Source organism: Actinoplanes sp. NPDC019969, assembly GCF_055562375.1.
In genome coordinates this window covers 340,629-452,557 of record NZ_JBVHFK010000007.1, presented here as the reverse complement: position 1 = coordinate 452,557, position 111,929 = coordinate 340,629, and the positions used below count along the sequence as shown (strand labels likewise).

Genomic DNA, 111,929 nt, shown 5'->3' with positions numbered 1-111,929 from the left:
AGATCGTACGACGGGCCCGCGGCGGTTTCTGCTTCGAGGTCAACGGCCTGTTCGCGCTGCTCCTGGAGCGGCTCGGCTACACCGTCGACCGGGTCGCGGCCCGCGTCGACGGCAGCGAGCTGTCACACCTCGCCCTGCTGGTCTCCTCCCCTGAACTCGGGAACCGATGGCTGGTCGACGTCGGCTTCGGTGACCACAGCGTCTTCCCGCTGGACTTCGGCTCCCGGGCCGAGCAGGACGATCCGGCGGGCCGTTTCCGGCTGGCCGACGCGCCGGACGGGGACGTGGAGGTGCTCCGCGACGGCAAGCCGCAGTACCGGCTGGAGACCCGGGCCCGGGACATGGGCTTCTTCGAGCCGCTGTGCTGGTATCACCAGACGTCGCCCGCATCGCACTTCACCCGCAAGACCGTCTGCACCCTGCTGACCGCGGACGGCAGGGTCACCATCAGCGACCGCACCCTGATCGTCACGACCGGCGCGGGCCGCGCGGAGACCCCGCTGGAGCCGGGCGAGCCGCTGCTCACCGCGTACCGCGACCACTTCGGCATCGACCTGCCCGCGGACACGGAGTTCCCGCCGCCGCGGATCGGGTGAGGCCGGTCCCGGTGGCGGCGCCTGACCGGCCCGCCACCGGAAGCGGCTCAGGTCAGGAGACCTTCTTCGACTTGGTGATGGCGGCGGTGATCGCCTCCAGCAGCGGGGCGGAGCCGGCCCACGAGTAGACCGGCACGGCCTGCCACGGGAAGACCTGGTTGGCCTTGACGGCGGGCAGCGCGCTCCAGCCCGGCTTGGCGGCCAGGTCGTTGGGCTGCAGGGTGCCGGTCCGCGCGTCCAGGAAGATCACGTCGGCGGCGTACTTGTTGGCGTTCTCCCAGCTCAGCGACTCGTAGTAGTCCTTGCCCTTGACCTCGGGCATGATCAGGTCGACGCCGAGCTCCTTGAAGTACATGAGGTCGGAGCTGACCGCCGCGCTGGAGACGTAGAAGACGTCGGCGGCGCCGGAGCCGAACAGCACCTTCAGGCCGCCGGAGGCCTTCGCGGCCGCGGTCAGGTCGGCGGCGGCCTTCTCGAAGCGGGCCTTGGCCTCGGTCACCTTCGGCGCGTTCAGGTCGGCGCCGAGCGACTTGGCCAGCTCGGCGTACCGCTCGATCGGCTTGTTCAGCGGGACCCGGCCGACGGTGATGGTGGCGGTCGGCGCGACCTTGAGGATCTGGTCCTTGCTGGCGTCCGGGATGTACCAGTAGGCGCCCGGGTCGAACATGTGGGTGACGAGCAGCTCGGGCTGGAGCGCCGCGTACTTCTCCACGGAGAACTCGCCCCAGGCGTTGCCGATGATCTGGACCTTGTTGATGTCCAGGTCGCCGGCCTGCTCCTCGGCGGTGCCGTCGGCCTTCTTGGTCTCCCCGAAGACACCGACGATCTTGTCCTGCAGGCCCAGGTCGACCAGTGCCGCGGCGGTGCCGGTGAAGGCGACGATCTTGCTGGGGGTCTTGTCGGCCTTCAGCTCCTTGGGCTGGTCGTCGGTGAACGCCCAGGGGCCGGCGGGCGCGGCGGCGCTGGCGGTGGTGCCGGTGGCCGAACCGGTCTCGGCGTTGTTGCCGCAGGCGGCGAGCAGCGCGCCGGCACCGGCCGCGCCACCGGCGGCCAGCAGGCCACGACGGGACAAAGAAAGCTGCGAGAACTTCATCTTCAGATCTTTCTGGGGGTACGACCGGTCCTGCGACCGAGTGAGATGGTTAGGCTAACCTAACGAACCGAACGAACGTCAACAGGATCCGGAACACCCGCACGGGAGATCAGCTCTGTCCACCATCGACATCCCTGCTCAGCAGGGCAGAAGCACCACGGACCCGGCGCCGCCCGGCCGCCGCTCCGCCGTGCGCCTGATCGGTCTGCTCGTCGCCGTGCTGGCCCTCGTCGCCGTCGTGATGCTGAGCATCGGGTTCGGCGCCCGTTTCCTCTCCCCCGGCCAGGTCTGGGCCGGCCTGTGGGACCCGTCGTCGGAGTTCTACCGGATCGTCCACGAGATGCGCCTGCCCCGGACGCTGCTGGGCCTGATGGTCGGCTCGGCCCTCGGCATGGCCGGCGCGATCATGCAGGCGCTGACCCGTAACCCGCTCGCCGACCCGGGCCTGCTCGGCATCAACGCCGGCGCCTCCGCGGCGGTCGCCACCGCCGCGGTCTTCTTCGGCGTGGGCACCTTCTTCGGGTACGTGTGGTTCGCTCTCGCCGGCGCCGCGATCGTGACCGCGCTGGTCTACGCGGTCGGTGGCGGCCGCTCGGCCACCCCGGCCCGGCTGGCGCTGGCCGGCGCCGCCCTGAACGCGACACTGTATTCCTATGTGTCCGCCACGCTGCTGTCGGACACCCAGGCCATCGACAAGCTGAAGTTCTGGACCGCCGGTTCCCTGGCCAGCGCCGACTTCGCCACCGCCGGGCTGCTCCTGCCGTTCTTCGCGGCCGGTCTGCTCGTCGCGTTCGGAGTGGTCCGGCCGCTCAACGCGCTGTCGCTCGGCGACGACGCGGCCCGGGCCCTGGGCGCCAAGCCGACGGTGATCCGGATCGCGGTGATCGCCGCGGTCACCCTGCTCTGCGGCAGCGCCACCGCGGCGTGCGGCCCGATCGTCTTCGTCGGGCTGCTCATCCCGCACATGGTCCGCCCGATCACCGGGCCCGACCTGCGCTGGATGCTCCCGTACACCGCGATCCTCGCGCCGGTGCTGCTGCTCGGCTCGGACGTGCTCGGCCGGATCCTCGGCAGTCCCGGCGAGCTGCAGGTCGGCACGGTCACCGCGGTCCTCGGCGGTCCCCTGTTCCTCTATCTCGTGCGAGCCGCCAAATGACCGCCACCCGGGTCGAAGTCCGGAGCATCCGGCCGCGGGCCGTCGTGGTCGGCGTGATCGCGCTGCTCGCCACCGTCGTGGTGAGCGTGTTCAGCCTCGGCACCGGCGACTTCGTGATCCCGCCGGCCGACGTGGTGGCGACGCTGTTCGGGGCGGGCAACCCGGCGCACGAGTTCATCGTCACCGAGCTGCGGCTGCCCCGGCTGGTCACCGCCCTCGCCGTCGGCGCGGCCCTGGCCGGCGGCGGCGCGGTCTTCCAGTCGCTGGTCCGCAACCCGCTCGGCAGCCCGGACATCCTCGGCATCAGCAACGGCGCGAGCACCGCCGCCCTGGCCGTGGTGATCCTCGGCGGCTCCGACCTCCAGCTGTCGATCGCCGCGATCGTCGGCGGGATGGCCGCCACCGTGCTGATCCAGCTGATCGCCGGCCGGTCCCTGCACGGGTTCCGGTTCATCCTGGTCGGCGTCGGCATGGCGGCGATCCTCACCGGCATCAGCGGCTACCTGCTGACCCGCGGGCAGCAGATGGAGAACGCCCGGGCGCTGCTCTGGCTCACCGGCAGCCTGGACGGCCGCTCCTGGACCCAGGCCGTCCCGATGCTGGTGCTGCTGGCCGTGGTCCTGCCGTTCCTGGTGCTGGCCTGCGGCCCCGGCCTGCGGATCCTGGAGATGGGCGACGACGCGGCGTCGGCGCTCGGCGTGCCGGTGCCGTGGCTGCGCAACGGCGCGCTGCTGGCCGGCGCCCTGCTGGTGTCGTTCGCGGCGGCCGCCGCCGGCCCGGTCGCGTTCGTCGCGCTGATCGCCCCGCACCTGGCGAAACGGCTCACCCGGGCGCCCGGCCCGAACCTGATCCCGTCGGTGCTGACCGGCGCGCTGCTGCTCAGCGGCGCCGACTTCATCGCCCAGCACGCTGTCGCCGAGCGGGTGTTCCCGGTCGGCGTGATCACCGGCCTGGTCGGTGGCGCCTATCTGGTCTGGCTGCTCACCACCGAACGCCGGGCGGGCCGGATCTGATGACGAAGAACGCAACAGGAGACGACATGACGGGTCACACGCCCCGGCTCAGCGGCAGCGGGATGACGCTCGCCTACGACAAGCGGGTCATCGCCGAGGACCTCAGCGTCGAGATCCCGGACGGCTCCTTCACCGTGATCATCGGGCCGAACGCGTGCGGTAAGTCCACCCTGCTCCGGGCACTGTCCCGGCTGCTCAAGCCGACGGCCGGCACGGTGCTGCTGGACGGCAAGGACGTGCATTCCCAGCCCACGCGTACGGTCGCGAAGACGCTCGGCCTGCTCCCGCAGTCGTCGACCGCCCCGGACGGCATCACCGTGGCCGAGCTGGTGGCCCGCGGCCGGTACCCGCACCAGAGCATCCTGCGCCGCTGGTCGGCCGACGACGAGCGGGTGGTCACCGAGTCGATGGAGTCGACCGGGGTGGCCGACCTGGCCGACCGCAACGTCGACGAGCTGTCCGGCGGTCAGCGGCAGCGGGTGTGGCTGGCCATGGCGCTGGCCCAGCAGACACCGTTGCTGCTGCTCGACGAGCCGACCACGTACCTGGACATCGCGCACCAGATCGAGGTGCTGGACCTCTGCGCGGAGCTGCACGAGCGCCAGGGCCGTACCCTCGTCGCGGTCCTGCACGACCTCAACCACGCCGCCCGGTACGCCACCCACCTGATCGCCATGCGGTCCGGCAAGATCGTCGGCTCGGGGCAGCCGGCGGACGTGCTCACCGCCGCACTGGTCGAGGACGTCTTCGGCCTGCCGTGCCGGGTGATCGACGACCCGGAGACCGGCACCCCGCTGGTCGTCCCGGCCGCCCGGCGCCGCAGTGCCGTGGCCCCCTGAACAGGCCGGTTCTCACGCGAAGATCTGGGCCACCACGTGCTCGGCGATCGCCAGCGAGGACGTCGCCGCGGGTGAGGGGGCGTTGCGGACGGCGGTGATCGGGCCCATCCGGTGGATCCGGAAGTCGTCGACGAGGGCGCCGTCCCGGTCCAGGGCCTGCGCGCGGACCCCGGCGCCGGCGCGGACCACGTCGGCCGCCCCGATCGACGGCACGTACCGCTGCGCCTCGGCCATGTAGCGGCTCTTCGACAGCGAGCCGAGGACCTCCTTGACGCCGGTCCGCCAGTGCCGCCGGGCCATCTTCCAGGTGCCGGGCCAGGCGGCGATGCCGGCCAGATCAGGGACCGAGATCCGGGTACGGGTGTAGCCCTCCCGCGCCGTGGCCAGCACCGCGTTCGGGCCGACCTCGACGATCCCGGTCACCCGGCGGGTGAAGTGCACGCCGAGGAACGGGTACCGCGGGTCCGGGACCGGGTAGATCATGCCGCGGACCAGGTCCGCCTTCTCGTCGCTGACCCGCATGTACTCACCGCGGAACGGGATGATCCGCGGTTCGGCGGCGTCCCCGGCCAGGCCGGCGACCGTGTCGCTGTGGATGCCGGCACAGATGATCAGCTGGTCGACGGTGACGCTCCGCTCACCGGATTCGACCCTGATGTGGCCTTTGTTCCTCTTGATGGCGGTGACCGGGAAGCCGAACCGCACCTCCCCGCCGGCGGCGCGGATGTCCTCGGCGAACGCCGCCGCGACGCCCGGGAAGTCGGTGATCGCCGTCTCCGGCGAGTGCAGCGCGGCAAGCCCGGCGGCGTGCGGTTCGATGTCGCGGATCCCGGACGGATCCACCCGCTTCAGGCCGGGCACACCGTTCTCGCGGGCCCGCTTCTCCAGATCGTCCAGTCGCCCGAGCTCGTCCTCGCGGACCGCGACGACCAGTTTGCCGCACTCGTCGTACGCGATCCCGCGGTCCGCGCAGTACTCCCGCAGCAGCAGCCGGCCCCGGGCGCACAGCTCCGCCTTCAGGCTGCCCGGCGTGTAGTAGATCCCGGCGTGCACCACCCCGGAGTTGTGCCCGGTCTGGTGGCGGGCGACGTCCGCCTCCTTCTCCACGACCACGACTCGGGCGCCCGGCCGCCGCCTGGTGATCTCCCGCCCGACGGCCAGGCCGACGATGCCGGCTCCGATGATCCCGATGGTCTCGTCCGCCACGTGCCCTGCTCCTCCGTGATCGCCTCACACCGGCTTCCGAAGTGGACGCCGGAGGCGTCGACCACGGTATAGGTTCACCGTGGAACCTGGAGCGTCACCGTGACGACCGTGCCGTGCGGCACGTTCGGGCCGGCGGTGACGGACCCGCCGTGCTGGGCGGCGGTCTGCGCGACGATCGCCAGGCCCAGCCCGGAGCCGGGCATGGCGCGGGCCGCCGGGGCGCGGTAGAAACGGTCGAAGACGTGCGGCAGGTCCTCCGGGGCGATGCCGGGGCCGTTGTCGGCGACGGTGAGCACGCCGTCCTTCAGGCGGGTCGTGACGGTGCCGCCGGGCGGGCTCCACTTGGCGGCGTTGTCGAGGACGTTGACGACCATCCGTTCCAGCTCGGCGGGCCGGCCCAGCACGGTCACCGGGCTCAGGCCGGTGTCGAAGGTCAGGCCGGGCGCGCGGATCCGGACCCGGTTGATCGCGGCGGTGACCACCTCGGCGTACTCCACCTGCTCGACGGTCTCCCGGCTGCCCTCCTCCCGGGACAGCTCGACCAGCTCGGTCGTCAGGGTGGCGAGTTCGCGGACCTGGGCGTCCAGGTCGCCGAGCAGCTTGATCCGCTCATCCGGAGGCAGCCGGTGCGCCAGCTCCGGCCGGCGTTCGATCTCCAGCAGCAGCTCCACGTTGGTCCGGATGCTGGTCAGCGGGGTCCGCAGCTCGTGGCCGGCGTCCTCGACCAGGGCCCGCTGTGCCTGCCGGGAGCTGTCGATGGCGGTCAGCATGGCGTTCACCGAGCGGCCCAGCCGGGCGATCTCGTCGTCGCCGCTGACCTCGATCGGCCGGGTCAGGTCCATCGTCACGGCGACGTCCTCGACGGCGCCGGTGAGCCGGTCCACCGGGGCCAGCCCGGCCCGCGCGACGGTCCGGCCGAGCACCGCCGCCCCGCCGATCCCGGCCGCGCAGCCGACCGCGAGCAGCACCGCGAACAGGGTGAGGACCCCCTCGTCGGGGCGCGGGTCGAGGCCGACCTGCACCGCCCCGCCGCCGTCGATCGGCACGGTGAGCACGTTGAACTCGCCCGGCCCGACGGCGATCTTCTCCTGGGTCTCGCCGTGCCCGGCGGTCGCGATCCGGACGGCGGCGACGGTCACCGGCAGCCGGGTGGCGCTGCCGCCGACCACCGCGCCGCCGGCGTCGAGGATCTGCCAGCAGGGGCCGATCTCCTTGCCGTCCGGGCCGGGCCGGGCGCCCTGCGACTCCAGCCACTGCCACGGGTTGTCGGCGATGGTGCGGGCGTCGGCGAGCAGCTCGGCGGAGATCTTGTCCTGCTGGATCTGCCGGACGGTGAACCAGGCGCCGGCCGAGACGAGCAGGACCGCGGCCGCGACCGCCCCGGCGACCAGCAGGGAGAGCCGGTCGTGCAGGGTCCGGCTGCGCCACCAGGCTTTCACAGCGGTTCCTCCCGCAACACGAATCCGACGCCGCGGACGGTGTGCAGCAGTCGCGAGCCGCCCTCGGCCTCCAGCTTGCGCCGAAGATAGCCGAGGTAGACGTGCAGGCTGTTCGACCCCTCGCCGAAGTCGTAGCCCCACACCTGCTCGAACAGGGCGCTACGGGACAGCACCTGCCGGGGGTGGCGCAGGAACACCTCGAGGATCCCGAACTCGGTACGGGTCAGCTTGAGGGCACGGTCGCCCCGCCACACCTCACGGGTGGCCTGGTTCATCCGTACGTCGGCGAAGTCCAGGAACTCCTCCCCGGCAGCCTGCGCGGTGACCGTGACCAGCGCGGACCTGCGCAGCAGCGCCCGGATGCGGGCCAGCAGCTCCTGCAGGGCGAACGGTTTGACCAGGTAGTCGTCGGCGCCCGCGTCGAGCCCGGCGACCCGGTCGCCGACGCTGTCCCGGGCGGTGAGCATCAGCACCGGCACCAGCACCCCGCCGCCGCGCAGCTGCCGGCACGTCTCCAGGCCGTCCATCCGGGGCATGCTCACGTCCAGGATCAGCGCGTCCGGCTCGCCGGCCCGGACCGCGTCGAGAGCCGCCAGGCCGTCACCGACCGTGTCGACCTGATAGCCCTCGAACCGTAGGGTGCGGGCCAGCGAGTCCCGCACGGCCGCGTCGTCCTCCACCACCAGGATGCGCATGGGCCTATTAAAGCCCGGCCGCGTCGAGCGCCGACTGCAGTGACCGCACGTAACCGCCGCTGGTGTAGGTGGCGCCGGACACCGTGTCGATGTCCGCGCTCTGCGCCGCGAGGGTCTCGGCGACCAGCGTCGGGACGGCCCGCGCGCTGATCTCCTCGTGTTTCGGGCTGCCGCCCGGCTTGACCGGCACGGTGACCGAGGTGATCCGGCCGCCGGCGACGGTGATCACCACCTGGACGTCGCCCTCCTGGGTCGGCACGGTGTCGCCGGTGAAACTCTGCCCGGCGCCTGCCGGCGCGACCGCCGCCGTCTCCGTCACGGCGCTCTGCCCGGTGCTGGTCCGGTAGCTGAACAGGAGGACCAGGGCGGCCACCGTGGAGATCATCCACAGACTGATGCGTCGCATGTCACAGGCTCCGTTACCAGGCGAAGAGTTCGGTGTGGACGCGCTCGGGGCGGACCCCGGCGTCGAGGGCGGCGGCCCGGGCCGCTTCCGCCCACTCCTCCGGGCCGCAGATGTAGACCCGGGACGCGGCGATGTGCGGCGCCACCTGCCGGAGGGCCTCGGCGTCACCCTGCGGGGCGAGCGAGGAGGGCAGCCAGGAGGTACGGCGGGCGCGTGGCCCGGTCAGCGGCACCACCCGCACCCCGCGCCGGGACGCGAACCAGTCCAGCTCGCCGCGGAACGCCAGGTCCTGGTCGCTGCGGGCGCGGTAGATCAGGGTGGCCTCGCCGTCGCGGTACGGCAGCTCGCCGAGCAGCGACAGCAGCGGCGTGATCCCGATGCCGCAGGCCAGCAGCACGACCGGCTCGCCGGTGTAGTCCTCGCCGGTCAGCTTCCCGTACGGCCCCTCGGCCAGCACCCGCGTGCCCGGCTTGAGGGTCGACACCCGCGCGCTGCCGTCGCCCTGGCTCTTCACGGTGATCCGCAGTTCGCCGCCACCGGGCGCCGCGGACAGCGAGAACGGGTTCGCCCGGGTCCAGCCGGGCCCGTCCAGGAACCGCCACTGGAAGAACTGCCCGGCCCGGACCGGCAGCTCGGCGAGCCGTTCCCCGGCCAGGTACACCGAGGTCAGGCCGGGGCCCTCGGACACCACGCGGCGTACGGTGAGGCGGTGCCTGCGGTGGCGCAGGAGCGGCAACCCGAGGCGGTACGCGAGGACGGCGCCCGCCGCGGCCAGGTACAGCGTCCACCAGTAGGCCCGCGCCCACGCGGTGCCGGTGAAGTCCTCGCCCGCCCAGATCTGGTGCGGCAGGGCCAGGCCGACACCGAGGTACGCGTACAGGTGCAGCAGGTGCCACGACTCGTACCGCAGCTTCCGGCGAGCCGCCCGGACCGACGTGACCACGACCATCACCAGACAGAGGGTTCCGGCGGCGGCGAGGAGCATGCCGGGGTACGTCAGGACAAGGTCCCACAGCGTGGTGAGAACGTTCGCGCCGGACGCGTACCCCACGGTGATCGTGACGATGTGCAGCACCATCAGCCAGAACGAGGTGAACCCGGTCAGCCGGTGCCAGCGGGCCAGCCGGTCCTGCCCGAACGCGCGCTCGACGAGCGGGATCCGGGCCATCAGCAGCACCTGGAGCAGCAGCAGGTTCGAGGCGTACAGGCCGGTGAGGCGCCCGATCGCGGTGATCGCGCCGCCGCCGGTGAGGTCCGCGAGGCCGCCGTTGCTCACCCAGAGCACGGTGACGATCAGCAGGCTCAGCACGGCGGCGGACGCCCCGGCGCCGGGCCACCAGCGTGGGGTGGCGTTCCGTTCCCGGACAGCGGGCACAGCGGTTGCGGTCATGAGCGACAACCCTGACGCCGCTCCGTAAGACACCCCCGAGTTGATCTTAAAACTTGCCTAAGAAGGGGCCCGCGGATTTCAGAACCGGTCCATAGAGACGGCACAGGATCCGGACAGGTCCGTCCGGCGGAATGGAGAACACCTGATGAACGCCACCTGAAGGAAGCTCCCAGTGACCATGCTGCTCGCCGTCGTCGCGGACCTCGTCGCGATCACCGTTCTGACCTTCGGTGTCTACTTCCCCCGCCACCGCCGGCGTGACCTGGTCACCGCCTTCCTGGGGGTGAACATCGGCGTCCTCGCGGTCTCCATCGTCCTGGGCAACACGGCGGTCGGCGCCGGGCTCGGCCTCGGCCTCTTCGGCGTCCTCTCGATCATCCGGCTCCGCTCGGACGAGATCAGCCAGCACGAGATCGCGTACTACTTCGCCGCCCTCGCCCTCGGCCTGATCGCCGGCCTCGGCGACGTGATGGACGCGCTGCACCTCGGCCTGATGGCGCTGGTCGTGGCCGCGCTGTTCGTGGGCGACCACCCGGCGCTGTTCCGGCGGCACCGCAACCAGCTGATCCGGCTCGACGTCGCGTACACCGACGAGGACGCGCTGCGCGCCCACCTGGAGACGGTCCTCGGCGGCCAGGTGACGACCGTCGTGGTCAAGCAGGTCGACCTGGTCAACGACAGCACCCTGGCCGAGGTCCGCTACCTCGCCGGCACCCGGGCCCGGAACCTCGGCCCCCGCATCGAGCAGGTGAACGCGCGATGACCGGCGCCACCGACTTCGCGCCGATCGGGCTGGACGAACTGGTCGGCGAGGCGGCGCTGCTGACCCGCCTCGACCGCAAGTACCTGCTGCCCGCGGACGTGCTGCCGGGCGTGCTCGCCCGGATGCCGCGCGGCGTGCGGGAGCTGCGGATCGACGGGCGGCGGACGTTCGGGTACCGCTCGATCTACTTCGACACCCCCGGGTTCGACGCCTATCTCGCGGCCGCGCGCCGGCGGCGGCGCCGCTTCAAGGTGCGGGTCCGGACCTATCTGGACAGTGGGCTCGACTTCGTCGAGGTGAAGACGCGGGGATCGCGGGGGGTCACGGTCAAGGAGCGGATCCCGTACGCGGGAAACGGTCTTGATCTCGGCCCGGAGGGACGTGCCCATGCCGCGGAGACCCTGGCCGGCGCCGGGATCCCGCCGGAGGGGCTCGATCTGCGGGCGGTGCTGGCCACCTACTACCACCGCACCACGCTGTACGTGCCGTCCAGCGGCAGCCGGGTCACCATCGACACCGGCCTGACCTGGCGGCTCGCGGACGGCACGACCGTCCACATGCCGCACTCGGTGATCGTCGAGACGAAGACCGCCCGCGCGGCCTCCGACGTCGACCGGCTGCTCTGGTCGCTCGGGCACCGCCCCTGCGCGATCTCCAAGTACGCCACCGGGCTGGCCGCGCTCCGCCCCGACCTGCCCGCCAACCGCTGGCATCCCGTCCTGCGCAAGCACTTCACCGAACGCCTGCCGTACCTCAGCCACGCTTCGGCCGTCCCGAGACAGGCCTGACGTACGGCTGACGAACCCAGCCGTACCCCCGCCCCCTTTCGCCCGTCTGAATACCTGCGCCGGCCACGGCTCGGCTCTGCCTTGAGAGGTCCCCATGCGACTCCGTAAGAAGTTCGTCGCCGCCGTCAGTTCCCTGGTCCTGGCCTCGGCCGTGATGACCGGCTGCTCGTCGTCCCCGTCACCGGCCGGCACAGCGACCGGCACGACCGAGGTCGCCGCGACCACCGTGGCCGTCGACGGCACCCAGAACGCCGCGGCCGTCCTCGCCGCGAACAAGGCGGTGCACACCGCCGGGACCACCGCGTCCGGGACCACCGGGACCATCACGCTGACCGGCTCGTCCGCGACGTCATCGGCGGACGGCGTCACGGTCGACGGCGGGACCGTCACGATCACGGCCGCCGGCACCTACACGGTCAGCGGCGAACTGGCCGGGCAGATCGTGGTGACCGCCCCGGACGCCACCGTCACCCTGATCCTCGACGGCGCCACGGTGCGGAGCACGACCACCGCCGCGATCGCCGCCACCGACGTCAAGGAGCTGGTCGTCCAGCTGGCCGGGAACAACACGCTGTCCGACGCCTCGTCCTACGCCGACACCGCCGACGTGAACGCGGCCCTGTTCAGCGCCGGCCACCTGACCGTCACGGGCTCCGGCAAGCTGACCGTCACGGGCAACGGCAACGACGGCATCACCAGCAAGGACGGCCTGCTCGTCGCGTCCGGCACGATCACCGTGACGGCGAAGGACGACGGGTTGCGCGGCCGCGACTACGTGGTCGTCGACGGCGGCACGATCACGGTGACCGCGGGCGGCGACGGCATCACGAGCGACAACGACGAGGACGCCGACGCGGGGTACGTGACCGTGGCCGCCGGGACCATCACCCTGACCACCCAGGGCGACGGCATCGACGCGACCACCGATCTCGTGGTCACCGGCGGGACGATCACGATCCTGGCCGGCGGCGGGTACACGGTCCAGCCCGCCGGCGACACCTCCGCCAAGGGTCTCAAGGCCGGGGTGATCGCCGTCCTCGAAGGCGGCGCCGCCACCGTCAACGCGTCCGACGACGCGGTGCACAGCGACGGCGCGGTGCACGTCGACGGCGCGAAGGTGACAGTGGCCAGCGGCGACGACGGGGTGCACGCCGAGGGTCAGCAGATCATCGACGCCGGGACGCTGCTGGTGACGGCGGCGGTCGAGGGCCTGGAGGCGGCCGGGTTCGTGCTCAACGACGGCACGGTGCGGGTGGTCTCCAGCGACGACGGCATCAACGGCGCCGGCGGTTCCGCTACCACCTCCGACCAGGGTGGCGGTTTCCCCGGCGGCGGCGGGGAGGAGGTCGGCGACTTCTCGGTCACGGTCAACGGCGGCTCGCTGGTGATCGACTCCGACGGGGACGGTCTCGACTCCAACGGCGTCGCGTCGATCACCGGCGGCACGGTCGTGGTCAACGGGCCGGAGGGCAACGGTAACGGGGCGCTCGACGTCAACGGCACGTTCACCGTCAGCGGCGGCACGCTGGTCGCCGCCGGCAGCGCCGGGATGGTGGTCACCCCCGGCGCCGACTCCAAGCAGGGCTGGATCTCCGCGACGCTGACCACGGCGATCGCCGCCGGCACGACCGTCCAGATCACCGACAGCAGCGGTACGGTCGTCGGCACCTACGTGACCAGCAAGAGCATCCAGAACATCACCTTCTCGTCGTCGAAGATCAAGTCCGGCTCGCCGTACACGGTGTCCACCGGCGGCACCGCCACCGGCGCCTCGACCGGCGGCCTGGCCACCGGCGGCACGCTCGGCTCGGCCCCGAAGATCGCCACGGTGACCGCGAACACCGCCCCCGCCGGCGGAGGTGGCCGCGGCCACCGCTGACGGCACGGTTACGTCCGGCCGTGCGCAGCGGCTGGTTGTCACGGCTGTCTCAGCGGAGCTGAGGCAGCCGTGAGCGCCGGCCGGGGCCGTACGGGGTGTGTCCGATCGCTCACCGATGTGAGCGTGCGACAAGTGTGCGAGTGAGTATGCTGGGGCCGACCGTCATCGAGGCATCCACAGAGGACAGTCGAGGTCCACGTGTCCGACGAAGCGATCGACATCGACGACGAGGGCAACGCCAACGGCACGGGCGGCAGCGGCGCCACCGTCCGCCGGCTCCAGCTCGGCGCTCATCTGCGTGCCCTGCGCCAGGCCAAGGGCATCACCCGGGAGGCCGCCGGCTATGTCATCCGCGGCTCCGAGTCCAAGATCAGCCGGATGGAGCTGGGCCGGGTCAGCTTCAAGGAACGCGACGTCACCGACCTGCTGAAGCTGTACGGTGTGGACGATCCGGCCGAGCACCGGCGGGTCCTCACCCTGGTCCGCGAGGCCAACGCCCCGAGCTGGTGGCAGGCGTACGGGGACGTGCTCGACACCTGGTTCCAGAACTATCTGGACCTGGAGCAGGCGGCCGAGCTGATCCGCACCTACGAGATCCAGTTCGTGCCGGGCCTGCTGCAGACCGACGCGTACGCGCGCGCCGTGATCGCTCTCGGCCACGAGGACGGTGGGCCCGCCGAGATCGACCGCCGGGCGAAACTGCGGATGGCCCGCAAGCAGGTCCTGGAGCGGGCCGAGGCGCCCCGGCTGTGGGCGGTGCTGGACGAGGCGGTGCTGCGCCGCCCGATCGGCGGTCCCGAGGTGCTCCGCGAGCAGATCCGCTACCTGCTCGAGGTGTCCGAGTCGCCGCGGGTGCGGTTGCAGGTGATGCCGTTCGAGAAGGGCGGGCACGCGGCGGCCGGCGGGGCGTTCAGCATCCTGCGGTTCCCGCACGCCAAGCTGCCCGACGTGGTCTACATCGAACACCTCACCGGCGGGCTCTATCTGGAGCGCCGGGAGGAGGTCGACAAGTACGCGGCGGCGATCGGCCGGCTGTTCATCGAGGCGGAGCTTCCGCAGCGTACGCCGGAGATCCTGCGCGGCATCCTGGCGGAGCTGGACGCTCGTCCGTAACGCACGGGCCGGCCACAGGGGGCCCACAAGATCCGCCGCTTCACTTCGACAGGTGACAGCGAATCCCGTACCCCCTCAGCCCCGCCGGATCAGCCGCCGTGGTCTCCTCGCCGGTGGTCTCGGCCTGCTCGCCACCGCCGGCGGTGGCGGCGCCTGGGCCCTCGACCGTTACGTCATCGATCACGTCGAGGTGTCCGGCGCCTCCACGCTGAGCGCGCGGAACGTCGTCGTGGCCGAGGCCGACACGAGCGGCACGGCCACCGCCGGCGGCTACACCAGCGACACCGCGCAGATCTCGATCGACACGGTGTCGACCGGGTCGGGCGACGACACGATCACGTACTTCGTGGCGGACGTGCGGGTCGGTGACGCGACGATCGTGCGGTCGGCGTTCGCGAACGACCAGTTCGGCGAGAACATCATCGCGAACCCGTCGGAGATCGCCGCCTCGGTGAACGCGGTGCTCGCGATCAACGGCGACTACTACGGGTTCCGGGACACCGGCATCGTGATCCGCAACGGTGTGAAATTCCGGGACTCGGGGGCGCGGCAGGGGCTCGCGTTCCACGCCGACGGGTCGATGAGGCTGTACGACGAGACCACCACCAGCGCGGACGAGCTGATCGCCGGCGGGGTGTGGAACACGCTGTCGTTCGGGCCGGGACTCGTCGACGGCGGGAAGGTGATCTCCGGGATCGACCGGGTGGAGGTCGACACCAACGTCGGCAACCACTCGATCCAGGGGCAGCAGCCACGCACCGGGGTCGGCCTGATCGACACCAACCACCTGGTGTTCGTGGTGGTGGACGGGCGCAGCACGGGGTACAGCCGGGGCGTCACGATGCCGGAGTTCGCGGAGATCTTCACCGGGCTCGGGGCGGAGACGGCGTACAACCTGGACGGTGGCGGGTCCTCGGCGATGATCTTCCGGGGCAGCCTGGTCAACAACCCGCTCGGTAGGGGCCGGGAGCGGGGCACCAGCGACATCCTGTACGTGGCGGGGTGAGCGCCGTGATCGTGCTGATTCCCGCGTACCAGCCCGACCACCGCCTCGCGCGCCTGGTCGAGAGGCTGGACCGGCACCGGGTCCTGGTCGTCGACGACGGGAGCGGTCCCGCGTACGCCGCAGCTTTCGCCCACGCCCGCCGGGCCGGCGCCGAAGTGATCACCCTCGGCCACAACCGGGGTAAGGGTTTCGCCCTGCGGACCGGGTTCGCGCACATCCGGGCGCACTGCCCGGGCGAGGACGTGGTGTGCGCCGACAGCGACGGGCAGCACCGGGTCGAGGACATCGAGGCGGTCGCTGATCGGGTCCGGACATCACCGGCGGCGATGGTGCTCGGTGTCCGGCGGTTCACCGGGCGGGTGCCGGCCCGCAGCCGGTTCGGCAACGCCGCCACCCGGATCGCCTTCCGGATGATCACCGGGCTCGGCGTGACCGACACCCAGACCGGGCTGCGCGGGTACCCGGCCCGCACGCTGGCCTGGCTGGACCGGATGCCCGGTGACCGCTTCGAGTACGAGCTGCGCCTGCTGCTGCGCGCCGCCCGGGAGCATCTGCCGATCGAGGAGGTCGAGATCGCCACCGTCTACCTGGACGGCAATCGTTCGTCGCACTTCCGGCCGGTGATCGACTCGGCGCGGATCTACGGCCCGCTGCTCGGTTTCGCCGGATCCTCGCTGCTCTGCTTCGCGATCGACGCCGCGCTACTGGCCGCCGGCGTCGCGGCCACCGGTGACCTGGTCGTCTCCGCCGTGGCCGCCCGGCTGGTCAGCGCCACCGTCAACTACACGGTCAACCGCCGGATGGTGTTCGACCGGGCGCCCCACCGGCAGGCGCTGCCCCGGTACGCGGCCCTCGCCCTGGCGGCCCTGTCCGCGAACGTGGTCCTGCTGCACCTGCTGACCGCGCTGACCGGCTCCCTGATGATCGCCAAGGTGGTCACCGAGCCGGCGTTGTTCCTGGCCGGCTTCGTGATCCAGCGGCTGTTCGTCTTCCGGCGCCGCCCCGCCGCCCGCACCCGGATCGCAACCGTGCCACAGCCCGCCGGCACCCGGGGGTGATCACGCTGGCGGCATGACACGAGTGCGGCGCCTCGCGGCCTGGCATTACTGCCTCGCTGCGGCCCCCATCATGATCGGGTTGTACTACCTGCTGGTGGTCAACAACCTGTGGGCGGGCGGCCAGATCGCCCTCTACGTCAGCGCGAACGCGGCCTTCTCGATCTGCGCGCTGATCGCCGCCCGCCGGCACACGTCGATGCGGAAGATCCTCTACCTGCTGAGCGCGTCCGGCGCCGTCGGGGTGATCGGCGACGTGGTCTTCTACATCGGCGCGCTGATGAACGGGGAGCCGCCGTATCCCGGTCCCGCCGACCTGTTCTATCTGGCGGCCTACCCGCTGATGGCGATCGGCCTGCTGCTGATCGTGCGGCGGCGCACCCCCGGCTGGAACAGCGCCAGCATCATCGACGCGTCGATCGTCGCGATCGGCGCCGGCTACCTGATCTTCCTGTTCCTGATCGTCCCGAACATCGACTTCGAGAACCGGCTCACGTCGCTGACCTCGGCCGCGTACCCGATCGGCGACCTGATGCTGATGGTCGTCGGCGCGCGGCTGATGCTCGGCGCCGGCCCGCGCACGACCGCGCTGCGGTTCATCGGCGTCTACCTGTTCCTGGTGCTGATCGCCGACAGCATCTACGGCATCCAGAGCCTCAACGGCACCTACCAGGGCGGCAACTTCCTCGACGCGTTCTGGATGGCGGCCGGCTTCGTCTTCGCCGCGGCGGTGCTGCACCCGTCCGCGCCGCAGCTGGTGGCCGCGTCCAACACCGCCACCCCGGACGCCACCCCGGGCCGTCTCGCCATCCTGGCGATCGCCGCGATCACCCCGCCCACCTCCACCGTCGTCCAGCACTACCTGGGCAACAAGGAGCACCTGGTCGCCGCGGCGGTCGTCTGCAACATCGTGTTCCTGCTGGTCATGCTGCGGATGGCCGGGCTGGTCCGGGCGCAGCGGATGGCGGCGATCACCGACGGGCTGACCGGGCTGCGGACCCGCCGGTACTTCGAGGAGGCCCTCGCCAACGAAGGCGACCGGACCACCCGGTACGGCGTCCCGTTCGGCATGCTGCTGCTCGACATCGACCACTTCAAGACCGTCAACGACACCTTCGGCCACAACGGCGGCGACCGGGTCCTGGTCGAGGTCACGCACCGGCTGCGGTCGCTGGTCCGGCCCGGTGACGTGGTCGCCCGCTACGGCGGCGAGGAGTTCGCGGTGCTGCTGCCGGACACCGGCCCGGACGAGGCGCGCGAGATCGCCGAGCGGATCCGCCGCGGCGTCGCCGTCGCCCCGATCGCCGTCGGCGAGTCCCGGCTGCACCAGGTCACCGTCTCCGTCGGCGTCGCCGGGATGCCGGCCGCCGGATCCACGTCGGAGCTGGTGCTCGCCGCCGACCGGGCGCTCTACGCGGCCAAGAACGCGGGCCGCGACCAGGTCGCCAGCGCGCACGCCCCGGCGCCGGTGCCGGTGGGGCGCGCCGCCTGAGACATCGACGGGCCGGGGCGGCAGAATCGGCGGCATGCGGTTCGGCATCCTCGGCCCCCTGCGGGTGGAACGCCCGGACGGGACCCTCGTCCCGCCGGGCGGCCCCCGGGTGCGGGCGCTGCTCGCGCTGCTCCTGCTCGACGCGGGCCGGCCGGTCGGCATCGACCGGCTGATCGACGGTCTCTACGGCGACGATCCGCCGGCCGGGGCGGCGAACGCCCTGCAGTCGGCGGTCTCCCGGTTGCGGCAGGCGCTGCCCGTCGAGTTCGGCCCGGCCGGATATCGGCTGGCGGTCCCACCGGAGACCGTCGACGCGCACCGGTTCGCGCGGCTCGCGGCAGCCGGGCGGCACGCGCTCGCCGCGGGCGAGACGGACCGTGCGGTGGAGCTGCTGAGCGAGGCGGTCACGCTCTGGCGCGGCGACCCCCTTGCGGATGTACGCGACGCGCCGTTCACCGCCGGCCACGTGACCCGCCTGACCGAGTCGCACGTGACCGCCCTGGAAGACCTCTACGAGGCGTCGCTGTCCCCGCCGCACGGCTCACCGGTCGCCGGGCTCCGCGATCTCGTCGCCGCCCACCCCCTGCGCGAGCGGCCACGGGCCCTCCTGATCCGGGCGCTCGCCGCGGCGGGACGGCAGGCCGAGGCCCTGACGGCGTACGAGGACGCCCGCCGGACCCTAGCGGAGGAACTCGGCGCCGACCCGTCACCGGAGCTCGCGGCCCTCCACGTGAGCCTGCTGCGCAACGGCGGCGCACCGGACCCGCCGGCCCGGTCCGGGGTGCCGGGCCAGCTGACCAGCTTCGTCGGGCGGGACGACGAGCTGTCCCGGGTGACGGGCGCGCTGCGTACCCGGCGGCTGCTGACCCTGCACGGACCGGGCGGCGCCGGGAAGACCCGGCTCGCCGCCGAGATCGCGGCCCGGCACGACGGCGACGTCTGCTTCGTGGAACTCGCCGGCACCGACGACGTGCCCACGGCGGTTCTGATCGCCCTCGGCCTGCGGGACGTGCCGCTGACCGGCGGCCCGGCATCCCGTCCACCGGCCCCGCGCGTCACCGAACGGCTCGTCGCCGCCCTGGCCGGCCGCGACCTGTTGCTCGTGCTGGACAACTGCGAACACGTCGTCGACGCCGCCTCCGCCCTGGCCGGGCGGCTGCTGTCCGGCGCCCCCGGCCTGCGGATCCTGGCCACCAGCCGGGAACCGCTCGGCATCACCGGCGAGGCGCTGTGCCCGGTCAGCGGCCTCCCGGTCCCGCCGGACGGCGACGGCGACCCGGCCGCCTATCCGGCGGTGCGGCTCTTCCTCGACCGGGCCGCGGACGTGGCGCCCGGTTTCACGCTGACCGCGGCGAACGCCGCCGCGGTCCGGCAGCTCTGCCGCACCCTGGACGGGTTGCCGCTGGCCGTCGAGATCGCCGCGGCCCGGCTGCACGCGCTGCCGGTCACCGAGATCGCCGCCCGGCTCGACGACCGGTTCCGGCTGCTGGCCGCGGGCAGCCGCACGGCCGCCGCCCGGCACCGGACCCTGCAGGCCGTCGTCGCCTGGAGCTGGGACCTGCTCACCGAACCCGAACGGGACGTGGCCCGCCGCTTCACCGTCTTCGCCGGCGGCGCCACCCTCGACGCCGTGGAGGCCGTCTGCGGTCCCGGAGCCCTGGCCGGGCTCACCGGGCTGGTGGCGAAGTCGCTGGTCGAACGGGACGGGGACCGGTACCGGATGCTCGAGACGATCCGGGCGTACTGCGCGGACCGCCTCGGCGAGTCCGGTGAGCGGGACCGGATGCGGCGGGCGCACGCGGAACACTTCCTCGCGTTCGCGGCGCGGGCGGACCCGTACCTCCGCGGGTTCGATCAGATCGCCTGGCTGAAACGTCTCGACGCGGACCGGGACAACCTGCATGCCGCGTTGCGGCGCAGCACGGCCGACGGGGCGCCGCACACGGCGTTGCGGCTGGTCTCCGCGCTGTCCTTCTACTGGTACGTGCGGGGGTCGCGCACCGAGGCGGCGGCACTGGCCCGGCTGGCGCTGGCGGCGAGCGGCCCCGAGCCGCCACCGGGACACACCGAGGCGTACGCGCTCAGCGTCTTCACCACGGCCCTCGACGCCGCCCCCGGCACCGAGCGGGTCGGCGCGCGCTGGGCCGGCTACATGCGGAAGCTGACATCGGTCCCGGCCCAGCCGTTCCTGCTCTACCTGTCGGCGATGGCGGTGGGCCCGCCGGACGACGACCTCGCCGACATCGTGGAACTCAACCGCCGGCTCCGGGACCAGATCGCCGGGGAACCGTGGAGCCAGGCCCTCGGGGCGGTCGGCGGCGGGTACATGCTGCTGTTCTCCGGCGCCGACCCGCGGGACGCCGAAGCCGAGTTCCGCAGCTCGCTCGACGGGTTCCGGGCCCTCGGGGACCGCTGGGGGACGATGCTCGCGCTGGCCGGCATCGCCGAGGCGGCGTCCTGGCGCGGCGACCCGGCGGCCGCCATCGCGCCGACCGCGGAGGCACTGCGGCTGGCCGGGGAACTCGGCTCCACGATCGACGTGTCCGACCTGCTGCGGGCACGTGGCCAGGCCCGCAAGGACACCGGCGACCTGGCCGGGGCGTCGTCGGACTTCACCCGGGCCGCCGAACTGGCCCGCACGGCGGGCGCGCCGGAACTCGTCGCCGCGGCACTGCTCGGCCTCGGTTCCGTCGCCCTGGCCCGGGGATCGGACGCGGGCTCCCTCTCCGAGGCGTCGCGGTACTGCCACGACGCGCTCGCCGCATGCCCGGCCGGCTGGTACAGCGCGGACGGCACAAGGATGGCGATCCTGGTCGTGCTGGGGCGGATCGCCGAGTTCTCCGGTGATCCGGTGGCCGCCGCCGCCCGGTACCGCGAGGTGTTCACGGTGCGCAGCGGCATGATCGGGTTCCAGGTGATGGCGGAGGCGCTCGACCGGCTCGCCGGACTGGCCGTCACCGCCGGGGACGCCGCCCGGGCCGCCCGGCTCCTCGGTGCGGCGCACGCCCTCGGCCTGCGCCCCGACCCGGAAGGCTCGGAGCCGGCGGCACAGGCGGCAACGGCGGCGCGGGCGGTGCTCGGCGCGCAGGCGTACCGGGAAGCTCTCGCCGAAGGCATGTCCCTCACCCCCGCCGAAGCGCTCGCCCTGCCCTGACCGCCCCCAACCGCATCTTCCCTGCCGCCTCCTCCCGGCCGCGGTTTCGCGGCCACCACCTCCCGGACCGCATCTTCCCGGCCCACCCTCTCCCGGGCCGTGGCCTGGGCTGTCAGCGGACGGTGCGCGGGCGGTCAGCGGGGCGCGCGAGCCTGCGAACATGACATTCACGATCGTGGCCGAAGGGCTGCGCAAGCGGTATCGCGGCACGCACGGCGTCACCGCGCTCGACGGGTTCGACCTACGGGTTCCGGCCGGCATCGTGTACGGGCTGCTCGGCCCGAACGGGGCCGGGAAGACGACGGCGGTGCGGGCGCTGGCGACCCTGATCGGCTGTGACGCCGGGCGGGCGGAGGTGGCCGGCGCGGACGTCCGGCGGGACCCCGAGGCGGTGCGCGAGCGGATCGCGCTGACCGGGCAGTACGCGGCGGTCGACGAGCTGCTCAGCGGGCGGCAGAATCTGGTGCTTTTCGGGCGGCTGTACGGGCTGCGACCGCGGACGGCCCGGCAGCGCGCCGACGAGCTGCTGGAACGGTTCGGGCTGACCGGCGCGGCCGGGCGGTCGGCGAAGGACTACTCGGGTGGCATGCGCCGCCGCCTCGACCTGGCGAGCAGCCTGCTCCGGCAGCCGCGAGTGCTGTTCCTGGACGAACCGACGACCGGACTGGACCCGCGCAGCCGCAACCAGGTGTGGGACGCGGTCCGGGGCCTGGTCGCGGACGGGACGACGGTGCTGCTCACCACCCAGTACCTGGAGGAGGCCGACCAGCTGGCCGGCCGGATCGCGGTGATGGACGCCGGGCGGGTGGTGGCCGAGGGCAGCCCCGACGATCTGAAGACGGCGCTCGGCGCGGACCGCCTCGACGTGGTGGTCCGGGACGCCGGGCGGCTCGGTGACGCGGCGGCCGTCGTCGCCCGGGTGACCGGCGGCCCACCGGACGTCGACCCGGACCTGCGGCGGCTGCGGGCGCCCGTCACCGACCGGATCGCCGCGCTGACCGGGGTGGCGGGGGCGTTGCAGGCGGCCGGGATCGCGGTCGCCGACCTCGGGATCCACCGGCCCACCCTCGACGAGGCGTTCCTGCACCTGACCGGGCGGGTGGCGGCATGAGCACCGTGAACCTCACGTCCCGTCGTCAGGCGCGCGGGCTCGGCGACGGGTGGGTGATGACCGGGCGGTACCTGCGGCACGTGGTGCGGGCCCCCGAGGAGATCGTCATCTACTTCACCCTCCCGATCATGTTCGTGCTGGTGTTCGGGTACGTGTTCGGCAGCGGCATGTCGGTTCCCGGCGGTGGCACGTACCGGGAGTTCCTGATGCCCGGCGTCTTCGTGATGACGATGCTGTACGGGATCGGCGCGACGGCGACCGGAATCGCGGTGGACGTCGGCCGCGGAGTCGTGGACCGGTTCCGGTCCATGCCGATGGCCCGGTCCGCGCTGATCACCGGGCGGGTGATGGCGGATCTCGCCCGGGCGATGCTGGAGACGACGGTCCTGGTGGTGTGCGGTCTGCTGGTCGGCTGGCGCTGGCACCACGGCATGTCGAACCTGCTGGCGGCGATCGGGCTGCTCCTGCTGCTGCGGCTGGCGCTGAGCTGCGTCGGGGTGGCGCTCGGCCTGGCCGCGCCCAACCCGGACACGGTCTCGATGATCGTCTTCCCGCTGGCGTTCCCGGTCAGCGCGGTCTCCAACGTCTTCGTCGCGCCGGAACTCATGCCGGGCTGGCTGGGAACGGTCTCCGAGTGGAACCCGATCTCGGCGACCACGACCGCGCTGCGGGACCTGTTCGGCAACCCGGGTCTGGGCTCGGACTCCTGGCCGGCGGAACACGCGCTGCTGCTGGCCGTCGCCTGGCCGGTCGCGCTGATCGTGGTGTTCGGCCTGCTGGCGGTGCGCCTCTACCGGCGGCTGGGGCACTAAGCCCCCGCGCCACGCCGTCCCCACCCGAGCCGCGCCGCTCCCCTGCGCGCCATGCCGTCCCCACCTGGCGCCACGCCGTTCCCACCGCGCACCACGCCGTTCCCACCGCGCACCACGCCGTTCCCACCTAGCGCCACGCCGCTCTCGCCTCGCGCTACGCCGTTCTTACCGCGCGCTGGGCGAGGGCTGCGGGCGGGTGGGTCGCGGCAACGAGCCGGTCCCGCCCGCAGCACCGCGCCGGGACCGCGCTCCGGCCGGGCGGTCCGGCGGGCCGGGCCCGGGGCGGCGGGCTCGGACTCTGCCACGCAGTGTCCTCCACCGGTGTTACGCAACGGCGTCGTCTTTTTCCACAGCGGACAAATCAGGCAAAAGCCCCCTAGAATGACGTTACTGCTGCGAAGATCAACTCGATTGACGTGATCAACAGCGGGGGTGGGCAGTGCGGAACGAGGACAGCGGCAGCACGCCGGTCATCAACAGGCCGGTGCCCCGGCCCGCTCATCGGGGCCCCCAGCCCGCCCACCTGCTGCTCGCCGAACCCGTCCCCGGCGGCGATCTGCCTCTCGACCTGGTCCGCCGCGACATCGCCGGCGACCGGCCCGGTGTACCGCTGATGCTGCGGGTCCGGGTGCTGCACGTGATCTCCGGCTTCCCCGTCCCGGCCGCGGTCGTGGACATCCGGCACCTGTCCCCCACCGGGGACGGCGAGTTGCGCGGCGCGCAGGTCACCGACATCGACGGGTACGCCGAATTCCGTACCGTCCACCCCGGCCGCACCCCGGGCGAACCCGTCCGGATCGACACCGCGGTGCACGTCGGCGGCATCCTGGCCGGCGGGCGGGCGATGACGTACGCCGGCCCGCTGACCGTCCCCGAGCAGATCGCCGGGCAGGTGACCCCCGGACCGGCCCCCGCCACCGAACCGCTCCCCGTCACCGGCGGCATGCTCACCGTCGTCCCCCGCGACCGTTTCGACGTGACCGCAGGCCTGCTCGCCACCGTCACCATCACCGTCGGGGACTGATCAGGACCCGGCGCCACCGGCTCGCGGAGGTGAGCGGGCCGTCCCGTACCGACGCGCTGACCGGCCCGCCGAAACGCCCGCGCGTTCCGCGAGGCCACCGACGACGAGATCGACCGGATGCGGGTCGCCGGCGGCCCGCTGACCGCCGCCTACGTCGATGTGGGCGGCTTCAAGCCGATCAACGACACGCCCGGTCAGCCGCGTAGGTACGCCAGCACGGCACGGACCCGCCGGTGGTCGCCGGCGTCCGGTGGCAGGTCGAGCTTGGCGAGCAGGCTGCCGATGTGCTTGGCGACCATCGCCTCGGTGACCACCAGGACCTGGGCGATCGCCGTGTTCGACCGGCCCTCGGCCATCAGCGCCAGGACCTCGTGCTCACGTGGGGTGAGCCGGCTCAGCGGGCCACGCTGCCGGCTGACCATCTGCCGGACCACCTCGGGGTCCACCACCGTCCGCCCGGCCGCCACCGCCTCCAGCCCCTGGACGAACTCGGTGACCTCGCCGATCCGGTCCTTCAGCAGGTAGCCCACGCCGGCCCCGTGCATGGTGTCGATCAGCTCCGCGGCGTAGGTCTGCTCCACGTACTGGCTGAGAACCAGCACCGGCAGGGTGGCGTCGGCGGCCCGCAGCTCGATCGCCGCCTGCAGGCCCTCGTCGCTGAAACCGGGTGGCATCCGCACATCGGTGACCACGATGTCGGGCCGCTCCCGCGCGACCGCCTCGCGCAGCGCGTCCGCGTCACCGACCGCGGCGACCACCTCGTGCCCGAACCGGCGCAGCATCCCGGCCACACCCTCCCGGACGATCAGCCCGTCCTCGGCGATGACGACACGCAGCCCGCTCATGCCCGCACCGGAATCTCCATGCGCACGAGGGTAGGACCCCCGGCCGGGCTGGACAGGGTCATCGTCCCGTCCAGCACCGCGAGCCGGTCGGCGAGCCCGATCAGCCCCGAGCCACCCTCCGGGTCGGCCCCACCCACCCCGTCGTCCCGCACCTCCACGACCAGCCGCTCCGCTCTGACACGTGCGCTGACCACGGCCCGCGTCGCCGCGCTGTGCTTGACCACGTTGGTGAGCGTCTCGGCCACCACGAAGTAGGCGGTCGCCTCGACCGCCGGCGGAAGCCGGCCGGGCAGCCGCATCTCGACCTCGACGGGCAGCGGCGCGACCGAAGCGGCCTGCCCGACGGCCGCGGCCAGGCCCCGGTCGGTGAGGACCTGGGGGTGTACGCCGCGGATCAGCTCCCGCAACTCCGTCAGCGCCTCTTTCGCCAGCTCGTGCGCGGCGATGAGCGGCTCCTCGGCGGCTGAGCCCGTCGGCACCTCGAGCCGGGCCATGCCGAGCTGGATGCTGAGGGCGACGAGCCGCTGCTGCGCCCCGTCGTGCAGGTCACGCTCGATGCGCCGGCGCTCCACCTCGAAGGCGTCGACCAGCCGGGCCCGGGACCGGGTCACCTCGGTCAGCCGGGCGTCGTCGTCGCGCGGGGTGAGCATGGCCCGGACCATCGCGGCCCGGGCGCCGGCCCAGGCCATCACCGGGTAGATCAGGACCGGCGCGCACAGCAGCCCCAGGAAGGTGCCCGGCAGGGTGCTGGACAGCGGCTCGTCCTGGATCGTCAGCGGCGCCCCGACCGAGGCCGACAGCAGGAAACCGACGCCGCCCAGCACCAGCAGGTCCAGCCAGCAGAGCAGCGCGGCCGCCAGTGCCGCGTAGAACAGCTCCCGCCACGTCGCCTCCTCCCGCAGCCGCAGGTTGACCCAGGCCCGCAGCCCGGCCCGCGGCGGCGGCTGATGCGGGTCGGCCAGCTCGTCGAAGTCGACCAGGCGCAACCGGACCCGCTCGATCCGGGCGACCACGATGCCGGACAGCAGGCAGGCCAGATAGCCGCCGATGCCGACCACCACCGCGAGCAGCAGAGTGCCCGCGACCAGCAGCGCCACCACCGCCGCGACGGTGGCCGCGCCCAGCAGCGCGCCGCTCGCCAGGTAGGCGAGCGAGCGCCACGGCCACGACGATCGCATCAGCACGAGCGGTGGCAGGGCGAGCGCTTCGAGGGCGGTTCTGGCCTGCATGGGACGCCACGGTACCGGCCGGGAGGGCCGCTGTCGGTAGTGCTGGATATACCAACGAGTGTCCATCCCGCACGACTGTGCCGGGGCCGCCGGGACGGTTGGCTGGACGGCATGACGGATCACGACACACCAGCGGTCGAGCTGCGCGAGGTCAGCAGGACCTTCGGGACGGGTGAGCGGGCCGTGACGGCGCTCGACCGGGTCGGCGCCCGGTTCGCGCCGGGCACCTTCACCGCGGTCATGGGCCCGTCCGGGTCCGGCAAGTCCACCCTGCTCCACTGCGCGGCCGGGCTGGACCGGGCCACCGGCGGCGAGGTGATCATCGACGGCGTTCCGGTCGGGGGCCTGAGCGAGCGGGCCCTGACCCGCCTGCGCCGCGCCCGCGTGGGTTTCGTCTTCCAGGCGTTCAACCTGGTGCCCGCGCTGACCGCGGCGCAGAACGTGGCGTTGCCGCTGCGTCTGGCCGGGCGGCGGCCGGAGCGCGGCGAGGTGGCCGCGGTGCTGGCCGAGGTCGGCCTGGCGGGCCGGGCGGCGCACCGGCCGTCCGAGCTGTCCGGCGGCCAGCAGCAGCGGGTCGCGATCGCGCGGGCCCTGGTCACCCGGCCGGCGGTGCTCTTCGCCGACGAGCCGACCGGCGCGCTCGACGCGACCGCCGGCGCCGCGGTGCTGCGGCTGCTGCGGGCGGCGGTCGACCGGCACCGGCAGACCATCCTGATGGTGACCCATGATCCGCTCGCCGCCGCCACCGCGGACCGGGTGCTGTTCCTGGCCGACGGCCGGGTCGTCGACGAGCTGGCGGGTTCGGCCGGGCCGGAGCGGATCGCCCTGCACACGGCCCGCCTGGAGGCCGACGTCACGCGGCACCCGGACACTCGCACCAGCGGTTCCGGCACGCTGGACGCGAGCGCGGCGGTGACCCGGTGAGCGCGGCCTGGGCCATGGTCCGGCATCGTTTCCCGAGCTTCGCCGGCACGTTCGTCGCGGTGTTCCTGGGCGTGGCCGTCGTCGCCGGCTCGGCCACGCTCTACCTCAGTTCGCAGCCACAGGCCCCGGCTCGCTACGGACAGTCGCCGGTGCTGGTGACGCCACCGGACCCGGAGACCGGCCGGACCGGTGACCGCCGGGCGTGGACGGGGCCGGAGGCGGCAGCCCTCGCCGCGCGGCTCGGACGACTGCCGGGGGTCTCGGCGGCCGTCGCCGATCCGTGGTTCTACGTGCAGCGGCTGCGGGCGGGCCGGGCGACCGGCGACGCCCAGGCCGCGCTCACCGACGGGCACGCCTGGTCGTCGGCGGTGCTCGGCGGCTACCGGCTCACCGCCGGGCGGGCCCCCAGCGGACCCGGCGAGGTCGCGGTCGCCGACCCGGCCCCCGGCGCCACCCTCGACGTTCTCACCTCGACCGGCCCGGAGAAGTGGCTGGTCACGGGCACCCTCGACGGGCCCGGCTTCTACGTGGCGGACGGCGAGGCCGCACGACGCGCCTCCGGGGTCCACGTCATCGGCCTGACCCTGTCCAGCGACAAGCCGACGACGACCGGCCCCGCGTCGGCCGGCGGTGTGCGGGACGCCGCCGAGGCGGTTCGGGCCGAGGTCGGCGCGGAGGGGGTCGCCCGGGTCGGCGCTGACCGGGATGCGCTGGAGCCGGACAGTGTCACGCGGATCCGCTGGCTCGGGGCGCAGTTGCTGATCGCGCTGGTCATGCTGGGGGCGTTCGCGACCGTCTTCGTGGTGTCGTCGACGTGTGCGCTGAGCGCGGCGCAGCGCCGCCGGGAGCTCGGGCTGCTGCGGGCGATCGGTGCGACCCCGGGACAGGTGCGCCGGTTGATGTACGCCGAGACGACCCTGATCGCGCTCTTCGCCGGACTGCTCGGGGCCCCGGCCGGAGCGGCCGCCGCGCCACTGCTGGCCCGGCCGATGATCAGCACCGGTCTGGAGCCGGCCGGATTCACCGTCACCGGCCAGCCGATCGCCCTGGCCGGCGCGATCCTGCTGGGGCTCGTCGTGGCACTGGCCGGGGTGACCGCTGCCGCACGCCGGGCCAGCCGGATCCCGCCGCTCGACGCGCTGCGTGAGGCCGCCGCCGATCCGCGGGCGATGACCCCGGCCCGGTGGGTGGCCGGGCCGTTGTGCGCGGTCACCGGCGCCGGTCTGCTGGCCGCCGTCCCCGCGCTGCCCCTCGAACTGCAGTCGACCGCCGGCCTGGGAGCCGCGATGCTGCTGCTCAGCGCGGCCGCGATGCTGTCGCCGGCGCTGATCGTCCCGCTGGTCCGGGTGGTGGCCCGGCCGTGGCGGGACGGCGCGGTCGGCATGCTGGTCCGGGAGGGCACCCTGACCGGGGTCCGGCGGGTCGCCTCGACCGCCGCGCCGGTGCTCGCCACGGTCGGTTTCACGGTGCTGCTCGCCGGCACGGTGGCGACGGCGGAGCTGGCCGTCGGGATCGACGAGTCCGCGAAATACCCGGCCGGCTCGGTGCTGGTCCCGGACGGCACGCCCGGCCTGTCCGCGGCGGCGGTCGCCGCGCAGGGCGCCGAGCCTCGCCTGTCGACCCGCCTCCTGATCACCCACCGCGACGTGACGAGGGGCGTCCAGGCAACCGGTGCCACCGATTCGCACCGCGGCCCCACCAGCTCCTCGAACGAACGCGACGACGGCGGCAAGCCCGGCACCGGCGGCAATGCGGTGACCGACGGCAGACCCGGCACCAGCGGCAAGGCGATGGCCGACGGCAGACCCGGCACCGGCAGCGAAGCGGTGACCGACGGCAGACCCGGCACCGGAACGAACCGTGACCGCGCCGGCGGGGCGGGGTTCGTGGCCCTGGACCGGTACACGGCGGCGGAACTCGGCGCCCGCGCCGGGGACGTGGTGCGGGTGCGGTTCGCGGACGGCGCGGCGGCGTCGTTGCCGGTCCGGGCGGTCGGGGCGGAGGTCACGGTGCCGCTGGAGCTGGTCCGCCGGCACGATCCCGACGCGCTGACCGGGCTGGTGGTGCTGCGGAAGGACGCCGTGGCCGTCGCGGGCGGGCGGGTCCTGCCGGTCCACGAGTACGTGCGGGAGGAAGTGGGCGAGGAGGGACGGCTGGTCGATCTGTTCCTGGTCGCGTTGATCGGGCTCACCGCCGGGTACACCGGGATCGCGGTCGGGAACACGCTGCTGATGGCGACCGCGGCGCGGCGGCCGGAGTTCGGGGCGCTGCGGCTGGCCGGGGCGGGCACCGGGCAGGTGCTCCGGGTGGTCACCGCGGAGGCGTTGCTGGCCGTGCTGGCCGGGGCCGCTCTCGGCACGCTGGTCGCGGTGATCTCGCTCGGCGGGATCCGGGCCGCGTTCGAGGCCGAGACCGGCGCGGACATCGCCCTGGTGGTCCCGTGGACGATCACGGCGGCGGTGACCGCGATCTGCGCGGCCCTCGCCACCGCCGCCGCGGCCGTCCCGGTCCTGCGACGAAGCCGCGACGATGGGTGAGCCCGAAGGGCCGGAACGGCCGCCGAGACGCGGGATGTCGGGGGTGGAGACGCCCGGTTGCGGACCGGGCGGGAGGATATTTCATGATCTTGGTCAGGGCGGCCGCACACCCGGTTTCACCTGGGGTTCCTGCGGGCGACCGGAAGGTTCTAGGCTGACCCGAACGCACCAGGGCAGGGGGCCGCAACGATGCGCCATGACACGCGGCAGGACGACAGCGGGCACGCCGGGCGCCGGAGACTTCTCTGGACGCTGGTGGGGCTGCAGGCGATGCTGGTCGTTCCGGCGGCCTGCCTCTGGCTGGGGCCGGCCAGCACGGCGGCGGCCACCGCCCCGGAGCCGGATCTCGGCGCGGGGCTGGTCGGGTTGCTGCTGATGGTCTCGGGGCTGCCGTGGTCGCTGTTCGTCTGCCTGCTCGACAACAACTACGGGCTGTTCGACAGCGGCGCCCGCGACCTGTTCGTGCTCGGGCCGGCCCTGCTGAACCTGGCGCTCACCGCCTGCGGTGTCTGGTGGACCGGCCGGCACCCGGTGACCGGCGCCGACTGGGAGGTCGTCGAAGGAGACCGGGAGGACGCCGAGCCGCGCCTCTGAGCGGCAGGGCGCCGGGTCAGGCGGGCTTGCGGCCCAGTTTCGTGGCGGGCGGGTTGAAGCGGTGCGCGGCCGTCAACGTACGCGTCGACCACCGCATCGCGTCGAGGGACAGGCCGGCCAGGTCGCCGCTGCCCCACTCGCCGTCCTCGTAGGCGCGGACCGCCCGCAGCACCCCGCCGAGCCGGCCGGTGCCATGGGTGAGCGCGTCGGAGACCTCGGCGGTCAGCGGCAGCTGCTCGGTCATCGCCGACGGGGTCATCGCCATCAGCCCGGCCATGCCGGTGACCAGCCCGGCCACGAAGGCGGCGCCCGGGTCGGCGCCGAAACGCGACGCCAGGTTCTCGCAGAGGCGGGCCTGGGTCAGGACGGTGAGCAGCTGCTCCTCCGGCGCCTCGGCCACGTCGTCGACCACCATCAGGGTGGCCCAGCGCCGGATCCGGGTGAGGCCGACCAGCATGACGGCCTGCCGGACCGAGGAGATCCGGCTGACCACGCCGGCGGCCACCGAGTTGCTGACCCGCAGCACGCGCAGGGCGAGCGCGGGGTCGCTGACGATGATCGCGGTGATCTTCTCGAGGGGCACGTCCGGGGACATGAGCGCGGCGACGAGTTCGAGCCGGCGCAGCCGGGACGGCGACAGGCTGGGCGTGCTGAGCACCTGGGGGCGGCTCAGCGCGTACCCCTGCCGCAGTTCCATGCCGAAGTGGTCGGCGATGGCGACCTGGTCGGCCGTCTCCAGGCGTTCGGCGACGAGCTGGATCGCCGGGTGCTCGCGGCAGGCGGCGACGATCTCGCCGAGCCGGCTGAGGTCGCCGTCGAGAAGATCGAGTTTGACGTACGAGGCCAGCCCGAGCAGCCGCTCGTGCCCGGAACCCCAGACGAAGTCGTCGAGGGCGATCTTGTAACCGGCCTCGGCGAGGGCGGTCAGCCCGGCGATCACCTCGTCGTCGACGTCGACCGTCTCCAGCACCTCGAGCACCACCTGTTCCGGGCCGAACGGCAACGGCAGCCGCCCGGTCACGAACTCGCGGGTGAGGTTGATGAAGCACGGCCGGTTGCCGGCCACTTCAGCGATTCCGAACTCGGTGAACGCGTTCACCATGACGGCGCTGGTGGCGTAGGTGTCCTGCCGCCCCGACGCGACGTCGTCCATACGGCCACGGAACAGCAGCTCGTAAGCCACGACGGCGCCTTGAGCGTCGAAGATCGGCTGACGGCCCACATGTACCGCATCCAACACCGGGATTCCCACGCCGGTGCCATCGGCAACAACGGGCCGGACCTAAACAAAGGCGCAAGGAAACAAAGACGAAACGAGGGGTTCCACCGACCCCGGTGCGCATGCTGGGATGGCGAAACAGCGGTGGAGACCGCCGTCACAACTCACCGGTAAGAAGGGTTCCACCACATGCTCAACCTCTCCGTTCTCCTGGAGGACAGCGCTCGCCACCACCCGGAGCGCGCGGCGGTGGTGCTCGGCCCGCAGCGTCTGACCTACGCGCAGGTGAACGCGGCGGCGAGCCAGGTGGCCGCCCTGCTCACGGCGCGGGGCATCCAGCCCGGCGACAAGGTGGCGCTGACCTGCCCGAACCTGCCGTACTTCCCGATCGTGTACTACGGCATCCTCAAGGCCGGCGCGGTGGTCGTACCCCTCAATGTGCTTCTCAAGGGCCGCGAGATCGCCTACCACCTGAAGGACTCGGACGCCAAGGCGTACTTCTGCTTCCAGGGCACTCCCGAGCTGCCGATGGGCGCCGAGGGTTTCGCCGGCTTCACCGAGGCCGAGGACGCCGAGCACTTCTTCCTGATCACCGCGGACCCGGCGGCCGCCTCGCCGATCGAGGGCGCGGAGACGCTGGGCGCGGCGCTGGCCGGGCAGCCGCCGGTGTTCGAGACGGTGCAGCGGGCCGAGACCGACCCGGCGGTGATCCTCTACACCAGCGGCACCACCGGCCAGGCCAAGGGCGCCGAGCTGTCCCACTCGAACCTGGTGCTGAACGCGCTGACCTGCAACCGGCTGTTCGGCACCCAGCCGGCCACCGACACGCACCTGCTGGTGCTGCCGCTGTTCCACTCGTTCGGCTCGACGGTGAACATGAACGCCGGTTTCGCGACCGCGGCGACGCTGGTGCTGCTGCCCCGCTTCGACGCGGCGGCGGCCGTGCAGCTGCTGCAGAGCGAGGACGTGACGTTCTTCGCGGGTGTCCCGACGATGTACTGGGGCCTGCTCAACGCTCTCGGCGACGGTGTCGACGTGGAGCGGATCGCCCGGAACATGCGGGTCGCGGTGTCCGGCGGCTCCAGCCTCCCGGTGGAGATCATCAAGGCGGTCAAGGAGCGGTTCGGCGTCACCATCCTGGAGGGGTACGGCCTGTCCGAGACCTCGCCGGTGGCCACCTTCAGCGACCCGCACAGCGACGCCCGGCCCGGCTCGATCGGCATCCCGATCTGGGGCGTCGAGGTGAAGCTGATCGACCAGGAGTGGAACGCGATCGACAACCCGGACGAGATCGGCGAGATCGCGATCCGCGGGCACAACATCATGCGCGGCTACTACGGGCGGCCGGAGGCGACGGCCGAGGTGATCCGGGACGGCTGGTTCCGCACCGGTGACCTGGCCCGCCGGGACAAGGACGGCTTCTACTACATCGTCGACCGCGCCAAGGACATGATCATCCGGGGTGGCTTCAACGTCTACCCGCGGGAGATCGAGGAGGTCCTGCTCACCCACGAGGCGGTGTCCCTCGCCGCGGTGATCGGGGTGCCGCACGAGAGCCACGGCGAGGAGGTCAAGGCGTTCGTGATCCTCAAGCCGGGCGCTTCGGCCACCGAGGAGGAGCTGGTCGCCTGGGGCAAGGAGCAGATGGCCTCCTACAAGTACCCCCGGATCGTGAAGATCGTCGAGGCGCTGCCCATGACGGCCACCGGCAAGCTGCTCAAACGCGAACTGAGCTGATCGACGCCCGAGGAGCAGGCGCCCGGCGGTTCCGCCGGGCGCCTTCCGTTCGTAAACTCCCGGACGACGCCGGTGATCCCTTGCATCCATGACGCACAGTGGACGTGCGACACCCCAGCGAGAGGGCACCTTCAGTGACAGCAGTTCAGGCGCCGTCCACGGCGGCGCTGCGACGACTCGCCGGCTTGCGGCACACCTCGCCCGGCCGTCTTCAGCTGCTGCTCGCCGTCCTGCTCGTGCTCGCCGCGCTGACCGGCCTGGTCGCCGGCCTGACCGCCCGTTCCGCCGCCACAGGCACCGCCGACCTGCGGGACCGTGCCCAGCCGCTGCTGGCCGAGGCGGAGACCGTCTATTCGGCGCTCGCCGACGCCGACTCCACCGCCGCGCAGGCCTTCATCGCCGGCGGCCTGGAGCCCCCCGCGCTGACCCGGCGTTACGACGAGAAGCTGAACGCCGCCGCGACCGCCCTGACCTCGGCGGCCCGCCGGGTCCCGGCGGACTCCGCGGCGGCCGGGGCGATCCGCGAGATCAACACCGGTCTCGGCGACTACACGGCGCTGGTCGCCACCGCCCGCGCCCTCAACCGGCAGGGCAAACCGGTCGGCGCGGCCTACCTGTCGACCGCCTCCCAGCTCAACCGGGACACCCTGCAGCCGCAGGCGGAGACGCTGTTCGCCGAGGCCCGCCGGGAGACCCAGACGGGGTACGCGGAGGCCCGCAGCTCCTGGTGGCTGATGCTGCTGCTGGTGCTGGCCGTGGCGCTGAGCATCGCGCTGATCGCCGCCCAGCTGCACCTGAGCCGCACCACCCGGCGCACGTTCAACGTGCCGCTGCTGGCCGCCTCCGCGCTCACCGTGCTGCTGGTGCTGGGCTGCGCCACCGTCTTCGCGCATCAGCGGGCCCAGTTGTCCGGCGCCGACCGGGACGGTTCGGCCCCGCTGGAGACGCTGGCCGGCACCCGGATCGTGGTGCTGCGCGAGCGGGCGAACGAGGCGCTCACCCTGGCGGCCCGGGCCGGGCACGGCAAGCTGGAGGACGAGTTCACCGAGCTGAGAGGGCAGGTCGCCTTCGACCGCCCGGAGCTCGACGACGTGGCCGGCCTGATGGACACCGCGGGCGGGCAGCACGCCGCCTACCTGACACTGCACGAACGGATCCGGGCGCTGGACGACAACGGCGACTACGAGGGCGCGGTGAAACTGGCCGTCAGTGACGAGACGACCCGGGCGTTCGACGACCTGACCGGCACGCTGGGCGCCGCCCTGGCCGACCGGGGGCAGGCCTTCGACGCGGAGATCCGGTCGGCCGGGCGCGGGCTGGGGCTGCTGACCGTGCTGGGCCCGCTGCTGGCGCTCGGCATCGCGGTGTTCGCGGCGATCGGCCTGCGGGCCCGGCTGGAGGAATACCGGTGAAACACCGTACCCTCCTCGCTCTCGCCCTGATGGCGCTGCTCACCGCCTGCACCGACGCCCCCGCTCCGGCGCCGGAGTCACCCGCCGCCCGGCCGTCGCAGCAAGCGGCGGCGCCGGCGGAGAAGGAGACCTGTGACCCGCGGGCCAGCTTCCGGCCCACGACCGCGTTGCAGATCCCCGCCGGCAGCTACATGAAGACCATCCGGGACCGGGGCCGTCTCGTCCTCGGCACCAGCCAGGACACCCTGCTGTTCGCCTCCCGCGACCCGTTCAGCGGGAAGATCGAGGGCTTCGACGTGGACATGGGCCGCGAGATCGCCCGGGCGATCCTCGGCTCCCCGGACAGGCTGGAGATCCGGGTCGTGCCGCGGGCCAAACGCATCGAGGCGGTCCAGAAGGGCACCGTCGACCTGGTCATCAACACCATGACGGCGAACTGCGCCCGCTGGGACCAGGTGGACTTCTCCACCGTCTATTTCGAGGCCGGGCAGCGGCTGCTGGTCGGCAAGGACGCGACGGCGCAGCGGATCGAGGACATGGGCGGGCGGCCGGTCTGCGCCGCCGCCGGCTCGACCTCCCTGGAGAACATCGGGAAGGTCGCGGTGAGCCCGCCGCCGGTCGCGGTGGCCCGGCCCGACTTCGGCGAGTGCCTGGTCGCGTTCCAGCGTGGCGAGGTGGACGGCATCTCCACCGACGACACCATCCTGGCCGGGCTGGAGGCCCAGGACCCGTACGCGAAGGTCGTCGGCCCGCCGTTCACCCAGGAGCCCTACGCTGTCGCGATCGACAAGAGCCATCCGGAGTTCACCCGGTTCGTCAACGCGGTCCTGGAGCGGATGCGCGGCGACGGCACCTGGGCGGCGCTGCACGCCCGCTGGCTGGGCGGTTCCGGCCCGGCCCCGAAGCCACCCGCGGCACGGTACCGATGACGGCCGCCCTGACCGCCGCCGACACCGAGCTGGCCCGGCTGGAGAGCGCCGTGGCCGCGATCGCCGCCAACCTGGTCGAGCTGGACCAGAACCCGGACCGCCAGGAGCTGGGCCGGATCAAGCTGACCGGCCGGACCGCGGCGGCGTGGGAGAACGCCAGCGACGCCCTGGCCCGGCTGTGGCAGGGGCACCGCCAGCTCACCGAGGTGATCGTGCAGGCCAAGGCGCTACGCGGGCAGCGCCGGATGAGCGACGCCGACCGGGCCGCCTATCAGCACGAGGTGCTGGGCAGCTCGATCACCCTGTCCACCGCGACGGTGCCGCTGGCGCAGCGCGGGCTGCTCGGCTCCGGGCAGATCACCTCCACGTCCACGCCCGCCGAGCTGCTGTCGGCGATGGAGTCCGCGTTCACCACCGCGGTCGCCGTGGTGACCCGGGCCGGCGACATCTGGCGCCGGGGCATGCCGGCCGCCGCCGAGGCCGCGGACGCGCTGCTGCGGGTGCGTGACCTCACCCGGCAGTCCGGGGCGGGCGGCCTGGCCGTGCAGGCGGACCGGCTGCTGGACGAGGCGGACCGGCTGCTCGGCGACCTGACCGGGACCCTGGCCACGGATCCGCTGGGCGCGGGCGCCGACCTGTCCGGTCTCGCCCGGGTCAGGGACCTGGTGGCGCGGGCGGACGCGGAGCGCACCTCGGCGGCCGAGTTGCGCGCCTCGCTGACGCAGCGGCTGCGCGACGCCCGCACGCTGCTGGCCGAGCTGGACGCGGCCCAGCGGGAGGCGGAGACCTCCCGGGAGGCGGTGGCCGGGCGTTTCCCGGAGACCCAGCTTCTCCCGGTACGGGCCACCGACCAGCGCCCCGAGCTCGCCGCGATCGACGCGCTCGCCGCCGCCGGCCACTGGGCCCTGATCAGCCCGCGCCTGTCCGCGTGGAACCGGCAGGCCCGGGAGCGGCTGGCCGCGCTGCGCTCCGCCCGCGCCCACCACACCGCCCTGCTCGCCGAGCGCAACGAGCTGCGCGGCCGCTTCGAGGCCTACCGGGCCAAGGCGCTCGGCCGCGGTCTCGGCGAGGACTCCCGGCTCGGCCCGCTCGCCGACGCCGCCCGCAACGTCCTGCACCAGGCTCCCTGTGACCTGGCGGCGGCCCGTGCCGCCGTCGACGCGTACCAGGACGCGCTCTCCGCCACCATCGCCGCCCGGGAGGCCCGATGACCAGCTGCCTGCGCCCCAACTGTTCCGGCACGATCGAGGACGGATACTGCGACACCTGCGGCCTGGCGCCCGCGCCGGTCACGACGCCGGCGGCGGCGCCCGCTGCGGCGACGGCTCCGGCCGGCGCCAGGTGCCTGCGGGCCGGCTGCCACGGCACGATCGAGGACGGATACTGCGACGAGTGCGGGCTGGCCGGGGTGAAACCTGTCGTCCCGGCGCCCCGGCAGGGCACCGCCGCCTCCTCCCGCAGCAGCGCGCTGTCCACCCGTACCCGGGGAAGTGGCCGCACCTCCGGCAGCTCCCGCACCGGATCGGCCCGCCGCTTCGGCGGTGGCCTGGTGGACATCGAGCCGGTCCGGACCGCGGACCCGGCGACCGCGGTGATGGCCGTGGCCGAGGTGCCGGAGTCGAAGCGGTACTGCGCCAAGTGCGGCAAACCGGTCGGCCGGGCCCGCGGCGACCGCCCGGCCCGCACCTCCGGTTTCTGCGCCTCCTGCGGCGAGGCGTTCAACTTCACCCCGAAACTGGCCAAGGGCGACCTGGTCGCCCGGCAGTACGAGGTGGTCGGCCCGCTCGCGCACGGCGGCCTGGGCTGGATCTACCTGGCCGTCGACAAGAACGTGTCGGACCGCTGGGTGGTGCTCAAGGGCCTGCTGAACTCCGGCGACGAGGACGCCCTGGCCGCCGCGGTGGCCGAGCGGCGGTTCCTGGCCGAGGTCGAGCACCCGAACATCGTCAAGATCTACAACTTCGTGGAGCACGAGGGCGCCGGCTACATCGTCATGGAGTACGTCGGCGGCAAGTCCCTCAAGGACCTGCTGAAGGAGCGCCGCGCGAACGGCAGCTCCGAGCAGCTGCCGGTGGACCGGGCGCTCGCCTACGTGCTGGAGATCATGCCGGCCTTCGGCTACCTGCACGACCGTGGCCTGATCTTCTGCGACTTCAAACCGGACAACGTGATCCAGTCCGGTGACCAGATGCGGCTGATCGACCTCGGCGGTGTGGTGCACATCGACGACGAGGACTCCGCGATCTACGGCACCGTCGGTTACCAGGCGCCGGAGATGGCGGCGCTGGGCCCGTCACCGGCCTCCGACCTGTACACCATCGGCCGGACCCTGGCGGTGCTCACCACCGACTTCCGCGGTTACCAGACGACGTTCGCCGACAGCCTGCCGGACCGCGGCGAGTTCGAGGTCTACCAGCGGCACGAGGCGTTCTACCGGCTGCTGGACCGGGCCACCCGCACGGACCGCGACGAGCGGTTCGCCGACGCCGCCGAGATGGCCGAGCAGATGCTGGGCGTGCTGCGGCAGGTGCTCGCCGCCGGCGGCACCCCGCACCCGGCGATCTCCCGGTTCTTCACCGCCGAGCTGCGCACCGACCTGCGCGACGACCGGGCCCGCTGGCAGGATCTGCCGACGCCGCTGCTGGATCTCACCGACCCGGCCGCCGGGTTCCTCGCCTCGATCACCGCGGCCGACCCGAAGACGGTGCTCGCCCAGCTGGCCGCCGCCCCGGTGCACTCCGAGGAGGTGGGGCTGCGGCGGATGCGGGCGCACATCGACGCCGGTGACGCCGAGGCCGCCGCGAAGGCGTACCGGGAGCTGGCCCCGGACTGGCGGGCCGACTGGTACGACGGTCTGCTCGCGCTGTCCACCGGCGACCACGCGCGGGCCCGGCAGCGGTTCGACGCGGTGTGGTCGGCGCTGCCCGGTGAGCTGGCCCCGCAGCTGGCCCTCGGGGTCACCGCGGAGCTGGCCGGGGACGCGGCGACCGCCTGCGGCTTCTACGACGTGGTGAGCCGGACCGACCCGGCGTACACGACGGCGGCGGCCGGGCTGGCCCGGTGCCGGCTGGAGAGCGGGGACCGGGCCGGGGCGGTGGAGGCGTACAACCGGGTGCCGGGCACCTCCTCGGCGTACCCGAGCTCGCAGGTCGGCGCGATCCGCGCGCTGGTCCGGACGCACCGCACCGCCGCTGTCGACGTGGACTCGCTGGCCCGTGCGGCGGAGCTGATCGCCCGTTTGGAGCTGGAGGCGGCACAGCTGGCGGCACTACGGTCGGAGCTGCTGGAGCAGGCCCTGAAGACCATCGGCGACGGTACGGCCATCGACCGTGACGTCCTCGCCACGGTGATCGGCGGCGCCCCGGCGGAGAGGCTGCCGGAACGGGACGTGCGGTTCGCGCTGGAGGCGGCGTACCGGGAGATGGCCCGGTCGGCGCAGGGCGCGGAGAAGATCCGCCTGGTGGACCTGGCGAACGCGGTACGGCCGCGGACGCGGACGTGAGAGAGGCGGAACCCGCACCGATGATCGTGACCGCATGTACGTCCTGCGAGGACGAGCGCGCCGCCGGCGCCACCTTCTGCGAGGCCTGCGGCCGTAAGCTGGCCGGCACCGTGGAGGTCGAGGCGCCGGCGACGGACGGCAAGGCGGAGTGTGCGCACTGCGGGGCGGCCGGCTCCGTGGGCGAGGACGGGTACTGCGAGGAGTGCGGCATGATGGCCGGACGATCGCGTGATCATCTCGAGGCCGACGGCGGTGTGGCCGGGGCCGCGGTCAGCGACCGGGGCCGCCGCCACCACCGCAACGAGGACGCGATGTGGCTGGCGGTGGGCGTGGACGCCGCGGACGTGGTGGTCTCCGACGGCGTCTCGGCGTCGTACGACCCGGACGCCGCCTCCGACATCGCCGTGCGCACCGCCGGTGAGCTGCTCGCCGGCGCCCGGCACCCGGATCAGCCGTGGGCCGCCGGCAACCCGGACGAGACCGTCGACCTGGAGGGCCTGGAGCAGCCGGTCGGCGCGGTCGGCCTGGCCGGGTCGGTGGCGCACGCGATCGCCGGGGCCGCCGCCGCGGTCGCCTCGCTGGCGCACACCGGCGATCCGCGCCGCGCCGCCGCGAACCCGGCCTGCACGATCGTGGCCGCCGCGGTGCGCGGCCCGCACGTCGGGTACGGCTGGGTCGGCGACAGCCGGATCTACTGGCTCGGCCCGGACGGCCCGGCCCAGCAGCTCACCGAGGACGACTCGTGGGCCACCCACGTGATCGCGCTCGGCGTCGACCCGGTGACCGCGATGAACGATCCGAAGGCGCACGCCATCACCGCCTGGCTCGGCGCCGACGCCGGGCCGGTGGCGCCGCGGGTCCGGTCGTTCACCGCCACCGAGCCGGGGCACCTGATCCTGTGCAGCGACGGCCTGTGGAACTACCTGCCCGACCCGGGCGATCTCGCCCTCGTGGTCCGTGACTGCCTGGCCGGCGCGACGTCGCTGCTGGGGGCGGCCCGGGCGCTGGCCGCGTTCGCGAACGCGGCGGGCGGCGCCGACAACATCACGGTCGCACTGGTGCCGGTGCGGCCGGCCAACGATCCCGAACCCGAGACCACCGAGGTTTAAGGAGTCCCGCGTGTCCTACTCCGCCGAGACGTTCCAGAACGAGTACCTCGCCCTGGGTGCGAGCGAAGTCAACGCGATCGTGACGGTCACGTCGACCGGTGGCGACGGCGGCCGCCGGTCCGGCGGCGCGACCGAGATCATCATCGTGGACGCGTCCGGGTCGATGCAGGCGGAGGGCCGCATCGGCGCGGCCCGCCAGGCGGCCAAGGCGGCTGTGGAGTGCCTCGACGACGGCGTCCACTTCGCGATCATCGCCGGGGTCAGCACCGCCCAGCAGCTGTTTCCGGACCCGGGACAGCTGGCCGTCGCCTCCCCGCAGACCCGGGCGGCGGCGTCGCACGCGATCGACCGGCTGCAGGCCAACGGCGGCACCGCGATGGGCGCCTGGCTGCTGCTGGCGGCCCAGCTGTTCGAGCAGCGGCCGGGCGACATCAAGCACGCCATCCTGCTCACCGACGGTGACAACGGCGAACGCCACGGCTATCTGGACAGCGTGCTGAACCAGATCAAGGAGAAGTTCATCTGCGACTGCCGCGGCGTCGGGGCGAACTGGAAGGTCTCCGAGCTGCGCAAGATCGCCGACAGCATGCTGGGCACCGTGGACATCGTGGCCCGGCCCACCGAGCTGACCGCCTCGTTCCAGCAGATGATCACCGCGGCGATGGGCAAGACCGCCGCCGACGTGCAGCTCAAGGTGTGGACCCCGGTGAACAGCACGGTCCGGTTCGTCAAGCAGGTGGAGCCGCAGGTCGCCGACCTGACCGGCAAGCGGGTCGAGGACGGGCCGCGGGCCGGCCGCTATCCGCTGGGCTCGTGGGGCCAGGAGAGCCGCGACTACCACATCTGCGTCGACGTGCCGGCCGGCGCGGCCGGTGACGAGATGCTGGCCGCCCGGGTGCACATCATGGAGGGCGACACCGAGCACGCCCGCGGCCTGGTCCGTGCGGTGTGGACCGACGACACCGCGCTGTCCACCCGGATCAACCGGCAGGTCGCCCACTACACCGGGCAGGCCGAGCTGGCCGACGCGATCCAGGCCGGCATCGCGGCCCGGGAGGCCGGCGACGAGCGCACCGCGACGATCAAGTTCGGCCGGGCCGCGCAGCTCGCGCACGCCAGCGGCAACAAGGCCACCGAGGACCTGCTGTCGAAGGTGGTGGAGATCGACGACGCGGTGACCGGCACGGTCCGACTGCGCCGCAAGGTCGCCGCCGAGGACGAGATGGCCCTCGACACCCGGTCGACCAAGACGGTGCGCGTGGGGCGGGGGCAGTGAGCGGCACGTACTCCTGCCCGAAGGGCCACATCTCCGGCGAGCCGGACTTCTGCGACACGTGCGGGACCCGGATCGAGGGTTCCGCACCGCCCGCGGTCCTGATCGAGGCGCCACCCGCCGCCGTCCCGGAGACGCCCAAGGAGAAGTGCCCGAACTGCGGCTATCCGCGCAGCGGTCCGTTCCGGTTCTGTGAGGACTGCGGGTACGACCACAGCACCGGCCGGGTCCCGCAGATCGAGGCGCCGCCGGTCGCCGTCCCGGCCGGCGACTGGACCGCGACGATCGCCGCCGACCCGGCGTACTTCGCGCTCAACGACATCGACGGCGTGACGTTCCCGTCGCAGGCGGTCCCGCAGACCGTGACGCTGGCCCCGCCGCAGGTGCGGATCGGGCGGCACAGCACGTCCAAGGGCACCACGCCGGAGATCGACCTGGCCGCGCCGCCCGCCGACCCGGGGGTGTCGCACAACCACGCGCTGCTCACCTTCACCGTCGACGGCGCGTGGCTGGTCTCCGACGTCGGCTCGTCCAACGGCACCTGGATCAACGACGAGGAGCAGCCGCTCGGCGCCGGGGCCTCGCGCACGCTCAAGGACGGCGACCAGGTGCACGTCGGCGCCTGGACGACGATCACCCTGCACGCCCCGGTGTGAGGAGGGGCCGTCCCGTGCGGGACGGCCCCTCTTTCACAGCTGCTTCAGGGCGGCGTCGCCGAGTTCGGCGCTGCGGCTGAACAGGGACGCGCCGGAACCCGGCGCGGTCCGCCCGTCGACGCCCCGGTAATCGCCGCCGGCCTCGGTGACGATCAGTGACGTGGCGGCGAAGTCCCAGATCTTGCCGCCGGTCTGCAACGCCAGGTCCAGGTCGCCGCGAGCCACCATCAGCGACGGCTGCACCGGCCACTGCCGCTCGTCGGCGGCGGCGATGAACGTCTCGAACGGCTCGCGGCCCCAGTGCGGCACCACCCCGAGACGGGCGCCCGTCACCTGGTCCGGCCCGTCGGCGGCGACCTGGATGCGCTTCTCGTCCACGATCCGCCCGTCGCGTGCCTCCGCCTCCCAGGCCCCTCCCCCGCGCACGGCCCACCAGATGCGGTGCTGCGCCGGGACCATCGCGACGCCGACGGTGATCTCGCCCTGGTCCTCCAGGGCGATCAGGACCAGCCAGCGGTCGTCGCCCTCGACGAACAGGTGGGTGCCGTCGATCGGGTCGATGATCCACCGCCGGCCCTCGGTGCCGGGTGTCTCGCCGTGCTCCTCGCCGAGGATGGTGTCGCCGGGCCGGGCCGCGGTGAGCACCGCCCGGATCCGGTCCTCGACGGCCCGGTCGGCGGCGGTCACCACGGTGCCGTCCTGCTTCAGCTCCCGGGGCAGCCCGGCGAGCGCCGCGAAGTGCCGGAGAGCCTCGGCCGCGCCGGCGAGGGCGGCCTCCTGTGCCAAGTGAAGGTCGTCTGCCACGTCACCCATCCTGCCCTCGGCGGGCGGCCGTCTTGACCGGTGACACAGAATATTCACGGGAATATCAGAGGAGATCTCGTGACGACCTGTACCGCCCCCGCACACGAAGAGCAACTGCTGACCGAATTGCGGCGGGACAGCCCGTCGTCGTTCGGTGCGATGTTCCTGGCACGCGCCGACCGTACCCCCACCGAAGTCGCCTATCGCAAGCCCGGGACCGGCGGTGAGTGGACCGCGCAGACCTGGGCGGAGACCGCGGCAGCGGTCCGGGAGATCGCCGCCGGCCTGATCGCGGCGGGCCTGCGGCGGGAGGACCGGGTGGCGATCGCGTCCGGCACCCGGGTCGAGTGGATCGAGGCCGATTTCGCGGTGATGTGCGCGGGCGGCGCGACCACCACGGTCTACCCGTCGTCGTCGGCGGACGAGGTCGCGCACATCCTGACCGACTCGGGCAGCCGGTTCGCGTTCGCCGAGGACGCCGCCCAGCAGGAGAAGGTGGCCCCGCACGTGGAGCGGGTGTTCCGCCTCGACGATCTCGGTGAGCTGCGGGCGAGCGGCCGGGCGGCGCTGGAGAGGGAGCCGGATCTGGTCGACCGGACCACGGCGGCGGCCGGGCCGGACGATCTGGCCACGCTGATCTACACGTCCGGCACCACCGGCCTGCCGAAGGGTGTGCGGATCTCCCACGGCGCCTGGGTCTACCAGGGCCTGGCCATCCAGGCGATGGGCATCGTGCGCCCGGACGACGTGGGTTACCTGTGGCTGCCGCTGTCGCACGCCTTCGGCAAGGCGCTGCTGGCCTGCCAGCTGTCGGTCGGTTTCGAGTTCGCGGTGGACGGCGACGTCAGCCGGATCGTGGAGCGGCTCGCCGAGGTGCGGCCGACCATCATGCCCGCCGTGCCGAGGATCTTCGAGAAGGTGTACGCCGGGGTCGGCGCCACCATCGGCGGCGGCCTCAAGGGCCGGTTGTTCGCGCTCGCCGTCAAGGCCGGGCACCGCAACCCGCTCGCCGACGTGCTGCTGTCGAAGGTGCGGGCCCGGTTCGGCGGCCGGATGCGGTATTTCATCTCCGGCGCCAGCGCCCTCGATCCCGGCATCGCGTCCTGGTTCGGCCGGATCGGGCTGCCGATCGCCGAGGGGTACGGGCTGACCGAGTCCTGCGCCACCACCATCTTCAACCGCCCGGACGACCCGGAGTACGGCACCGTGGGCCGCCCGCTGCCCGGCACCGAGGTGCGGATCGCCGAGGACGGCGAGGTGCTGCTGCGCGGGCCGGGCATCATGTCCGGCTATCACGGGCTCAGCTCGGAGGAGACGCTCGCCGGCGGCTGGCTGCGCACCGGCGACATCGGCGAGATCACCGCACGCGGCTCGCTGCGGATCACCGACCGCAAGAAGGACCTGATCAAGACGTCGAACGGCAAGTACGTGGCCCCGCAGGCGATCGAGGCGAAGTTCAAGGCGCTCTGCCCGGCGGCCGGCCAGATCCTGGTGCACGGGGACAAGCGCACGTTCGTCAGCGCCCTGATCGACCTGGACGAGGGGGTGACCCGGACGCCCGAGGTGGAAGCCGAGGTCGCGGCCGCCGTCGAGAAGCTGAACGCCGGCCTGAACCCGTGGGAACGCATCCGCAAGCACGTGATCCTGGACGAGCACATGGACGTGGCGAGCGGCATTCTGACCCCGTCGCTGAAGCTGCGCCGCCGGGTCGCCGAGGATCGTTACCGGTCGCTGTTGGACGGTCTCTACCAGTAAGGTTCGATCATGCATCGCAGCCGCCTCTTCGGGCTCTTCATCGACACGCCCGCCGCCGACACCCCCGCCGCCGCGACGTTCTGGGCCGGCGCGTTCGGCACCACCGCCCAGCCGGTGCCCGGCGAGGAGGAGTTCATCGCCCTCCACGACGCCTTTCCCGGCCTCGCGGTGGACGTGCAGTCGGTCGACGACGCCCCGCGGTACCACCTGGACATCGAGACCGACGACGTGGCGGCGGAGGCGGCCCGGCTGCTGTCGCTGGGCGCGACGCTGGTGGCCGACCACGGCGGCCACCAGACGCTGCGGGCGCCCGGCGGTCACCTGCTCTGCGTCGTGCCGGTCCAGAGTGATCCGCGTCTCTTCGACGCGCAGGCCCGCTCCTGGGGCGCCTGAGAACTGTCGCACCCCTCTCCTATGATCTTCGATGCGTCGATCCATGGGGGAACAGATGAAGTCGCACCACCCTGCCCTGCTCGCTCTCACCGCCGCCGCGGTCCTGACCGGCGGTTGCACGAAACTGCCGCTGCCGGGCTCCCCGGCGGAGCCGACCACGGCCCCCACGGCCTCCGCCTCCGCACCGGCGGCGAGCCCGGCGCCGGCCGGCCCGGACGCCCGGGAGCAGTTGCTGGCCGCGCTGACGAAGACGAAGAACGCCACCTACTCGTTCACGGTCGGCGGTGACGTGGTGGACGGCAAGAAGATCACCGGGTCCGGCTCGTTCGACCCGAAGGGCAAGCGGATCACCACCACCAAGAAGCTGACCGGCGCCGGCAAGACCGAGCAGGGCCAGGTCATCGTGGTCGGCACCGACTTCTACTCGCGGGAGAAGAGCGGCGAGACCTGGGTGCATCTCAACCTCAAGCGGGTCAAGAAGGACGGGCTGTACTACTACGACATGACCGACCCGACCGGCCTGTCGCGCTTCGTGTCCTCGGTGGACACGGTCCGCCGCACCGGGCCGAACACGTTCTCCGGCACTCTCGACATCGCGGGCGACAAGTTCAACGACGGTTTCCTGCCGGTCGGCACCCCGGCCATCTCGGTCTGGTTCGGCGGGGACGCCCAGTTCAGCGCGATCACCGACGCCGCCGGCTGGGTCACCTCGATCGGCGTCGCGCTCCGCGACAAGAACAAGACGTTGCGCATGACCACCCGCCTCAGCGGCCACGGCAAGACCTCCACCGTCACGAAGCCGGCGAAGTTCGGCGAAGCCATGGACATCTACTACTCATGATCGGTGGACCGCACCGGATCCTCGTCCCTCTGCTCGCCCTGTTCCTCGGCACGGCCTGCATCCGCCTGCCCACAGCCGCCGAGCCGGAGTCCGCCGGCAACCCGTCGCCGAGCCATCCGGTCCGCACCGGCGAGTTCGCCGCGGTGCTGCAGCGGACGATGGCGTCGTCGTACTCGTACGTCATCGAGACCGACATGACCGATGCGACGCTGACCGCCGCCGGCTCCTTCGACGCCGCCGCCCGGCGCCTCGTCATGCGCAACCGCTACACCCGCGGCTCCGTCACCGTGGTGGAGGGGCGGCTCGTCGACGGCGACCACAGCTGGCTGCAGGACCGGGTGAACGGCCCGTGGACCCACGCCCAGCGCGGCCGCTCCCCGCACTACCCCGACCTCACCGACCCGGTCGGCCTGAAACGGCTCGCCGAGGGCATCAAGGACGTCCGGGCCGACGGGCCGAACCGCTATCTCGTCTACCTGGACTCCGACGCCGTCACCATCACCTATCTGCCGACCGGCTGGCCCGGCATCCTCGAGGTCCACACGCAGTGGGCGGCGGTGAAACTCGTCGCGACCACCGACGCCGCGGGGCGGCTGACGGCGCTCCGGCACGAGCAGCCCGACACCAGCCCGGACAGGGTGATGCGGTTGACCACCCGGTTCAGCGGCCACGGCGAGCCGGTCACCGTCACCCGCCCGCAGGGCGCCGTCGAGTCGCCCTGACCCTCACAGGTTGTCGAAGAGGCCGTCGGCGCGGGTGGCCCGCAGCAGCCAGCGCAGGTGCGGCTGCGGGCCGTGCAGGTGGCAGGTGGCCTGCCGGGCCTCGGCCACCCGCCGCGCCGCGACCAGCATCCGCAGGCCGGCGGCGTCACAGAAGTCGACGCCGGCCACGTCGATGTGGATCTGCCGAACCGGCACCCCGAACCCGATCAGGTCGTGCACCCGGGCCAGGTCGTAGAGCTGACTCTGCAACGCCTCCACCGACATCGCGTCGAGGCTGCCGTGCAGCGTGATCAGCAGACGGTCGCCGTCGCGTGCGCCGTCGATCCTGGTCGCGCTCACCACTGCTCCTCCGGCCGGGTACGGATGATCGCCCACACCAGTTTGCCGCCGCGGGCGGGCAGCGCGCCCCACGCCGACGCGGCCGCGCCGACGATCCGCAGTCCCAGGCCCCGGTCGGTCAGGGACGCGCCGAGCGGCCCGGTGACCGGGTCACGCAGCCGCGGCAGCAGCGGCTCCCCGTCGTAGACGGCCAGGTGCAGGGCCGCCGCGCCGTTCCCCTCGGTACGCCCGCGCGACGACACGATGACCTCGATGTCGGTACCCGCGTGTTCGGCCGCGTTCACCACCAGCTCGGAGATCACCAGCCGGGCCCGCTCGCCCAGATGGCCCAGATCCCAGTCGGCGCACGCGTCGGTGACCAGGTTGCGGGCCTGGATGGCGGCGGCCGGGTCCGGTGGCAGGGCCAGGTGCAGCCGGTCGGCGAGCGGGTGCCGCCCGGCCAGCACGGCCCGCGCCTGCGGCACGGTGGCGTAGAGCACCAGCCAGTCCCGGGCGCCGAGCCGCCGCAGCCGCCGGGACAGCGGCGACGCGGCGGGCAGGCACACGGCGACCGCGGCCGGCGGGTGCATGGCCGCTCCGCGCGCGCACGCGGTGAGCCAGAGCGGAGCGCTCACCGCGTGCGGGTCGCTCAGCCGGTGCAGGTCGATGATCAGCCCGGTGGGGTGCTCGGCGAGGCACTTGTCGAGCACCACCCGGGCCTGCGCGGACAGCCGCCGGTCCCAGGCGCCCCACACCGAGATCTCGATGACCGCGGTGTCGGCGTCGATGACTGCCAGCACCGAATCCGCCACCGCGTCACCGGACCATCCGATCAGATGCGGTGAGCCCGAGCCCATGTCTTCTTTCTCCCGGCCATCGGAGACTCAGCGACGTCGATGCCGCCGCCGCAATTCTTGATTTGTCCCAGAGTGGCCGTCAACGGAGATTCACCATCCGCGATGATCGCCGTCCTCAGAGGGCGCTCTGCAGAGCCAGCACCCCCCGGTTGACGGCGGTGATCGCCTTGCGCGCGGTGTCCTTCACGCTCGGTGACGCGGCGGCCGCCTCGCGGACCTGACCGAGCAGGTCGAGCACCTGGCGCGCCCACCGGACGAAGTCGCCGGCCGGCATGTCGGCGTCGTACGCCCCGCTGGCCAGCACCCGCGCCAGCGGCTCGCCGCGAGCCCACCGATACATCGGCCAGACGAACCCGGGGTCGGGCTCGCGGGTCAGCGACAGCCCGTGCTCGCTCTCGTCGGCGGCGATCTCGCCCCACAGCTTGGCGCAGGCGTCGACAGCGGCGTTGATCGGGCCCTTCGGCACGTTCGCCCGGTCCTCCCCCTCCCGGCGGGACTCATAGAGCACCATCGAGACGGCGGCGGCCAGCTCCTCCGGGGTCAGCCCGTCCCACACGCCCTGGCGCAGGCACTCGGCGACCAGCAGGTCGGCCTCCGACCAGATCCGCCCGAGCATCCGCCCGGCCTCGGTCACCTCGCCGTCGGCGGAGAGGTAACCGCGGGTGGTCAGCACCGCGCACACCTGGTCGAAGGTGCGCGCCAGCGAGCCGGTGCGCCCGGCGACCTTGGCCCGCAGCGTGTCGGTGTCGCGCAGCAGCCGGTGCCGGCGCTCGGCCCAGCGGGCGTGGTCCTCCCGCTCCGGGCAGGCGTGGCAGGGGTGCTGCCGCAACTGCACCTTGAGCAGGGCGATCTCGGCGTCCTCGCCGGGGTTGGCGCGGCTGCGGCCGTTCCGCCGCCGATCCGGGTGCCGGTCCAGGCCGGTGGCGCTGACCTGGGCCGCCAGGTCGCGGCGAGCGCCCGGCGAGCGGTGGTTGAAATTCTTCGGAACCCGGACCCGGGCCAGCACCTCGACCTCGCCGCCGAAGTCGCCGGGGCTGACCCGGCCGGCCCAGCGGTCCTGGGTGAGCACCAGCGGGCGTGGCTCGCCGAACCCGGTGGCGGCCGGCTCCAGCACCACGGCGAGCCCGGCCCGGCGGCCCTGCGGCACCCGGATCACGTCGCCGATGCGCAGCCGCTCCAGGGAGGAGACGGCGGCCGAGCGCCGCTGCTGGACGCCCTGCCGGGACAGCGCCTTCTCCCGGTCGGCGATGGCGACACGCAGGCCGAAATACTCGTCGAAGTCGCCGTGGTGGCAGGTGGCATCCTCCCCGTACGACTGCATGGTCTCGACGTTGCGCTGCACCTGCCGGGCCAGGCCGACCACCGACCGGTCCGCCTGGAACTGGGCGAACGACGACTCGAGCAGTTCCCGCGACTTCTCCGCGCCGACGCTGCCGACCAGGTTGACCGCCATGTTGTAGGACGGCCGGAACGAGGAGCGCAGCGGGTAGGTGCGGGTGGAGGCGAGCCCGGCCACGTGCCGCGGGTCGACGTCGGGGCTCCACAGCACCACGGCGTGACCCTCGACGTCGATGCCGCGCCGACCGGCCCGGCCGGTCAGCTGCGTGTACTCCCCCGGGGTGAGGTCGACGTGCGCCTCGCCGTTGAACTTCACCAGGCGCTCGAGGACCACGCAGCGGGCCGGCATGTTGATGCCCAGGGCCAGGGTCTCGGTCGCGAAGACCGCTTTGACCAGGCCCTTGACGAAGCACTCCTCGACCGCCTCCTTGAAGGCGGGCAGCATGCCGGCGTGGTGGGCGGCGACGCCGCGCTCGAGGCCGTCGAGCCACTCCCAATAGCCCAGCACCGACAGGTCCTCGGCGGGCAGGTGGGCGACCTTGGCGGAGACGATGCGCCGGATCTCGGCCCGCTCGTCCGGGTCGGTCAGGCGCAGGCCGCCGTCGAGGCACTGTTTCACCGCGGCGTCACAGCCGGCCCGGCTGAAGATGAACAGGATCGCCGGCAGCAGCCCGGACCGCTCCAGCCGGTCGACCACCTCGGCGCGCGGCGGTGGCTGCCAGCGCTTGCCCCGCCCGCCGCGCCAGCCGACCTCGGCCCGGCCGGTCATCTCCAGGCGCCGCTCCATCTCCCGGCTGTAACGCAGCAGCTCGGGGTGGACGTCGTGTTTCCTCGCCGCGTCGGCGTCGTGGAACAGGTCGAACATCCGCCGGCCGACCAGCATGTGCTGCCACAGCGGGACCGGCCGGTGCTCGCTGACCACCACCTCGGTCTGCCCGCGGACGGTGACCAGCCAGTCGGCGAACTCCTCGTAGTTGCTGACCGTGGCGGACAGCGAGACCAGGGTGACCGAGGCCGGCAGGTGAATGATCACCTCTTCCCAGACCGCGCCGCGGAACCGGTCGGCGAGGTAGTGCACCTCGTCCATCACCACGTAGGCCAGGTGGCGCAGCTGGTCGGAGCCGGAGTAGAGCATGTTGCGCAGCACCTCGGTGGTCATCACCACCACCGGGGCGTCGCCGTTGATCGCGTTGTCGCCGGTGAGCAGGCCGACCTTGTCGGCGCCGTAGCGCTGCACCAGGTCGTGGTATTTCTGGTTGGACAGCGCCTTGATCGGGGTGGTGTAGAAGCACTTGCGCTGGCCCGAGCGCAGCGCCAGGTGCACCGCGAACTCACCGACCACGGTCTTGCCGGCGCCGGTCGGCGCGCAGACCAGCACACCGCTGCCGCGCTCCAGGACCTCGCACGCCTGCCGCTGGAAGTCGTCCAGGTCGAAGCCCACGTCGAGCATGAAATCCTCGAGGGCGGGATAGTCGGCGACCCGCGCCGCCCGCCGCTTTGATGCCGCGTATTTCTCGGCGGGACTCGTCATGAACACCAGGCTAGTTCGTGGGTGTGACAAAACGCAGCACGGTATCGGGGCGTATGGGCCGTCGGGGCCGACACCGGCGCTCGGTAAGGTGCACGACGTGCCGCATGTCTCGAATCCTCCCCGCCATCCCGTGCGGCCCGTGGAGGCCGTGCTGTTCGACTTCCACGGCACCCTGGCGCAGGTGGAGGATCCACTGACCTGGGTTCTCGCCGCCGCCGCGGCGTGTGGCGCCGAACTGGACCGGGGGAAGGCGACCATCCTGGCCGACCGGCTGCTCACCGCGGGCCGGGCCGGCGGGCCGCTGCCGAACCGGGTGCCGCCGCATCTGGCCGAGCACTGGGCCGACCGTGACCTGTACGCGCACAGCCACCGGGCCGCCTACACCGGGCTGGCGTCGACGGTGCACAGCGACGTCGAGGGGCTCGCCGACGCGCTGTACGAGCGGCTGCTCACCGCGGACGGCTGGGTGCCCTACCCGGACACCGAACCGACGCTGCGCAAGCTGCACGAGGCCGGCGTCAAGGTGGCCGTGGTCAGCAACATCGCCTTCGACATCCGGCCGCTGTTCACCGCCTGGGGCCTCGACGCGCTGATCGACGCGTACGCGCTGAGTTTCGAGCTGGGCCGGATCAAGCCCGACCCGGCGATCTTCTACCGGGCGTGCGGGCTGCTGGGCGTGGACCCGGAGCACACGCTGATGGTCGGTGACACGCCGGCCGACGCGGGCGCGGTCAAGGCGGGCTGCACGGCGCTGGTCGTGCCGGCCGCGGACGCGGGCAAGCCCAACGGCCTGTCGGCGGTCCTCGCGCTCGCGCTGCCTACTCAGGCATAACGGTCGAGGGAGACACCGCGGCGGCCCTTCTTGGCGGCGGTCTCCGCGGTGGCGGCCGGCGACTCGGCCGCGGGCGTGGTCGCGGCGTCGGCGATGGCCTTCAGCGCCTCCCGCGCGTTGCCGAACACCGAGGTCGCCATGCCGGCCACCGACGGGCGGTTGCTGCTGCTGCTGATCGAGTTCGTCATGCTCTACCGTTCGGCGGCAGGGCGGAAATCTGACCCGCTGGTCACCGGAGCAACCGAATCGCACCCGGCACACAGCTCACCTCGAGCGGCAGCGGGCCGAGCCGCTCGCCGTCGGCGTACGCCACGATGTCCTCGGCCTCGATGCGCACCTCCCGCGCCCGCAGCACGGTGACCCGCGGATCGCCGACGTGGGTGCCGTGGCGCAGCCGCGGCTTGAGCCGGGTCAGGCCGCCGCGCCCCAGCGGCGCCGCGAAGATCACGTCGAGGAGCCCGTCGGCGGGGTCGGCGCCCGGCAGGATCCGCATCCCCCCGCCGTAACTCGCGCAGTTACCGACCGCGACTATCTCGGCGGAGAAGCGGTGTTCCACGCCGTCCAGGCGCAGCACGTAGCCGCGCGCCCGCAGCCGGGCCAGTTCGAGCAGGATCGCCAGGTCGTAGCGGCGCGGCCCGGTGGGCCGGCGCATCCGGTTGGCCCGCTCGTTGACCAGCGCGTCGAAACCCGCGGCGAGCACCGCGCAGAACCAGCGTCGCTCACCGTGCGCGTCGAGGGTGCGGGCCAGATCGAAGCGGTGGTGACGCCGGTCCCGCAGCGCCGCGGCGATCCCCTCCGCGGCTTCGATCGGGTTGCGGGGTACGCCCACCGCGCTCGCGAAGTCGTTCCCGGTCCCGGCCGGCACCACCCCGAACCCGAGGGGCGTCCCGGCGACCGACTGCAGGGCCCGGTGCACCGTCCCGTCACCGCCGGCCGCCACCACCGCCGCCGCGCCGGCCGCCACCGCCTCGTGACAGGCCTGTTCGGCCGCCGGCCCGCTCGCGGCGGTCAGCAGCCGCACCTCGTGCCCGCCCGTCCCGAGCGCCCGCAGCGCCTCGGGAAGCAGATCGCGGTGCCGGCCGCGCCCCGCCGAGGGGTTGGCCAGCACCGCGATGAAGTCGCCCGTCACAGCCGCAGACGATAGACCCGCCCGCGACCGCTGCCTAGATCACGTCATGTCGTCGAAGCGCCGCTCGATCGGCCGTGGCGCCTCGACCGGGCTGGGCCCCTCGACCGCGGTCGGAGCCTCGATCGGGTCGGACGCGCCGACCGGGATCCGCTCCTCCGGCAGCTCGGAGATGGCGTCGTCGTCGAGCCCGGCGTAGATCTCCTTGCCACGGCCCTTGCGCTTGTCGTTGAGGAACGCCACCCCGACCGCGATGAAATACAGCAGGGTCAGACAGCCGGCCAGCAGCGTCATGCCGAACGGGCCCGGGTCGGGGGTGGCGATGGCGGCGAACGCGAACGACAGGAAGACCACCACCCGCCACCAGCTGAGCAGCCGCGACGCGCTGACCACACCGGTGAAGTTCAGCATGAGCAGGACCAGCGGGAACTCGAACGCCGCCCCGAAAATCATGATCATGCTGGTGACGAAGCCGGTGTATGCCGTGACCTCCAGCTGCGTCGTCTCACCGATGACACCGGCGGTCATGATGAATTCGAGGCTGTGCTTGACCACGAAGTAGGCCAGCGTCGCGCCGCCGATGAACAGGGGCGCGGCGATCGCGACGAACACGTACGCCCATTTGCGCTCGTGCCGGTGCAGGCCGGGCGCGATGAACGCCCACAGCTGGTAGAGCCAGACCGGCGCGCCGACGATCAGGCCGACCCAGAGCGCGATCTTCAGCTTCAGGATCAGCTGGTCGGCCGCGCCCAGCGTGAGGAAGTTGCACTTCCCCTGACCGACCGCCCCCAGCGTCCACGACGTGTCGAGACCGCAGTAAGGCGCCGCGAGCAGGTCGAAGACGTCCTCGGAGACGATGAAGCCGACGACCAGGCCGGCCACGATGCCGAGGGACGCGAAGAACAGCCGGTTTCGCAGCTCCCGGACATGCTCGATGAGCGTCATCGAGCCGTCGGCCGCCTGCTGGAACTTGGTCGGTCCCTTTTTCTTACGCAGGCTCAGTGCCATCGGTCCGGGTCAGCGGTCGTTGGTGCGGTGCTGCACCGGGTCCACGAACGGCTGGGCCGGCGGCTGCTGGTAGCCCGGCTGCGGGGCCGGCTGCTGGTAACCGGCCGGCGGCGGGGGCGCCTGCTGGTAACCGGGCTGCTGGTAGGGCTGCTGAACCTCGCCCTGCAGCGGGGTGCGGCTGTGCTGGGGCTCCGCCTTCTCCGCGACGTTGTTGTCGTCGTCGACGAGACCCTTGGTCTCGGCCTTGATGATCCGCAGGGACCGCCCGAGGGACCGAGCCGCGTCAGGCAGCCGCTTCGCGCCGAAGAGCAGGATCAGCACAACAACGAGAACAATGATGTGCCATGGCTTGAGGACGCCCATGGAAGACTCCAGTCGGTCGGATCAGGTTGCGGGGTCCATCGTACGTGTGGATCCCGGCGAAATTGCCCCCTGGATCCTTCCGGTTTCTTATGATCTTGGGAAGGTCAGGGCAACAGCCGCCGAACAGCTCAGCCGCGGCCCAGGCCCGCCTGGATCTGCGCGACCTTGTCCTGCGCCACCTCGGCACGCTGCTGCAACTCCAGCATCGTCTGCTGCATCCGCTCGGCCTTGGCCTGCAGCGCCATCGCCTCCTCCTGGCGATGCCGCAGCTTGCGCGCGGCGCGCTCCAGCCCTCGCAGGCGCCCCACGATCCTCATCCCGGCGACGGCCAGGACGACCACAGCCAGCACCACCACGGCGATCCAGACCCACATCAGCACGCGGCAACCCTACCGGCCGGCGGGCGCGTCGGCAGCGAGGGCCTGCGGCGCGGCGTACTGATCGAGGGCGGTGGCGGCCTGCGCCCGGATCCGGTCGAGCAGTTCCGGCGGGCCGATCACGGTGACGTCGCGGCCCTGGCCGGCGAGGAACCGCTGCGCCCAGCCGAGGTCGGTGACCCGCATCGTGACCAGCCACTCCGGGGCGTCCTTGACCACCTGCTCGACCGGGTAGTACTCGGTGATCCACCGGCCGCCGCGGCCCACCCGCAGGGTGACCAGCGGCAGTTCCGGGCCGGGCCGGAACACACCGCCGGTGACGTCGTGCGGCACCGCCTCGACCGGTGGCGCGGACGGCTCGTCGAGTTCGGTGAACGCGTCGATCCGGTCGATCCGGAACAGCCGGGTCGCCTCGGCCCGACGGCACCACGCCTCCAGGTAGTTGAAGCCGCCGACCATCAGCATCCGCATCGGGTCGACCACCCGGTCGGTCGTCTCGTCCCGCGCCGACGTGTAGTAGGTGAGCCGCAGCGCGTGCCCGGACTCGACGGCGGCCCGGACCGCGGCGAGGCGTTTCTGGTTGGCCGGCATCCGGACGGTGACCGGCGCGTCGGCCAGGTCACCGGCCGCGTTCTCGATCTTGGCGAGGGCGCGTTCGATGGCGTCGCGGGTGCCGATGCCGGGCGTCTCGGCGAGCATCCGCAGCGCCACCACCAGGGCGAGCGCCTCGTCCGGGTTGAGCCGCAGCGGCTTGGACATGCCGGCGTCGTGGCTGATCGTCACGTGGTCGCCGTCGATGGCCATGTCGATCAGGTCGCCGGGGCCGTACCCGGGCAACCCGCAGACCCAGAGCAGCTCCAGGTCCTCGCGCAGCTGCTTGCCGGTGACACCGAGGTCGGCGGCCGCCTCGGAGATCAGGATGCCGGGCCGGGCGAGCAGGTACGGCACCAGGTTCAGCAGCCGCCCGAGCCGGTCCCCGCTGGGAGTGCGCGCCGTGCTCATGCCGTCACCGCCGGGACCTCGTGCCGCGTGATCAGTTCCTTCAGATGCTGGACGACCGCGTCGCGCAGTTCCGGCGGGCCGTCGGCGCGGGCGTCCGGCCCGTACCCCGCGATCCGCGACGCCAGCCACTCCACGTCGCCGTAGTTGATGGTCAGCCGGTCACCGTCCGGGCCCGGCAGCACCTCGGCGGCCAGCCGGCGCAGCCCCGCCGCCCGCCCCGGACGGACCGTCACGGTGGCCCTGCCGTTGCGCGCGACCGGCCCGGAGAACCGCCGTACGTGGCTGATCAGGTCGGCGCCGGCCGGCGGCTCGAACGCGCCGGGCCGGCCCGAGGCGCGGACGTCGCCGACGATCCGGGACAGCCGGAAGCAGCGGGCGGCGCCCCGATCCCGGTCGTGGCCGACCACGTACCACCGGGCGCGCCAGCACACCACGCCCCACGGCTCCAGCCGGCGGGTGCTCGGTTCGTCCACCTCGGGCACCCGGTACTTGAAGGAGACCGCGCGACGGTCCCGGGCGGCGGCGGTGAGCGGGCCGAACGCCGGGTCGACGGTGACCACCGGCTCGACGCCGAGGGTGGCCTGCGGATCCACCTCGACCCCGGCGGCCCGCAGCTTGGCCAGGCCGGAGGAGGCGGCGGCGGCCAGCCCGGCGTGCTGCCACAACCGGGCGGCGATGCCGACGGCGGCGGCCTCGTCCGGTTCGAGCAGGATGTCGGGCAGCGCGTACTCCCGCTGCGCGATCCGGTAACCGGGCTCCTGATCGAAGATGCTCGCCGTGCCCGTCTCCAGAGGCACGCCCAGCTCCCGCAGCTCGGCCTTGTCCCGCTCGAACTTGCGCTGGAACGCCTCGTGGTCCCGTGGGTCGGACGGATCGTGCTCGTAACCGGGCACGGTCAGGGCGATCTGCGCGGCGGTCAGGAACCGCCGCGTGGACAGGAGACAGATGACCAGGTTAACCAGGCGCTCGGTGCGAGTGCGCGACACGAGGAGCAACGCTAGCAGGCGGGCCCGCGGGGCGGTTATCCGTCACTGTGCCGGGAAAGACCGCATGCGTGACCACCATGGGCGAGCCCACCTCGTCCGAGAGCGTCGGCACCGTCGTCGTCGCGGGCGCCGCCAACCTCGCCATATCCATCGCCAAGTTGATCGCCGGCCTGATCTCGGGCTCGGCCGCCATGCTCTCCGAGGCGGCCCACTCGCTCGCCGACACCGCCACCGAGGTGTTCCTTTACGTCGCCTTGCGCCGAGGGCGCAAACCGGCGGACGAGAACCACCCGTTCGGGTACGGCGAGGAGAGCGGGGCCCGGGCGTTCATCGCCGCGATCTTCACGTTCGTCGCGGGCGCCGGGTTCTCCATCCACCACGGCGTCGTCACGATCATCGAGGGTGAGCACACCGGGGACTACCTGGCCTCGTACATCGTCCTGGCGGTCGCCTTCGCCGCCGAGTGGGTCTCCTTCGCCAAGGCGGTCGAGCAGATCCGCAACGAGTCGCGCCGCTGGCGGACCACGCCGCGCCGGTTCCTGCGGCACACCAGCGACACCACCGTGAAAGCGGTGTTCCTCGAGGACGCCGCCGCGGATCTGGCCGCCGTCGACGTGGTGACCGCCGTGCCGACGCTGCTGACCATGCGGATCGGTCCCGGCGAGATCCTGGTCGCGGCGAAGGTCGACTTCGCCGACGACGCCCCCGGCAGCGCGATCGAGGCGGCGGCCGACGAGGCGGAGCAGCGGCTGCGGGAGCGTTTCCCGGAGATCCGGTACGTGTTCCCCGACCCGACCCGGGGCCGCGGCGCTCCCGGGCGATAGGGTCGCCGCCATGGTGCGGTGGCGGTCGGGAACAGTGCAGGCGGTGCGGCGTAGCTGGCACGGCGCCGTGGAACTCGACGTGACGACCCCGGACGGCCCGGTGCGCGCGCTCGCCTACCCCCACCTCGTCGGCACGCCCGAGCCCGGCGACCGGGTGCTGCTCAACGTCGGCGCGCTGATGATGGGCCTGGGCACCGGCGGGTACGCGCTGGTCGTCGCCCTGCCCGACCGGCTGCCCGCCGACCCGCCCGACGACGGCGCCAACCGGGACAGCGGGCACCTGGTCAAGGCGCGGTACACCCCGCTGCAGCCGATCCTGCTCGGCGCCGACGAGGAGGCGTCCCCGCACCGGGCGGTGCTGGCAGCCGCCGAGTCGATCGACGGGATGCCGGTGGTCACCGCCGACCTGCACTCGGCACTGCCGGCGATCCTGGCCGGCGTCCACGCCGACCGGCCCGGCGCCCGCGTGGCCTATGTGATGACCGACGGCGGGGCGCTGCCCGCCTGGTTCTCCCGCACCCTGGACGGGCTGCGCGGCCACCTCGCCGGGACGATCACCACCGGGCAGGCGTTCGGCGGTGACCTGGAGGCCGGCACCGTGCACACCGGGCTGCTGGCCGCCCGGCACGTGCTGCACGCCGACGTGACGATCGTCGCGCAGGGCCCCGGCAACCTCGGCACCGGCACCACCTGGGGGTTCTCCGGGGTGGCGCTGGGCGAGGCGGTCAACGCGGCGGCGGTGCTCGGCGGCCGGCCGGTCGGGTCGCTGCGGATCTCCGGCGGCGACGGGCGCGAACGGCACCGCGGGGTGTCCCATCACAGCCTGACGGCGTACGGAAAAGTCGCTCTGACCAGCGCCGACCTGCCGGTGCCGGACGGCCTCGACCCCGCCCTGGCCGCGGCGGTCGACGCCGCGCTCGCGCCGCTCGCCGCCCGCCACCGCCTGGTCCGCGTCGCCACCGGCGGTCTCGACGCGGCGTTGCGGGCCTGCCCGGTGCCGCTGTCCACGATGGGCCGCACGCTGGACCAGGACCACGGCTACTTCCTGGCCGCCGCCGCGGCCGGCCGTCACGCCGCCGCGCTGCTCGCCTGAGCCACCTCGACCCGGTTGCGGCCGGCCGCCTTCGCGGCGTACAGCGCCTCGTCCGCCCTGGCCAGCAGCTCGTCGGAGGTCTCCGTCCCGTTCCAGACGGCGAGACCGGCCGAGAACGTCTGCCCGGACGGCGTCGCCGCCAGCGCCCGGGTCACCGCCCGCAGACCGTCCCCGGCGCCCGCGGCCGGCAGCAGCACCACGAACTCCTCGCCGCCGTGCCGGGCGATCACGTCCACGTCGCGCAGCGCCGCGTGCCACGCCGCGCTGGCCTCCTTGAGCAGCCGGTCCCCGGCCGGATGCCCGTACGTGTCGTTGTATCTCTTGAAGTGATCCAGGTCGAGGATCGCCACCGAGACCGGCTCGCCGTCGCGGCGGGCCCGTTCCAGGGCGCGGGGCAGCTCGTCGTTCCAGGCCCGCCGGTTCGGCAGCCCGGTCAGCTCGTCCGAACGGGCCAGCGCGCGCACCTGCCGCGCCTGCGTCTCCACCTCCCGGATCAACAGCGCCATCCGGGCCACCACCAGCAGGAACAGGGTCGCCGAGCAGAACGCGATGCTCCACCCGTCGGACACCGTGCCGGACGCCGTCTGCGCGGCCAGCACCCCCGGCGCGATCAGCGAGGCGCCGGTCAGCAGGGCCAGCAGGCCGGTGCCGAGACTGGCCGGGCGGGCGTCCGCCGGAGCCGCCACCGCCTGCGCGCCGGGATGCAGCGCCGCCACCCCGAACAGCAGGAACGCGACCAGGAAGACCGACTGCAGCAGACGGGCGAACCACGGGGTCTCGATCAGCATCGCGCCGGTGTCGCCCATGTTGTCCAGGATCACCCAGGCGCTGTCACCGATCAGGAACGCCGCCAGCGAACCGGTGATCCACCAGAACGGGGCGCCGCGACTGCCGCCACTGCGCAACAGGCGGGTCGTGACCGCGAGAAGCAGGACGTCCCCGATCGGGTACGCCACCTGCGTCGCGTGGGCCGCCCGGTCCATCGGGTCGCCCAGATTCACCGGGGCGATCACATAGACCCAGGCCAGCAGCCCGAACCCGGTGGTGATCGCGGCCGCGTCGACGAGCGCCGCCCAGTCCCGCCGCGGATTGCGCCGCCGGATCAGCACGACCAGACCGGCCGCGCACGCCGGATACAGCCCGAGGAAGAACGGGTCGGCCGGGGTCGGCATGTCGACCAGCCCGAACCAGACGTCCGCGACCGCGCCGACACCGATGCCGGTCGCGTTGCTGAACACCCCGGCCGCGAACAGCCACCAGGGCAGCCGGTCCCGCCGCGGCATCCGGTGCGCGCCGACCAGGATCGCGGCGACACCGGTCCAGCCGATCGCCACCTGCACGGCGGCCTGCCACCAGAGACCTTCGGGCAGAAACTGGTACGTGATCAGGGCGAGAACCGCCACCACCACGTACGTCCTCGCGACTCGCTGCTCCGGCACCCACCCAGAACACGGCATCCCGGGGACAGCGCGGTTCCCCGAACGGTTGCGGCCCGGTTGCCGCTCGTGCCCCAGACCACGATCATGCGGGGTACGTTCTCCTGCCGCCCCTCTCACTCCAAGACCGCTCCCCCTCGGCCGTCCCTGTCCGCGAGCGCCTCTCCCGCGACCGCCCGCTCCAACCGCTTACTTCGACCGACCGCTTCGACCGACCGCTCCAACCGCTTACCTCAACCGGCCGCTTCGACCGCCCGCTTCGACCGCTCCGGGACCGCCTCATGCATCGCGCCGAACTCCTCCGACTCCGTGACGCCGTCGCCGAGACCGAACGTTCTTTCGGCCCGGATGACCGGCGGACTCTCGTTGCACGGCGGGAATACGGCCTGGCCCGGATCCTCGGCCCGGACGACCCGGCCACCCTCGGCGCCCGCGGTGAGGCCGCCATCTCCGCCTATCACTCGCACCTGCTCGTCGTGGACCCCGAACCGGCGGCACTGCCCGCAGCGGATCACCCGCCTGGAATCGGTGTCCGCCGGCCGGCTGCGCGTGTTCGGCGACCCCCTCCCCTTGCCCGCCGGCCCCCATCGCGCTCCCGGCGACCCGCTCGGTGACCGAGGGCACCGTCCGGATCCGGGATGTACTGGCCGGCGCCTACGCCGCCGCGGGCCGGCACGACGAGGCTCGGACCCGGGACGAGCGGATCCTCACGGCCCCGACCCGGATCGCCGCCGACTGTGCGCGTGCTCTCGGCGCGGATGCTCCGGAGACCCGGTTCGCCCGGCTCCGGCTGGCCGGCATGCGCCTCATGGCCGGCCGCGCCGGCGAGGAGGTCGCCCTGGTCACGGCGATCGCCGCGGACCACGAACGGATCCTCTGCCCCGGCGATCCGCGGACGCTGTGCGCCCAGGCGAACCTCGCCTGCCGGCTGTGGGAGGGCGGTCACGACCCGGCGGCCGCGGTCGAACTCGGCACCCGCGTGCTCGGCGACCTGCATGCCGCGTTCGGCCCGGAGGACTCCCTGCTGCGGGCCCTGCGCGCCACCCTGATCATGGAGTTCCACCGGCAGGGCCGCCGTGCGGAGGCCCGGACCGTGCTGACGCGTTTCCCGATGGAGGACGACGACGGCGAGAACTGGTGACCGCCGCACCCACTGATCAGCTGGTGATGATCAGGTAAGCCCAGCCGGCCAGCAGCAGCCCGAGGATCGCCGCCAGCGCCCAGGTCGGAACCTTGTGGCCGCCGGCCCGGTCACGCTGGATCTGCCGGAAGACCCGCTCCCTGCGGCGTTCCAGACGCCGCCAGCGGACCTCGGGCTCCGAGCGCTCGGGGGGTTCGGGCTGGCCGGGCATCGTCATGGCCCGGCCAGCCTATCGCGCTGTCACATGCTGGCGATCAGGCGCTCCACCCGCTCGTCGTACGCCCGGAACGGGTCCTTGCAGAGCACCGTCCGCTGGGCCTGGTCGTTCAGTTTCAGGTGCACCCAGTCGACGGTGAAGTCGCGGCGCTTCTCCTGGGCGTGCTTGATGAACTCGCCGCGCAGCCGGGCCCGGGTGGTCTGCGGCGGCGTCTCCTTCGCCTCGAAGATCTGCAGGTCGTTGGCGATCCGGTCGACCTGCTTGCGCTTCTCCATCAGCGCGTAGAGGCCACGGCCCCGGCGCACGTCGTGGTACGCCAGGTCGAGCTGCGCGATCCGGGGATGCGACATCGGGATGTCGTGCTTGGCCTGATAGCGCTCGATCAACTTGTATTTCGACACCCAGTCGATCTCGCGGGACACCGGGTCCAGGTCACCGCTCTCGATCGCGCTGAGCACCCGCCCCCACAGCTCCACGACCCGCTTGGCGACCGGGTCACCACCACGGCGCTCGACGAACTCGGTGGCCTTCGCCAGGTACTCCTGCTGGATGTCCAGCGCGGAGACCTCCTTGTTGTTCGCCAGGCGGATCTTGCGGCGGCCGGTGACGTCGTGGCTGACCTCGCGGATCGCCCGGATCGGGTTCTCCAGGGTGAGGTCGCGCATCACCACACCGGCCTCGATCATGCGGAGCACGATGTCGGCGCTGCCCACCTTGAGCAGGGTGGTGACCTCGTTCATGTTGGAATCGCCGACGATCACGTGCAAGCGCCGGTACCGCTCGGCGTCGGCGTGCGGCTCGTCCCGGGTGTTGATGATCGGCCGGGACCGGGTGGTCGCGCTGGAGACGCCCTCCCAGATGTGCTCGGCCCGCTGGGACAGGCAGAACACCGCCCCGCGCGGGGTCTGCAGCACCTTGCCGGCGCCGCAGATCAGCTGCCGGGTCACCAGGAACGGGATCAGCACGTCGGCGAGCCGGCCGAACTCGCCGTGCCGGCTGACCAGATAGTTCTCGTGACACCCGTACGAGTTGCCGGCGGAATCGGTGTTGTTCTTGAAGAGATAGATCTCCCCCGCGATGCCCTCGTCGTGCAGACGCTTCTCCGCGTCGACGAGCAGGCCCTCGAGGATCCGCTCACCGGCCCGGTCGTGGGCGACCAGATCGGTGACGGAGTCGCATTCCGGGGTCGCGTACTCAGGGTGGGAACCGACGTCGAGGTAGAGACGGGCGCCGTTACGGAGAAAGACGTTGCTGCTGCGTCCCCAGGACACCACTCGGCGGAACAGGTAGCGGGCCACCTCGTCCGGAGACAGCCGCCGCTGCCCCCGATAGGTGCACGTGACTCCGTACTCGGTCTCGAGGCCGAAAATTCGCCGTTCCATGTCGAAACACTACCGGTAAGGACCGGTTAAGTGGCACCCACAATCGGGCTTTCCATGATTGCGGGGCGTGTTCCGGCGGAACACGCCCCGCAATCACGAACCCGCCTACTTGTCGTTGCCCTCGGTGTCCTCCGACGCCGCCGAGATCGTCGGCTTCGCCTCCGCCGGAGCCGGCGGCGCCGCGTCCACGTCGCCGAGCTCGGCCTCCGGCACCGACTCGTGACCCAGCAGCGTGGTCAGCGCCGCCCCGGTGATCCGCCGGAACGCCCGGCCCGGCCGCCGCCGGTCCAGCACCGCCACCTCGAGCTGCTTCGCCTCCAGGGTGCGCGCCTGCCCGTTCTCGCCGCCGACGCTGCCCAGCGCCTCCCGGGCCAGTGTCAGCGCCGCCAGCAGGTCCGCGGACGAGTCGTGCCGGTCACGCAGCACGTTCCCGATCGCCTCGGCCTGGCCGCCCATCGCCATGAACCCGGGCTCGTCCATGACCGAGCCGTCGTAGGTGATCCGGTACAGCTCGTCGGCCTCCGGCGAGGCGCCGACCTGCGCGACACAGATCTCCACCTCGTACGGCTTCTGCGTCTCGGAGAAGATCGCACCGAGCGTCTGCGTGTACGTGTTGGCGAGCGCCCGCGCCGTCACGTCCCGCCGGTCGTAGCTGAGACCGACCATGTCGGCCATCCGCACCCCGCCACGGCGCAGCGCCTCGAACTCGTTGTAGCGCCCCACCGCAGCGAACGCGATCTTGTCGTAGATCTCGCTGATCTTGCGCAGGGTGGTGATGTTCTCGGCGACCAGCAGGATGCCGCCCTCGTACGTGAGCACCACGGCCGACCGGCCGCGGGCGATGCCCTTGCGGGCATACTCCGAGCGGTCCCGCTGAACCTGCTCGGGTGATGCGTAGAACTGCATGGCCACGGGTGGCTACCTCTCTTTCTGCGAAAAGTGCGGGTCAGCCGCCCGGGTTCTCCATACGCCCCGCGACGACCCGCTCGGCCACCGTGGTGATCTCCTCATCGCTGAGCCGGTGCGTGCCGTTCGCCGTCGCGGTCATCACCACCGGGTAGATCTTGCGGGTCACGTCCGGCCCACCGGTCGCGGTGTCGTCGTCCGCCGCGTCGTACAGCGCCTCGACCGCCAGATTGATCGCGTCCTCGGTGCTCAGCCCGGCCCGGTACCGCTTCTTCAGCGCCGACTTCGCGAACAGCGACCCCGACCCGATCGCCTCGTAGCCGGTCTCCTCGTAGAGGCCACCGGCCACATCGAAACTGAAGATCCGGCCCGCGCGCGCCGCATCCGCCGGCGCCAGGTCGAACCCGGCGAACAGCGGGACCACGGCCAGGCCCTGCATCGCCGCTCCCAGGTTGCCCCGCACCATCGCGGCCAGGCGGTTCGCCTTGCCGTCGAGCGAGAGCATCGCGCCCTCGATCTTCTCGTAGTGCTCGAGCTCCACCTGGAACAGACGGATCAGCTCGATGCCGATACCCGCCGTGCCGGCGATGCCGATCAGCGAATAGGCGTCCGCCGGGTGCACCTTCTTGATGTCCCGGCTGGCGATCAGATTGCCCATGGTCGCCCGGCGGTCACCGGCCATCACCACACCCTCGGCCGTCGCGATCGCGACGATCGTGGTGCCGTGCGGCGCGATGTCCGCGGACAGGCCGGGCGGAAGTGGCCGGCGCCCCGGAAGCAGTTCCGGGGCGGCCTGGCTCAGGAACTGCGTGAAGGAGGACGTCCCCGTGCTGGTGAAGAAATCCGGTAGACGCCCGGATGGATCAAAGCCCGTCGCCACGTGGTTCCTTTCAGGTACGTAATCGCGCCGGCGAGGAAGACCGGGTCGTCCCGGAACTGCCCCAGACCGCCGTTGCAGTTGAAGCACAATATCCCGCGCACCCAACCGGTGCGGTGATCGTGATCTACGTGTTGCGGGTCGGCCGCGCCACAGATGGCGCAGACACCCCCCTGCTCCGCGAGAAGCTCGTCGACCTCCGCCTGGCCGCTGCCATAACGCTGGCGCAGGTGATACTCCCGGTTGCCACCGTAGAGTCGCTGCTTGGTCTCGTTACCGCGCGCGTTGTGGCACGGCTTGCAGTACCTGCCGCGACCGCCCGTGTCGTTACGACTGCGGGGAAACTCGGCCAACGCCTTCGTTTCCCCGCAGTCCGGACAATAGCGGTGCCCCTCGGGAACCACTCGGTTCTGTTGGACCTCCCGGCCTGCCGTCTCCCGTAGACGCTTCGCGTAGCTGGCCTTCGATCGGACGTTGAAACAATCCTTGCAGTAGCTGCCGCGACCCGTTGGCCGCTTGCTACTGCTACAGAACTGCTCCAGCGCCTTCCATTCGCCGCAGTCACGGCAGCGACGACGGCCGTCCACATCGTCATTCGGTAGAGGCATGTCCGTTTTGCCTGCCTATGCCCTACTGTCCGCCTTTTTGTACATATCCGCGAACAAACTCTTCGGCGTTCTCCTCGAGGACGGAGTCGATCTCGTCCAGGAGGTCGTCGACGTCCTCGGTGATCTCCGCATGCCGTTCGGCGACCTCGGGATTGGCCTCGACGGTGACGTCCTCGATCTCCTGGTCGCTCGAGCCCTTGCTGCTCTGCGACTGACCACCTGTGTCTCGGGTTGCCATGGATGTCCCCCTTCTGAAGCCACCCGAAGTCCTGCAACATCGGGATGGGAAAAACCTACCTCGCACCTGTGACGAAACGGCCCGCCGGAACGGGTGTTTTCTTACCGGCTCGTGATCACCTCGAGCAGATCCTTGGCGCTCTCGCACGTGTCGAAGAGCGCGCCGACATGCTTCTTGGTGCCCCGCTCCGGCTCCATCATGGGGACCCGGACCAGCGACTCCCGGCCGACGTCGAAGATGACCGAGTCCCAGCTGGCGGCGACCACTTCGGAGGCGTACTGCGCGAGGCAGCGGCCACGGAAGTACGCCCGGGTGTCCTCCGGCGGCTCGTACATGGCGCGCTGGGTGTCGTCCGGGTCCAGCAGGGTCTGCATCGACCCGCGGGCGACGAGGCGGTGGTAGAGGCCCTTCTCCGGGCGCACGTCGGAGTACTGCAGGTCGACGAGCTGGAGTTTGGGTGAGGACCAGCCCAGGCTCTCGCGTTCCCGGTAGCCCTCGAGCAGCCGTAGTTTGGCCACCCAGTCCAGGGTGTCGGAGCAGAGCATGGGGTCGCGGCCCAGTTTGTCGAGCGCGTCCTCCCACCGGTTGAGGATGTCGGTGGTCTGCTCGTCGGTGTCGGCGCCGTACCGTTCGTCGACGAACTGGCGGGCGCGTTCGTAGTAGGCCCATTGCAGGTCCAGGGCGGTCAGCCGGCGGCCGTCGCGCAGTCGCATGAGGTGTTTGAGCGTGGGGTCGTGGCTGACGGCCTTCAGCTCGCTGACGGGGTCGGCGATGCCGAGTTCGCCGGTGAACACCTTCTCCTCGATCATGTTGAGGATGAGGGCGGTGGTGCCGACCTTGAGGTAGGTGGAGATCTCCGACAGGTTGGCGTCGCCGATGATGACGTGGAGGCGGCGGTACTTGTCGGCGTCGGCGTGCGGCTCGTCGCGGGTGTTGATGATCGGCCGTTTGAGGGTGGTCTCCAGGCCGACCTCGACCTCGAAGAAGTCGGCTCGGGAGGAGATCTGGAACCCGGCGCCGCTGCCGTCCTGGCCGATGCCGACGCGGCCGGCTCCGGTGTAGATCTGGCGGGTGACGAAGAACGGGGTGAGGTGGGCGACGATGTCGGCGAACGCGGTCTGGCGCCGCATCAGGTAGTTCTCGTGGGCCCCGTACGACGCACCCTTGTTGTCGGTGTTGTTCTTGTAGAGCTGGATCCGGTGGGTGCCGGGGATGGTGGCGGCGCGGCGTGACGCCTCGGCCATCACCCGCTCGCCGGCCTTGTCCCATTTGACCACGTCGAGGGGGTTGGTGACCTCGGGAGTGCTGTACTCCGGGTGGGCGTGGTCGACGTAGAGGCGGGCGCCGTTGGTCAGTATCACGTTGGCCAGGCCGAGGTCCTCGTCGGCGAGGGCTTCGGCGGGGTCGTAGGCGGCGCCGGAGTAGGTGAAACCGCGGGCGTCGCGCAGGGGCGACTCCTCCTCGTAGTCCCAGCGGGCGCGGCCCTTGCTGCTGAGCTCCGGGCGCGCGCCGTAGGCGTTGACCACCTGGGAGGACGTGACCATCGGATTGGCGCCGGGCTGCCCGGGAACCGAAATGCCGTACTCGACCTCGGTCCCCATAATCCGTCGAACGCTCATGCGACCACCCTGTCCGCCACGAAGCCAAGCCTGCTCATGTATCGAGCCTAGACGCTCTCATATCGCTTTCCGAAGCTGCCTGTGCGCGCGTCGGTACCTTGCGTGGCGATGTTGATCACCGCGGCGCGCGCGGTAGAGGTCCTGACCGGGGCGTTTCACCCGTCGATGGACGCCCGGGGTCGCGCGAATGATGCGAAGCGGGGCTGGAGGGGTTTCCCTCCAGCCCCGCGTCACGGTGCCTGTTACAGGTACTGGCCGGTGTTGGTGGCGGTCTCGATGGACCGGCCGGCCTCGGCGCCCTTGCCGCCGGAGACGAGCGTGCGGATGTAGACGATCCGCTCGCCCTTCTTGCCGGAGATGCGGGCCCAGTCGTCGGGGTTCGTGGTGTTCGGCAGGTCCTCGTTCTCCCGGAACTCGTCGACGCAGCTGTCGAGCAGGTGCTGCAGCCGGAGGCCCTTCTTGCCGGAGGTGAGGAACTCCTTGATCGCCATCTTCTTGCCACGGTCGACGATGTTCTGGATCATCGCGCCGGAGTTGAAGTCCTTGAAGTACAGGACCTCCTTGTCACCGTTGGCGTAGGTGACCTCCAGGAAGCGGTTCTCCTCGGTCTCGGTGTACATCCGCAGCACGACCGCCTCGATCATCGCGGCGACCGTGGCGTCCCGGTTGCCGCCGTGCTCGGTCAGGTCGTCCTGGCTGAGCGGGAGGTCGGAGAGGATGTACTTGCCGAAGATGTCCTTGGCGGCCTCGGCGTCCGGGCGCTCAATCTTGATCTTCACGTCGAGTCGTCCGGGGCGCAGGATCGCCGGGTCGATCATGTCTTCCCGGTTGGAGGCGCCGATGACGATCACGTTCTCCAGGCCCTCGACACCGTCGATCTCGCTGAGCAGCTGAGGAACGATCGTGTTCTCCACGTCGCTGGAGACACCCGAGCCACGGGTCCGGAAGATCGAGTCCATCTCGTCGAAGAAAACGATCACCGGGGTGCCCTCGCCGGCCTTCTCACGGGCCCGCTGGAAGACCAGGCGGATGTGCCGCTCGGTCTCGCCCACGTACTTGTTGAGCAGCTCCGGGCCCTTGATGTTGAGGAAGTAGCTGGTGTGCTTCTCCTCGCCACGCCGCTCGGCGATCTTCTTGGCCAGCGAGTTGGCCACCGCCTTGGCGATCAGGGTCTTGCCACAGCCGGGCGGGCCGTAGAGCAGGATCCCCTTCGGCGGGCGCAGCTGGTGCTCCCGGAACAGGTCGGCGTGCAGGAACGGCAGCTCGACCGCGTCGCGGATCTGCTCGATCTGCGAGTGCAGGCCACCGATGTCGGTGTAGTCGACGTCGGGGACCTCCTCCAGGACGAGCTCCTCGACCTCGCTCTTCGGGATCCGCTCGTACGCGTACGCCGAGCGGGGCTCGATCATGAGCGAGTCACCGGCGCGCAGCTTGTCGACGTCGAGCGAGTCGGCGAGGAACACGATGCGCTCCTCGTCGGCGTGCGACATCACCAGCGCCCGGTCACGGGGGCCGCCGGACGGGTTGTCCAGCACCTCCTTGAGCGAGACGACCTCGCCGGTGCGCTCGAAGCCGAACGCGTCGACGACGTTGAGAGCGTCGTTCAGCAGGACTTCCTGTCCCCGCTGGAGCTCGTCGACGGCCAGTGACGGGGAGACCGCCACCCGGAGCTTGCGCCCGCCGGTGAACACGTCCACCGTGCCGTCCTCGTGTGCCGACAGGAAAACGCCGTAACCGCTGGGCGGCTGGGCGAGCCGGTCAATCTCTTCCTTGAGAGTGACGATCTGGGCGCGGGCCTCCTTGAGGGTCGCCACGAGCCGCTCGTTGTTCTCGGTCACTCGGGAGAGCTGCGCCTGCGTCGCCGCGAGCCGTTCCTCGAGCTGCCGGACGTGTCGGGGGCTTTCAGTCAACTTCCGCCGAACCAAGGCAAGTTCCTCTTGCAGGAACGCGACCTGGCTGGAGAGATCGTTGGCTTCCTTCTCCCATCGTGCGGCGCGGGAGTCCGCTTCGTCGCTACGTGCCACGTCCCACCTCCCCGGGGGGCTGAAACTCTTGGGTCAACACTAGCCGTTCAGAAACCGTTTTTGACCCATGCAACACCCCTGTCACCGACTCTTGATCGGTTGGCCGTACCGGTGATGAGCCGGTCGGACAGTCTTCGGGTACCGTCGGGCGTTCGCTGTTGTGGGAGGTAGACGTGGCGTCTGACACTGATGAGCTGCAGGTCTGGATCGATCAGGACCTCTGCACCGGGGACGGACTCTGCGTCCAGTACGCCCCGGACGTGTTCGAACTGGACATCGACGGCCTCGCCTATGTGAAAGACCACTCCGGCGAGTTGCTTCAGAGCCCGGGGGTCCGCACACTGGTGCCGTCCGGCCTGTTGCTCGAAGTCATCGACTCGGCCAAGGAGTGCCCGGGCGATTGCATCCACGTCGTGCGGGCGGCCGACGACGTGGCGGTCGCCGGCCCGGACGCCGCATGAATGAAGGTGAATGAGTTTACAGAGTGGGACGGCCCACCAGAGAAGCCACCACCCGGGAGAACTCCTCCAGCCGGTTGATCTGTCCCGGCCCGCCGTCGTCGAGCGTCTTGCCGAACCGCAGCGCGTCGTGACGTAACGGGGCGCGGCCCTCCTCCTCGCCCACCCCGGGCGGCGGCACCGCGTCGTCGACCGAGCTGAGCAGCAGGTAGACGTCGATGCTGTCGACCCGGGCCTGCCCGTTCGGGGTGCGGGTGAGCCGCCGCCGGCAGCCCACCTCGGTCACCGTGGACAGCGGCACCACCCGCAGCGACGAGGTCATCGCGCCGACCGGGCCGTCACCGGGCGCGACGTCCTCGCCGTGCCACAGCACCAGCCGGCTGCCGTCGCAGACGACGACCTCCTGCCACACCCCGTTCACCTCGTTGACGAACCGCTCCAGGGTGAAACACAGCACCTGGGCGCCCCGCAACACCCCGAACAGCGCCTCCAGGGCGACGTCCGGGTCACGCAGGTAGGCGCGCGCCGCGGAGTCCAGGTCCGGGTAGGGCGACCAGTCGGGGAACACCGCCGGCATCTCGTTGCCGCCGCCGAACGGCGGAGAGCTCATGTTCCCCACTCCTGTCCTGTCGATCGCAGACCCCCGGAACCTACCGGACTCCACAGGCGAGCGTCACTCCCCGGTCGTCTCCGCCTGCTGCGCGGCGAGCGCGGCCTGGGTGGCCTTGCGGGCGGCGTACGCCTCCGCGCCCTTGCTCGGTTTGCGGCGCCGTGGCGGCGCGGTCACGCCCGGGGCGAGCTTGCGGGCCGACACCAGGAAGGCGGTGTGCGCGATCATCCGGTGGTCCGGGCGGACCGCGAGACCGTCGGCGTGCCAGTCGCGGACCAGCGACTCCCAGGCCCGCGGCTCGGTCCAGCCGCCCCGCTCGCGCAGCGCCTCGACCAGCTCCGACAGCTGCGGGGTGGTCGCCACGTAGCCGATGAACACGCCACCGGGGATGAGCGCCTTCTCGACCATGTCGAGGGCCTCCCACGGGGTGAGCATGTCGAGGACGATCCGGTCGAAACCGGTGATCTCGTTGTCCGCGACGTCACCGTTGTGCAGGTGCCAGGCCGGGTGCGGGCCGCCGAAGAACGCCTCCACGTTCTTGCGGGCGATCGCCGCGAAGTCGTCGCGCAGCTCGTAGCTGTGCACCTCGCCGGAGCTGCCCACGGCCCGCAGCAGCGAGCAGGTCAGCGCGCCCGAGCCGGCGCCCGCCTCGAGGACCTTCGCGCCGGGGAACACGTCACCCATCGCGACGATCTGCGCCGCGTCCTTCGGGTAGATCACCTGCGCGCCGCGCGGCATCGACAGCACGTAGTCCGACAGCAGCGGGCGCAGCGCCAGATAGGCGGTGCCGCTCGCGGCGGTGATCACGCTGCCGTCGGGCAGGCCGATCAGCTCGTCGTGCGACATCGCGCCGCGGTGGGTGTGGAACGCCTTGCCGGGCTCCAGCACGATCGTGTGCATCCGGCCCTTCGGGTCGGTGAGCTGGACGCGGTCGCCCGCCCGGAACGGCCCGCGGTGCGCGGGGACGTCGTCGACGACGGTGGCTGGGGTTGTGGTCACGGATCTTCTCTCAGGAGGCTGTCAATTCCGGCCGGCACGCCGCGGTTCCAGCACGGCGGCCACATCGGCGACCCGCAGGACGCCCACGACATCCTCGCCTGCGGTCACCAGGTACTGCGCGCCAGGGTGCGCCTGCAGGGCCCGGACCACCTGCTCACCGGTCAATCCGAGCGGCAGCGCGGTCAGCGCGTCCCGGGACCGGGCCACGCTCTCCACGCTCACCCAGGGCCGCCGGTCGACCGGAACCCGCTCGGCGGCGACCGGATCGACCAGCGCGGTGAGGTTACCCGCCGCGTCCGTCACCGCCAGCACCACGTCCGGCCTCGGGTCCTCGGCACGGCGCCGCTGCGCCTCCCCCAGCGGCGTCCCGGCCGGCACCGCCAGCACCGGCCGGGCCAGCGCGCCCAGATCGATCAGCGGGAACCGCCCGGTCATCCGGCCCAGCCGGATCGACTGGCCCGCGCCCTGCCACAGCGTCAGCACCACCAGCAGCACGAACGCCAGCCCCAGCACGGTGATCAGCCCGGCCTGGTAGAGGAGCGTGGTCAGCGCCGCGGTCACCACCGCCAGCACCCGGCCCGCCCAGCCGGCCACCACCGTCGCCCGGTTGCGGTCCTTCAGCACCGCCCACAGCAGCGCGCGCAGCGCCCGCCCGCCGTCCAGCGGCAGCCCCGGCAGCACGTTGAAGATCGCCACGAGGACGTTGCTCAGCGCCAGCTGGAACGCGATCTCCCCGGGCACCGTGCGGTCCGGCAGCGCCAGCGCGGCCGCCGTGGCCACCCCGCCGAGCAGCAGCGACACCGCCGGCCCGGCCAGCGACACCAGCGCGTCCACCCGCGGGGCCGGGGCGTCCCGGTCCATCTCGGTCCAGCCGCTGAGCAGCTCCAGGGTGATCCGGCGCACGCCGATGCCGCACCGGCGGGCGGTCAGCGCGTGACCCAGCTCGTGCAACAGCACCGAGCCGATCAGACAGAACACGAAACCCAGGCCCACGAGGTACGCCCAGGGCTGCGCCAGGCCCAGCTGCTCCCGGGCATAGTTCCCATACACCACGGTGACCAGCACCGCCAGGAGCAGCATCGACGTGCTCGCGTGCACCGGGATGCCGGCCACGTGCCCGACCGGCCGGCCGGCTCCCGGCGGCGGGCCCTGCGGGGTGCGGCTCTGCTCCACGCGATCGATGCTACGGACACGCCCGCGCCGGACCCACCCCGCGTTTTTCGTCGTACCCCTGGCCTAGCCTCTGTGACATGACGGCGCTCTCTCCCATGGCGGCCCAGCCGGTCTCCCCGCCCCCGCAGCCCGGCGACCCCACCGTGCCCGGCGGCCGCGGGCGGCGTCCCGAGCGGCCGGCCGGGCCCTCGCTCTCCCCCTCCCGGGCCGCCGACTTCAAGACCTGCCCGTTGCTGTTCCGTTTCCGCACCGTCGACAAGCTGCCCGAGGAGCCGTCGGCCGACCAGGTCCGCGGCACCCTGGTCCACGCGGTGCTGGAGCGCCTGTTCGACCTGCCCGCCGCCGGGCGCACCCCGGAGGCGGCGGCCGCGCTGGTCGCCCCCGAGTGGGAGCGGCTGCTCGCCGAGGAGCCCGGCCTGGCCGGCATCTTCGCGAAGGAGCCACCAGTCAGGGGCCGTCGCGGCCCGGCCTCGTCCGCCCGGGGCGACGCTTCCCCCGCCTCGGCCCCGGGTTCCCCCGGGCCGGCCGGCGAGCCATCCTCGGTTCCGGCCTCGCTGCCGGATTCGGACCTGCCTGCCTCGCTGTCGCCGCCCGGTGTGCCTGCCTCGCTGCCGGATTCCGGCGCGCCCGCCCCTGTGGCGGCCTCGCCGGCCGGTGGTGAGCCGATGCGTGATCCCGCCGCGATCGCCGCGGAGGACGACGCGACCGGTCAGCTCGCGCTGGTCGACGCCCCGGAGGGCGCGGCCGAGGTGGCCCGGATCGCCGCGTTCCTGGCCGGTGCCCGTGACCTGCTCGCCGGTTATTTCGCCGTCGAGGATCCGCAGCGTCTCGAGCCGGCCGAGCGGGAGACCCTGATCTCCACGACGATCGGCGACGAACTGCTGCTCCGGGGTTACATCGACCGTCTCGACGTCTCCCCCGCCGGCGACCTGCGGGTGGTCGACTACAAGACCGGCGGCGCGCCACGGGAGGCGTTCGAGGGCCGGGCGCTGTTCCAGCTCAAGTTCTACGCCCTGGTGCTGTGGCGCACCCGCGGCGTCGTTCCCCGGGCGCTGCGCCTGCTCTATCTGAAGGACGCCGAGGCTCTCGACTACAGCCCTGAGGCGGGCGAGCTGGAGCGTTTCGAGCGCACTCTGATCGCCCTCTCCCAGGCGATCGAGCGGGCCAAACGCGACCAGGACTTCCGCCCCAAGCCGAGCCGGCTGTGCGGCTGGTGCAGCCACCAGGCCCGGTGCCCGGAGTTCGGTGGCACGCCGCCGCCCTATCCCGAGGTGCTCACCGTGGGCAGCCCGGCCACCGACTCCGAGCCCGACCGGGTCGGCACCCATCTGCGGGACGACCCCCTTGGCTGACCTGCCCGCCCACCCCACCGGCCCGGCGACCCGGCCCGGCGCGGATCCGGGCCGACGGTGGGAGGGGCCGCGATGACGAGGCCGATCCGGGTGCTGCTGGCGGACTCGTCCCCGCTGCAGCGGGCCGGGCTCCGCGCCGTTCTCACCGCCGCGAACAGCACCGAACTGACCGCGGCGAACCGGGACGCTCGCCCCGCGGCGAACCGGGACGGGCCCTCGGCGGAGGGCAGCGGTCACCCTTCGGTGAGAGGCGGCGTCTCCACCGCGACCGGCGCGGCCGTGTCACAGGACCGGCCCGCGCCGTCGTCACAGGGCTCGGCTGAAGCCGCCCACGGTCCGCCGGCCGCGCTCGGCAGAGCCCGGCACAGCGCCGAGTCCGGCGACGCCCGACGCGAGAGCGGAACCGGCGAGACCCGGCACGAGACAGGAGCCAGCGACGCTCGACGCGGGACCGGCGCCGCTCGACGTGAGACCGGATTCGGCGGCGCCGGGCTCGAAACGGGGTCCGGCGAAGTCCCGCACGAGACCGGATCGAGTGGAAGCCGGCACAAGATCGGGCTCAGCGGCGAGACGCACGACATGAGGTCTGGGGAAGGCCGGCACGGGAACGGGCCCAGCGAAGGCCGGCACGAGACCAGGCCCCGCAAAGACCGACACGGGACCGGTGTCGGGGAAGGCCGGCCCGGCGCGGGCGATGCGCCGGGCCGCGAACAGCCGGAGCGCGTGCTGCCCGGGCTGCGGTCGGATGGCGCCGGCCAGGGTGACGGGCGGGTGTTCTGGGGTGGCGGCGAGGAGCCGGAGATCGTCGTGGCCGGGGAGGCCGGGGACGGTGTGGAGGCCGTCGACCTGGCCCGGCGGCTGCTGCCGGACGTGCTGATCACCGATGTCGCGCTGCCCCGGATGGACGGCCTGGCGGTCGCCCGGGCGATCACCGCGACCCGGTTGGGGGTGCGGATCCTGGTTCTCACCGACCGTGACAGCGACGACGAGGTGGTGGCCGCGGTCGGCGCCGGGGCCGCGGGATACCTGTGCAAGGACGCGCCGCACGGTGAACTGGCCGCCGCCGTCCGGGCTGTCGCCGCCGGTGGCGCGGTGATCACGCCGATGGTGCTGGCCCGGGTGCTGAGCCGGATCACCGGTGCGCTGCCCACCGACCCGGCCGTGACCGCCGCGACCCGGCTGGCGCCGCTGACCGGCCGGGAACGGGAGGTTCTGGTGCACGTCGCGCGCGGCCATTCCAACGCGGAGATCGCCGAGACGCTCGGGGTCAGCGAGACCACGGTCAAGACCCATGTCGGGCACGTGCTGACGAAGCTGCGCTTGCGTGACCGTACCCAAGCGGTGGTCCTCGCCTATGAAACCGGCCTGGTCCGTCCTCGTTCATGAACCCGGGGCCGGGCCGGCGAGGACTCGCTGGCGGGTCAGCTGCGGCCGAGCATCTCGGCGGTCAGGACGGTGCCGCCCAGGCCCCAGCCGCCCTCGGCGACCTCGTCGACCAGGACGAGGGTGGTGGCGCGGGCGCGTTCGCCGTACACGTCGGCGTAGGCGTCGGTGACGGCGTCGATGAGTTTCTTCTTCGACTCGGGGGTCAGGGTGTCGGCGGGGACCTTGAGGTTGGCGAACGGCATGACGGATGTTCCTTCCGGGTCGGGTGATGAGAGGTGCGGGGTGTGGTCAGCCGGTGACGGCCGTCAGACGATCCCGCCGTTGACGCGCACGACCTGGCCGTTGACCCATCGCCCGCCCGGCCCGGCCAGGAACGCGACGACCTCGGCGATGTCGGCGGGGGTGCCGAGCCGTTCGAGGGGGGACTGCTGGGCGAGGCGTTCGATGGTCGCCTCGTCCTTGCCGTCGAGGAACAGGTCGGTGGCGGTCGGGCCGGGAGCGACGGCGTTGACGGTGACGTCGCGGCCGCGCAGTTCGCGCGCCAGGACGAGGGTCAGGGCCTCGACGGCGCCCTTGCTGGCGGCGTAGGCGCCGTAGCCGGGGATCTGGAGGCCGACGACCGAGGTGGACAGCGTCACGATCGCGCCGCCCGGGCGGATCCGGCGGGCGGCCTCGCGGGCGACGACGAACGTGCCACGGATGTTGGTGCGGTGCAGCGCGTCGAGGTCGGCCAGGTCCAGGTCGGCGATCGGGGACAGCGACAGGCGGCCGGCGGAGTTGACGACGACGTCGACGCCGCCGAACGAGCGCTGGGCGGTGTCGAACATCTCGGCGACCGCGTCCTCGTCGGCGATGTCGGCCCGCACGGCCACGGCTCGCCCACCGGTGGCGGTCACCTCCTCGACGACCTGTTTCGCCGCTTCCTCGTTGCCGGCGTAGCCCACGACGACGGCCTGCCCGGCGGCGGCCAGGGCGGTGGCGATGGCGCGGCCGATGCCCCGGGAAGCGCCGGTGACGACGGCGACTCGCTGGTCAGCCATGAGTCTCACATCCCATCATAGTGGCGATAGCTTTATCGCGTATCGCTGATACGACAACCGTAACAGAGGTACGCGTTCACCGCTAGCGCGTTGGCGTAGCATTGATTCATGAGCGATGTCTCTTCCCGCCGGCGCGGTGCCACCGGCCCGGCCAACGACGCCGCCGTCCGTGCCGCGCTGATCGCGGCCGCCGAGCGGCAGCTCGCCGCCTCCACGGACGGGGACATCGCCACCCGCGCGGTCGCCGACGAGGCGGGCGTGACCCAGCCGGTGCTCTACCGGATCTTCGGGGACAAGCGGGGCCTGCTCGACGCCGTCGCCGACACCGGCCTGGAGCGTTACGCGCAGCGCAAGACCGAACTCGAGGTCACCGACGACCCGATCGCCGACCTGTACGCCGGCTGGGACGACCACATGGCGTTCGCCGCGGACAACCCGGCGCTCTACCGGCTGATGTTCGCGCCCCGGCCGCAGTCGTGCGCGACGACATATCAGCGCATCCTGGAACTACTCGAGGCGGCCCTGCTGCGCTGCGCCGCCGCCGGGGCGCTGACGACGACGCCGCGGCTGGCCGCCCAGCTGATCCTGCCCGCGAACATCGGCGTCGCTCTCGGCCGCATCGCCCAGCCCGGGCTGTTCGACGACCCGGCGCTGTCGCACCGTGCCCGCGACGCCGTCTTCTCCGCCGTCCTCACCCGGCCGGCGGCGCCGAGCGGACCGGACCCGGTGCGCGCCGCGGCCCGCCGGCTGCGTTCCCAGCTCTCCCTCACCGGCACCGACCGGCTGGAACCGGTCGAGGCCGCCCTGCTGGACCGCTGGCTCGCCCGGCTCGACCGGGCGGACTCCGCTCAGTGAGCCGTCAGTCCTCGGTGCGCACCGTCGCTCGCGGGAGGGAGGCGGCGGCGGGGCTCAGCAGGGTCGCCAGGAACGCCGGGTCGACACCGGTGAGGCTGGTGCGCAGGTGGACGCCGTCGACGGGGGCGAGCTCCAGCTCCGCCGGGACCGCGAGGACCGCGGCGCCGGCGGCGAAGGCACTGGCCACGCCGCTCGGTGAGTCCTCGATGGCGACGCAGGCGGCGATCGGGACGCCGAGCAGGGACGCCGCGGTCAGGTACGGCTCGGGATCCGGTTTGGGGCTCTTCACCTCGTCGCCGCAGACCACGACGTCGAAGTTCTCCGGGCCGAGGGTCTTGAGCGCCACCTCGACGAGGCTGCGCCCGGTGGAGGTCACCAGCGCCGTCGGGATCCCGGCGTCACGGACGGCGCGCAGCAGCTCCATCGCGCCGGGCCGCCAGACCAGGCCGTCGGCGAAGAGGTCACGCACCCGCGCCGACAGCCACCGCACGTCCGGCTCCTCGGGCCGGTCCGGCTGCCCCAGGTCGTCGCGGAAGAGCCGCATGCTGGTGGACATGCTGGTGCCGACCATGGCGAGCCGGGCCGTCTCGGAGAGCACGCCCCCGGCGTGGACCGCGAGTTCGGCCAGGGCGATGCCCCAGATCCGTTCGCTGTCGACGAGCGTGCCGTCCATGTCGAAGAGCACCGCGGCCGGGTAGGCGGAAGTCACCGCCCCATTCTGGCCGCTCCCGGCGCCGCAGCCGATCGATTGTGACGGCCCCCTCAGACCCCGCAGGCGTCGAGGGAGTTGTCGTAGCCCTCCGCGAACGAGTCGAACCGCTGCTGGGGCGTGCCGTGCGCGCCGGGCGCGAACCACGGCTGCCCGGGATCGTCACCGACCGCGGCGAGCCCGTCGGCCAGTTCCTGGGTGTCGTCGTCCTGCATGGTGAGGACCCCCTGGCGTGCCTTGTCGCCGATGAACGCCCCGGCCATGCAGTCGGCCTGCAGCTCCTGCTGGATGGTGAACTCCTTGCGGATGCCGAGCCGGGCCTGGATGGCGTGCGCGTACTCGTGGCCGAGCAGGTAGAACACGAACGAGTCACCGATCTGCTGGAACGCGGCGAAGGCCCAGTTCACGTCGTACGCGATGAAGTCCCCGGCGGAGCAGTAGACGGCGTTGTTGCGGGGCAGCGGCTGCCCGGCGCATTCCACTTCACCGTCCCGCTCGTACGGAATCACCTTCCGCACCGCCTGGAAGCCGCCGCCGAGCCGCTCCTTCCAGTACTGCTCGGCGATGAACGTCGAATCGCGGACGTCGGACGCGAACTCCTCGGGCGTGTCGGTGCCGTCCGGGTCGTTGGAGGGGCTGGGGCTGGTCCTCGCCGTCCGGTCCGGTGCCGGCGGGCTCTCCTGCCCGGGTGTCACCGGCAGGCAGCCGGTCAGCAGCACGAGAGCGGCGAGAAGAGCCAGGAGCGGTGCCGATCGAACACGCATGCGGTCCTCCAGGGCGGGGCTTTCACGTTAGACCCCACCATCGATACCCACCGTGCCTCAGGGACTCCCCTGAGGACTTCCTGGGTGCCGCCCCCGAGGAAATCTCCGCGTCGGTCTCCACCGCCGGGCGGAGGCATGCCGCCGGATCCGCCGAAACACTGAGGCGGACGTAATCGAATCCACAGGGGGAGAACACGGTGGCAGCGACGAATGCCGGCGGGCCGGTGGCGGCGCGCGCGGAGGAGATCTGGAAGGTGTACGGCTCGGGCGAGGCCCGGGTGGCCGCCTTGCGCGGGGTCAGCGCCGAGTTCGGCCGGGGCCGGTTCACGGCCATCATGGGACCGTCCGGCAGCGGCAAGTCGACGCTGATGCACTGCCTCGCCGGCCTGGACACCGTCGACAAGGGCACCGTTCACGTCGGCGGCACCGAGATCAGCCGGCTGGGCGACAAGGCGCTGACCCGGCTGCGCCGCGACCGGATCGGGTTCATCTTCCAGCAGTTCAACCTGCTGCCGACACTGAGCGCGGCGGAGAACATCCGGTTGCCGCTGGACATCGCCGGCCGCAAGGCGGACCCGCAGTGGTGGGACACCGTGATCGCGACGGTGGGCCTGTCCGACCGGCTCGGGCACCGGCCCAGCCAGCTCTCCGGCGGCCAGCAGCAGCGGGTGGCGTGCGCGCGGGCGCTGATGGGGCGCCCCGACGTGATCTTCGCGGACGAGCCGACCGGCAACCTGGACTCCCGGTCCGGCGCCGAGGTGCTGTCGTTCCTGCGGTCCAGTGTGCGCGAGCACGGGCAGACGATCGTGATGGTCACCCACGACCCGGTCGCCGCGAGTTACGCCGACCGGGTGGTCTTCCTCGCCGACGGCGCCATCGTCGACGAACTGGCCGGCCCGACCGCCGACACCGTGCTGGACACCATGAAGCGCCTGGACACCCGTGACGTCCCGGTGATGCTCTGATGCTGCGCGCGACGCTGAAGAGCCTGCTGGCCCGCAAACTGCGGCTGGTGCTGTCCGGCCTGGCCGTGATCCTGGGTGTGATGTTCGTGTCCGGGGCGCTGGTGCTCACCGACACGCTGAACCGTACCTTCGACTCGATCTTCGCCGACGCCTACGCCACGACCGACGTCTCGGTCGCGGCGAAACCCAAGGTCGAGCTCTCCGAGATGGAGGGTGAGGAGGTCGCCGCGACGCTTCCGGCGTCCGTCGTGGAGACGGTCAAGGCCCAGCCGGGGGTACGGTCGGCGACCGGCCGTGTCGACGCCGACGGGGCCCGGGTGATCGGCGCCGACGGCAAGGTGCTCACCTCGTTCGGCCCGCCCCGGATGGGCTCCAACTGGACCGGCGCCGACGAGATCATGCAGATGCGCTCCGGCCGCGGCCCGCAGGCGCCCGGCGAGATCGCCATGAACGCGACCACCGCCGAACTCGCCGGATACCGGGTCGGCGACCGGGTCCCGGTCCTCACCCAGCAGCCGAAACGTGTGTTCACGCTGGTCGGGATCTGGGGTTACACCGGCGACCGGGGCAGCCTCAGCGGCGTGCAGGAGGTCGCCTTCACCACCCCCGTCGCGCAGGAGCTGATGCTCGGCGCGAAGGACGTGTTCACCTCGGTCACGGTCCGCGCCGCCGACGGCGTCACCCCCGGCGAGGTACGCGACCGGCTCGCCCCGCTGCTCGGCGACGGCTACCAGGTGAAGACCGGTGAGCAACTGGCCGCCGACAGCGCCGCGGACCTCAAGCAGGGCATCTCCTTCTTCAACCAGATCCTGCTCGGGTTCGCCGGGGTGGCGCTGTTCGTCGGCATCTTCCTGATCCTCAACACCTTCTCGATCGTGGTCGCCCAGCGCACCCGCGAGCTGGCGCTGCTGCGGGCGATGGGCGCCAGCCGCCGACAGGTGATCAACTCGGTGCTGGTGGAGGCGGTCATCGTCGGCCTGCTCGCGGCGATCCTGGGCCTGGCCGCCGGGATCGGCGCCGGCGCCGGGCTGGGCGCGCTGTTCAGCAGCATGGGCGGCGGCATGGACCTGGCCCCGCTCGGGGTCCCGCTGTCCGCGGTGATCAGCGCGTTCACGGTCGGTGTCCTGGTCACCGTGGTCGCCGCGGTGCTGCCCGCGCTGCGCGCCTCCCGGATCGCGCCGATCGCCGCGATGCAGGACGTCGCCACCCCGGACCGGCCGCTCACCGGCATCACGGTGGCCGGCTCGGTGGTCACCGCCGCCGGGGCGGCCGCGCTCGGCACCGGCCTGTTCGTCGCGACCGGCGACGCGGTGCTGTGGCTGATCCTCGGCGGGGTGCTGGTCACGTTCATCGGCGTCGCCCTGCTCACCCCGCTGATCAGCCGGCCGGTCGTGTCCCTGCTGGGCCGGTTGTTCGCCTGGTCGGTGCCGGGCCGTCTCGGCCGGCTCAACTCGGGCCGCAACCCCCGCCGCACCGCGATCACCGCGGCCGCCCTGATGGTCGGCATCGCCCTGGTCACCGGCGTCACCGTGGTGATGGACTCGGCGAAGGCCAGCCTCAAGTCGGAGGTGGCCGGCGCCCTCAAGGCCCAGATCCTGATCAACGGCGATCAGGACACCGCGCAGGCGCCGACGTTCGACCCGGACGTCCTGACCAGGACCGCGGCGATCCCGGGTGTCCGCGCGGCCGCCGGGATGCACACCGACGTGGTGCGGATCGGCGACGCCCCGGCGTACGTGGTCGCCACCCCGGACCTGTCCCGGCTGGCGGAGGCGTACGGCACGACCGCCGCGAAGCTCACCGCCGATCAGGTCGCGGTCAGCGACACCGAGGCGAAGGAACGCGGCTGGCAGACCGGCGCCCGCGTCCCGGTCCAGACGTCCCGCGGCGAGGCGCACACGTACACGGTCACGATGATCTACCCGGAGAACAGCCTGCCCGGCCGGATCATCCTGCCCGGCGAGGCGATCAAGGGGTTCGGCGCGACCGGGCCGGTCATGGGCTTCGTCCGTCTCGACGACGGGGTGGCCGTGCCGGCGGTCCTGCCGCAGATCAAGGCGCTGCTCGGGGACAGTCCCGAGTTCAGCGCCATCGACCAGCAGACCTTCGTCGACGAGCAGGCCGCCCAGTTCGACCAGATCATCATGATGATCCAGATCCTGCTGGGCCTGGCCATCCTGATCGCGGTGCTGGGCGTGGTCAACACCCTCGCCCTGTCCGTGCTGGAACGCACCCGCGAACTCGGCCTGCTCCGCGCCGTCGGCCTGGGCCGCGCCCAGACCATGCGCATGATCACCGTCGAGGCCGTGGTGATCGCGGTGTTCGGCGCCCTGCTCGGGGTCGCCGTGGGCGCCGGCATGGGCAGCGCGGTCGCCCGCGCCCTGGAGAACGACGGCATCACCCAGATCGTCCTGCCCTGGACCCGGATGGCCACCTACCTGGGCCTGGCCGCCCTGGTCGGGGTCTTCGCCGCGGTCCTGCCGTCGATCCGCGCCGCCCGCCTCAACATCCTGAACGCCATCGCCCACGACTGACCAGCCGCACGACCCGGCTGGGACTCATGGCTGTCTCCCCGTGCGCGAGACAGCCATGACGACCAGCCGGGGTTGCGGTTCAGATCCGGCTGGCTCTCAGGGCTGTCTCGCGCACGGGGAGACAGCCCTGAGAGCCAGCCGGCGGTGCGGGCGTAGGACGGCGGAACGGGCGGGATCGGTGGGGGCGGCGTACGGCGTACCGGAAAAGGGGTGGAAGTGACCGTGACCGGTCAGACCTTGCTGGGGACGCGGCGGTGCAGTTCGGCGAGGAGGACCTCGGGGCCGGGGGACATCAGGCCGACGTCGATCACGTAGGCGGTCTCGCCGCCGCGGCGCCGGACGCGTGGAGGGCCCCCACGGCCGGGCAGCGCCGTCGCGTAGTCCTCGGCGATCGGGGTGATCACCAGCTCGGTGAACGGGCCGCGGCCGTGCAGAGCCACCGCGGCGATGCCGGACCAGGGCAGATGGACCGGGCGGCGGCCGGTGGCGGCGAAGTCGAGGCCGTGCACGGAGGTGTGCAGCCAGCCGAGGCGGCGCCAGACCACCAGCAGCACGACGGCGGCGACGACGGCCGGCACGATCAGCGTGAACTCCGCGAAGACCACGATGTCGCCCGGGCGCGGACGGTAGCCGCCAGCCATCCGGACGAGCAGCGTGATCAGCAGCATCGGGAGCCAGGCGGCGGCCAGGACCCACAGGGTGGTCACGTAGAACATGCCGCGCGCCTGGAAGAAGCTGACGGTGTCGTCGGTGGGCCCGAGCACCTGGTCCACATGATCGGCCATACCGGCATTATGCACGGATAAATACGACTTGGTGGTGTGTATCGACGGTGATGGACGTCGATCCGCCTGGCGCGCGGCGCGGCCATCGGGTGTGTTCCGGCGGCCGCACGTAGGCTGTGTGCCATGACTGAGTTCGACGGCCTTCCGCTGCTCCGCTCCCCCGTGGCCATCGCCGCCTTCGAGGGCTGGAACGACGCCGCGGACGCTTCGACCGCGGCCGTGGAACACCTCGAGCAGGTGTGGGAGGCCCGGGAGATCACCAGCATCGATCCGGAGGACTTCTACGACTTCCAGGTCAGCCGCCCCACCATCACGATGGCCGAGGGCGAGACGCGGAAGATCGAATGGCCGACCACCCGGTTCACCGTGGCCAGCCCGCCCGGCGCGGACCGCGACGTCGTGCTGATCCGGGGCATCGAGCCCAGCATGCGCTGGCGCACCTTCTGCGAGTCGGTGCTGGAGATCTGCCACAGCCTCGAGGTCAACCGGATCGTGCTGCTCGGCGCGCTGCTCGCCGACGTCCCCTACACGCGGCCTCTGCCGATCAGCGGCACCGCCCGCGACAAGGAGACCGCCGAGCGTTACAAGGTTGTCCCGACCCGCTACGACGGGCCGACCGGCATCGTCGGGGTGCTGCAGGAGGCGGCGACCCGCGCCGAGCTGGACGCGCTGTCGTTCTGGGTGCACGTGCCGCACTACGCCAACAACCCGCCCTGCCCGAAGGCGACGTTGTCGCTGCTCAGCCGGATCGAGGACGTGCTCGACCTGCCGGTGCCGATGGCCGACCTGGCCGAGCAGGCCGACGAGTGGGAGAAGCGGGTCCGGGTCGCCGCCGAGCAGGACGCGGAGCTCGGGGAGTACGTGCGCGAGCTGGAGGAACGCGTCGGCGACGCGGGGATCCAGCCGCTGACCGGCGACGAGATCGCCAGCGAGTTCGAGAAGTACCTGCGCCGCCGGGGCGGTTCGGCCGGCCCGACCGCCGGCTCCTGGTGACATCGTGGCGGGCGCTTTCCGGCGCCCGCCGTCAGATATCAGAGATCCGCATAAACCCGTTTGACCATGTCCTGGAAATCGTTCCATTCGGCCCGGGTGAAGAAAAGCGGCGGAAGATGGGGATTCTTACTGTCCCGGAGCAGGATGCCACCGTCGCATTCTGCAACCTCGACACATGCCCCGGCCGAGCAGGAAGAGCTTCGCTGCCACGCCATTGTGGTTTCTTTCATGGAACCCTCTCTTAAAGAGCCGGTCATCCTGCCCTGCCTGCCTTTCAAGGAGCCGTAGGCAGACAGGGTAGGATGGCCGACGGCCACTTGAGCCTCGGCATATTTGCCTGTTAGCGCGGGTTACTGCTGGCACAGGTGCGGGGTGGGCTTGCTGTACGTAGTTGCAGCTACCTTCAGCGAGTCCATCCCTTCAACGTCATTCGTGAAGGTTCGCATTCAGCATTCAATTCTCTCCTTCCCTATCAGTCGAACCAGCCGATGCCCGGACAGGATAGCGCTCCGGCATTCACCTGCGCACGGTCCTCCCCATTGTGGCTTCTTTGGCTCGCAAGTCGTATGCCCTGGCGAGAATGACTGCCTCGGTGGCTTCCTCGTCAAGGGCTCCACGCCAGAATCGCTCGAAAACCTGAAGATGGGACTGCACCTCGGGCGGGTCCTCGACCAATTCGTCGCGCCGGTACGTCTCCCGGTAGAGGACCGTGTCGCCCTCGCTCGCCCCCAGGTCCAGGACGATGAACGCCCCGAACATGCTCATCAGCGCGCCGCCGTCCATCGGCAGCACCCGTAGACGCACGTTCGGCCGGGACGCGAACTCGGCCAGATCCTCGAACTGCCCGACCATCACGTCCGGAGCACCCACCATGCGCCACAGGACCGACTCGTCCAACAGGACCTGGTAATCCGGCGCACCGGCCCGCCCGAACACCCCCTCCCGGCGCGCCAGGCGCACCTCGCGGCGCACCCGGAACTGCTCCTCGTTGAGATCGTGGCCGGGCAACGACAGCGCAGCCGTCGCATATGCGGGCGTCTGCAGGTAACCGGGCACGAGGGAAGGCTGGTACTCCCGGATCGCGGTGGCGGCCAACTCGAACTGGAGAAGCTGCAGCAGCCCGGACGGCAGATGATCGCGATGCTCCGCCGCCGTCCAATAGCGCTCTCGCCGCGCTGTCCGGGCGGCCGTCATCAGCTCGGCGATCCGCTCCTCGTCGCCGAACCGGTAGAAGTCGAGGATGGCGCGCAGATCGGTGGGCGATATGGAGACCTCGCCCAACTCGATCCGCTGGATCTTCGACAGCGACCAGCCGAGATGGTGCGCGACCTCGCTCTGACTCGAACCGGCCTCCTCGCGGGCGGCGCGCAAAGCCATCCGCACACGTCGCCGGGAGACGGCGGGCAGTTCATGGCGCGCAGCCGACATCCAGCTCCACCAGACGCTCGATCAGTCATCCGTCTTGAGTGCGATATCGCAACGTGCGGTACCGCTCAAGCCTGTCGAACGATACATCAAGGACTCTCGCGCCTCGAACGAGCGAACCAGCCCACGACAGAATCCGGAGAACTCACGCTCGTCCCGGGAGGTGAACATCTCGACCGTCTCGCCGCGGTAGCGGGCCCGCACCTGCCACTGCCCACCGGTGCGCGGCCACAGGTAGCAGCCGGCCGCGGCGAGCAGGGGAACCGCCGCCGCAACGATCGAGACGGTGATCGCCAACGGAAGCGCGAAAACCGCTGCGAACAGGGCGAACATCCCAGAGGCTCGGCGGCTGGGCACCGAGCGGACGACATGGACGTTGGCCATCTCGGCCACCGCGAAACGCCGGCGGTGATCCCCGAACACTTCAACGAATCGGTGGGTGACGACGGCTCGGGGACCCCGATAGAAGACCGGCAACTCCACACCTCCCGCGGGATCGAGCGGCATCCAGTTGCCGCTGGATGCCGCCCCGTGGAACCGTGCGGTCAGTATGCGGGCCAATCACCCGTACCCGCCAGGCTGCTATCAGCCTTATAGCTGATACGCGAATTCATCCATGCCCGTCAGGCGTGTCGCGCGTGCCGTCCGGCATCCCGCAGCGCATCCTAGGAACCTAGCTGGAAGGGGACGATCCATGAGCATCAACCCGGGCACCGCCGAGTTCCCGCATCGGCAGATCGCGGCCCAGCTGCGGGAACGCATCCGGCGCGGCGACTGGCAGCCGGGCGAGCGGCTGCCGTCCATCCCCGCCATGGCGGAGATGTTCGGGGTGGCGAAACAGACCGTGCAGCGGACCGTCGACCAGCTCCGGGTCGAGGGCATCCTGATCACCAAACCCGGCTCCGGCACGTACGTCCGGGGCACCCGCCGCCGCCTCAACCGGCTCTCCCGCGGCCGGTACGGCGCCCACCGCGGCTACCACGCCGACCTGGCCGCCCGCTACCGCCAGCAGCTCACCGGCGTCGGCCGTGAGCCCGCCCCACCCGAGGTGGCCGACGCGTTCGGCGTACGGGACGGCACCGAGATGCTGGTCCGCCGCCACGTGGTGCGCACCGACGACGCGACCGTCGAGGTCGGCGCCTCCTGGTTCCGGGTGACCGACACGAACGGCACCTCCCTGGAACGGCACGAGGCGTTCGGCCGGCCCCTCTACCAGGAGGCCGAGGAGGTCCTCGATCGCCGCTACACGTCGGCCACCGACACGATCAGCGCCCGGCAGCCGAGCCGGGAGGAGGCCGAGATCCTGCAGATCCGGCCGGACACCCCGGTCCTCCATCTGCTCCATGTCGCCTTCGACGAGACCCGCAAGCCGATCGAGGTGGCGCAGGCGACGTGGCCCGGGCCGATGACCACGCTGACCGAGGAGTACCGGATCCCGGCGCCGGCCCCGGACCCCGACCCGGACCCGGGGCTCGCCCTCGCCTAACCCAGCAGGTCCACCATGGTGCTGACGAAACGGTCCGGGTCCTCGGACATCGGGTGGTGGCCGGCCTCCGGGAAGGTCACCAGCCGCTTGTCCGGGGACTGCAGGGCCGCGTACCAGACGGCGAACGGCTCGGCCAGACCCCGCATCTCCCGGCCACCCTGCACGAAGTAGGCGGGGACGGTCAGGGCCGGCGCGTCCCGTCGCAGATCGGTGTCCTGCATCCGCGGGTACAGGGCGTCCCAGGTGTCCAGCAGCGCGGTCATCGTGTGCGCCTTCGCCAGCAGCGTGTACTCCTCGACGCCGACGTCCAGGGGCGCGCCGGCGACACCGTGCGCCTCGGCGGAGTACAGGTGGAACGGCTCGTAGTCGTAGGCGTCCCCCCACGGCGGCGGCCCCTGCCGCTCCAGCTGCTCCACCACGTCGCCCTTGCCGCCGGACCGCGCCCACGCCAGCACGTCGTCGTAGAAGATCCGGTCGGAGGCGCGCAGGTCGACGGCCTGGCCGGTACCGACGTAGGCGCTGTACCGCTCCGGATGCCGCTGCGCGGCCAGCACCGCCGGGATCGACCCGCCGGAATGGCCGATCAGGGCGATCCGGTCCCGGCCGAACCGTTCCCGCAGATGATCGGTGACCGTCAGGATGTCGGCCACCTCGCTGTCCACCGAGAACCCCGGGGTACGGCCGGCGGCGCTGCGCCGGTCCATGGTGGCCACCACGAAGTGCTTCTCCAGACCGGCGAGCCGGGTACGCATCGTGCCGATCGACGAGCTGCCCGGCGGGCCGGGGACGTAGAGCAGCACCGGCAGGTCCGGTGACGCGCCCCGGATCATCACGGTCAGTCCGCCGGCCCGGCTCAGCTCGGCGACACCGCCGGGGATCGACGCGGTCCGGGCGGGCACGGCGACGGCGGCGGTGAAGGCCACGGTCAGCAGGGTGGCCAGGCCCAGCACGGTCCAGCCGGCGGCGCCCCGGCGGCGGCGGATCCCGTAGGCGGCGGCGACAGCCATCGGCAACAGGGACAGCAGCCCGTGCACGCCCCGGCCGGTGACCAGCACGAGGACGCCCATCATGCTGAGGTGCGGGGCGTCCACGGACGGGCCGGTCGCGGTGGCCCGGGTGATCTCCAGGACCACGGCGTACGTCAGGGGAGCGCCCACGATCGCCCACCGGGAGCGGGTCGCCCAGCCGGCCAGGAAGCCGACGCCGGCGCTGATCGCGACGGACCACAGCGCCTCCGCGCCGGCCAGCGGGCCGCGTGGGGTCCAGAGGCCGGCGATCAGCCCCCAGGCGGCGGCGAGCAGGAACACGCCGATCTTGGCGTAAGTCGTCATACCCCCGGACGATGCCGCGTCCGGCAGGTGATCCACATCGGTCGGTGGCAGGGCCGAAGCCGATACTTTGGTAGGTGTCGGGTGACTATGGATTCTTCTAGGCTTGCGGCCATGCTCTTCGCGCTGCTGGTTCCTGATCCCGGCGGCGCCCGGGCCGCGACGCGGGACCGGGTGGCCGACGCCGTCGCCGTCGCCGTCGCGCTGTTCTACGGCACGGTGATGATGATGCTCGGCGACGCCACCCGGCCGGGCGCGGTCCTGCCGTGGCAGGCCGACCTGGTGACGGGCCTGGCGTGCGCCGCGGCGCTGCTGCTGCGCCGCCGTCATCCGCTCGCGGTGGTCGCGGCGCTGCTGCCGTTCGGCGCGGTGTCGATCACCGCGACCGGGCCGATCGTCGTGGCGCTGTTCACCGTGGCGATCCGGCGGCGGCCACCGGTCCTGCTGCTGCTCGGCGCGATCAACGTCGGCACCGGGGTGATCTATTACCTGCTGCACGACGACCCGGCCTACGGGGTCTGGATGGATCTGTTCGTGCGCGGCCTGATCAGCGTGGCGGCGCTGGGGTGGGGGCTGTTCGTCCAGGCCTACCGGCGTCTCACCACCTCGCTGCGGGAGCACGCCGCCCGCCTCGAGTCCGAGCAGCAGCTCCGGGAGGACCGGGCCCGGCTCACCGAGCGTGCCCGCATCGCCCGCGAGATGCACGACGTGCTGGCCCACCGGATGTCGCTGATCACCCTGCACGCGGGCGCGCTCGAGGTCCGGCTGGACGCGTCGCCCGAGGAGCTGGCGATCGCCGCCGGCGCGATCCGCAGCAGTGCCCGCGAGGCCCTGGAGGAGCTGCGCTCGGTGGTCGGTGTCCCGAGTGGCCGGCCGGAGCCGCCGCAGCCCGGCCTCGCCGACATGACCGACCTGATCGTCAGCGCGCGGTCCGCCGGGATGACCGTCGACTACACCAACGGCATCCCCGCCGAGGAGCCACCGCCGCAGCTGGGCCGCACCGCCTATCGGATCGTCCAGGAAGGGCTGACGAACGCGCGCAAGCACGGATCGGGGCGAGGCGCGTCGGTGTCGCTGTCCGGCGAGGCCGGCCGGGCCCTGCGCATCACGATCATCAACCCCTTCTCCGGTACGGGTGAGGCCCGGTCCCCGGCCCGTCCCGGCGGGCAGGGGCTGGTCGGCATCGGCGAGCGTGTCGCGCTGGCGGGCGGGCGCGTCAGTCACGGCGCTTCCCACGGCGAATTCCGCCTCGAGGCCGAACTGCCATGGCCGTCGTGAGCCCTTCTCCCCTCACCGGCAGCGCCATGGCCGTCACGGGCCCCGCTCCTTTCGCCGGCAGCGCCGTGACGGTCACGAACCCCAATCCCCTCACCGGCAGCGCCGTGACCGTCACGGGCCCCGCTCCCTTCGCCGCCAAGACCGTGACCGTCGTGAGCCCCGCTCCCCTCGCCGGGAGTGTCGTGACCGTCTCGAACCCGGCTCGTGAGACAGCCTCCGACGGTGAGCACGGTGACGAAAGGGTGACCTCGTGGGAGATGTGAACGGCGCGGCCGACCGGCCGATCCGGCTCGTCATCGTGGATGACGATCCGCTCGTGCGGGCCGGGTTGCGGATCCTGGTCGGCGGGTCGGCGGACATCGAGGTGGTCGCGGAGGCCGGTGACGGGGAGGAGGCGGTGACGGCGGCCGGCGCGCACTGGCCGGACATCATCCTGATGGACATCCGGATGCCGCGGGTGGACGGGCTGATCGCGACCCGCCGGATCCGCAGCCGGCCCAACGCGCCGCAGGTGATCGTGCTGACCACGTTCGACGCGGACGACTACGTGCTGGAGGCGTTGCGGGGCGGCGCGGCCGGTTTCCTGCTCAAGGACACGCCGCCGCGGGAGATCCTGGAGGCGGTCCGTTCGGTCGCGTCCGGTGCGGCGACCCTCTCCCCCGCGGTCATCCGCCGGTTGATCGATCACGTCGCCGATCCGGAGGCCGGGACACGGCGGGCCCGCGCCCGGACCCGCCTGTCCACCCTCACCGACCGGGAACGCGAGGTGGCCGTCCTGGTCGGGCACGGCCGGTCGAACGCCGAGATCGCCGCCGACCTGGGCATGAGCGTCCCGACGGTGAAGGGCCACGTCTCCCGCCTGCTGGCCAAGCTCAATCTGAACAACCGGGTCCAGATCGCCCTGCTCGTCCACGACGCGGAGCTGCTCTGACCGCCACCGCACGGCGCGGCCGAGGCCATGGCGCCACCTCGCCCTCTCCCCCACCGGCCGCGACTGCCTGACGATGGAAGCCGGCCGGCTCGCGGGCCTGGTCGCCCCCCGACGGGCGCGCGAGCCGGCCGGGGGTTCAGGTGGTGACGGGCACCGGGGTGGCGGCGGGACGTGGGAGGCGGGTCAGCTCGCGGGCGATCAGGGCGAACGCGGCCAGCAGCAGCAGGGGCCCGGTCACGCCGATCGGGCCCAGGCCCAGGGTGAGGAAGGCGACGACTCCGGCGGTGGCCAGGGCGGCGGACCACCAGCGGATGGTCCGGCTCGCGGCGGCGGCGATGGTGACGGTGATCAGGCCGAGAAGGCTGAACACCATCCCGGGGAGGGCCCAGCCGAAGGTGAAGGTGGCGTAACCACTCAGGGTCTCGTTCACCCGGGCGGCGGTGGCGGGATCGAGGACCTGGTGGGCGGCCAGGTCGGCGCTGTCACCCAGCATCAGGCCGCTGAAGTTGATCAGGGCCAGGACGGTGACGCCGGCGGCGATCCGGGTGACACGGCCGCTGCGGGTGGCGATGATCAGGACGGCGGGGATGAACAGGATCCACGCCAGGTGCAGGAACAGCGCGCTGACCTGCGTCTGGACCGGGGAGTTCACGCTGTCGGCGATGTCCCCGCTCCCGTCCGGGACCGTGGCCATGCCGACGGCGAACGCCACCGGGGCGGCGTACAGCGAGAAGAGCCCGAACCGGTGGCGGAAGGATCGGAAGCCGCCCGGCTCACCGGAACCCGTCGCCGGCGTGGCGGAGGCGGGCGGGGCCGGGTGGAGCAGCTGGTAGGCGGCGGCGCTGTGGGCGGCGATCAGGATGATGGGGCCGAGCAGGCAGAGGGGCACCGGGGAGATGGCGAAGGCCAGGTAGAGGCCGGTGCCGATCAGGGCGGCCGCGGCGGTCCACCAACTGATGACGTGGCCACGGGCGGCGGCGATCGGGGTCAGGATCAGGGCGAGGGCCCAGCCGGCGAGGCCCGGCCACTGCCAGCCCGCGACGGTCAGGGCAGAGCTGAGGAAACGCTCGTCGACGGCCTGGACCTGGGCGTCGGGGAGGGTCTGCTCCAGGGCGAGCAGGACGAAGTCGCCGGCCATCAGGGCGGAGAAGGTGGTCAGGCCCAGGATGACGGAGATCCACGCGATCCGGGCGAGGACGGCGCCGCGGCGGCGGATCGGGGTGAGCAGGCCGAGCAGGCCGGGCACGAACAGGACCCACGCCCAGTGCAGCAGCAGGGAATGGGCCTGGATCGCGCCCGGATGCTCACGATAGACGCCGTATCCCTGGTCAGCGCCGAGTGCCGGGTCCACACCGGTCGCCACGGTCAAGGCGATCGGCGCGGCCACCAGGCTCGCGGCTGCCGCTGTGCGCCACATGGTTCCTCCCCCTCGGCCCGGTCATGCCGACGGAACGACCGGGACGTCATCGAGCGATGGCCGGTCCGTTCGGCGAACCGGCCGCTGTGGGGAAGGACGTTAGGAGGGCGGAGCATGCGGCGTCGCCACCTCAGGGAGGGAGCCCGCGTCCCCCTGTGGGGGGACAGGCGGATCATCCTGAGGGTGGGTTCGGGTGAGGGGAGCAGCGCCGTACGGTCGACGCGTGCAGAGCGAACAGTTCAGTGGAATCCGGCGCAGCGATGTCGCGGTGGCTGCCGGGTTCACGGCGTTCGCCCTGCTGGAGGAGTTCCTGATCGGGATGCCGGGCCGGTGGTGGCCGTTCGCGCTGACCGCGTTCGCGCTGCTGGTCCTGGTGCGGCGGCGGATTCCGCTGCTGGCGATGATCCCCAACGCGCTGAGTGTCGTCGACATGTTCTACGTCGAGACGACGATCGCCGGCGAGACGACGGTGAACTTCCGGCTGTGGCAGGTCGTCTCGATGATCATCTGCTCGTACACGGTGGGCCGCTGGGTGCCGCCACGGCGGTCGGGGCGGGGTCTGCTCGGGGTGGCCGTCATCGCGTTCACCGTCGGGATGTACTACGCGTTCAACCCACAGGATCCGATGGTCGACATCTTCATTCCCGTCGCGCCGTACGTGCTGGGGATCGTCGTGTCGGTGCAGTCCCGCAAGCTGGCCGAGGCGGCGGGGGTGCGGGCCGAGTTCCGGGAGCGGCAGGCGCGGGAGGCCGTCATGGAGGAACGGGTCCGGATCGCCCGGGAGCTGCACGACATGGTCGCGCACAGTGTGACGGTGATGGTCATCCAGGCGGGGGTGGTGCGCCGGCGGCTCGACGCGGGGTTGCCGGTGGACCCGGCGTTGCCACGGAGCATCGAGGAGTCGGGGCGGGAGGCGGTGGTGGAGTTACGGCGTACCCTCGGCCTGCTCCGCGGTGAGGACGGCGACGCCGCCGGCCAGGCGCCCGTCGGCCTGGAACGCCTCGACGACCTGGTCGGCCAGGTCCGTGAAGCGGGACTGCCGGTGACCGTGCGGCGCGCCGGGGAGCCGGTGCCGCTGCTGCCCGCGATCGACATGTCGGCGTACCGGATCGTGCAGGAGGCGCTGACCAACGTGCTGAAACACGCGCATGCGACGGCGGCGGAGCTGACCGTCGACTTCCGGGCCGACGGTCTGCGGCTCGCGGTCGTCAACGACGGTCCGGTCGCGGGGGCGAACGGCGACGGTGGGCAGGGGCTGATCGGGATGCGGGAGCGGGTCGCCCTGTTCGGCGGCGAGCTGGTCGCGGGGCCACGCCGCGGCGGCGGCTTCTCCGTCGAGGCGCGCCTGCCGGTCAGCGCCGCGCGGGAGAACCCATGATCAGTGTGCTGATCGCGGATGACCAGCGGATGTTGCGGGCCGGGCTGCGGATGGTGATCGAGACCGAGCCGGACATGAACGTGGTCGGTGAGGCCGGGGACGGGGCCGAGGCGGTGGCGGTGGCGCGCCGGCTGCGGCCCGATGTGGTTCTGATGGACATCGCCATGCCGCGCCAGGACGGGCTGTCGGCGACACGCGCGCTGCTCGCCACGCCGGATCCGCCGCGGATCATCGTGCTGACCACGTTCGACAGCGACGAGAACCTGTACCGGGCGTTGCAGGCGGGGGCCAGCGGATTCCTGTTGAAGGTGTCGTCGCCGGAGCATCTGATCACGGCGATCCGGGTGGCGGCGGCCGGGGAGGCGCTGCTCGACCCGGCGGTGACGACACGGGTGATCGCGGCGTTCGCGGCGCGGCCGGGGCCGGTGCCGCCGGCCGTGCTCGGCGAGTTGACGCCCCGGGAGGCCGACACGCTGCGGCTGATGGCGCGCGGCATGTCGAACGCGGAGATCGCGGCGGCGTTCACCGTCGGCGAGGCGACGGTGAAGACACATGTGGCGCGGGTGCTGATGAAACTCGGGTTGCGGGATCGGGTGCAGGCGGTGGTCTACGCCTACGAGTCCGGGCTGGTCACCCCCGGAAGCGGCCCGCGGTAAGGGCGCGGGCGGCGAGGAAGATCAGGGACGGCCCGCGGTAAGGGCGCGAATGGCGGGGAGGACCCGGCCGGCGCGGGAAGGGCTGGAAATGACTGAGGCCCGGGGCGCCGGTGGGCGCCTCGGGCATCAGTCGTCATCTACTGTCGGGCCTTATCAGGCCCGTGAAGCACGATCGGGTCTTGAGATGACTCAGAGAACCTTGATCGGGCTGTCGATCAGGCCGACGTTCACCAGGCCGACCTGGTTGATCTCCTTGTTGGAGTAGACGTCGCCACCGTAGTAGCCAGCGCCACCACCGTAGCCGTAGCCGCCGACCGGGACGACCGCGACCGGCTGAACCGGCTGGGCGTAGCCCACACCGTAGGCACCGTAGCCGGCACCGTAGCCGGAGACGACGACGTTCTTGGGGCACTTGCCGTCAGCGGCCATCGCCGGGCCGGCCATCGCCAGCGTGGCGCCGGTGGCCAGGAAGAGACCGCCGAGGTACAGAGCCGTACGACGCATGATGTTTCCTTTCAAGCGGTTGGTTGCTTGGGGAAAATTCTGGACCCAGTGGACCCGTTTCGCGTGCATTTGCCCGTAAAACGCGCCATGTTTCATCATTTCGTGGAATTGCGTACGGAATCGGCGAAATCAGGCTAGGGTCGCGCGGGGCGTTCCGTCCCGAAAACAGGAAAACCCCCACCCGGGAACCGGGTGGGGGCACTGCGGATGGGCCTACAAACGTACTCCGAGCAGGGCATCCACGGTCTGGGCCATCACCTGCGGCGCCGCCGTGTCGTCCCCGGCGCCGGACAACGCCGCCTCGGACCACGCGTCGACAAGTGCCAGCGCGCCCGGCGCGTCGAGGTCGCCGGCGAGCGCCTCACGCACCGCGTCCAGCAGACCCGCGCCGGACGGACCGGCCGGCGCGGCCGCCGCCTCACGCCACTTGGCCAGCCGCTGCTGACCGGCTTTCAGCACGTCATCGGTCCAGTCCCGGTCACTGCGGTAGTGCCCGGAGAGGAGACCCAGGCGTACCGCCATCGGATCCACACCGTCGCCACGCAGCCGCGACACGAACACCAGGTTGCCGCGCGACTTCGACATCTTCTCGCCGTCCAGGCCGATCATCCCGGCGTGCACGTAGTGCGCGGCGAACGGCGACGCGCCGGTCAGCACCTCCGCGTGCGCCGCCGAACACTCGTGGTGCGGGTAGACCAGATCGCTGCCGCCACCCTGCACGTCGATCGTGTCGCCGAGCAACCCGAGCGCGATCGTGGCGCACTCGATGTGCCAGCCGGGACGCCCCGGGCCGAGGTCACCGCCGTCCCACACCGGCTCGCCGTCCCGCGCGCCACGCCACAACAGCGGGTCGAGCGGGTCCCGCTTGCCCGCCCGCTCCGGGTCGCCGCCCCGCTCGGCGGACAGCGCGGTCATCTCCTCCCGCGACAGATGCGACTCGTAGCCCCAGTCCGGAGCGGCGGAGACGGCGAAGTAGATGTCGCCGGTGCCGTCGTCCAGGCGGTACGCCACGCCGGACGCCAGCAGCTCGGAGACGTGCTCGACGATCTTCGGGATGGACTCGACGGCCCCGACGTAGTGCGCCGGCGGGATGATCCGCAGCGCCTCCATGTCCTCGCGGAACAGGGCGGTCTCCCGCATCGCCAGGACGATCCAGTCCTCACCGTCACGCGCGGCCCGCTCCAGCAGCGGGTCGTCGATGTCGGTCACGTTCTGCACGTACCGCACGTCGAGACCGGCATCGCGCCACATCCGGTTCACCAGGTCGAAAGTGATCATCGTGGCGGCGTGCCCGAGATGGGTCGCGTCGTACGGCGTGATGCCGCAGACATACATGGTGGCGACCCCGGACGGCGTGCTGGGCTGCAGCGATGCCCGCGCGGTGTCGTAGAGCCGGAGCGCGGGCCGGCCCGGCGAGTCCGGCAGGGTGGGTACGTCGTGACCGGTCCAAGCATCCATCCCCGGAGCCTAACCAGCGAGGCCGGGGCCGGTCCCGGAGCGTGAGCTAAACCTCTAGATCGGCGGCCAGGGAATAGCCGGCCAGTCGGTCGGCGGCTGCGGGAACCGGCCCGCGCGCAGCAGCCGTTTCACCCGCAGGCCGACATGCTGCACCTCGGAGACCGTCAGATGCTCCTCCAGGGCCTCGCCGAGCGGCCCGGCCAGCTCCTCCCCCAGGCGGGTCAGCACCGCGACGGCCTCCGCCGGCAGCGGGCCGCCGGTCCAGCCCCACAGGACCGTCCGCAGCTTGTTCTCCACGTGGAAGCTGACACCGTGGTCGACGCCGTGCACCCCGCCGGTCGCGGGATAGAGGACGTGGCCGCCCTTGCGGTCGGCGTTGTTGATGACCGCGTCCAGGACGGCGAGCCGGGCCAGCCGGATGTCGTCGGCGTGGGCCAGGGCGTAGGCGTCGCCGTCGTCGTCGCGGGCGGCCGCCACCGGGAACCAGCCCTCCGGCACGTCGTAGGCCGGCACGAAACCGATCAGCGCGTCCACCTCGGCCGGCTCGTCGATCCACAGCTGGAGCGCGCCGGGGCCGAGCGGGCCGTCGCGCAGGATGGTCGGCGGCACCAGGCCCCACCCGGTGGCCCGGGAGACCAGGTAGGCCGAGACCTCCCGGCCGGCGAGCGTGCCGTCCGGGAAGTCCCAGAGCGGCCGCTCGCCACGGACCGGTTTGTAGACGCAGCGCCGGGTCAGGTTGCCCAGGCTGATCTCGGCGCGCAGGGTGGTGTTCGAGGCGTCGGTGAGGCGCCCCTCGATCTCGATGCGGCCCCGCCCGAGCAGCTCGAGCGCATCGGCCTCAGCCAGCGCTGACGTAGGTTCCGCCGTCACCGGTGGTAACCGTTGTGCCGGGGGCAGAGGTGGCCGGCCGGGTCGAGGGGCTGGCCGCAGAGCGGGCACGGGGGCCGCCCGGCCGCGACGACGCGGCGGGCCCGGTCGATGAAGGCGCGGGTCGCCTCGGGGGTGAGCCGGACCCGCAGCCGGTCGAGGTCGTCGTCCGGCTCGTCATCGTCGTCGGGCTCGTCGTCGTCCTCCTCCTCGTCGTCGTCGAGGGGGGAGCCGGAGAGGTCGGCCTCGGCCTCGCCGGCCTCGATCGCCTCGATGACGACCGTGCTGGTGTCGACGTCGAAGGCCAGGCCCAGGGTGCCGACCCGGAACTCCTCGTCGACGGGGGTGTCGAGCGGCTCGTTGTCGTGCACCGCGGCCAGCGGGGACTCCGGCAGCGAGACGCCGAACCGCTTGTTGGCCTCGAGGAGCAGCTCCTCGAGTTTCTCGGCGAGCAGTGACACCTGGACCTTCTCCAGCGCGACGCTGATCACCCGGCCGCCGCCGCGGGCCTGGAGGTAGAAAGTGCGGTCGCCCGGCTCGCCCACCGTCCCGGCGACGAACCGCTCGGGCGGCTCGAAGGCATGCACTTGGTGGGTCATGACGACAACCCTAGCCATCCGCGCGGATATCCGCGCCTGTCGGCATGGTGGGTTCGCCGAGGGCGCAACGGGGTACACGCTGCGGCTATCCAGCGATCACGCTGTGTCGTCAGACGCCACCGCCGGCGCCGCCGCCGACCGCCGCGTCACTCTCCTGGGCCTTGTCCTTCCCGTCGGACTTCGGGGGTACGAGGGACGCCAGCTCCCCGGTCTCGTTGACCCGGACCACGAACGGCCGGGTCGGGGTGTACCGGATGACGGTGATCGACGCCGGGTCGGCGACGATCCGCTGGAACTGGTCCAGGTGCAGGCCCAGCGCGTCGGCGACGATCGCCTTGATCACGTCGCCGTGGCTGCAGGCCAGCCAGATCGCGTCCGGCCCGTGCTCGGCGGTGACCTTGGCGTCCCAGTCGCGGACGGCGGCGACCGCGCGGGCCGACATCGCGGCCATCGCCTCCCCGTTCGGGAAGACGACGGCGCTGGGGTGCTGCTGGACGACCGGCCAGAGCGGCTCCTTGGCCAGCTCCTTGAGGGGGCGGCCCTCCCAGTCGCCGTACCCGCATTCGATCAGCCCGTCCTCGAGGGCCGGCTGCGCCCGGGGCAGGGCGAGTTCGAGGGTCTGCCGGCAGCGGATCAGCGGGCTGCTGACGACCGCGGCGAGGGGCAGGTTGCCGAGGCGCTCCCCGGCGTGGACGGCCTGGGCGCGGCCGGTGTCGTCGAGTTCGACGGGCTGGCGGCCGGCCAGGCCGCCGGAGGCGTTGGCGGTGGTGCGGCCGTGCCGCAGCAGCAGGACGGTGGCCACTAGCTCGCCACGCCCGCGTCGGCGTACGCGGCGGCGACCAGGCGCAGCGTGTCCAGGCCGCTCTGCAGGTCGCCGACGTACGGGCTGATGGAGAGGGTGCCGACGCCGGCGGCCGCGTACTCCTGGATGCGTTTGGTGACGTTCTCCCGCGTACCGATGATGGAGGTCCGTTCGATGAACTCGCGGGGCACCGCGGCGGCGGCGTCGCGGGGCTGCCGGCTCAGGTAGAGGTCCTGCACGAGTTTCGCCTCGTCGGGGTAGCCGAGCCGGACGGCGAGCGCGTTGTAGAAGTTCTGCTCCCGGCTGCCCATGCCGCCGACGTAGAGCGCGGCGTACGGCCGGATCACGTCGGCGCACGCGTCCAGGTCGTCGCCGATCGCCACCGGCACGGACGCGACCACGTCGAAACCGGTCAGGTCCTTGCCGGTCCTGGCCCGGCCGGCCGCGATCGGGGCGAGCTGGTCGGCGAGCGCGTCGGGGGCGAGGAAGATGCCCAGCCAGCCGTCGGCGATCTCGCCCGCGAGCTCCAGGTTCTTCGGGCCGACGGCGGCCAGGTAGATCGGGATGTCCGGGCGCAGCGGGCGGAAGCCGAGCTTGAGCGCCTTGCCGGCGCCGCCGGGCAGGGGCAGCTGGTGGTGCTCGCCGGCGTACGACACCGGCTGCCGGGCCAGAGCCATCCGGACCACGTCGACGTACTCCCTCGTACGCCCGAGGGGTTTGGCGAACCGCACCCCGTGCCACCCCTCGGAGACCTGTGGCCCGGACACGCCGAGGCCCAGCCGGAACCGGCCGCCGGACAGCGTGTCGAGGGTGGCGGCGGTCATCGCGGTCATCGCCGGGGTGCGTGCCGGGATCTGCATGACGGCGGCGCCCAGGTCGATCCGCTCGGTCTGCCCGGCGATCCAGCCGAGCATGCTGACGGTGTCGGAGCCGTACGCCTCCGCCGCCCAGACCACGGAATAGCCGAGCCGATCCGCCTCCTGGGCCATCGCGAGATGGTCGGCGGGGGTGCTCCACGCCGTCTGGTAGCCGAGGCTGAGTCCGAGCCGCACGCGCCTGCCCTCCCGAAGATCTGTCCGTCGCCCGCAAGCCTACTGATCGACGGCTTCCGCCGTTTCGGTCCGGTAACCGACCCACCCGGCGGAGCCTGTGGGATTTCGCAGGACAGGGACTCTGAATAAGGTTCACTCATGCATCAGCGACCGCTCGGCCGAAGCGGGTTGGCGGTTTCGCGGCTCGCGCTCGGCACCATGACCTGGGGACGGGACACCGACCCCGACGACGCGGCGGATCAGCTGAAGATCTTCCTGGAGGCCGGCGGCACGCTGATCGACACCGCCGACGTGTACGGCGACGGCGACGCCGAGTCGGTGATCGGCTCGCTGCTGGATCATCTGGTGCCCCGCGACGAGGTGGTGATCGCGACCAAGGCCGGGCTGACCCCGCAGCGGTACCGTCCCCGGGACGCCTCCCGTGGCAACCTGCTGCGCTCGCTGGACGCGTCGCTGCGCCGGCTCGGCACCGACTACGTGGACCTGTGGCAGATCCACGGGTACGACGCGCAGACCCCGTTCGAGGAGACCCTGGCCGCTCTCGATCAGGCGGTGGCCAGCGGCCGGGTGCGGTACGCCGGGGTGTCGAACTTCGCGGCCTGGCAGACCGCGCGGGCCGCGACGTGGCAGGCGGCGTACCCCGGGCGGGCCCCGATCGTGGCCGCCCAGATGGAGTACTCGCTGCTGGAACGCGGTATCGAGCGGGAGGTCGTGCCGGCCGGCGCGGCGCTCGGGTTCGGGGTGCTGGCGTGGTCGCCGCTGGGCCGGGGGGTGCTCACCGGCAAGTACCGCAACGGCCGCCCGCTGGACTCGCGGGCCGCGTCCGAGCACATGGGCGAGTTCGTCCGCAGCTATCTGGAGCCGCGCTCGTCCAGCATCGTGGAGGCGGTGGTGACGGCGGCGGGCGGGCTGGGGGTGTCGCCCCTGGAGGTGGCGCTGGCCTGGATCCGGGACCGGCCGGGGGTGGCGGCGCCGATCCTGGGCGCGCGGACCGCCGGGCAGTTGCAGGGGGCGCTGCGCAGCGAGCAGCTGACCCTGCCGGCGGAGATAGCGTTCGCGCTGGACGACGTGTCGGCGATCGAGGTCGGCTATCCGGAGCGTGAGGGCGTCAGCTACCCGAACACCTGGTTCGGCTGAGGCGCTGTGCTGCGGCGGACGGTGTTCTTCCTGCTCGGCGGGGTGCTGGCGCTGCCGTACCTGGTGTCGGCGGGCCTGCTGGCGCAACTGTTCGTCACCGATCCGCGCAGCCGGGCGGGGGTCGCCGCGACGGCTGTCGTGGTCGCCGTGATCGGGGTGCTGCCGCCGTTCCTCAGCGGCACCCGGGAGCTGGAGATCGCGGCGGCCCGTACCCTCCTCGGGGTGGATCTCCCCGGCTCCGGCCGGGTCGAGCTGGAGACCCGGTTGCGGTCCGCGCTCTGGTTCGCCCTGCATCTGATCACCGGGGTGCTGGTCGGGGCGGTGCTGCTGATCGCCCTGCCGGTGGCGCTGCTCGCCTTCACCGCCCGGTCGATCCCGGCCGGGGTCGACCTGCGGGTGCCGTGGGTGTGGGCGCCGGCCGGGATCCTGATCGCGGTCGCCGCGGTGGCCGGTCTGAGCCGGCTCGCCGTCACCATGGCGCCGGTGCTGCTCGGCCCGTCGGTGGCCGCCCGGCTCGCCGAGGTGCGCGAGGCCGAACGCCGGCTCGCCGAGCGCAACCGTCTCGCCCGGGAGCTGCACGACGCGGTCGGGCACGCGCTGACCGCGATGACGTTGCAGGCGGGGGCGGCGCGGGCGGTGTTCGACGCCGACCCCGGGTTCGCGCGGCAGGCCCTCGCGGCGATCGAGGACACCGGCCGGTCCGCGGCCACCGAACTCGACACGGTCCTCGGCATCCTGCGCGACTCCCCCGCCGCCCGCCGCCCGGCGCCCACCCTCGACGATCTCGATCAACTGCTGACCGCGGGGGTACGGGCGGACGTGCCCCCGCTCGACGTGCCGGCGGCGGTGTCGCGGGAGGCGTACCGCATCGTCCAGGAGTCGCTGACCAACGCCGCCCGGCACGGCGGCGGCGAGGTGACGCTGCGCATCCGCCAGGAGGAGGATCTGATGATCGAGGTGACCAACCGGGCCGCCGGGCCGCTCGCACGTCCCGGCGGCGGGCACGGTGTCGAGGGCATGCGGGAACGGGTGCGGCTGTTCGGCGGCACCCTGACCGCCGGGCCGGACGGCGACCGGTGGCGGGTCACCGCGCGGCTCCCGGTGGCCGCGCCGTGATCAGCGTGCTGATCGCCGACGACGACGCGCTGGTCCGGACCGGGTTGCGGGCGCTGCTGGACGCCGCGCCGGATCTGACCGTCGCCGGGGAGGTCGCCGACGGGTCCGAGGTGGTGCCGGCCGCGCTCCGGCTGCGGCCGGACGTCGTGCTGATGGATGTGCGGATGCCGCGCCTGGACGGCATCCAGGCCACCCGGCTGCTGCTGGAGAGGTTCGCCGAGCCGCCGAAGGTGCTGGTGGTGACGACGTTCGCCAACGACGAGTACGTGTACGAGGCGCTGCGAGCCGGGGCCGCCGGGTTCCTGCTGAAACGGGCCCGGCCGGAGCAGTTCGCCGAGGCGGTGCGGGTGGTGGCGCGCGGCGACTCGCTGCTGTTCCCGGCGGCGGTGCGGCGGCTGGCGGCGGCGTACGGGCCACCCGGCGACCGGATCGCCTCGGCACGGCTCACCGCCCGGGAGGCCGAGGTGCTCACCCTGATGGCCGAGGGGCTGTCCAACACCGAGATCGCGGCGCGGCTGGTGCTCGGCGTCGAGACGGTCAAGACGCACGTGCGGAACGTTCTGGACAAGCTGGGGGTGCGGGATCGTACGCAGGCGGTCGTCACGGCGTACCGCTCGGGTTTCGTCCCGCTCTGACCTCTCCCTCGCAGGAGGGAGACCGTTCCCTCCACGCGGGGATCCCCGCCGCCCGCGCCTCGGCGAGCGTGAGGGCATGACCTCGCGTATCGCGGCCTGCTGGGCCGCCGCCTACGGCATCCTCGCCCTCGGCTGGACGATCACCGGCCGGGGCTTCCCCTTCGGCACGAACGACGCCCGTGGCGCCGACAGCGTCCTGCGGGCCCTCGACCCCGCCGTCGGCGCGCCCGTGTTCGCCGCCGCCCTGCTGTCCGCTGCCGTGATCCTGGTCGCCGCCGCCGCGGGCGTCCCGGCCCGCCGCCCCATGCTCGCCTATCTGTTCCTGGTGGCGTTCGCGCTGCTGGCCGTGGTCGCCGACGTCCGCCTGCTGACGGTCGCCGGGTACCTCCCGATCATGATCGTCGGTTTTCCGTTCGGCTGGCCGCCCGTCGACTACGGCACGATCTTCACGTGGGCGCTGGCCAACCAGGTCTGCGCCGTCGCCGGCGGGCTGCTGATCGCCCGCGCCACGATCCGCTGGCATCGCCGGACCGCCGGGAACTGCGAGTCGTGCGGCAGGTCCGGCGCCATCGCCGGATGGACCACGCCGGAGGGCGCCGCCCGCTGGGGCCGGGTCGTCACCTGGATCGCCGCGATCATCCCGGCGCTGTACGCCGGAACCCGCCTGGCCTGGCTCGCCGGGATCCCACTGGGCATCCCCGCGGAGTTCCTCGCCGAGATGCAGCGCACCGGCATGGTCTGGGCCGGCGCCGGCCTGGGCACGTTCGCCCTGGTGGGAACCGTGCTCACACTCGGTCTGATCCGGCGCTGGGGCGAGGTGTTCCCGCGCTGGATCCCGTTCGCCCGCGGCCGAGCCGTCCCGATCCGCCTCGCCACCGTCCCGGCGTCCCTGGTGGCGGCCCTCGTCTGGTCCGCGTCGATCTCGCTGTTCACCGGCGAGGGCTCCGGCGCGCTGTACGACGGCTCCGGCCTGGCCTCCCGCATCCCGATGATGCTGTGGCCGGTGTGGTCGATCACGCTCGGCCTGGCCGCGTACGCCTACCACCTGCGCCGCCGCCCACCCTGCCGGCACTGCCACCGGCCTGCGAACCAGCCGTTGCAGGGTCTGGTCAGCGGGTCCGGGCCGGGAGCATATTAGATCCCATGGACTACGAATATGCGCCGCTGCGGTTGCCCTCAAATGTCGATCGGCTGGCCGCGGCGGCGCGGCTCGCCATTCAGGCCGAGTTCTCCGGGTGGGAGCTCGCCAGGGTTCAGCTCTTCGCCGACGGCTCGCGGAAGGTGATGCTCCGCCGCCGCGTCCAGGCGACACCGCAGCCGAACCTCAGTTACTGAGCAGGCCCGCCCGGCGGCGACGCCGCGGGCGGGCCCTCGTGGCTCAGTGGTGGTGGTGACCGGCGTGGTCGTGGTGGTCGTGGTCATCCTCGTCCGGCAGGAACGGGTGCTCGTCCAGGCGGCCGACCAGCAGGTCGGTCTCGACCGGGGCGAACGGGCCGGAGCCGTCGGCGTCGTCGAACGCCTCCAGGTCCAGCGGCTCGGCGACCTCGGTGACGGTGAGCAGGCCGTCGAGGGGCTCCAGCTCGGGCACGTCGAGCGAGGACAGCGAGCCGTCGCCGGCCTGCAGCAGCTCCAGCACGGCCTCGCCGACCGACTCGACCGGGCCGGCCTCCTCGTCGTCGGGGACCGAGCTGCGCCGGGCGGTCTCGGCGACCTTCAGCAGGGCGGACACGCTGGGCACGCGGTAATCGCGGCGCTGGCGGACCGAGACCACCTGCGGGTACGGATCGGCGCCCGCCCCGGCGCCGGCCTCGGTGACGTTGCCGAACCGGCGGTCCGCCTCGTCCGGGTCGATCGACTCGACGTCCCACGGCGTGACCTCGCCGAAAGCGTCGAGCAGCTTCTCGTCGTACGCGTAGGAGGCGTTGTTGAGGTCGACGTACGCCTGCCAGACGTCGTCGTCGTCGATGCGGCCGGCGGCCGCCTTGACGGCCACCAGGTGCGCCCGCGCCGCCTCGACGACCCGTTCGAGGGCGGCGTCGAGTTCGGCGTTCTGGTCAGTCATGTGGATGGGGGTCCTTCCGATTCAGCTGTTTCGGAGCAAGCGGTCGAGCACACGCACGCCGAACTTTAGTCCCTCCACCGGAACTCGCTCGTCGATGCCGTGGAACAGCGCACTGAAGTTGAGGTCGGGCGGCAGGCGCAGCGGCGCGAACCCGAAGCAGCGGATCCCCAGGGTGGCGAACGCCTTGGCGTCGGTGCCGCCGGACATCAGGTACGGCACGGTCCGCGCCCCCGGGTCCTCGGCCCGCAGCGCCGCGCCCATCGCGTCGACCAGGTCCCCGTCGAACGAGGTCTCCACGGCCGGCTGCTGGTGCATGTGCTCGATCTCGATGTCCGGCCCGATCACCTCGCGCAGTTCGCGCAGGAACGCGTCGGCGTGCCCGGGCAGGGTCCGGCAGTCGATGGTGGCCGACGCCTTGCCGGGGATGACGTTGTCCTTGTAGCCGGCTTCCAGGCGGGTCGGGTTGGCGGTGTTGCGCAGGGTCGCGCCGATCAGGTTGGCGATGGGGCCGAGCTTGGACACCGCGAGCTCCGGCTGGTCCGGGTCGAGATCGATCTCCAGGGCGTCGCTGACCTGCTCGAGGAAGGCCCGCACGGTGGGGGTGACGACGGTCGGGAAGCGGTGCCGGCCGACCCGGGCGACGGCCTCGGCCAGGTTGGTGACCGCGTTGTCGTCGTGGATGAAGGAGCCGTGGCCGGGCCGCCCGGTCGCGTGCAGGCGCAGCCAGTCGAGACCCTTCTCGGCGGTCTGGACGAGATAGAGCCGAAGATCGTCATTGACGGTGTACGAGTACCCGCCGACCTCGCCGATCGCCTCCGTGCAGCCCTCGAACTGGTCGGCGTGCTCGCGGGCCAGCCACTGGGAGCCGTACTCCATGCCGGCCTCCTCGTCGGCGGTGTACGCCAGGACGATGTCGCGCGGCGGGACGTAGCCGGTGCGCTTCCACTCCCGGACGACGGCCAGGACCATCGCGTCGAAGTCCTTCATGTCGACCGCGCCGCGGCCCCACAGGTAGCCGTCCTTCACCTCGCCGGAGAACGGGTGCACCGACCACTCGCTCGCGTCGGCGGGCACCACGTCGAGGTGGCCGTGCACCAGCAGCGCGCCGCGGGAGGAGTCGGCGCCGGGGATCCGGGCGATCAGGTTGGCCCGTGTCGGCGCGGATTCCAGCAGCCGTGACTCGATGCCGACCTCACCCAGCCGCTCGGCGACGTACTCCGCGGCGGCCCGCTCGCCCACGGTGGTGCGCGGGTCGCCGGTGTTGGTGGTGTCGATGCGGAGCAGGTCACGGCAGAGGTCCGTGACCTCGCTCTCGGCGGTGGTCGTCATTCGACCTTCTTACCAGCAGCATGTGAAGGGAGGGTCGTCAGTCCGCTCCAAGGGTGGGGGGCGGGGCGGTCGGATGGGTTTGGTGGGAGAGCGTTCCCGGGTACGAGAGTCGCCGTGTCTGACGTGAATCTTCCCCCGCTGCCGCCGGTCGGCGGCGAGACCTCCGGGCGCAGCATCGTCGACGTGGTCGCCGAGCAGCACCGGGAGATCCTGTCGCTGACCGGGCGCCTGCACACCGGCCCGGCCGACCCGAAGCTCGCCTCGGTGCTGGTCGCGACGATCTCCCGGCACCTGTGCGCCGAGGAGCAGTACCTCTACCCGGCGGTCCGCGCCGCGGTGCCGGACGGCGACCGGATCGCCGACCGGGAGCTCGCCGAGGACCAGGCGCTGCTGCTGCAGCTCGGTGATCTGGAGAGCGGCGGCGACCCCGCGCCGATCGCCGAGGCGATCCGCCGGCACGTCGTGGCCGACGCCGAGGAGCTGCTGCCGCTGCTGGAGCAGATGGCGTCGGCCGAGGACCTGATCCGGCTCGGCAACCGGTTCGAGACGGCGAAGGAGGCGGCGCCGACCCGGCCGCATCCTGCGACTCCTGCCGTCCCGCCGTGGAACAAGGTGGTCGATCCGCTCGTCGGGGTGGTCGACAAGGTCCGCGACATGATCACGGCGCGACCCACCTACCCGCGGGATCTGTGACGAAAAAGAACGGTACCGGCCGGTAAGCGACCTGTGTCCTGTTCGTTCATACGTTTGTCACAAGCTGCCGATCATTCCACGTCTCCCGGACTAGCGTTCGATCCCTTTCTAGTCCTAACGTCACGCTATGAACCTCGAGCTGCGGCATCTGAAGGTGGTCTGCGCCATCGCGGAGACCGGCAGCGTGACCAAGGCCGCGTCACAACTCGGCCTTGCCCAGCCTGCGCTCACCGCCCAACTTCAGCGGATAGAGCGGACACTGGGTGGCCCGCTGTTCGACCGTGACCGCCGGGGCGCTCGCCCGACGGCCCTGGGGGAGCTGGTCCTCTCCCGGGCCAGGGTGCTGCTGCCGGCCATGAAAGGGCTGCAGGACGAAGCGGCCCGGCTGGCGGCCGGCGCCGGTCCCGACACGATGAGCAGGTACCGGATCGGCGCGATCAGCGGACCGGTGGTCGCTCATCTCGTGCACCGTCTCTCGGCGACCCAGCCGGAGGCGCAGATCTCCACGCACGCCTCCTACTACATCTCCGAGCTGTCCAGCATGGTGCTGGCCGGCAAGCTCGACTACGCCCAGGTCGGTGTCTGCGGGGACGCCATCCCCTCCGCGGAGTACGGCCTGGTCTGGGAGACCATCGGGATGGACCCGGTCTGCGTGCTGATGCCGGAGGACCACCCACAGGCGAAGAACGTCGAGGTGGATCTCGCCGAGCTGGCCGAGGAGCAGTGGGTGGCCGGTCCCGGCGACGGCTGCTTCGCCGACTGTTTCGCCGCCGCCTGCGCCCGGGCCGGGTTCGCCCCGCGCCGGGTCCTGGAGTCCGACGTGCGCAACTGCATCGACATGGTCGAGCTGGGCATGGCCATCGGGCTCTGCCAGCCCACGTTCCGCGCGCCGGCCGGGCTCACCAGCCGCCCGCTGCGCGGCGCCCCGCTGCGCTGGCGGGTGGTGCTCGGCTGGCATCCGGACTCGCCGGCGGCCCGCAGCGCGCCCACGCTGATGGCGCACGCCAAGGAGGCGTACCAGGAGGCTCTGGCCCGCAACGAGAACTTCATGGAGTGGATCCGCAGCCAGCCGGAGCAGCTGGCCGCGGCCTGAGAAACGCCGCGGCTCCCGCAAGCCGCGGCGTCAACGTCTCAGACGGCCGCCGACAGGGCGACGTCGAAGGTCAGCGCGCCGTCCCGGGCGTCCACCCGGACCGTCCGGCCGGGCGCCAGATCGGCGGCGAGCAGCATCTTCGACAGCCGGTTGTCCAGCTCGCGCTGGATGGTGCGGCGCAGCGGCCGGGCCCCGAACTCGGGCTGGAAGCCCTTCTCGGCCAGCCAGTCGACCGCGGCCGGGCTGATCTCCATGCGCACGTCCTGGGCCTCCAGGCGGGCCCTGGTGCCGGCCAGCAGCATCTCGGTGATCCGGTGGAGCTGGCCGCTCTCCAGCTGCCGGAAGATGATGATCTCGTCGATCCGGTTGATGAACTCCGGCCGCAGCTGCTCCTTGAGCCGCCGGTCGAGGCGGTCGCGCAGCTCCTCGTCGGCCGACCTGCCGTCGTCCGCCGCGCCGAACCCGACGCTGCGGGTGGACCCGTTGATCAGGTCCGCGCCCAGGTTGCTCGTCATGATCAGCACGGTGTTCTTGAAGCTGACCGTCCGGCCCTGGCTGTCGGTGAGCCGGCCGTCGTCGAGCACCTGCAGCAGCAGGTTGAAGACGTCCGGGTGCGCCTTCTCGATCTCGTCGAGCAGGACCACGCTGTACGGCCGGCGCCGCACCGCCTCGGTGAGCTGCCCCGCCTCGTCGTAGCCGACGTATCCGGGCGGCGCGCCGACCAGCCGCGACACCGTGTGCCGCTCCTGGAACTCGCTCATGTCCAGGCGGATCATCCGGTCCGCCTCGCCGAACAGCGCCTCCGCCAGGGACCGGGCCAGCTCCGTCTTGCCGACGCCGGTCGGGCCGAGGAACAGGAAGCTGCCGACCGGCCGGTCCGGGTCCCCGAGCCCGGCCCGCGCCCGGCGGACCGCCTCGGCGACCGCGGCGACCGCGTCCTCCTGGCCGATCACGTGCTCGTGCAGGTGCTGCTCGAGGCGCAGCAGGCGGTCCCGCTCGGCCTCGGTGAGCTGGGCGACCGGGATGCCGGTGGCCCGCGACACCACCTCGGCGATCTCCTCCTCGGTCACCTGCGGCACCCCGTCGGCGCCCGCGCCGGCCCCGGCCAGCTGCGCCTTCAGCTCGTTGATCTGGTCGCGCAGCTCGGACGCCTTCTCATAGTGCTCGGCGGCCACCGCCTGGTCCCGGTCGCGGGACAGCTGCTCGAGGCGGCGCTCGCGTTCGCGCAGGTTCGCGTCCGGGGTCTTGGTCCGCAGCCGCACCCGCGCGCCGGCCTGGTCGATCAGGTCGATCGCCTTGTCCGGCAGGAACCGGTCGGTGATGTAGCGGCAGGACAGCTCCGCCGCGGCCTCCAGGGCGGCGTCGGTGATCCGTACCTGATGGTGGGCCTCGTAGTTGTCCCGCAGTCCGCGCAGGATCGCCACGGTGTCCTCGACGCTCGGCTCGCCGACCACCACCGGCTGGAAGCGCCGGGCCAGCGCCGCGTCCTTCTCGATGTTCTTGCGGTACTCGTCGAGGGTGGTCGCGCCGATCACCCGCAGCCGGCCGCGGGCCAGCGCCGGCTTGAGCATGTTGCCGGCGTCCATGCCGCCGCCCTCGCCGCCACCACCGGCGCCGACCAGGGTGTGGATCTCGTCGAGGAAGACGATCAGGCTGTCGCCGGACGCCTGGATCTCCTCGATCACCTTCTTCAGGCGCTCCTCGAAGTCGCCGCGGTACTTGGTGCCGGCCACCAGGCCCGGCAGGTCGAGCTGGACGACCCGCTTGTCCTGCAGGGTCAGCGGCACGTCGCCGTCCACGATCCGCTGGGCCAGGCCCTCCACGATCGCGGTCTTGCCGACGCCGGCCTCGCCGATCAGCACCGGATTGTTCTTGGTGCGCCGGGACAGGATCTCCACGGCCTGCTCGATCTCGTCGGCCCGGCCGATCACCGGGTCGATCTCGCCGCGCCGCGCCGCCTCGGTCAGGTCGACGCCGAACTGCTCGAGCGTCGGCGTGGGCGCCGCCGGGGCGTGCCCGTGGTGCCCGTGGTGGCCGTGCCCGTGCCCGGGGCCACCGGGTTTCGGCAGCTCGCTGTGGTGCGGCATGCTCCGCGGGTCGACGATGCGCCCGGCCAGCAGCCGGCCGGCCGCCGAGTCGGTGTTCAGGCCGAGCGCCATCAGGATGTGCTCGGGCCCGATGTAGGAGGCGCCGACCGCGCGGGAGATCTGCAGGCTGTCCAGCAGCGCCCGCTTGGCGGCCGGGGTGAGCGAGATGCTCTCCGGCAGCTCGCCCGCGGCGGCCGCGGGGCGGCCCATCTCGCTGAGCAGCTTGTCCGGGTCGGCGCCGGCCCGGCGCACGGTCTCCTTCATCGGCTCCTGCTGGAGCACGGCCCAGAGCAGGTGGTCGGTGTCGAGGTCGGCCAGCGGCCGCGCTCCTCCGGCCAGCTCCGCGGCCCGGCGCGCGGCGTCGGCGAGAACCTGCCGGGCGTCGTCGCTCATGTACCGCGCGATGTCGAAGCGCTGCGCCGACCGGCGCGGCTCGGCCGCACCGAAGAAGCGCGCGAACAGGTCGTCCCACTGGCCGGGCCCGGGCGGCCCGAACGGTCCGATGCTCATGAGTCTCTTCTCTCCTGGTACCTCGGGCCGGCTCGCCTGCTACGGCTACCCGGCCGCCCGGGCGGCAAACGCCCGCCGCCCGGCTGTCAACAGCGCGTGATCCACCCCGCTGATTCCCGGATCGCGCAAAAAGTTGATACGACTACACTCAACTCTATGTCGGCGTCCCAGGATCCGCCCTCGCTCATGCCTCTCTTCCGAGAGCCTTCCTTGCCGGAGCCTCCGATGCCCGGAGATCCCGGCATCCCGATGGTTGTCGTCGACGGGGCCAACGTGGTCGGCTCGGTTCCGGACGGCTGGTGGCGCGACCGGGCGGGCGCCGCGGCCCGGCTCCGCGACAGCCTGGCGACGGTGCCGGCGACCGGCCTTCCCGGCGTCCCGGCGCCGGTCGAGGTCACCCTGGTGGTCGAGGGCCGGGCCCGGGACATCCCGCCGGGTCCGCCCGGGGTGCGCATCGCCCGCGCCACCGGGTCCGGCGACGACGAGATCGTCGCGGTGGTACGGGTGACCGCCCCCACCCGCCGGACCGTCGTCGTCACCGCCGACCGCGGCCTCCGTGACCGTGTCACCGCGCTCGGCGCCGAGGTGCAGGGCCCGTCCGCGGTCCCCCGCTGATCCGCCGCACGTCACCCGGCCGCGCCGTCGCGTTGTCGCTTCCAGGGGTGATCGTGACGCCGGCCGGGCACCCCCTCGATCCACAGTGGATCTCCCGGCGGATACGATCTCACCTGCGCGATCTCCGGTGCGGGCCCGGAGAAACCGGTTTCCGCGACGGCTGGCACGGGACGCTAAAAGCGGCACCGTGGAACGGCGGGGCGGGAACCGGGCGGTAGGCTTGCAGCGCCCGTCGTCAAGCGCACAGGAGGCATTCCGCAGGTGGCCAGTGTCGCCGAACTCAAAGCCGCCGTGCAGACCGCACTTCAGCAGGTCACCGAGGGACAACAGGCGATCCAGGCGGCGCAGGAGAAGATCGACGAGGCCCAGCAGATGCTGGCCATGGCCCTCGAGGGCGGCACCAGCGACGCCGTCGGCGCCGCGCACGCCTCACTCTCCCAGGCCCACCAGCAGCTCGAGGATTCGCTGAGCGCCACCATGGCGGCGGTGGAGCAGGCCAACACCTACACGGCGAGCCTCTGACGCGATGTCGCTGCTGCAGGATCTCGGCGCCCAGCTTCGCGCGATCTCCGACGGCCTGCCCACCGGCGAGCTCGCCGTGGCGCTGAACAAGCTGAACGCCGCGACCCAGCTGCTGCTCTGGGTCCAGGAGGAGTCCAGCCAGGAGCTCGGGGTGGCCCGGCTGGCCCAGGGCACCGAGCACGCCGAGAGCGCCGCCGCCGCGCTGCGCGCCACCCAGGACGCCGTCGACCGCTACCTGGCGGTCCTCGGGCTGTCCGCGACCCCCGGCGCCCCGGCCGGGCAGGAGTGGCGGGCCCCGCTCAAGCAGGAGCAGGAGCGGTCCCGCGCGCCCCGGCAGGAGCCGGAGGCCGGCCCGCCGGAGCGGCTCGGGCCGTGGTGGCAGCAGCGGGTCGCCCAGCTCACCGGCGAGAAACCGCCACCGGACCAGGACGGCGACACCGGCGAGGAGGGTGACGCGTCCGCGCTGCTGCGCCGGATCGCCGCCGGGGTGCGCGCCGGCGACCGCGCCCGGCTCGGCCGGGAGCTGCACAAGGTCAACGCGTCGACCGGTCTCGGGCTGTCGGCGGTCACCCCGCAGGTGCTGCACCGGCTGGCCGGCGACCTGCTCGGCCACGAGCCCCGCCCGGAGGACGTGCCCCGGCTGCGCACGGCAGCCGAGGGCCGGGTCCGGGCCCTGCTGCCGGGCACCGCGCCGGGCGTCCTGGAGACCCTGCTCGACCGGATCTGCCGGGTGCCGGTCCAGCAGCAACAGCAGAAACGCGGCGACCAGCCGGCCGGCCACCCGGCCGACAACGCGGTCACCGCCAGCGTCCTCACCGGCGTGCTGCTGGCCCGCCTCGGCCGCGACGCCGGCGCCCTCGACCCGAACGCCCCGGAGCCGGTCCGCACCGTCCGGCCGGAGACCGAGAGACCGGAGCGCGAGCGATGACCGAGACGACTGCGACGATGCCGGCGGGTCATGGCTGAGTCCACCAGAGACCGGGTGATGGAGATCCGCGCCGGGCTGTCGCACGCCCTCGGCGCGGCCCAGATCGCCCTGGAACGGGCGCACGAGATCCGGGACGCGGCCCAGGACCGGTACGAGCGGGTGGTCGCGGCGGCCACGACCCGCCGGCGGAAGCTGGCGGCGGCCCGGGACGAGCGGATCCGCGAGATCGACTCCTGGCACGACAGCGAGCTGGCGGCGCTGGTCGGCGTCGCGGCGGCGGCGGCCGACCGGGCCGCCCCGGGCGCGGCCGGCGAACCCTGGCACAGCTGGGAGCCGACCCCGCTGGACCGGGCCGCCGAGCTGCGCATCGGCCGGCTGATCCTGCCCGAGGCCCCGGTCCCCTCCCCGGTCCCGGGTGAGGCCCGGCGGCCCGCCGGCCGGGGCGGCGACCCCGCCGGGGATGCCGACGGCGAGCACCGCCGGCCCCGCGGCGCCTGGGCCGGCGCGCCCGGCGAGGTCACCGCGCCGCTGCCCGGCCCGGAGAGCGAGCCCCCGGACATCACGGCCGGCCCGCCGCTGGACGAGCCGGCGCCGGACGTCCCCGCCCTGGTGGCGCTGCTGGACCGCGGGCACGTCGTGGTGGACGGCGACCGGCGGGCCGGCGACGACGTGGTGGCCGGGCTGCTGCTGCGGGCGCTCGGCACGAGCGCGCCCGGCGCGGTGCGGATCATCGGGTACGACCCGGAGCACCTCGGCGGCGGCCTGGCCGGGTTCGCGCCGCTGG

At 72.4% G+C, this 111,929-nt stretch carries 110 protein-coding genes (2 of these 110 cut by a window edge); 58 read left to right on the top strand and 52 right to left on the bottom strand.

Features of this window, described 5'->3' with window-relative positions; all coding sequences use genetic code 11:
- Window positions 1-596, top strand: partial view of an arylamine N-acetyltransferase family protein gene (locus ACZ3II_RS23240; RefSeq protein ID WP_465519796.1) — the 3' portion only. Its footprint begins 169 nt before the window's first position; 596 of the gene's 765 nt are visible here — the last part of the coding sequence; the start codon falls outside the window, past its left edge; it ends in the stop codon at window positions 594-596.
- A gap of 52 nt (window positions 597-648) precedes the next feature.
- On the opposite strand, the gene ACZ3II_RS23235 is transcribed toward ACZ3II_RS23240, so the two are convergent.
- Complete coding sequence (locus ACZ3II_RS23235) at window positions 649-1,689, bottom strand: ABC transporter substrate-binding protein (RefSeq protein ID WP_465519795.1); 1,041 nt, start codon at window positions 1,687-1,689, stop codon at window positions 649-651.
- Between the two features lie 124 nt (window positions 1,690-1,813).
- Between ACZ3II_RS23235 and ACZ3II_RS23230 the strand changes: the two genes are divergently transcribed.
- The 3 genes from ACZ3II_RS23230 to ACZ3II_RS23220 are packed head-to-tail and all read left to right on the top strand — an operon-like array spanning window position 1,814 to window position 4,697.
- Complete coding sequence (locus ACZ3II_RS23230; protein WP_465519886.1) at window positions 1,814-2,845, top strand: FecCD family ABC transporter permease; 1,032 nt, start codon at window positions 1,814-1,816, stop codon at window positions 2,843-2,845.
- Window positions 2,842-3,858, top strand: a complete 1,017-nt coding sequence (locus ACZ3II_RS23225) for a FecCD family ABC transporter permease (protein WP_465519794.1) — start codon at window positions 2,842-2,844, stop codon at window positions 3,856-3,858. The genes ACZ3II_RS23230 and ACZ3II_RS23225 overlap by 4 nt, the downstream gene beginning before the upstream one ends.
- A 26-nt stretch (window positions 3,859-3,884) precedes the next feature.
- Window positions 3,885-4,697: an ABC transporter ATP-binding protein gene (locus ACZ3II_RS23220; RefSeq protein WP_465519793.1), complete on the top strand. Its 813-nt coding sequence runs from the start codon at window positions 3,885-3,887 to the stop codon at window positions 4,695-4,697.
- A 12-nt stretch (window positions 4,698-4,709) separates the two neighbouring features.
- Here ACZ3II_RS23220 and lhgO read toward each other — a convergent pair whose 3' ends face one another.
- The 5 genes from lhgO to ACZ3II_RS23195 all read right to left on the bottom strand — a co-directional run bounded on the left by lhgO (window position 4,710) and on the right by ACZ3II_RS23195 (window position 9,833).
- On the bottom strand, window positions 4,710-5,903 hold the full coding sequence (gene lhgO / locus ACZ3II_RS23215; protein WP_465519792.1) for an L-2-hydroxyglutarate oxidase: 1,194 nt from the start codon (window positions 5,901-5,903) through the stop codon (window positions 4,710-4,712).
- Between the two features lie 74 nt (window positions 5,904-5,977).
- Window positions 5,978-7,342, bottom strand: a complete 1,365-nt coding sequence (locus tag ACZ3II_RS23210) for a sensor histidine kinase (protein WP_465519791.1) — start codon at window positions 7,340-7,342, stop codon at window positions 5,978-5,980.
- Window positions 7,339-8,037, bottom strand: a complete 699-nt coding sequence (locus ACZ3II_RS23205) for a response regulator transcription factor (RefSeq protein WP_465519790.1) — start codon at window positions 8,035-8,037, stop codon at window positions 7,339-7,341. The genes ACZ3II_RS23210 and ACZ3II_RS23205 overlap by 4 nt, the downstream gene beginning before the upstream one ends.
- A gap of 7 nt (window positions 8,038-8,044) precedes the next feature.
- Window positions 8,045-8,443 carry an FMN-binding protein gene (locus ACZ3II_RS23200; protein WP_465519789.1) on the bottom strand — a complete coding sequence of 133 codons (399 nt, stop codon included), beginning with the start codon at window positions 8,441-8,443 and terminating at the stop codon, window positions 8,045-8,047.
- A gap of 13 nt (window positions 8,444-8,456) precedes the next feature.
- Window positions 8,457-9,833, bottom strand: a complete 1,377-nt coding sequence (locus ACZ3II_RS23195; RefSeq protein ID WP_465519788.1) for a ferredoxin reductase family protein — start codon at window positions 9,831-9,833, stop codon at window positions 8,457-8,459.
- A 178-nt stretch (window positions 9,834-10,011) separates the two neighbouring features.
- Between ACZ3II_RS23195 and ACZ3II_RS23190 the strand changes: the two genes are divergently transcribed.
- The 11 genes from ACZ3II_RS23190 (at window position 10,012) to ACZ3II_RS23140 (ending at window position 24,030) form a co-directional block, all read left to right on the top strand.
- Entirely contained in the window at window positions 10,012-10,596 is a 585-nt protein-coding gene (locus tag ACZ3II_RS23190; RefSeq protein ID WP_465519885.1) for a DUF4956 domain-containing protein, read from the top strand.
- A complete protein-coding gene (locus tag ACZ3II_RS23185) occupies window positions 10,593-11,384 on the top strand; it encodes a polyphosphate polymerase domain-containing protein (protein ID WP_465519787.1) in 792 nt (263 codons plus the stop codon). The genes ACZ3II_RS23190 and ACZ3II_RS23185 overlap by 4 nt, the downstream gene beginning before the upstream one ends.
- A 94-nt stretch (window positions 11,385-11,478) precedes the next feature.
- Window positions 11,479-13,263: a carbohydrate-binding domain-containing protein gene (locus ACZ3II_RS23180; protein WP_465519786.1), complete on the top strand. Its 1,785-nt coding sequence runs from the start codon at window positions 11,479-11,481 to the stop codon at window positions 13,261-13,263.
- Window positions 13,264-13,461: 198 nt separating this feature from the next.
- The gene (locus ACZ3II_RS23175) at window positions 13,462-14,376 is read left to right on the top strand and encodes a helix-turn-helix domain-containing protein (protein WP_465519785.1); all 915 of its coding nucleotides are present in this window, start codon (window positions 13,462-13,464) and stop codon (window positions 14,374-14,376) included.
- A 52-nt stretch (window positions 14,377-14,428) separates the two neighbouring features.
- On the top strand, window positions 14,429-15,382 hold the full coding sequence (locus ACZ3II_RS23170) for a phosphodiester glycosidase family protein (protein WP_465519784.1): 954 nt from the start codon (window positions 14,429-14,431) through the stop codon (window positions 15,380-15,382).
- A gap of 5 nt (window positions 15,383-15,387) precedes the next feature.
- Entirely contained in the window at window positions 15,388-16,440 is a 1,053-nt protein-coding gene (locus ACZ3II_RS23165) for a glycosyltransferase (protein WP_465519783.1), read from the top strand.
- 13 nt (window positions 16,441-16,453) lie between these two features.
- Window positions 16,454-17,929 carry a GGDEF domain-containing protein gene (locus ACZ3II_RS23160; RefSeq protein WP_465519782.1) on the top strand — a complete coding sequence of 492 codons (1,476 nt, stop codon included), beginning with the start codon at window positions 16,454-16,456 and terminating at the stop codon, window positions 17,927-17,929.
- Window positions 17,930-17,963: 34 nt separating this feature from the next.
- Window positions 17,964-21,083, top strand: a complete 3,120-nt coding sequence (locus ACZ3II_RS23155) for an AfsR/SARP family transcriptional regulator (protein WP_465519781.1) — start codon at window positions 17,964-17,966, stop codon at window positions 21,081-21,083.
- A gap of 160 nt (window positions 21,084-21,243) precedes the next feature.
- Window positions 21,244-22,194, top strand: a complete 951-nt coding sequence (locus ACZ3II_RS23150; RefSeq protein ID WP_465519780.1) for an ATP-binding cassette domain-containing protein — start codon at window positions 21,244-21,246, stop codon at window positions 22,192-22,194.
- On the top strand, window positions 22,191-23,006 hold the full coding sequence (locus ACZ3II_RS23145; protein ID WP_465519779.1) for an ABC transporter permease: 816 nt from the start codon (window positions 22,191-22,193) through the stop codon (window positions 23,004-23,006). Before ACZ3II_RS23150 ends, ACZ3II_RS23145 begins: the two co-directional genes overlap by 4 nt.
- A 439-nt stretch (window positions 23,007-23,445) precedes the next feature.
- On the top strand, window positions 23,446-24,030 hold the full coding sequence (locus tag ACZ3II_RS23140) for a peptidase associated/transthyretin-like domain-containing protein (RefSeq protein ID WP_465519778.1): 585 nt from the start codon (window positions 23,446-23,448) through the stop codon (window positions 24,028-24,030).
- Between the two features lie 194 nt (window positions 24,031-24,224).
- On the opposite strand, the gene ACZ3II_RS23135 is transcribed toward ACZ3II_RS23140, so the two are convergent.
- Window positions 24,225-24,875 carry a response regulator gene (locus ACZ3II_RS23135; RefSeq protein WP_465519777.1) on the bottom strand — a complete coding sequence of 217 codons (651 nt, stop codon included), beginning with the start codon at window positions 24,873-24,875 and terminating at the stop codon, window positions 24,225-24,227.
- Complete coding sequence (locus ACZ3II_RS23130; RefSeq protein WP_465519776.1) at window positions 24,872-26,104, bottom strand: sensor histidine kinase; 1,233 nt, start codon at window positions 26,102-26,104, stop codon at window positions 24,872-24,874. Before ACZ3II_RS23130 ends, ACZ3II_RS23135 begins: the two co-directional genes overlap by 4 nt.
- 111 nt (window positions 26,105-26,215) lie before the next feature.
- Between ACZ3II_RS23130 and ACZ3II_RS23125 the strand changes: the two genes are divergently transcribed.
- From ACZ3II_RS23125 to ACZ3II_RS23115, 3 genes are all read left to right on the top strand, one after another.
- Window positions 26,216-27,028, top strand: a complete 813-nt coding sequence (locus ACZ3II_RS23125; protein WP_465519775.1) for an ABC transporter ATP-binding protein — start codon at window positions 26,216-26,218, stop codon at window positions 27,026-27,028.
- Window positions 27,025-29,565, top strand: a complete 2,541-nt coding sequence (locus tag ACZ3II_RS23120; protein WP_465519774.1) for an ABC transporter permease — start codon at window positions 27,025-27,027, stop codon at window positions 29,563-29,565. The genes ACZ3II_RS23125 and ACZ3II_RS23120 overlap by 4 nt, the downstream gene beginning before the upstream one ends.
- 189 nt (window positions 29,566-29,754) lie before the next feature.
- Window positions 29,755-30,159, top strand: a complete 405-nt coding sequence (locus ACZ3II_RS23115) for a hypothetical protein (protein WP_465519773.1) — start codon at window positions 29,755-29,757, stop codon at window positions 30,157-30,159.
- 16 nt (window positions 30,160-30,175) lie between these two features.
- On the opposite strand, the gene ACZ3II_RS23110 is transcribed toward ACZ3II_RS23115, so the two are convergent.
- Window positions 30,176-31,342, bottom strand: a complete 1,167-nt coding sequence (locus tag ACZ3II_RS23110; protein WP_465519772.1) for an EAL and HDOD domain-containing protein — start codon at window positions 31,340-31,342, stop codon at window positions 30,176-30,178.
- 225 nt (window positions 31,343-31,567) lie between these two features.
- Here ACZ3II_RS23110 and ACZ3II_RS23105 point away from each other — a divergent pair, with 225 nt between their 5' ends.
- The 8 genes from ACZ3II_RS23105 to ACZ3II_RS23070 all read left to right on the top strand — a co-directional run bounded on the left by ACZ3II_RS23105 (window position 31,568) and on the right by ACZ3II_RS23070 (window position 41,996).
- Window positions 31,568-33,115: a long-chain-fatty-acid--CoA ligase gene (locus ACZ3II_RS23105; protein ID WP_465519771.1), complete on the top strand. Its 1,548-nt coding sequence runs from the start codon at window positions 31,568-31,570 to the stop codon at window positions 33,113-33,115.
- A 134-nt stretch (window positions 33,116-33,249) separates the two neighbouring features.
- The gene (locus ACZ3II_RS23100) at window positions 33,250-34,527 is read left to right on the top strand and encodes a hypothetical protein (RefSeq protein WP_465519770.1); all 1,278 of its coding nucleotides are present in this window, start codon (window positions 33,250-33,252) and stop codon (window positions 34,525-34,527) included.
- Window positions 34,524-35,456, top strand: a complete 933-nt coding sequence (locus ACZ3II_RS23095) for a glutamate ABC transporter substrate-binding protein (RefSeq protein ID WP_465519769.1) — start codon at window positions 34,524-34,526, stop codon at window positions 35,454-35,456. The genes ACZ3II_RS23100 and ACZ3II_RS23095 overlap by 4 nt, the downstream gene beginning before the upstream one ends.
- Complete coding sequence (locus ACZ3II_RS23090) at window positions 35,453-36,667, top strand: hypothetical protein (protein WP_465519768.1); 1,215 nt, start codon at window positions 35,453-35,455, stop codon at window positions 36,665-36,667. The genes ACZ3II_RS23095 and ACZ3II_RS23090 overlap by 4 nt, the downstream gene beginning before the upstream one ends.
- Window positions 36,664-38,958: a serine/threonine-protein kinase gene (locus tag ACZ3II_RS23085; protein ID WP_465519767.1), complete on the top strand. Its 2,295-nt coding sequence runs from the start codon at window positions 36,664-36,666 to the stop codon at window positions 38,956-38,958. The genes ACZ3II_RS23090 and ACZ3II_RS23085 overlap by 4 nt, the downstream gene beginning before the upstream one ends.
- Window positions 38,955-40,067, top strand: a complete 1,113-nt coding sequence (locus tag ACZ3II_RS23080) for a protein phosphatase 2C domain-containing protein (RefSeq protein ID WP_465519766.1) — start codon at window positions 38,955-38,957, stop codon at window positions 40,065-40,067. Before ACZ3II_RS23085 ends, ACZ3II_RS23080 begins: the two co-directional genes overlap by 4 nt.
- Window positions 40,068-40,077: 10 nt before the next feature.
- The gene (locus ACZ3II_RS23075) at window positions 40,078-41,343 is read left to right on the top strand and encodes a vWA domain-containing protein (RefSeq protein WP_465519765.1); all 1,266 of its coding nucleotides are present in this window, start codon (window positions 40,078-40,080) and stop codon (window positions 41,341-41,343) included.
- Entirely contained in the window at window positions 41,340-41,996 is a 657-nt protein-coding gene (locus tag ACZ3II_RS23070) for an FHA domain-containing protein (protein WP_465519764.1), read from the top strand. Before ACZ3II_RS23075 ends, ACZ3II_RS23070 begins: the two co-directional genes overlap by 4 nt.
- A gap of 33 nt (window positions 41,997-42,029) precedes the next feature.
- Here the strand turns inward: ACZ3II_RS23070 and ACZ3II_RS23065 are convergent, their stop codons facing one another.
- Window positions 42,030-42,800 (bottom strand): inositol monophosphatase family protein, encoded by a 771-nt coding sequence (locus tag ACZ3II_RS23065; protein ID WP_465519763.1) that lies wholly within the window; start codon window positions 42,798-42,800, stop codon window positions 42,030-42,032.
- Window positions 42,801-42,878: 78 nt separating this feature from the next.
- On the opposite strand from ACZ3II_RS23065, the gene ACZ3II_RS23060 reads away from it, so the two are divergent.
- The 4 genes from ACZ3II_RS23060 to ACZ3II_RS23045 are packed head-to-tail and all read left to right on the top strand — an operon-like array spanning window position 42,879 to window position 46,511.
- A complete protein-coding gene (locus tag ACZ3II_RS23060; RefSeq protein ID WP_465519762.1) occupies window positions 42,879-44,555 on the top strand; it encodes an AMP-dependent synthetase/ligase in 1,677 nt (558 codons plus the stop codon).
- 9 nt (window positions 44,556-44,564) lie between these two features.
- Entirely contained in the window at window positions 44,565-44,948 is a 384-nt protein-coding gene (locus ACZ3II_RS23055; protein WP_465519761.1) for a VOC family protein, read from the top strand.
- Window positions 44,949-44,979: 31 nt separating this feature from the next.
- Complete coding sequence (locus ACZ3II_RS23050) at window positions 44,980-45,789, top strand: hypothetical protein (protein WP_465519760.1); 810 nt, start codon at window positions 44,980-44,982, stop codon at window positions 45,787-45,789.
- Entirely contained in the window at window positions 45,786-46,511 is a 726-nt protein-coding gene (locus ACZ3II_RS23045) for a hypothetical protein (protein WP_465519759.1), read from the top strand. The genes ACZ3II_RS23050 and ACZ3II_RS23045 overlap by 4 nt, the downstream gene beginning before the upstream one ends.
- Before the next feature lie 3 nt (window positions 46,512-46,514).
- Here the strand turns inward: ACZ3II_RS23045 and ACZ3II_RS23040 are convergent, their stop codons facing one another.
- From ACZ3II_RS23040 to ACZ3II_RS23030, 3 genes are all read right to left on the bottom strand, one after another.
- Window positions 46,515-46,850, bottom strand: a complete 336-nt coding sequence (locus ACZ3II_RS23040; protein ID WP_465519758.1) for an STAS domain-containing protein — start codon at window positions 46,848-46,850, stop codon at window positions 46,515-46,517.
- On the bottom strand, window positions 46,847-47,686 hold the full coding sequence (locus tag ACZ3II_RS23035) for an ATP-binding protein (RefSeq protein WP_465519757.1): 840 nt from the start codon (window positions 47,684-47,686) through the stop codon (window positions 46,847-46,849). The genes ACZ3II_RS23040 and ACZ3II_RS23035 overlap by 4 nt, the downstream gene beginning before the upstream one ends.
- Before the next feature lie 115 nt (window positions 47,687-47,801).
- Window positions 47,802-50,555, bottom strand: a complete 2,754-nt coding sequence (locus ACZ3II_RS23030) for a DEAD/DEAH box helicase (RefSeq protein ID WP_465519756.1) — start codon at window positions 50,553-50,555, stop codon at window positions 47,802-47,804.
- 88 nt (window positions 50,556-50,643) lie between these two features.
- Between ACZ3II_RS23030 and ACZ3II_RS23025 the strand changes: the two genes are divergently transcribed.
- Window positions 50,644-51,387 (top strand): HAD family hydrolase, encoded by a 744-nt coding sequence (locus tag ACZ3II_RS23025; protein ID WP_465519755.1) that lies wholly within the window; start codon window positions 50,644-50,646, stop codon window positions 51,385-51,387.
- Here ACZ3II_RS23025 and ACZ3II_RS23020 read toward each other — a convergent pair.
- The 7 genes from ACZ3II_RS23020 to ACZ3II_RS22990 all read right to left on the bottom strand — a co-directional run bounded on the left by ACZ3II_RS23020 (window position 51,378) and on the right by ACZ3II_RS22990 (window position 56,249).
- On the bottom strand, window positions 51,378-51,575 hold the full coding sequence (locus ACZ3II_RS23020; protein ID WP_465519754.1) for a hypothetical protein: 198 nt from the start codon (window positions 51,573-51,575) through the stop codon (window positions 51,378-51,380). The two genes, ACZ3II_RS23025 and ACZ3II_RS23020, sit on opposite strands and share 10 nt — an antisense overlap.
- Window positions 51,576-51,616: 41 nt before the next feature.
- Window positions 51,617-52,516, bottom strand: coding sequence for a diacylglycerol kinase family protein (locus ACZ3II_RS23015; RefSeq protein WP_465519753.1), 900 nt, complete (start codon window positions 52,514-52,516; stop codon window positions 51,617-51,619).
- Between the two features lie 39 nt (window positions 52,517-52,555).
- Entirely contained in the window at window positions 52,556-53,521 is a 966-nt protein-coding gene (gene tatC / locus ACZ3II_RS23010; RefSeq protein WP_465519752.1) for a twin-arginine translocase subunit TatC, read from the bottom strand.
- Between the two features lie 9 nt (window positions 53,522-53,530).
- The gene (tatA, locus tag ACZ3II_RS23005; protein WP_465519751.1) at window positions 53,531-53,884 is read right to left on the bottom strand and encodes a Sec-independent protein translocase subunit TatA; all 354 of its coding nucleotides are present in this window, start codon (window positions 53,882-53,884) and stop codon (window positions 53,531-53,533) included.
- Between the two features lie 128 nt (window positions 53,885-54,012).
- A complete protein-coding gene (locus ACZ3II_RS23000; RefSeq protein WP_465519884.1) occupies window positions 54,013-54,258 on the bottom strand; it encodes a hypothetical protein in 246 nt (81 codons plus the stop codon).
- Between the two features lie 15 nt (window positions 54,259-54,273).
- Window positions 54,274-55,263, bottom strand: coding sequence for a helix-turn-helix transcriptional regulator (locus ACZ3II_RS22995; RefSeq protein WP_465519750.1), 990 nt, complete (start codon window positions 55,261-55,263; stop codon window positions 54,274-54,276).
- The gene (locus ACZ3II_RS22990; protein ID WP_465519749.1) at window positions 55,260-56,249 is read right to left on the bottom strand and encodes a helix-turn-helix transcriptional regulator; all 990 of its coding nucleotides are present in this window, start codon (window positions 56,247-56,249) and stop codon (window positions 55,260-55,262) included. The genes ACZ3II_RS22995 and ACZ3II_RS22990 overlap by 4 nt, the downstream gene beginning before the upstream one ends.
- 77 nt (window positions 56,250-56,326) lie before the next feature.
- Between ACZ3II_RS22990 and ACZ3II_RS22985 the strand changes: the two genes are divergently transcribed.
- Window positions 56,327-57,073 (top strand): cation diffusion facilitator family transporter, encoded by a 747-nt coding sequence (locus ACZ3II_RS22985; protein WP_465519883.1) that lies wholly within the window; start codon window positions 56,327-56,329, stop codon window positions 57,071-57,073.
- A gap of 10 nt (window positions 57,074-57,083) precedes the next feature.
- Window positions 57,084-58,166 carry a DUF3866 family protein gene (locus tag ACZ3II_RS22980; protein ID WP_465519748.1) on the top strand — a complete coding sequence of 361 codons (1,083 nt, stop codon included), beginning with the start codon at window positions 57,084-57,086 and terminating at the stop codon, window positions 58,164-58,166.
- Here the strand turns inward: ACZ3II_RS22980 and ACZ3II_RS22975 are convergent.
- Window positions 58,142-59,605: a GGDEF domain-containing protein gene (locus ACZ3II_RS22975; RefSeq protein ID WP_465519747.1), complete on the bottom strand. Its 1,464-nt coding sequence runs from the start codon at window positions 59,603-59,605 to the stop codon at window positions 58,142-58,144. The genes ACZ3II_RS22980 and ACZ3II_RS22975 overlap by 25 nt on opposite strands.
- Before the next feature lie 230 nt (window positions 59,606-59,835).
- Window positions 59,836-60,063, bottom strand: a complete 228-nt coding sequence (locus tag ACZ3II_RS22970; protein WP_465519746.1) for a hypothetical protein — start codon at window positions 60,061-60,063, stop codon at window positions 59,836-59,838.
- A gap of 149 nt (window positions 60,064-60,212) precedes the next feature.
- Here ACZ3II_RS22970 and ACZ3II_RS22965 point away from each other — a divergent pair, with 149 nt between their 5' ends.
- Window positions 60,213-60,743: a hypothetical protein gene (locus tag ACZ3II_RS22965; protein WP_465519745.1), complete on the top strand. Its 531-nt coding sequence runs from the start codon at window positions 60,213-60,215 to the stop codon at window positions 60,741-60,743.
- A 16-nt stretch (window positions 60,744-60,759) separates the two neighbouring features.
- Here the strand turns inward: ACZ3II_RS22965 and ACZ3II_RS22960 are convergent, their stop codons facing one another.
- The 8 genes from ACZ3II_RS22960 to arc all read right to left on the bottom strand — a co-directional run bounded on the left by ACZ3II_RS22960 (window position 60,760) and on the right by arc (window position 68,614).
- The gene (locus tag ACZ3II_RS22960; protein ID WP_465519744.1) at window positions 60,760-60,960 is read right to left on the bottom strand and encodes a hypothetical protein; all 201 of its coding nucleotides are present in this window, start codon (window positions 60,958-60,960) and stop codon (window positions 60,760-60,762) included.
- A 23-nt stretch (window positions 60,961-60,983) separates the two neighbouring features.
- Window positions 60,984-62,342 (bottom strand): Pup--protein ligase, encoded by a 1,359-nt coding sequence (gene pafA, locus ACZ3II_RS22955; RefSeq protein ID WP_465519743.1) that lies wholly within the window; start codon window positions 62,340-62,342, stop codon window positions 60,984-60,986.
- A 105-nt stretch (window positions 62,343-62,447) separates the two neighbouring features.
- On the bottom strand, window positions 62,448-63,254 hold the full coding sequence (prcA, locus tag ACZ3II_RS22950) for a proteasome subunit alpha (protein WP_465519742.1): 807 nt from the start codon (window positions 63,252-63,254) through the stop codon (window positions 62,448-62,450).
- Between the two features lie 34 nt (window positions 63,255-63,288).
- A complete protein-coding gene (gene prcB, locus ACZ3II_RS22945; RefSeq protein ID WP_465519741.1) occupies window positions 63,289-64,128 on the bottom strand; it encodes a proteasome subunit beta in 840 nt (279 codons plus the stop codon).
- On the bottom strand, window positions 64,047-64,733 hold the full coding sequence (locus ACZ3II_RS22940; RefSeq protein ID WP_465519740.1) for an endonuclease VII domain-containing protein: 687 nt from the start codon (window positions 64,731-64,733) through the stop codon (window positions 64,047-64,049). Before ACZ3II_RS22940 ends, prcB begins: the two co-directional genes overlap by 82 nt.
- Window positions 64,734-64,755: 22 nt before the next feature.
- Window positions 64,756-64,971, bottom strand: a complete 216-nt coding sequence (locus ACZ3II_RS22935) for a ubiquitin-like protein Pup (RefSeq protein WP_360292182.1) — start codon at window positions 64,969-64,971, stop codon at window positions 64,756-64,758.
- 101 nt (window positions 64,972-65,072) lie between these two features.
- On the bottom strand, window positions 65,073-66,590 hold the full coding sequence (gene dop, locus ACZ3II_RS22930) for a depupylase/deamidase Dop (RefSeq protein ID WP_465519739.1): 1,518 nt from the start codon (window positions 66,588-66,590) through the stop codon (window positions 65,073-65,075).
- Window positions 66,591-66,832: 242 nt separating this feature from the next.
- On the bottom strand, window positions 66,833-68,614 hold the full coding sequence (gene arc / locus ACZ3II_RS22925) for a proteasome ATPase (RefSeq protein ID WP_465519738.1): 1,782 nt from the start codon (window positions 68,612-68,614) through the stop codon (window positions 66,833-66,835).
- 173 nt (window positions 68,615-68,787) lie between these two features.
- Here arc and ACZ3II_RS22920 point away from each other — a divergent pair, with 173 nt between their 5' ends.
- Window positions 68,788-69,075 carry a ferredoxin gene (locus tag ACZ3II_RS22920; RefSeq protein ID WP_465519737.1) on the top strand — a complete coding sequence of 96 codons (288 nt, stop codon included), beginning with the start codon at window positions 68,788-68,790 and terminating at the stop codon, window positions 69,073-69,075.
- A gap of 16 nt (window positions 69,076-69,091) precedes the next feature.
- Here ACZ3II_RS22920 and ACZ3II_RS22915 read toward each other — a convergent pair whose 3' ends face one another.
- From ACZ3II_RS22915 to ACZ3II_RS22905, 3 genes are all read right to left on the bottom strand, one after another.
- On the bottom strand, window positions 69,092-69,682 hold the full coding sequence (locus ACZ3II_RS22915; protein WP_043533673.1) for a hypothetical protein: 591 nt from the start codon (window positions 69,680-69,682) through the stop codon (window positions 69,092-69,094).
- A gap of 63 nt (window positions 69,683-69,745) precedes the next feature.
- Window positions 69,746-70,681, bottom strand: a complete 936-nt coding sequence (locus ACZ3II_RS22910; protein ID WP_465519736.1) for a tRNA (adenine-N1)-methyltransferase — start codon at window positions 70,679-70,681, stop codon at window positions 69,746-69,748.
- Window positions 70,682-70,702: 21 nt separating this feature from the next.
- Window positions 70,703-71,854 carry a M50 family metallopeptidase gene (locus ACZ3II_RS22905; RefSeq protein ID WP_465519735.1) on the bottom strand — a complete coding sequence of 384 codons (1,152 nt, stop codon included), beginning with the start codon at window positions 71,852-71,854 and terminating at the stop codon, window positions 70,703-70,705.
- A 77-nt stretch (window positions 71,855-71,931) separates the two neighbouring features.
- Here ACZ3II_RS22905 and ACZ3II_RS22900 point away from each other — a divergent pair, with 77 nt between their 5' ends.
- Together ACZ3II_RS22900 and ACZ3II_RS22895 are read left to right on the top strand one after the other, a co-directional pair.
- The gene (locus ACZ3II_RS22900) at window positions 71,932-73,206 is read left to right on the top strand and encodes a RecB family exonuclease (RefSeq protein ID WP_465519734.1); all 1,275 of its coding nucleotides are present in this window, start codon (window positions 71,932-71,934) and stop codon (window positions 73,204-73,206) included.
- A 726-nt stretch (window positions 73,207-73,932) separates the two neighbouring features.
- Entirely contained in the window at window positions 73,933-74,592 is a 660-nt protein-coding gene (locus tag ACZ3II_RS22895) for a LuxR C-terminal-related transcriptional regulator (RefSeq protein WP_465519882.1), read from the top strand.
- 35 nt (window positions 74,593-74,627) lie between these two features.
- Here the strand turns inward: ACZ3II_RS22895 and ACZ3II_RS22890 are convergent, their stop codons facing one another.
- Window positions 74,628-74,834: a 4-oxalocrotonate tautomerase family protein gene (locus ACZ3II_RS22890; protein WP_203818944.1), complete on the bottom strand. Its 207-nt coding sequence runs from the start codon at window positions 74,832-74,834 to the stop codon at window positions 74,628-74,630.
- A gap of 63 nt (window positions 74,835-74,897) precedes the next feature.
- Window positions 74,898-75,632, bottom strand: a complete 735-nt coding sequence (locus ACZ3II_RS22885; RefSeq protein WP_465519733.1) for an SDR family oxidoreductase — start codon at window positions 75,630-75,632, stop codon at window positions 74,898-74,900.
- 108 nt (window positions 75,633-75,740) lie between these two features.
- On the opposite strand from ACZ3II_RS22885, the gene ACZ3II_RS22880 reads away from it, so the two are divergent.
- Window positions 75,741-76,487 carry a TetR/AcrR family transcriptional regulator gene (locus ACZ3II_RS22880; protein WP_465519732.1) on the top strand — a complete coding sequence of 249 codons (747 nt, stop codon included), beginning with the start codon at window positions 75,741-75,743 and terminating at the stop codon, window positions 76,485-76,487.
- A gap of 4 nt (window positions 76,488-76,491) precedes the next feature.
- Here ACZ3II_RS22880 and ACZ3II_RS22875 read toward each other — a convergent pair whose 3' ends face one another.
- Together ACZ3II_RS22875 and ACZ3II_RS22870 are read right to left on the bottom strand one after the other, a co-directional pair.
- Complete coding sequence (locus ACZ3II_RS22875; protein WP_465519731.1) at window positions 76,492-77,196, bottom strand: HAD family hydrolase; 705 nt, start codon at window positions 77,194-77,196, stop codon at window positions 76,492-76,494.
- A 53-nt stretch (window positions 77,197-77,249) separates the two neighbouring features.
- Window positions 77,250-77,960, bottom strand: a complete 711-nt coding sequence (locus ACZ3II_RS22870) for a neutral zinc metallopeptidase (protein WP_465519730.1) — start codon at window positions 77,958-77,960, stop codon at window positions 77,250-77,252.
- A 197-nt stretch (window positions 77,961-78,157) separates the two neighbouring features.
- On the opposite strand from ACZ3II_RS22870, the gene ACZ3II_RS22865 reads away from it, so the two are divergent.
- Together ACZ3II_RS22865 and ACZ3II_RS22860 are read left to right on the top strand one after the other, a co-directional pair.
- Window positions 78,158-78,925: an ABC transporter ATP-binding protein gene (locus tag ACZ3II_RS22865; RefSeq protein WP_465519729.1), complete on the top strand. Its 768-nt coding sequence runs from the start codon at window positions 78,158-78,160 to the stop codon at window positions 78,923-78,925.
- Window positions 78,925-81,459: an ABC transporter permease gene (locus ACZ3II_RS22860; protein WP_465519728.1), complete on the top strand. Its 2,535-nt coding sequence runs from the start codon at window positions 78,925-78,927 to the stop codon at window positions 81,457-81,459. The genes ACZ3II_RS22865 and ACZ3II_RS22860 overlap by 1 nt, the downstream gene beginning before the upstream one ends.
- 230 nt (window positions 81,460-81,689) lie before the next feature.
- Here ACZ3II_RS22860 and ACZ3II_RS22855 read toward each other — a convergent pair whose 3' ends face one another.
- Entirely contained in the window at window positions 81,690-82,244 is a 555-nt protein-coding gene (locus tag ACZ3II_RS22855) for a hypothetical protein (RefSeq protein WP_465519727.1), read from the bottom strand.
- Between the two features lie 123 nt (window positions 82,245-82,367).
- Between ACZ3II_RS22855 and ACZ3II_RS22850 the strand changes: the two genes are divergently transcribed.
- Window positions 82,368-83,237 carry a PAC2 family protein gene (locus tag ACZ3II_RS22850; RefSeq protein ID WP_043533666.1) on the top strand — a complete coding sequence of 290 codons (870 nt, stop codon included), beginning with the start codon at window positions 82,368-82,370 and terminating at the stop codon, window positions 83,235-83,237.
- Window positions 83,238-83,275: 38 nt separating this feature from the next.
- On the opposite strand, the gene ACZ3II_RS22845 is transcribed toward ACZ3II_RS22850, so the two are convergent.
- The 3 genes from ACZ3II_RS22845 to ACZ3II_RS22835 all read right to left on the bottom strand — a co-directional run bounded on the left by ACZ3II_RS22845 (window position 83,276) and on the right by ACZ3II_RS22835 (window position 85,139).
- The gene (locus ACZ3II_RS22845; protein ID WP_465519726.1) at window positions 83,276-83,467 is read right to left on the bottom strand and encodes a DUF397 domain-containing protein; all 192 of its coding nucleotides are present in this window, start codon (window positions 83,465-83,467) and stop codon (window positions 83,276-83,278) included.
- A 286-nt stretch (window positions 83,468-83,753) separates the two neighbouring features.
- Window positions 83,754-84,614 carry a helix-turn-helix domain-containing protein gene (locus ACZ3II_RS22840; RefSeq protein ID WP_465519725.1) on the bottom strand — a complete coding sequence of 287 codons (861 nt, stop codon included), beginning with the start codon at window positions 84,612-84,614 and terminating at the stop codon, window positions 83,754-83,756.
- 72 nt (window positions 84,615-84,686) lie between these two features.
- Window positions 84,687-85,139, bottom strand: a complete 453-nt coding sequence (locus ACZ3II_RS22835; RefSeq protein ID WP_465519724.1) for a DUF6232 family protein — start codon at window positions 85,137-85,139, stop codon at window positions 84,687-84,689.
- Window positions 85,140-85,356: 217 nt separating this feature from the next.
- Between ACZ3II_RS22835 and ACZ3II_RS22830 the strand changes: the two genes are divergently transcribed.
- Window positions 85,357-86,148, top strand: coding sequence for a GntR family transcriptional regulator (locus ACZ3II_RS22830; protein ID WP_465519723.1), 792 nt, complete (start codon window positions 85,357-85,359; stop codon window positions 86,146-86,148).
- On the opposite strand, the gene ACZ3II_RS22825 is transcribed toward ACZ3II_RS22830, so the two are convergent.
- On the bottom strand, window positions 86,145-87,479 hold the full coding sequence (locus ACZ3II_RS22825) for an alpha/beta fold hydrolase (RefSeq protein WP_465519722.1): 1,335 nt from the start codon (window positions 87,477-87,479) through the stop codon (window positions 86,145-86,147). The genes ACZ3II_RS22830 and ACZ3II_RS22825 overlap by 4 nt on opposite strands.
- 111 nt (window positions 87,480-87,590) lie before the next feature.
- Here ACZ3II_RS22825 and ACZ3II_RS22820 point away from each other — a divergent pair, with 111 nt between their 5' ends.
- The 3 genes from ACZ3II_RS22820 to ACZ3II_RS22810 are packed head-to-tail and all read left to right on the top strand — an operon-like array spanning window position 87,591 to window position 89,685.
- Entirely contained in the window at window positions 87,591-88,754 is a 1,164-nt protein-coding gene (locus ACZ3II_RS22820; protein ID WP_465519721.1) for a sensor histidine kinase, read from the top strand.
- Window positions 88,751-89,017 carry a hypothetical protein gene (locus ACZ3II_RS22815; RefSeq protein WP_465519720.1) on the top strand — a complete coding sequence of 89 codons (267 nt, stop codon included), beginning with the start codon at window positions 88,751-88,753 and terminating at the stop codon, window positions 89,015-89,017. The genes ACZ3II_RS22820 and ACZ3II_RS22815 overlap by 4 nt, the downstream gene beginning before the upstream one ends.
- Window positions 89,005-89,685: a response regulator gene (locus ACZ3II_RS22810; RefSeq protein WP_465519719.1), complete on the top strand. Its 681-nt coding sequence runs from the start codon at window positions 89,005-89,007 to the stop codon at window positions 89,683-89,685. Before ACZ3II_RS22815 ends, ACZ3II_RS22810 begins: the two co-directional genes overlap by 13 nt.
- 136 nt (window positions 89,686-89,821) lie before the next feature.
- On the opposite strand, the gene ACZ3II_RS22805 is transcribed toward ACZ3II_RS22810, so the two are convergent.
- The gene (locus tag ACZ3II_RS22805; RefSeq protein WP_465519718.1) at window positions 89,822-91,102 is read right to left on the bottom strand and encodes a hypothetical protein; all 1,281 of its coding nucleotides are present in this window, start codon (window positions 91,100-91,102) and stop codon (window positions 89,822-89,824) included.
- Window positions 91,103-91,325: 223 nt separating this feature from the next.
- Here ACZ3II_RS22805 and ACZ3II_RS22800 point away from each other — a divergent pair, with 223 nt between their 5' ends.
- Together ACZ3II_RS22800 and ACZ3II_RS22795 are read left to right on the top strand one after the other, a co-directional pair.
- The gene (locus ACZ3II_RS22800; protein ID WP_465519717.1) at window positions 91,326-92,480 is read left to right on the top strand and encodes a sensor histidine kinase; all 1,155 of its coding nucleotides are present in this window, start codon (window positions 91,326-91,328) and stop codon (window positions 92,478-92,480) included.
- Complete coding sequence (locus ACZ3II_RS22795; RefSeq protein WP_465519716.1) at window positions 92,477-93,136, top strand: response regulator; 660 nt, start codon at window positions 92,477-92,479, stop codon at window positions 93,134-93,136. Before ACZ3II_RS22800 ends, ACZ3II_RS22795 begins: the two co-directional genes overlap by 4 nt.
- 189 nt (window positions 93,137-93,325) lie before the next feature.
- Here the strand turns inward: ACZ3II_RS22795 and ACZ3II_RS22790 are convergent, their stop codons facing one another.
- From ACZ3II_RS22790 to ACZ3II_RS22765, 6 genes are all read right to left on the bottom strand, one after another.
- Window positions 93,326-93,640: a hypothetical protein gene (locus ACZ3II_RS22790; RefSeq protein WP_465519715.1), complete on the bottom strand. Its 315-nt coding sequence runs from the start codon at window positions 93,638-93,640 to the stop codon at window positions 93,326-93,328.
- 213 nt (window positions 93,641-93,853) lie between these two features.
- The gene (gene mshC, locus ACZ3II_RS22785; RefSeq protein ID WP_465519714.1) at window positions 93,854-95,098 is read right to left on the bottom strand and encodes a cysteine--1-D-myo-inosityl 2-amino-2-deoxy-alpha-D-glucopyranoside ligase; all 1,245 of its coding nucleotides are present in this window, start codon (window positions 95,096-95,098) and stop codon (window positions 93,854-93,856) included.
- A 54-nt stretch (window positions 95,099-95,152) separates the two neighbouring features.
- Window positions 95,153-95,968 carry an SCO1664 family protein gene (locus ACZ3II_RS22780; protein ID WP_465519713.1) on the bottom strand — a complete coding sequence of 272 codons (816 nt, stop codon included), beginning with the start codon at window positions 95,966-95,968 and terminating at the stop codon, window positions 95,153-95,155.
- Window positions 95,965-96,564: a DUF3090 domain-containing protein gene (locus ACZ3II_RS22775; RefSeq protein ID WP_465519712.1), complete on the bottom strand. Its 600-nt coding sequence runs from the start codon at window positions 96,562-96,564 to the stop codon at window positions 95,965-95,967. The genes ACZ3II_RS22780 and ACZ3II_RS22775 overlap by 4 nt, the downstream gene beginning before the upstream one ends.
- Before the next feature lie 109 nt (window positions 96,565-96,673).
- The gene (locus ACZ3II_RS22770; RefSeq protein ID WP_465519711.1) at window positions 96,674-97,366 is read right to left on the bottom strand and encodes a histidine phosphatase family protein; all 693 of its coding nucleotides are present in this window, start codon (window positions 97,364-97,366) and stop codon (window positions 96,674-96,676) included.
- Window positions 97,366-98,418 (bottom strand): LLM class F420-dependent oxidoreductase, encoded by a 1,053-nt coding sequence (locus ACZ3II_RS22765; RefSeq protein ID WP_465519710.1) that lies wholly within the window; start codon window positions 98,416-98,418, stop codon window positions 97,366-97,368. Before ACZ3II_RS22765 ends, ACZ3II_RS22770 begins: the two co-directional genes overlap by 1 nt.
- Window positions 98,419-98,556: 138 nt before the next feature.
- Between ACZ3II_RS22765 and ACZ3II_RS22760 the strand changes: the two genes are divergently transcribed.
- From ACZ3II_RS22760 to ACZ3II_RS22740, 5 genes are all read left to right on the top strand, one after another.
- Window positions 98,557-99,555, top strand: coding sequence for an aldo/keto reductase (locus tag ACZ3II_RS22760; protein ID WP_465519709.1), 999 nt, complete (start codon window positions 98,557-98,559; stop codon window positions 99,553-99,555).
- A 6-nt stretch (window positions 99,556-99,561) separates the two neighbouring features.
- Complete coding sequence (locus tag ACZ3II_RS22755; RefSeq protein ID WP_465519708.1) at window positions 99,562-100,671, top strand: sensor histidine kinase; 1,110 nt, start codon at window positions 99,562-99,564, stop codon at window positions 100,669-100,671.
- Window positions 100,668-101,306 (top strand): response regulator transcription factor, encoded by a 639-nt coding sequence (locus tag ACZ3II_RS22750; RefSeq protein ID WP_465519707.1) that lies wholly within the window; start codon window positions 100,668-100,670, stop codon window positions 101,304-101,306. The genes ACZ3II_RS22755 and ACZ3II_RS22750 overlap by 4 nt, the downstream gene beginning before the upstream one ends.
- Window positions 101,307-101,382: 76 nt before the next feature.
- Window positions 101,383-102,444, top strand: coding sequence for a hypothetical protein (locus ACZ3II_RS22745; protein ID WP_465519706.1), 1,062 nt, complete (start codon window positions 101,383-101,385; stop codon window positions 102,442-102,444).
- A 5-nt stretch (window positions 102,445-102,449) separates the two neighbouring features.
- Window positions 102,450-102,641 carry a DUF5703 family protein gene (locus tag ACZ3II_RS22740; protein WP_465519705.1) on the top strand — a complete coding sequence of 64 codons (192 nt, stop codon included), beginning with the start codon at window positions 102,450-102,452 and terminating at the stop codon, window positions 102,639-102,641.
- 43 nt (window positions 102,642-102,684) lie between these two features.
- On the opposite strand, the gene ACZ3II_RS22735 is transcribed toward ACZ3II_RS22740, so the two are convergent.
- Both ACZ3II_RS22735 and ACZ3II_RS22730 read right to left on the bottom strand, forming a co-directional pair.
- Window positions 102,685-103,368, bottom strand: coding sequence for a hypothetical protein (locus tag ACZ3II_RS22735; protein WP_465519704.1), 684 nt, complete (start codon window positions 103,366-103,368; stop codon window positions 102,685-102,687).
- A 21-nt stretch (window positions 103,369-103,389) separates the two neighbouring features.
- Window positions 103,390-104,697: a M20/M25/M40 family metallo-hydrolase gene (locus tag ACZ3II_RS22730; RefSeq protein WP_465519703.1), complete on the bottom strand. Its 1,308-nt coding sequence runs from the start codon at window positions 104,695-104,697 to the stop codon at window positions 103,390-103,392.
- A gap of 123 nt (window positions 104,698-104,820) precedes the next feature.
- Here ACZ3II_RS22730 and ACZ3II_RS22725 point away from each other — a divergent pair, with 123 nt between their 5' ends.
- On the top strand, window positions 104,821-105,390 hold the full coding sequence (locus tag ACZ3II_RS22725) for a hemerythrin domain-containing protein (protein ID WP_465519881.1): 570 nt from the start codon (window positions 104,821-104,823) through the stop codon (window positions 105,388-105,390).
- Between the two features lie 127 nt (window positions 105,391-105,517).
- Window positions 105,518-106,483 carry a LysR family transcriptional regulator gene (locus ACZ3II_RS22720; protein ID WP_465519702.1) on the top strand — a complete coding sequence of 322 codons (966 nt, stop codon included), beginning with the start codon at window positions 105,518-105,520 and terminating at the stop codon, window positions 106,481-106,483.
- Window positions 106,484-106,521: 38 nt separating this feature from the next.
- Here ACZ3II_RS22720 and ACZ3II_RS22715 read toward each other — a convergent pair whose 3' ends face one another.
- Window positions 106,522-109,080, bottom strand: a complete 2,559-nt coding sequence (locus tag ACZ3II_RS22715) for an ATP-dependent Clp protease ATP-binding subunit (protein WP_465519701.1) — start codon at window positions 109,078-109,080, stop codon at window positions 106,522-106,524.
- Between the two features lie 225 nt (window positions 109,081-109,305).
- On the opposite strand from ACZ3II_RS22715, the gene ACZ3II_RS22710 reads away from it, so the two are divergent.
- The 4 genes from ACZ3II_RS22710 to ACZ3II_RS22695 form a co-directional block, all read left to right on the top strand.
- Window positions 109,306-109,695: a hypothetical protein gene (locus ACZ3II_RS22710; RefSeq protein WP_465519700.1), complete on the top strand. Its 390-nt coding sequence runs from the start codon at window positions 109,306-109,308 to the stop codon at window positions 109,693-109,695.
- 261 nt (window positions 109,696-109,956) lie between these two features.
- Entirely contained in the window at window positions 109,957-110,217 is a 261-nt protein-coding gene (locus ACZ3II_RS22705) for a hypothetical protein (RefSeq protein WP_465519699.1), read from the top strand.
- A gap of 4 nt (window positions 110,218-110,221) precedes the next feature.
- A complete protein-coding gene (locus ACZ3II_RS22700; RefSeq protein ID WP_465519698.1) occupies window positions 110,222-111,145 on the top strand; it encodes a hypothetical protein in 924 nt (307 codons plus the stop codon).
- A 30-nt stretch (window positions 111,146-111,175) separates the two neighbouring features.
- Window positions 111,176-111,929: the 5' portion of an FtsK/SpoIIIE domain-containing protein gene (locus ACZ3II_RS22695; protein WP_465519697.1), read on the top strand. 2,081 nt of this gene lie beyond the right edge of the window; 754 of the gene's 2,835 nt are visible here — the first part of the coding sequence; the start codon lies at window positions 111,176-111,178; the stop codon falls past the right edge of the window.

What these genes read in the sequence shown, in the direction of transcription:
- ACZ3II_RS23030 (WP_465519756.1), bottom strand. Translation starts at nt 50,555, where the DNA reads ATGACGAGTCCCGCCGAGAAATACGCGGCATCAAAGCGGCGGGCGGCG.
- ACZ3II_RS22735 (WP_465519704.1), bottom strand. Translation starts at nt 103,368, where the DNA reads ATGACTGACCAGAACGCCGAACTCGACGCCGCCCTCGAACGGGTCGTC.
- ACZ3II_RS22700 (WP_465519698.1), top strand. Translation starts at nt 110,222, where the DNA reads ATGTCGCTGCTGCAGGATCTCGGCGCCCAGCTTCGCGCGATCTCCGAC.
- ACZ3II_RS22790 (WP_465519715.1), bottom strand. Translation starts at nt 93,640, where the DNA reads ATGCGTCGTACGGCTCTGTACCTCGGCGGTCTCTTCCTGGCCACCGGC.
- ACZ3II_RS23115 (WP_465519773.1), top strand. Translation starts at nt 29,755, where the DNA reads ATGCGCCATGACACGCGGCAGGACGACAGCGGGCACGCCGGGCGCCGG.
- ACZ3II_RS22845 (WP_465519726.1), bottom strand. Translation starts at nt 83,467, where the DNA reads ATGAAAGAAACCACAATGGCGTGGCAGCGAAGCTCTTCCTGCTCGGCC.
- ACZ3II_RS23190 (WP_465519885.1), top strand. Translation starts at nt 10,012, where the DNA reads ATGCTGCTCGCCGTCGTCGCGGACCTCGTCGCGATCACCGTTCTGACC.
- ACZ3II_RS22915 (WP_043533673.1), bottom strand. Translation starts at nt 69,682, where the DNA reads ATGAGCTCTCCGCCGTTCGGCGGCGGCAACGAGATGCCGGCGGTGTTC.
- ACZ3II_RS22870 (WP_465519730.1), bottom strand. Translation starts at nt 77,960, where the DNA reads ATGCGTGTTCGATCGGCACCGCTCCTGGCTCTTCTCGCCGCTCTCGTG.
- ACZ3II_RS23220 (WP_465519793.1), top strand. Translation starts at nt 3,885, where the DNA reads ATGACGGGTCACACGCCCCGGCTCAGCGGCAGCGGGATGACGCTCGCC.
- ACZ3II_RS23090 (WP_465519768.1), top strand. Translation starts at nt 35,453, where the DNA reads ATGACGGCCGCCCTGACCGCCGCCGACACCGAGCTGGCCCGGCTGGAG.
- ACZ3II_RS23180 (WP_465519786.1), top strand. Translation starts at nt 11,479, where the DNA reads ATGCGACTCCGTAAGAAGTTCGTCGCCGCCGTCAGTTCCCTGGTCCTG.
- ACZ3II_RS22830 (WP_465519723.1), top strand. Translation starts at nt 85,357, where the DNA reads ATGAGCATCAACCCGGGCACCGCCGAGTTCCCGCATCGGCAGATCGCG.
- ACZ3II_RS23045 (WP_465519759.1), top strand. Translation starts at nt 45,786, where the DNA reads ATGATCGGTGGACCGCACCGGATCCTCGTCCCTCTGCTCGCCCTGTTC.
- ACZ3II_RS23235 (WP_465519795.1), bottom strand. Translation starts at nt 1,689, where the DNA reads ATGAAGTTCTCGCAGCTTTCTTTGTCCCGTCGTGGCCTGCTGGCCGCC.
- ACZ3II_RS22745 (WP_465519706.1), top strand. Translation starts at nt 101,383, where the DNA reads ATGACCTCGCGTATCGCGGCCTGCTGGGCCGCCGCCTACGGCATCCTC.
- ACZ3II_RS23195 (WP_465519788.1), bottom strand. Translation starts at nt 9,833, where the DNA reads ATGACCGCAACCGCTGTGCCCGCTGTCCGGGAACGGAACGCCACCCCA.
- ACZ3II_RS23050 (WP_465519760.1), top strand. Translation starts at nt 44,980, where the DNA reads ATGCGTCGATCCATGGGGGAACAGATGAAGTCGCACCACCCTGCCCTG.
- ACZ3II_RS23185 (WP_465519787.1), top strand. Translation starts at nt 10,593, where the DNA reads ATGACCGGCGCCACCGACTTCGCGCCGATCGGGCTGGACGAACTGGTC.
- tatA (WP_465519751.1), bottom strand. Translation starts at nt 53,884, where the DNA reads ATGGGCGTCCTCAAGCCATGGCACATCATTGTTCTCGTTGTTGTGCTG.
- ACZ3II_RS23145 (WP_465519779.1), top strand. Translation starts at nt 22,191, where the DNA reads ATGAGCACCGTGAACCTCACGTCCCGTCGTCAGGCGCGCGGGCTCGGC.
- ACZ3II_RS23020 (WP_465519754.1), bottom strand. Translation starts at nt 51,575, where the DNA reads ATGACGAACTCGATCAGCAGCAGCAGCAACCGCCCGTCGGTGGCCGGC.
- ACZ3II_RS22820 (WP_465519721.1), top strand. Translation starts at nt 87,591, where the DNA reads ATGCTCTTCGCGCTGCTGGTTCCTGATCCCGGCGGCGCCCGGGCCGCG.
- ACZ3II_RS22980 (WP_465519748.1), top strand. Translation starts at nt 57,084, where the DNA reads ATGGTGCGGTGGCGGTCGGGAACAGTGCAGGCGGTGCGGCGTAGCTGG.
- ACZ3II_RS23200 (WP_465519789.1), bottom strand. Translation starts at nt 8,443, where the DNA reads ATGCGACGCATCAGTCTGTGGATGATCTCCACGGTGGCCGCCCTGGTC.
- ACZ3II_RS23000 (WP_465519884.1), bottom strand. Translation starts at nt 54,258, where the DNA reads ATGTGGGTCTGGATCGCCGTGGTGGTGCTGGCTGTGGTCGTCCTGGCC.
- ACZ3II_RS22890 (WP_203818944.1), bottom strand. Translation starts at nt 74,834, where the DNA reads ATGCCGTTCGCCAACCTCAAGGTCCCCGCCGACACCCTGACCCCCGAG.
- ACZ3II_RS22900 (WP_465519734.1), top strand. Translation starts at nt 71,932, where the DNA reads ATGACGGCGCTCTCTCCCATGGCGGCCCAGCCGGTCTCCCCGCCCCCG.
- ACZ3II_RS23135 (WP_465519777.1), bottom strand. Translation starts at nt 24,875, where the DNA reads ATGAGCGGGCTGCGTGTCGTCATCGCCGAGGACGGGCTGATCGTCCGG.
- ACZ3II_RS22935 (WP_360292182.1), bottom strand. Translation starts at nt 64,971, where the DNA reads ATGGCAACCCGAGACACAGGTGGTCAGTCGCAGAGCAGCAAGGGCTCG.
- ACZ3II_RS23160 (WP_465519782.1), top strand. Translation starts at nt 16,454, where the DNA reads ATGACACGAGTGCGGCGCCTCGCGGCCTGGCATTACTGCCTCGCTGCG.
- ACZ3II_RS22985 (WP_465519883.1), top strand. Translation starts at nt 56,327, where the DNA reads ATGGGCGAGCCCACCTCGTCCGAGAGCGTCGGCACCGTCGTCGTCGCG.
- ACZ3II_RS23205 (WP_465519790.1), bottom strand. Translation starts at nt 8,037, where the DNA reads ATGCGCATCCTGGTGGTGGAGGACGACGCGGCCGTGCGGGACTCGCTG.
- ACZ3II_RS22850 (WP_043533666.1), top strand. Translation starts at nt 82,368, where the DNA reads ATGACTGAGTTCGACGGCCTTCCGCTGCTCCGCTCCCCCGTGGCCATC.
- ACZ3II_RS22855 (WP_465519727.1), bottom strand. Translation starts at nt 82,244, where the DNA reads ATGGCCGATCATGTGGACCAGGTGCTCGGGCCCACCGACGACACCGTC.
- ACZ3II_RS22760 (WP_465519709.1), top strand. Translation starts at nt 98,557, where the DNA reads ATGCATCAGCGACCGCTCGGCCGAAGCGGGTTGGCGGTTTCGCGGCTC.
- ACZ3II_RS23055 (WP_465519761.1), top strand. Translation starts at nt 44,565, where the DNA reads ATGCATCGCAGCCGCCTCTTCGGGCTCTTCATCGACACGCCCGCCGCC.
- ACZ3II_RS22880 (WP_465519732.1), top strand. Translation starts at nt 75,741, where the DNA reads ATGAGCGATGTCTCTTCCCGCCGGCGCGGTGCCACCGGCCCGGCCAAC.
- ACZ3II_RS22840 (WP_465519725.1), bottom strand. Translation starts at nt 84,614, where the DNA reads ATGGCTTTGCGCGCCGCCCGCGAGGAGGCCGGTTCGAGTCAGAGCGAG.
- ACZ3II_RS22995 (WP_465519750.1), bottom strand. Translation starts at nt 55,263, where the DNA reads ATGAGCACGGCGCGCACTCCCAGCGGGGACCGGCTCGGGCGGCTGCTG.
- ACZ3II_RS22825 (WP_465519722.1), bottom strand. Translation starts at nt 87,479, where the DNA reads ATGACGACTTACGCCAAGATCGGCGTGTTCCTGCTCGCCGCCGCCTGG.
- tatC (WP_465519752.1), bottom strand. Translation starts at nt 53,521, where the DNA reads ATGGCACTGAGCCTGCGTAAGAAAAAGGGACCGACCAAGTTCCAGCAG.
- ACZ3II_RS23085 (WP_465519767.1), top strand. Translation starts at nt 36,664, where the DNA reads ATGACCAGCTGCCTGCGCCCCAACTGTTCCGGCACGATCGAGGACGGA.
- ACZ3II_RS23035 (WP_465519757.1), bottom strand. Translation starts at nt 47,686, where the DNA reads ATGGGCTCGGGCTCACCGCATCTGATCGGATGGTCCGGTGACGCGGTG.
- ACZ3II_RS22885 (WP_465519733.1), bottom strand. Translation starts at nt 75,632, where the DNA reads ATGGCTGACCAGCGAGTCGCCGTCGTCACCGGCGCTTCCCGGGGCATC.
- ACZ3II_RS23155 (WP_465519781.1), top strand. Translation starts at nt 17,964, where the DNA reads ATGCGGTTCGGCATCCTCGGCCCCCTGCGGGTGGAACGCCCGGACGGG.
- ACZ3II_RS22730 (WP_465519703.1), bottom strand. Translation starts at nt 104,697, where the DNA reads ATGACGACCACCGCCGAGAGCGAGGTCACGGACCTCTGCCGTGACCTG.
- mshC (WP_465519714.1), bottom strand. Translation starts at nt 95,098, where the DNA reads ATGGATGCTTGGACCGGTCACGACGTACCCACCCTGCCGGACTCGCCG.
- ACZ3II_RS22775 (WP_465519712.1), bottom strand. Translation starts at nt 96,564, where the DNA reads ATGACCCACCAAGTGCATGCCTTCGAGCCGCCCGAGCGGTTCGTCGCC.
- ACZ3II_RS22960 (WP_465519744.1), bottom strand. Translation starts at nt 60,960, where the DNA reads ATGACGATGCCCGGCCAGCCCGAACCCCCCGAGCGCTCGGAGCCCGAG.
- ACZ3II_RS23130 (WP_465519776.1), bottom strand. Translation starts at nt 26,104, where the DNA reads ATGCAGGCCAGAACCGCCCTCGAAGCGCTCGCCCTGCCACCGCTCGTG.
- pafA (WP_465519743.1), bottom strand. Translation starts at nt 62,342, where the DNA reads ATGGAACGGCGAATTTTCGGCCTCGAGACCGAGTACGGAGTCACGTGC.
- ACZ3II_RS22710 (WP_465519700.1), top strand. Translation starts at nt 109,306, where the DNA reads ATGCCCGGAGATCCCGGCATCCCGATGGTTGTCGTCGACGGGGCCAAC.
- ACZ3II_RS22860 (WP_465519728.1), top strand. Translation starts at nt 78,925, where the DNA reads ATGCTGCGCGCGACGCTGAAGAGCCTGCTGGCCCGCAAACTGCGGCTG.
- ACZ3II_RS23105 (WP_465519771.1), top strand. Translation starts at nt 31,568, where the DNA reads ATGCTCAACCTCTCCGTTCTCCTGGAGGACAGCGCTCGCCACCACCCG.
- ACZ3II_RS23150 (WP_465519780.1), top strand. Translation starts at nt 21,244, where the DNA reads ATGACATTCACGATCGTGGCCGAAGGGCTGCGCAAGCGGTATCGCGGC.
- ACZ3II_RS23125 (WP_465519775.1), top strand. Translation starts at nt 26,216, where the DNA reads ATGACGGATCACGACACACCAGCGGTCGAGCTGCGCGAGGTCAGCAGG.
- ACZ3II_RS23225 (WP_465519794.1), top strand. Translation starts at nt 2,842, where the DNA reads ATGACCGCCACCCGGGTCGAAGTCCGGAGCATCCGGCCGCGGGCCGTC.
- ACZ3II_RS22720 (WP_465519702.1), top strand. Translation starts at nt 105,518, where the DNA reads ATGAACCTCGAGCTGCGGCATCTGAAGGTGGTCTGCGCCATCGCGGAG.
- ACZ3II_RS22715 (WP_465519701.1), bottom strand. Translation starts at nt 109,080, where the DNA reads ATGAGCATCGGACCGTTCGGGCCGCCCGGGCCCGGCCAGTGGGACGAC.
- ACZ3II_RS22740 (WP_465519705.1), top strand. Translation starts at nt 102,450, where the DNA reads ATGGACTACGAATATGCGCCGCTGCGGTTGCCCTCAAATGTCGATCGG.
- dop (WP_465519739.1), bottom strand. Translation starts at nt 66,590, where the DNA reads ATGAGCGTTCGACGGATTATGGGGACCGAGGTCGAGTACGGCATTTCG.
- ACZ3II_RS22795 (WP_465519716.1), top strand. Translation starts at nt 92,477, where the DNA reads ATGATCAGTGTGCTGATCGCGGATGACCAGCGGATGTTGCGGGCCGGG.
- ACZ3II_RS22805 (WP_465519718.1), bottom strand. Translation starts at nt 91,102, where the DNA reads ATGTGGCGCACAGCGGCAGCCGCGAGCCTGGTGGCCGCGCCGATCGCC.
- ACZ3II_RS22940 (WP_465519740.1), bottom strand. Translation starts at nt 64,733, where the DNA reads ATGCCTCTACCGAATGACGATGTGGACGGCCGTCGTCGCTGCCGTGAC.